The sequence below is a fragment of the Planktothrix pseudagardhii genome (assembly GCF_904830925.1).
Classification (GTDB): domain Bacteria; phylum Cyanobacteriota; class Cyanobacteriia; order Cyanobacteriales; family Microcoleaceae; genus Planktothrix; species Planktothrix tepida.
This window is the reverse complement of record NZ_LR882967.1, coordinates 1960830-2076172: the sequence shown is the minus strand read 5'-3', so window position 1 is coordinate 2076172 and position 115343 is coordinate 1960830. Positions and strand designations below refer to the sequence as shown.

General features: G+C 40.2%; 91 protein-coding genes and 5 pseudogenes (2 of these 96 cut by a window edge). 52 read left to right on the top strand and 44 right to left on the bottom strand.

Annotated elements, in window-relative coordinates:
* Positions 1–207: the 3' portion of an acetyl-CoA carboxylase biotin carboxylase subunit gene (accC, locus tag NMK36_RS08825; protein WP_072720207.1), read on the top strand. It extends 1146 nt beyond the left edge of the window; 207 of the gene's 1353 nt are visible here — the last part of the coding sequence; the start codon falls outside the window, past its left edge; it ends in the stop codon at positions 205–207.
* A gap of 77 nt (positions 208–284) precedes the next feature.
* Here accC and NMK36_RS08820 read toward each other — a convergent pair whose 3' ends face one another.
* Positions 285–1037, bottom strand: coding sequence for a histidine kinase (locus NMK36_RS08820; protein ID WP_072720208.1), 753 nt, complete (start codon positions 1035–1037; stop codon positions 285–287).
* Positions 1038–1615: 578 nt separating this feature from the next.
* Between NMK36_RS08820 and psb35 the strand changes: the two genes are divergently transcribed.
* The 4 genes from psb35 to NMK36_RS08800 all read left to right on the top strand — a co-directional run bounded on the left by psb35 (position 1616) and on the right by NMK36_RS08800 (position 3228).
* Positions 1616–1786, top strand: a complete 171-nt coding sequence (gene psb35, locus NMK36_RS08815; RefSeq protein ID WP_437126754.1) for a photosystem II assembly protein Psb35 — start codon at positions 1616–1618, stop codon at positions 1784–1786.
* Positions 1787–1902: 116 nt separating this feature from the next.
* Positions 1903–2253: a hypothetical protein gene (locus NMK36_RS08810; protein ID WP_245824287.1), complete on the top strand. Its 351-nt coding sequence runs from the start codon at positions 1903–1905 to the stop codon at positions 2251–2253.
* Positions 2254–2558: 305 nt separating this feature from the next.
* Positions 2559–2768: a hypothetical protein gene (locus tag NMK36_RS08805; RefSeq protein ID WP_072720210.1), complete on the top strand. Its 210-nt coding sequence runs from the start codon at positions 2559–2561 to the stop codon at positions 2766–2768.
* 103 nt (positions 2769–2871) lie between these two features.
* Positions 2872–3228 carry a hypothetical protein gene (locus tag NMK36_RS08800; RefSeq protein WP_072720211.1) on the top strand — a complete coding sequence of 119 codons (357 nt, stop codon included), beginning with the start codon at positions 2872–2874 and terminating at the stop codon, positions 3226–3228.
* Positions 3229–3349: 121 nt separating this feature from the next.
* Here the strand turns inward: NMK36_RS08800 and mnmE are convergent, their stop codons facing one another.
* The gene (gene mnmE, locus NMK36_RS08795) at positions 3350–4759 is read right to left on the bottom strand and encodes a tRNA uridine-5-carboxymethylaminomethyl(34) synthesis GTPase MnmE (protein ID WP_072720212.1); all 1410 of its coding nucleotides are present in this window, start codon (positions 4757–4759) and stop codon (positions 3350–3352) included.
* 224 nt (positions 4760–4983) lie between these two features.
* Positions 4984–5802 carry a squalene/phytoene synthase family protein gene (locus tag NMK36_RS08790; protein WP_072721051.1) on the bottom strand — a complete coding sequence of 273 codons (819 nt, stop codon included), beginning with the start codon at positions 5800–5802 and terminating at the stop codon, positions 4984–4986.
* A 597-nt stretch (positions 5803–6399) separates the two neighbouring features.
* On the opposite strand from NMK36_RS08790, the gene NMK36_RS08785 reads away from it, so the two are divergent.
* A complete protein-coding gene (locus NMK36_RS08785; protein WP_072718755.1) occupies positions 6400–7554 on the top strand; it encodes an ABC transporter ATP-binding protein in 1155 nt (384 codons plus the stop codon).
* Positions 7555–7690: 136 nt separating this feature from the next.
* Here NMK36_RS08785 and NMK36_RS08780 read toward each other — a convergent pair whose 3' ends face one another.
* The gene (locus tag NMK36_RS08780) at positions 7691–8431 is read right to left on the bottom strand and encodes a calcium-binding protein (protein ID WP_072718756.1); all 741 of its coding nucleotides are present in this window, start codon (positions 8429–8431) and stop codon (positions 7691–7693) included.
* A gap of 203 nt (positions 8432–8634) precedes the next feature.
* Here NMK36_RS08780 and NMK36_RS08775 point away from each other — a divergent pair, with 203 nt between their 5' ends.
* Together NMK36_RS08775 and NMK36_RS08770 are read left to right on the top strand one after the other, a co-directional pair.
* Positions 8635–10677: a serine/threonine phosphatase gene (locus NMK36_RS08775; RefSeq protein WP_072718757.1), complete on the top strand. Its 2043-nt coding sequence runs from the start codon at positions 8635–8637 to the stop codon at positions 10675–10677.
* A 170-nt stretch (positions 10678–10847) separates the two neighbouring features.
* On the top strand, positions 10848–12056 hold the full coding sequence (locus NMK36_RS08770; protein ID WP_254173549.1) for a protein kinase domain-containing protein: 1209 nt from the start codon (positions 10848–10850) through the stop codon (positions 12054–12056).
* Between the two features lie 174 nt (positions 12057–12230).
* Here the strand turns inward: NMK36_RS08770 and NMK36_RS08765 are convergent, their stop codons facing one another.
* The 3 genes from NMK36_RS08765 to NMK36_RS08755 form a co-directional block, all read right to left on the bottom strand.
* Positions 12231–12455 (bottom strand): DUF4327 family protein, encoded by a 225-nt coding sequence (locus tag NMK36_RS08765; RefSeq protein ID WP_072721045.1) that lies wholly within the window; start codon positions 12453–12455, stop codon positions 12231–12233.
* 730 nt (positions 12456–13185) lie between these two features.
* Positions 13186–13788, bottom strand: coding sequence for a hypothetical protein (locus NMK36_RS08760; protein WP_072721041.1), 603 nt, complete (start codon positions 13786–13788; stop codon positions 13186–13188).
* Positions 13789–14105: 317 nt separating this feature from the next.
* Positions 14106–14624 carry a KGK domain-containing protein gene (locus NMK36_RS08755; RefSeq protein WP_072721039.1) on the bottom strand — a complete coding sequence of 173 codons (519 nt, stop codon included), beginning with the start codon at positions 14622–14624 and terminating at the stop codon, positions 14106–14108.
* Between the two features lie 253 nt (positions 14625–14877).
* Here NMK36_RS08755 and purD point away from each other — a divergent pair, with 253 nt between their 5' ends.
* From purD to NMK36_RS08720, 8 genes and pseudogenes are all read left to right on the top strand, one after another.
* The gene (gene purD / locus NMK36_RS08750; RefSeq protein WP_254173548.1) at positions 14878–16143 is read left to right on the top strand and encodes a phosphoribosylamine--glycine ligase; all 1266 of its coding nucleotides are present in this window, start codon (positions 14878–14880) and stop codon (positions 16141–16143) included.
* A gap of 378 nt (positions 16144–16521) precedes the next feature.
* Positions 16522–18768 carry an ATP-binding protein gene (locus NMK36_RS08745; protein WP_254175171.1) on the top strand — a complete coding sequence of 749 codons (2247 nt, stop codon included), beginning with the start codon at positions 16522–16524 and terminating at the stop codon, positions 18766–18768.
* A 56-nt stretch (positions 18769–18824) separates the two neighbouring features.
* Complete coding sequence (locus NMK36_RS08740) at positions 18825–20507, top strand: mechanosensitive ion channel family protein (RefSeq protein WP_072721035.1); 1683 nt, start codon at positions 18825–18827, stop codon at positions 20505–20507.
* A gap of 98 nt (positions 20508–20605) precedes the next feature.
* Positions 20606–22654: an N-acetylmuramoyl-L-alanine amidase gene (locus NMK36_RS08735; RefSeq protein WP_306341367.1), complete on the top strand. Its 2049-nt coding sequence runs from the start codon at positions 20606–20608 to the stop codon at positions 22652–22654.
* A 699-nt stretch (positions 22655–23353) separates the two neighbouring features.
* A complete protein-coding gene (locus NMK36_RS28955) occupies positions 23354–23569 on the top strand; it encodes a reverse transcriptase N-terminal domain-containing protein (protein WP_254175460.1) in 216 nt (71 codons plus the stop codon).
* Positions 23485–23799, top strand: a pseudogene (locus tag NMK36_RS08730) (HNH endonuclease); the annotation flags it as partial. The gene NMK36_RS28955 and the pseudogene NMK36_RS08730, both read left to right, overlap by 85 nt.
* 307 nt (positions 23800–24106) lie before the next feature.
* On the top strand, positions 24107–28456 hold the full coding sequence (locus NMK36_RS08725; protein WP_254173547.1) for a transporter substrate-binding protein: 4350 nt from the start codon (positions 24107–24109) through the stop codon (positions 28454–28456).
* Between the two features lie 256 nt (positions 28457–28712).
* The gene (locus NMK36_RS08720) at positions 28713–29468 is read left to right on the top strand and encodes a fasciclin domain-containing protein (protein WP_072721031.1); all 756 of its coding nucleotides are present in this window, start codon (positions 28713–28715) and stop codon (positions 29466–29468) included.
* Positions 29469–29596: 128 nt separating this feature from the next.
* On the opposite strand, the gene NMK36_RS08715 is transcribed toward NMK36_RS08720, so the two are convergent.
* The 5 genes and pseudogenes from NMK36_RS08715 to NMK36_RS08695 all read right to left on the bottom strand — a co-directional run bounded on the left by NMK36_RS08715 (position 29597) and on the right by NMK36_RS08695 (position 34860).
* Positions 29597–30517: an NAD-dependent epimerase/dehydratase family protein gene (locus tag NMK36_RS08715; RefSeq protein WP_072721030.1), complete on the bottom strand. Its 921-nt coding sequence runs from the start codon at positions 30515–30517 to the stop codon at positions 29597–29599.
* Between the two features lie 70 nt (positions 30518–30587).
* Entirely contained in the window at positions 30588–31607 is a 1020-nt protein-coding gene (locus tag NMK36_RS08710; protein ID WP_072721029.1) for a glycosyltransferase family 2 protein, read from the bottom strand.
* Positions 31608–31641: 34 nt separating this feature from the next.
* Positions 31642–32784 (bottom strand): polysaccharide deacetylase family protein, encoded by a 1143-nt coding sequence (locus NMK36_RS08705; RefSeq protein ID WP_254173546.1) that lies wholly within the window; start codon positions 32782–32784, stop codon positions 31642–31644.
* Between the two features lie 306 nt (positions 32785–33090).
* A pseudogene (gene clpP / locus NMK36_RS08700) lies at positions 33091–33702 on the bottom strand (ATP-dependent Clp endopeptidase proteolytic subunit ClpP); the annotation flags it as partial.
* Positions 33703–33744: 42 nt separating this feature from the next.
* Positions 33745–34860: an acyltransferase family protein gene (locus NMK36_RS08695; protein ID WP_072721023.1), complete on the bottom strand. Its 1116-nt coding sequence runs from the start codon at positions 34858–34860 to the stop codon at positions 33745–33747.
* An 861-nt stretch (positions 34861–35721) separates the two neighbouring features.
* Between NMK36_RS08695 and NMK36_RS08690 the strand changes: the two genes are divergently transcribed.
* Positions 35722–36285 (top strand): hypothetical protein, encoded by a 564-nt coding sequence (locus NMK36_RS08690; protein ID WP_072721021.1) that lies wholly within the window; start codon positions 35722–35724, stop codon positions 36283–36285.
* Here NMK36_RS08690 and hypF read toward each other — a convergent pair.
* Complete coding sequence (gene hypF / locus NMK36_RS08685) at positions 36233–38692, bottom strand: carbamoyltransferase HypF (RefSeq protein WP_072721019.1); 2460 nt, start codon at positions 38690–38692, stop codon at positions 36233–36235. The two genes, NMK36_RS08690 and hypF, sit on opposite strands and share 53 nt — an antisense overlap.
* Before the next feature lie 77 nt (positions 38693–38769).
* Here hypF and NMK36_RS28770 point away from each other — a divergent pair, with 77 nt between their 5' ends.
* The 3 genes from NMK36_RS28770 to NMK36_RS08665 all read left to right on the top strand — a co-directional run bounded on the left by NMK36_RS28770 (position 38770) and on the right by NMK36_RS08665 (position 40800).
* Positions 38770–39054, top strand: a complete 285-nt coding sequence (locus NMK36_RS28770) for a hypothetical protein (RefSeq protein ID WP_072721017.1) — start codon at positions 38770–38772, stop codon at positions 39052–39054.
* Entirely contained in the window at positions 39029–39250 is a 222-nt protein-coding gene (locus NMK36_RS08670; RefSeq protein WP_072721015.1) for a hypothetical protein, read from the top strand. Before NMK36_RS28770 ends, NMK36_RS08670 begins: the two co-directional genes overlap by 26 nt.
* Before the next feature lie 269 nt (positions 39251–39519).
* The gene (locus tag NMK36_RS08665; protein WP_186440434.1) at positions 39520–40800 is read left to right on the top strand and encodes a pentapeptide repeat-containing protein; all 1281 of its coding nucleotides are present in this window, start codon (positions 39520–39522) and stop codon (positions 40798–40800) included.
* 13 nt (positions 40801–40813) lie between these two features.
* On the opposite strand, the gene NMK36_RS08660 is transcribed toward NMK36_RS08665, so the two are convergent.
* The 15 genes from NMK36_RS08660 to hoxE form a co-directional block, all read right to left on the bottom strand.
* Positions 40814–41083: a DMT family transporter gene (locus tag NMK36_RS08660; protein WP_245824334.1), complete on the bottom strand. Its 270-nt coding sequence runs from the start codon at positions 41081–41083 to the stop codon at positions 40814–40816.
* 71 nt (positions 41084–41154) lie between these two features.
* Entirely contained in the window at positions 41155–42771 is a 1617-nt protein-coding gene (locus tag NMK36_RS08655; RefSeq protein WP_245824333.1) for a mechanosensitive ion channel family protein, read from the bottom strand.
* Positions 42772–42840: 69 nt separating this feature from the next.
* Positions 42841–43620, bottom strand: a complete 780-nt coding sequence (gene hypB / locus NMK36_RS08650; RefSeq protein WP_072721009.1) for a hydrogenase nickel incorporation protein HypB — start codon at positions 43618–43620, stop codon at positions 42841–42843.
* A gap of 1 nt (position 43621) precedes the next feature.
* Positions 43622–43963, bottom strand: a complete 342-nt coding sequence (hypA, locus tag NMK36_RS08645; protein ID WP_072721007.1) for a hydrogenase maturation nickel metallochaperone HypA — start codon at positions 43961–43963, stop codon at positions 43622–43624.
* Positions 43964–44048: 85 nt separating this feature from the next.
* Positions 44049–44480 (bottom strand): hydrogenase maturation protease, encoded by a 432-nt coding sequence (locus tag NMK36_RS08640; RefSeq protein ID WP_072721206.1) that lies wholly within the window; start codon positions 44478–44480, stop codon positions 44049–44051.
* A gap of 20 nt (positions 44481–44500) precedes the next feature.
* Entirely contained in the window at positions 44501–45667 is a 1167-nt protein-coding gene (locus NMK36_RS08635) for a SpoIIE family protein phosphatase (protein WP_072721005.1), read from the bottom strand.
* A gap of 22 nt (positions 45668–45689) precedes the next feature.
* Positions 45690–46190 (bottom strand): PAS domain-containing protein, encoded by a 501-nt coding sequence (locus NMK36_RS08630; protein ID WP_072721002.1) that lies wholly within the window; start codon positions 46188–46190, stop codon positions 45690–45692.
* Positions 46191–46192: 2 nt separating this feature from the next.
* Positions 46193–46456 (bottom strand): (2Fe-2S) ferredoxin domain-containing protein, encoded by a 264-nt coding sequence (locus tag NMK36_RS08625; protein ID WP_072721000.1) that lies wholly within the window; start codon positions 46454–46456, stop codon positions 46193–46195.
* Positions 46457–46528: 72 nt separating this feature from the next.
* Positions 46529–47959, bottom strand: coding sequence for a Ni/Fe hydrogenase subunit alpha (locus NMK36_RS08620; RefSeq protein ID WP_254173545.1), 1431 nt, complete (start codon positions 47957–47959; stop codon positions 46529–46531).
* Positions 47960–48022: 63 nt separating this feature from the next.
* Positions 48023–48571 (bottom strand): oxidoreductase, encoded by a 549-nt coding sequence (locus NMK36_RS08615; protein ID WP_072720997.1) that lies wholly within the window; start codon positions 48569–48571, stop codon positions 48023–48025.
* A complete protein-coding gene (hoxU, locus tag NMK36_RS08610) occupies positions 48559–49275 on the bottom strand; it encodes a bidirectional hydrogenase complex protein HoxU (protein WP_072720996.1) in 717 nt (238 codons plus the stop codon). Before hoxU ends, NMK36_RS08615 begins: the two co-directional genes overlap by 13 nt.
* Before the next feature lie 140 nt (positions 49276–49415).
* Complete coding sequence (gene hcp / locus NMK36_RS08605) at positions 49416–51065, bottom strand: hydroxylamine reductase (protein WP_072720994.1); 1650 nt, start codon at positions 51063–51065, stop codon at positions 49416–49418.
* Between the two features lie 51 nt (positions 51066–51116).
* Positions 51117–51422 carry an antibiotic biosynthesis monooxygenase family protein gene (locus NMK36_RS08600; RefSeq protein WP_072720993.1) on the bottom strand — a complete coding sequence of 102 codons (306 nt, stop codon included), beginning with the start codon at positions 51420–51422 and terminating at the stop codon, positions 51117–51119.
* A gap of 63 nt (positions 51423–51485) precedes the next feature.
* Positions 51486–53102 carry a NuoF family protein gene (locus NMK36_RS08595; protein WP_254173544.1) on the bottom strand — a complete coding sequence of 539 codons (1617 nt, stop codon included), beginning with the start codon at positions 53100–53102 and terminating at the stop codon, positions 51486–51488.
* Between the two features lie 60 nt (positions 53103–53162).
* Positions 53163–53684, bottom strand: coding sequence for a bidirectional hydrogenase complex protein HoxE (hoxE, locus tag NMK36_RS08590; RefSeq protein ID WP_072720990.1), 522 nt, complete (start codon positions 53682–53684; stop codon positions 53163–53165).
* 402 nt (positions 53685–54086) lie between these two features.
* Here hoxE and NMK36_RS08585 point away from each other — a divergent pair, with 402 nt between their 5' ends.
* From NMK36_RS08585 to hypD, 6 genes are all read left to right on the top strand, one after another.
* Positions 54087–54320, top strand: a complete 234-nt coding sequence (locus tag NMK36_RS08585) for a HypC/HybG/HupF family hydrogenase formation chaperone (protein WP_072720989.1) — start codon at positions 54087–54089, stop codon at positions 54318–54320.
* Between the two features lie 155 nt (positions 54321–54475).
* Entirely contained in the window at positions 54476–55261 is a 786-nt protein-coding gene (gene pflA, locus NMK36_RS08580; protein WP_072720987.1) for a pyruvate formate-lyase-activating protein, read from the top strand.
* A gap of 162 nt (positions 55262–55423) precedes the next feature.
* A complete protein-coding gene (gene pflB / locus NMK36_RS08575) occupies positions 55424–57700 on the top strand; it encodes a formate C-acetyltransferase (RefSeq protein WP_254173543.1) in 2277 nt (758 codons plus the stop codon).
* A gap of 529 nt (positions 57701–58229) precedes the next feature.
* Positions 58230–61886 carry a pyruvate:ferredoxin (flavodoxin) oxidoreductase gene (gene nifJ, locus NMK36_RS08570; protein ID WP_254173542.1) on the top strand — a complete coding sequence of 1219 codons (3657 nt, stop codon included), beginning with the start codon at positions 58230–58232 and terminating at the stop codon, positions 61884–61886.
* 107 nt (positions 61887–61993) lie between these two features.
* Entirely contained in the window at positions 61994–63004 is a 1011-nt protein-coding gene (locus NMK36_RS08565) for a dihydroorotate dehydrogenase-like protein (protein ID WP_254173541.1), read from the top strand.
* 312 nt (positions 63005–63316) lie between these two features.
* Positions 63317–64438, top strand: a complete 1122-nt coding sequence (gene hypD, locus NMK36_RS08560; protein WP_254173540.1) for a hydrogenase formation protein HypD — start codon at positions 63317–63319, stop codon at positions 64436–64438.
* Between the two features lie 212 nt (positions 64439–64650).
* On the opposite strand, the gene NMK36_RS08555 is transcribed toward hypD, so the two are convergent.
* The gene (locus tag NMK36_RS08555; RefSeq protein WP_254173539.1) at positions 64651–65748 is read right to left on the bottom strand and encodes an SDR family NAD(P)-dependent oxidoreductase; all 1098 of its coding nucleotides are present in this window, start codon (positions 65746–65748) and stop codon (positions 64651–64653) included.
* A gap of 165 nt (positions 65749–65913) precedes the next feature.
* On the opposite strand from NMK36_RS08555, the gene glmS reads away from it, so the two are divergent.
* On the top strand, positions 65914–67842 hold the full coding sequence (gene glmS, locus NMK36_RS08550) for a glutamine--fructose-6-phosphate transaminase (isomerizing) (protein ID WP_254173538.1): 1929 nt from the start codon (positions 65914–65916) through the stop codon (positions 67840–67842).
* Positions 67843–67947: 105 nt separating this feature from the next.
* On the opposite strand, the gene NMK36_RS08545 is transcribed toward glmS, so the two are convergent.
* The gene (locus tag NMK36_RS08545) at positions 67948–69273 is read right to left on the bottom strand and encodes an IS4 family transposase (protein WP_254173354.1); all 1326 of its coding nucleotides are present in this window, start codon (positions 69271–69273) and stop codon (positions 67948–67950) included.
* Positions 69274–69590: 317 nt separating this feature from the next.
* Here NMK36_RS08545 and NMK36_RS08540 point away from each other — a divergent pair.
* The 12 genes and pseudogenes from NMK36_RS08540 to NMK36_RS08495 all read left to right on the top strand — a co-directional run.
* Positions 69591–72269: pseudogene (locus NMK36_RS08540) on the top strand (PAS domain S-box protein); the annotation flags it as partial.
* Positions 72270–72326: 57 nt separating this feature from the next.
* Positions 72327–73092: pseudogene (locus tag NMK36_RS29090) on the top strand (PAS domain-containing sensor histidine kinase); the annotation flags it as partial.
* A 237-nt stretch (positions 73093–73329) separates the two neighbouring features.
* Complete coding sequence (locus NMK36_RS08535) at positions 73330–74994, top strand: PAS domain-containing protein (RefSeq protein ID WP_254173537.1); 1665 nt, start codon at positions 73330–73332, stop codon at positions 74992–74994.
* 148 nt (positions 74995–75142) lie between these two features.
* Positions 75143–76372: an RNA-guided endonuclease InsQ/TnpB family protein gene (locus tag NMK36_RS08530; protein WP_254173536.1), complete on the top strand. Its 1230-nt coding sequence runs from the start codon at positions 75143–75145 to the stop codon at positions 76370–76372.
* 24 nt (positions 76373–76396) lie between these two features.
* Positions 76397–76660 (top strand): annotated as a pseudogene (locus NMK36_RS28765) (PAS domain-containing protein); the annotation flags it as partial.
* Positions 76661–76672: 12 nt separating this feature from the next.
* The gene (locus tag NMK36_RS08525) at positions 76673–77353 is read left to right on the top strand and encodes a sensor histidine kinase (RefSeq protein ID WP_302184688.1); all 681 of its coding nucleotides are present in this window, start codon (positions 76673–76675) and stop codon (positions 77351–77353) included.
* A 50-nt stretch (positions 77354–77403) separates the two neighbouring features.
* Positions 77404–77781, top strand: coding sequence for a response regulator (locus NMK36_RS08520; protein ID WP_254173534.1), 378 nt, complete (start codon positions 77404–77406; stop codon positions 77779–77781).
* A 139-nt stretch (positions 77782–77920) separates the two neighbouring features.
* On the top strand, positions 77921–78316 hold the full coding sequence (locus NMK36_RS08515; protein WP_072720972.1) for a response regulator: 396 nt from the start codon (positions 77921–77923) through the stop codon (positions 78314–78316).
* Positions 78317–78613: 297 nt separating this feature from the next.
* Complete coding sequence (locus tag NMK36_RS08510) at positions 78614–78967, top strand: late competence development ComFB family protein (protein WP_254173533.1); 354 nt, start codon at positions 78614–78616, stop codon at positions 78965–78967.
* A 691-nt stretch (positions 78968–79658) separates the two neighbouring features.
* Entirely contained in the window at positions 79659–82037 is a 2379-nt protein-coding gene (locus tag NMK36_RS08505; RefSeq protein ID WP_254173532.1) for a response regulator, read from the top strand.
* Between the two features lie 130 nt (positions 82038–82167).
* A complete protein-coding gene (locus NMK36_RS08500; RefSeq protein WP_254173531.1) occupies positions 82168–82851 on the top strand; it encodes a Uma2 family endonuclease in 684 nt (227 codons plus the stop codon).
* A gap of 118 nt (positions 82852–82969) precedes the next feature.
* Positions 82970–83653: a Uma2 family endonuclease gene (locus tag NMK36_RS08495; RefSeq protein WP_254173530.1), complete on the top strand. Its 684-nt coding sequence runs from the start codon at positions 82970–82972 to the stop codon at positions 83651–83653.
* A 103-nt stretch (positions 83654–83756) separates the two neighbouring features.
* Here the strand turns inward: NMK36_RS08495 and NMK36_RS08490 are convergent, their stop codons facing one another.
* Entirely contained in the window at positions 83757–84686 is a 930-nt protein-coding gene (locus NMK36_RS08490) for a hypothetical protein (protein ID WP_254173529.1), read from the bottom strand.
* A 351-nt stretch (positions 84687–85037) separates the two neighbouring features.
* Between NMK36_RS08490 and NMK36_RS08485 the strand changes: the two genes are divergently transcribed.
* From NMK36_RS08485 to NMK36_RS08450, 8 genes are all read left to right on the top strand, one after another.
* On the top strand, positions 85038–86888 hold the full coding sequence (locus NMK36_RS08485; RefSeq protein ID WP_254173528.1) for an N-6 DNA methylase: 1851 nt from the start codon (positions 85038–85040) through the stop codon (positions 86886–86888).
* Entirely contained in the window at positions 86885–87079 is a 195-nt protein-coding gene (locus NMK36_RS08480; RefSeq protein WP_254173527.1) for a type II toxin-antitoxin system HicB family antitoxin, read from the top strand. Before NMK36_RS08485 ends, NMK36_RS08480 begins: the two co-directional genes overlap by 4 nt.
* Positions 87080–87088: 9 nt before the next feature.
* Positions 87089–88339 carry a type ISP restriction/modification enzyme gene (locus NMK36_RS08475; RefSeq protein WP_254173526.1) on the top strand — a complete coding sequence of 417 codons (1251 nt, stop codon included), beginning with the start codon at positions 87089–87091 and terminating at the stop codon, positions 88337–88339.
* 99 nt (positions 88340–88438) lie between these two features.
* Positions 88439–88615, top strand: a complete 177-nt coding sequence (locus NMK36_RS08470; protein WP_254173525.1) for a type II toxin-antitoxin system HicB family antitoxin — start codon at positions 88439–88441, stop codon at positions 88613–88615.
* A 192-nt stretch (positions 88616–88807) separates the two neighbouring features.
* Entirely contained in the window at positions 88808–90574 is a 1767-nt protein-coding gene (ribBA, locus tag NMK36_RS08465; protein ID WP_254173524.1) for a bifunctional 3,4-dihydroxy-2-butanone-4-phosphate synthase/GTP cyclohydrolase II, read from the top strand.
* Between the two features lie 402 nt (positions 90575–90976).
* The gene (locus NMK36_RS08460) at positions 90977–92746 is read left to right on the top strand and encodes a helicase HerA domain-containing protein (RefSeq protein WP_254173523.1); all 1770 of its coding nucleotides are present in this window, start codon (positions 90977–90979) and stop codon (positions 92744–92746) included.
* Positions 92747–92806: 60 nt separating this feature from the next.
* Positions 92807–93553 (top strand): cupin domain-containing protein, encoded by a 747-nt coding sequence (locus tag NMK36_RS08455; protein WP_254173522.1) that lies wholly within the window; start codon positions 92807–92809, stop codon positions 93551–93553.
* Positions 93554–94309: 756 nt separating this feature from the next.
* Positions 94310–95308, top strand: a complete 999-nt coding sequence (locus tag NMK36_RS08450; protein ID WP_254173521.1) for an RNA polymerase sigma factor, RpoD/SigA family — start codon at positions 94310–94312, stop codon at positions 95306–95308.
* Positions 95309–95362: 54 nt separating this feature from the next.
* On the opposite strand, the gene cobO is transcribed toward NMK36_RS08450, so the two are convergent.
* From cobO to NMK36_RS08435, 3 genes are all read right to left on the bottom strand, one after another.
* Positions 95363–95989, bottom strand: a complete 627-nt coding sequence (gene cobO / locus NMK36_RS08445; protein ID WP_072720946.1) for a cob(I)yrinic acid a,c-diamide adenosyltransferase — start codon at positions 95987–95989, stop codon at positions 95363–95365.
* A 287-nt stretch (positions 95990–96276) separates the two neighbouring features.
* Positions 96277–96894: a PEP-CTERM sorting domain-containing protein gene (locus NMK36_RS08440; protein WP_072720944.1), complete on the bottom strand. Its 618-nt coding sequence runs from the start codon at positions 96892–96894 to the stop codon at positions 96277–96279.
* A 248-nt stretch (positions 96895–97142) separates the two neighbouring features.
* On the bottom strand, positions 97143–98597 hold the full coding sequence (locus tag NMK36_RS08435; protein WP_072720942.1) for a RecQ family ATP-dependent DNA helicase: 1455 nt from the start codon (positions 98595–98597) through the stop codon (positions 97143–97145).
* Between the two features lie 352 nt (positions 98598–98949).
* Between NMK36_RS08435 and NMK36_RS08430 the strand changes: the two genes are divergently transcribed.
* Together NMK36_RS08430 and NMK36_RS08425 are read left to right on the top strand one after the other, a co-directional pair.
* A complete protein-coding gene (locus tag NMK36_RS08430) occupies positions 98950–99813 on the top strand; it encodes an alpha/beta fold hydrolase (protein ID WP_254173520.1) in 864 nt (287 codons plus the stop codon).
* Between the two features lie 25 nt (positions 99814–99838).
* The gene (locus tag NMK36_RS08425) at positions 99839–100570 is read left to right on the top strand and encodes a glycerophosphodiester phosphodiesterase (protein ID WP_072720938.1); all 732 of its coding nucleotides are present in this window, start codon (positions 99839–99841) and stop codon (positions 100568–100570) included.
* A gap of 76 nt (positions 100571–100646) precedes the next feature.
* Here NMK36_RS08425 and NMK36_RS08420 read toward each other — a convergent pair whose 3' ends face one another.
* Genes NMK36_RS08420 through hrcA form a run of 3 tightly spaced genes read right to left on the bottom strand, consistent with a single transcriptional unit; the run spans position 100647 to position 102938 of the window.
* On the bottom strand, positions 100647–101429 hold the full coding sequence (locus tag NMK36_RS08420) for a hypothetical protein (protein WP_072720936.1): 783 nt from the start codon (positions 101427–101429) through the stop codon (positions 100647–100649).
* 6 nt (positions 101430–101435) lie between these two features.
* On the bottom strand, positions 101436–101822 hold the full coding sequence (locus NMK36_RS08415; RefSeq protein ID WP_072720935.1) for a DUF1622 domain-containing protein: 387 nt from the start codon (positions 101820–101822) through the stop codon (positions 101436–101438).
* An 18-nt stretch (positions 101823–101840) separates the two neighbouring features.
* Positions 101841–102938 carry a heat-inducible transcriptional repressor HrcA gene (hrcA, locus tag NMK36_RS08410; RefSeq protein ID WP_072720933.1) on the bottom strand — a complete coding sequence of 366 codons (1098 nt, stop codon included), beginning with the start codon at positions 102936–102938 and terminating at the stop codon, positions 101841–101843.
* A 249-nt stretch (positions 102939–103187) separates the two neighbouring features.
* Here hrcA and NMK36_RS08405 point away from each other — a divergent pair, with 249 nt between their 5' ends.
* The gene (locus NMK36_RS08405) at positions 103188–103727 is read left to right on the top strand and encodes a GIY-YIG nuclease family protein (protein ID WP_072720932.1); all 540 of its coding nucleotides are present in this window, start codon (positions 103188–103190) and stop codon (positions 103725–103727) included.
* Between the two features lie 65 nt (positions 103728–103792).
* Here the strand turns inward: NMK36_RS08405 and NMK36_RS08400 are convergent, their stop codons facing one another.
* Positions 103793–104320 (bottom strand): hypothetical protein, encoded by a 528-nt coding sequence (locus tag NMK36_RS08400; protein ID WP_072720930.1) that lies wholly within the window; start codon positions 104318–104320, stop codon positions 103793–103795.
* A gap of 42 nt (positions 104321–104362) precedes the next feature.
* Positions 104363–104767, bottom strand: a complete 405-nt coding sequence (locus NMK36_RS08395) for an NIL domain-containing protein (protein ID WP_072720928.1) — start codon at positions 104765–104767, stop codon at positions 104363–104365.
* A gap of 257 nt (positions 104768–105024) precedes the next feature.
* Here NMK36_RS08395 and NMK36_RS08390 point away from each other — a divergent pair, with 257 nt between their 5' ends.
* Positions 105025–105615 carry a thioredoxin family protein gene (locus tag NMK36_RS08390; protein WP_254173519.1) on the top strand — a complete coding sequence of 197 codons (591 nt, stop codon included), beginning with the start codon at positions 105025–105027 and terminating at the stop codon, positions 105613–105615.
* Between the two features lie 93 nt (positions 105616–105708).
* On the opposite strand, the gene tkt is transcribed toward NMK36_RS08390, so the two are convergent.
* From tkt to NMK36_RS08375, 3 genes are all read right to left on the bottom strand, one after another.
* Positions 105709–107715: a transketolase gene (gene tkt / locus NMK36_RS08385; RefSeq protein WP_254173518.1), complete on the bottom strand. Its 2007-nt coding sequence runs from the start codon at positions 107713–107715 to the stop codon at positions 105709–105711.
* Positions 107716–108398: 683 nt separating this feature from the next.
* A complete protein-coding gene (locus NMK36_RS08380) occupies positions 108399–109103 on the bottom strand; it encodes a (2Fe-2S) ferredoxin domain-containing protein (protein WP_072720922.1) in 705 nt (234 codons plus the stop codon).
* Between the two features lie 142 nt (positions 109104–109245).
* Complete coding sequence (locus NMK36_RS08375; RefSeq protein WP_254173517.1) at positions 109246–109500, bottom strand: Asr1405/Asl0597 family protein; 255 nt, start codon at positions 109498–109500, stop codon at positions 109246–109248.
* A gap of 327 nt (positions 109501–109827) precedes the next feature.
* On the opposite strand from NMK36_RS08375, the gene NMK36_RS08370 reads away from it, so the two are divergent.
* Positions 109828–110040, top strand: coding sequence for a hypothetical protein (locus NMK36_RS08370; RefSeq protein ID WP_072720920.1), 213 nt, complete (start codon positions 109828–109830; stop codon positions 110038–110040).
* A 128-nt stretch (positions 110041–110168) separates the two neighbouring features.
* Here the strand turns inward: NMK36_RS08370 and NMK36_RS08365 are convergent, their stop codons facing one another.
* Both NMK36_RS08365 and NMK36_RS08360 read right to left on the bottom strand, forming a co-directional pair.
* On the bottom strand, positions 110169–111401 hold the full coding sequence (locus NMK36_RS08365; protein WP_072720918.1) for a hypothetical protein: 1233 nt from the start codon (positions 111399–111401) through the stop codon (positions 110169–110171).
* 388 nt (positions 111402–111789) lie between these two features.
* On the bottom strand, positions 111790–115343 hold the 3' portion of the coding sequence (locus NMK36_RS08360; protein WP_254173516.1) for an NB-ARC domain-containing protein. 139 nt of this gene lie beyond the right edge of the window; the window shows 3554 of its 3693 coding nt (coding positions 140–3693); its start codon lies beyond the right edge, outside the window; it ends in the stop codon at positions 111790–111792.

Genomic DNA, 115343 nt, shown 5'->3' with positions numbered 1-115343 from the left:
TATGACTCTTTAATTGGGAAATTAATTGTTTGGGGCCCAGACCGTCCGACTGCAATTTTGAGAATGAAACGGGCTTTACGAGAATTTGCCATTACTGGAGTTCCAACAACCATAGGATTTCATCAAAGAATTCTGGAAACTCCTGAATTTTTACGAGGAGAAATTTATACCAATTTTGTTGAACAAATGATGAAACAAGGACAATAAAAATTAGGGTGTATGAGCTTGGCTCACGCACCCCTTTGATAGAGTATTTGTTGCGATAAGGGCGTATCCTTTAAGCGTTAGGTTTCTGAAAAGGATTTCCACAGATCCCGTAAACGTTGTTTAATTTGTTTTTCTTTTTGAGCGATCGCCGTTCCAGCTTCTCCTAATTTCACTTCAAAAGCTTTGCGTTTTTCGTCGAGTTTTCCACTATAGGTTTCGGGTTCATCCTTTGCTTTTTCATACCAAACTTTTGCTTCATCTAAATAATGCTTGATATCCTCATAACGCTGTCCATAGCGTCCGGCTAAGTTAGCATTAATAATGGCTAATTGAGCTTTGAGTTGAGCATAGCGTTTTTGCATTAATGCCACTTCCTCACTATCTTTAATATTGTGAACGGCGGACTCAATGGCTGATTTAATTTGCTCAGACTTACCAGTTCCCACTTCTTGAATATCATCCAAGGCTAAATCAATACTATTTTGTAACTCTTGTTCCTCTTGATCAAGTTGTGTTTCTAATTGTTTCACTTCCGCTTTTGTTTTATTGATGGACTGGCGTTTTTTGCTGCTGATTCCGTCAATTACTCCTTCAATAGAAGCTGTAACATTTTCTTGAATTTCCTCACCTTTTCCTTTGACAGTTTCTAAAACTGTTCCGACTACCTCTTTCACTAAACCTCGAATCTCTTGAGAACCCCCTTTAAATTCTGAACCCATTTCTGAAATTGCAGACTTGACAATTTCACGAATTCGTTCAGCCCGTAATTTGTTCTCAGATTGTGCTTTTTTTAAATCCGATGATAATTTATCTTGAATAGAATCTGACATAGGAATATCCTCAATAATCATTAAATTGCTTCAACAGCTTTTTATCAGCTTGTCTATCACTACTCCTATTCCCTATCATAAAGAAATGCTCAAGGTTCTGCGAGTAAAGTTCTCTACACTCTCGATATCGCAATAGCCGTATTTTTGAGGCTGTATTAATCAATCTCTATAGTAGAGTCAGCGCAAACGTGCTCATTGTCTACAGAATGAACTCGCCCCGGTGTGTCTCTACAGGAGTCATAAGTAGGTCGCTTAACGATGAATAATTTTAGCAATCATTAATTTGTATCTTAAGATAGATGTTTTCTTGATTTTATTTTAATAAAAAATCAGATTAACTGATTGACGCTACAGTTGTAAATCCCCTAACAATGATCTTGATTTGAAATGAATAAATGACCGATCCTCGGTTTCAGATAATATTTCCTCAAATTCTATTTATTTTTCTCTATCTTGGGTAATACATGGCTTTATTTAAAATCAATATAAAGGGAGATGTGTTTAACCTCAGAAAAACAGATACTGGGTTCATTACATTCTGAATCAAGGAGGTTCAAATGGATCTATTCATCTTGGAAATGGGAACAAATACCCCTCATTTCCCGATGTCTGCAACCTTAGTTTTAATTCTGGGGTTTTTAGCAGCCACAACCATTGGTTCTGTAGCTTGGTACAACTCTAAACGTCCTGTTGGTTGGAAGGATAAAGAACGTCCTGACTTTGTTCCTGAAGTGGATACTGACCAATAAAAAAAATGGAATTTCTGGGGGGTTTCAGAATTCATCTGATTGTTAATTTTAAACCCATTCTAAAATCCTGAGTTGTTTTTTAAATCAGTTCAATAAAACTTTTGAGGTCAATAATTATGTCTAAAGAAGAAAAGAAAACTCCTCATATTCTCCACGAAGAAGCAGAACCTAATCCTACTTATGATCGGGGAATTATGCCCGCAGAAGTCGGTGCTAGAATAGACCGAGAACAGGAAAATTTCAAAAAAATTCCTGAACATGAAGAAGGCACTTTAGACACAACTGCTGGTTATACAATGGATCGAGAAGGGTTATTAAATAACTACGCCATTGAACCTGAAATGTATGTCAATGTTCCCGGAGATTTGAAAGAAGAAGAAGAAGCCGATAAAGCTCGTCGGGTTCAAACTTTACATGAAGTGAAAGAAGTGGAAGGGGGCGTTGGGAAAGGTCAGGGTATTATTTAGAGAAATTGGATTAATCCGACTTGAATGCTAACAATATAAACAAAGCCTAGCTCAAAAGCTAGGTTTTTTTATCTATTATATAAATAGAGTATAATTGTTTATTTTTGAGTTTTATAATTCATCTATATATTGATACTTAAAATAGCTTTATAGAAATATCGATTTAGAGTTATATGGAATAATTTAAAAGAATATTTATTCTATAAAAGGATTGATGAATTAGCGAATAGAGCCGAATATATTAGAAGAGTAAAACCGGGTTTAGTCATTAGTCTAAAACCCAAAAAAAGGAAAGGAGGCGACTGATGAAACTCAAAAATAATAGATTTTTGAAGTTAATCGTTTGGATTTTTACAGAAATTCTATTAATTTTTTTAGGACTGGATGATTTAGCAGATTATAGCGAGTTTTTATTTGAAAAGACAGTTTATAAACCCAGAGTTGTCATAGCAGAATTTGGGTTTAATCTAGGATTAAATGAAGTTCAGAATGGAGATGAACACTTCACCTTTTAAAATCTATTTCTTAAGATTTACGCGAATTTATTCCCTAGGATAGAGCTAAAATTCTCTTACTCCTAGAATAATAGGATTAGTAATACATATAAGGAGAATTTCAATGAAATTTCCCTCAATAAACTTTTCTAATTTACGTCCTTTACGCTTTTTAATGGCAGCTTTATTGTTGGCTTTTCTATGGATTGGATCTGCTGTTCCCAGTTGGGCTGGCGTGAGTAGTCCTTCTCAAGGGGAAGATGCTCTTAAGCAAATTCAAAAAGATTCTGAGCAAGTGCTCAGAGGTGGCCCACCTTCCTTAGAAGATGTACAAGCTAAAGCTCAAGAAGGGATTAATGAAGTTCAAGGCGGTGCTGATAAAGAAAAAATGAAAAATCCTGCTAATAGCCAAAGTTCTACTTCTGTAGAAGAGAAAATTAAAGAAGGTATGGATAATATCCGCGATATTTTTAACCCCTAATTTTCTTTAATTACTCACGACGGTATTACTTTCTTCTGGGTTTATTAAGTTCGATTGCTATAGTTATAAAAGTGTTGTTGGGTCTAACAGCACTTTTTTATTATCCTATGGAGGCTATAGATTATTTTCCAATACAAAAACGACTAAAAATTCGATCTAAAACGGATTCTGTTACTTCTTCTCCGGTGACTTCCCCTAAGGCATGAATGGCACCCCGGAGATCAATTGTCCAAAAATCAAAGGGAAGTTGTTGCTGAATCGTTGTTTCCACTTGTTCTAAACATACTTTTGCACGGGTTAACGCAGTGGCTTGACGTTGGTTAATGGCAAACTCTAAATTTGCGGCGTGAATATTTCCACCCTGAACTAAATTTAATATCGCTGTTTCTAAGTCTGGAATTCCTTGATTTAAAGCAGCAGACATAGGAACAATTGCCCGATTCTCTAAATTAAAATATTGAATAGCTTTTGCTTTTAATTCCTCTAGTTTTTGGATGTTAACTTGATCAATTTTATTAATAATTACGATTAAACCTGCTTTTTTAACTTGTTGATAAATTTCTAAATCTGCTTCAGTTAAACCCATTGCAGCATCAAATGTTAATAATACTAAATCGGCTGATCGTGCAGTTTGTCGCGATCGCTCTATGCCAATTTTTTCGACTTGATCTTCTGAGTGGCGAATTCCAGCCGTATCTAACACTTGAATCGGGATTCCTCCCACCACTAATTGAGATTCTACCACATCACGAGTTGTTCCGGGTAAATCCGTAACAATGGCGCGATCGCTTCGACTCCAAGCATTTAATAAACTCGATTTTCCCACATTGGGACGACCGACAATGGCAACTTTTAACCCCGTTCTTAAAAGTTCTCCCGTATCAGCCGTCGCTAAAAATTGAGATAATTCTTCTAAAACGTTATGAATTTGGGCGATAATTTCCGATTCATTTAAGGGCGGTAAATCCTCCTCAAAATCCACCCTAGCTTCAATTTCTGCTAAAATATCTAAACAAGTTGCTCGTAATTCTCGAATAGGATTTGCTAATTTTCCTTGTAATCCGGCTAAAGCCATTTGGGCGGCTGCAATCGATTGAGAACCAACCAATTCCGCCACACTTTCCGCTTGAGTTAAATCTAACCGTCCATTTAAAAAAGCCCGCAGGGTAAATTCCCCTGGTTGGGCTAATCTAGCTCCTAATTCTATACACAATTGCAACACTTGTTGAACCGCAATAATCCCTCCATGACAGTGAAATTCAACCACATCCTCACGGGTATAAGAACGGGGAGATAACATTAATAATAACAACGCTTCATCAATGGTCTTTTGAGTTTGGGGATGGCGAATATAGCCATATAAAATCCGGTGACTTTCCCAAGTTTGTCGTCCTGGGGTATAAAATAACTGTTTAGCAATGGATTGAGATTCTGTTCCCGACATCCGCACAATTCCCACGCTTCCTTGTTGCGGGACAATAGCCGTGGCGATCGCTACAATTGTTCCCCCAGTTGCCAAAAATTCAGCCATTTTTTAATTAATAAAATCCTATAGATCTTTAGATTTTAACGTAAAAGATATTGGGCAATAGGCAATAGGCAATAGATAATTTGACACTCCCCTGCTCCCCTGCTCCCCTGCTCCCCTTCCCCTTGTCCCCTTGTCCCCTTGTCCCCTTGTCCCCTTGTCCCCTTGTCCCCCTCTCCCCCTGTCCCCCTCTCCCCCTCTCCCCCTCTCCCCTTCCCCCCTATCTCCTACTTCCCTCCACAAACCTGTTCAATTAACTGCACAACAGCACTGCGAGTCAGTTTGTCTTGACCATCAGCTAAGACATCTAACGTCGCATGAGCTAAGGCTAAAGGAATGCGACAAAAATCCAACGCTGGGCCAGAGGGTAAAGCTTCGGTATAGGCATCCGCTAAGGCTAAATTCCGTTTAGCGTAGTTGTGCATTTGTTCCGGTGTCCAACCATCAGGGAAGAAATCCACCCCTCGGTGGTTATCGTCTTTGTAATTGCGGAGAATATTCACCGCCTGTAACCCTCGACCAAAGCCAATGGCGTGAACCCGGTTGGTCTGTGTACCATCGTACCAAGCCCATAAATCCGACAACAATAGCCCCACAGAACCCGCCACACTAAAGGTATATTGATCTAACTCCGCTTCGGTTTCAATCCGCCAATTACGTTCAGCCCAAAATGCCATACGGTCAGCCATCGCCGCCGTTGCATCCCAAATCCGAGGGGCAATTCGTTCTGGGGCTAACTTCGCCCATTCTCCCACCCGGAGGGTGACTTCTTCTAACATTCCCGTGTGGGAAAATTCTGCAAACCAATCATCAGCAATGGTTTCTCGACAGACCGATGCTTGAAAATTTTGGCTCATTCTATGCAGCAATCGGGCTTTTGTCGCATTATCTAAATCAGGGTGATCTTCAACTTCATCAATCGCCCGCATACACAAATACGCAGAAGCAACCGCTTCTTGGAGTAGGGGAGGTAAACGACTAATGGGGATATAAAATGTTCGACTTGTATCTTGTAAAACGGACAAGGGATCTTTTTGCCAATTCATTCCTTTTACTCCTCACACCAAGAAGCGATTTAATCGCTGTACTTTCGCGCTCGATATTGTACACTGGATTCCAGTAACACTCCAGGCTTGAATCTGCAATTCTCTGGATCATCATCTTGCCAGTCCAGTTTTCATCGAAAATTTTGGGTAGAAACCCCTAACTTCTAGTTAGGCTTTACATTAATTTGAACTGGGACTTTACATTAATTTGAACTGGGATTAGAATAATTAAAACCACGATGACCTTAATTGACGGGTGAGATTCCCAGTGGTGGGACGCTCTAATTAAAGGGCGTTTAACCGAAATGGTTGAACCGGTGTTGACACTCTAGTTCTAGCCCCCACAAGCAGAAACGATTAAGCGAGTGAGTGAAAAACGACTTAAAAGTAGGCTCAGACCCTTCGGGGCGAGAGAGTAGAGGCAATTGGCATCGCCTGTCGCACGACACTAGAACACGCCTAAGAAGGGTTTTGGGAGTTGTGGTTCGAGCAATGACCATCGGGTTATCTCCTTCTAAAGAATCCTCGCACTTATAGGGCGAGGTGTGTCAACAGATAAGCTGTAGGGAGGGTAAATCTCCGCCATAACGTGACACTATGCTGCAAGCGGCTACGCAGAATCAAGGTGCTATTGGGGCTGAAACCAAGCTCGATGTTGAACTTCGGAAAGTCTTCAAGGTCTTTAATGGGGAAACGGCTGTTCGTGGCGTAGATCTCGATATTCGCCGAGGAGAATTTTTTAGTATTTTAGGGCCATCGGGTTGTGGCAAAACTACAACGCTGCGATTGATTGCCGGGTTTGAAATGCCCTCTGCTGGAGAAGTCTTGATTCGGGGTCAGTCCGTGACCCAAACTCCCCCCTATCTGCGTCCAGTGAATACCGTTTTTCAAAGTTATGCTTTGTTTAACCATTTGACAGTCTGGGAAAATATTGCCTTTGGACTCCGACTCAAACGCAAAAGCAAGTCGGAAATTGAAGAGAAAGTGCGCGAAGCCTTAAGTTTAGTCAAAATGGAATCCTTTGCCAATCGTTACCCCTCTCAACTGTCTGGGGGTCAACAACAACGGGTTGCTTTAGCCAGGGCATTAGTCAATCGTCCGGCGGTGTTATTGTTAGATGAACCGTTAGGGGCTTTGGATTTAAAACTCCGCAAACAAATGCAGATGGAACTCACCAACCTCCATCGCAATTTGGGGTTAACCTTTATCATGGTGACTCACGACCAAGAAGAAGCCATGAGTTTGTCTGACCGCATTGCTGTCATGCACGATGGCCGAATTGAACAAATTGGCAGTCCGAACGAGATTTATGAATATCCTCAAACGCCATTTGTGGCTGATTTTATTGGCGATACAAATCTATTTCGAGGAACGGTTGAAAGTGCTGATGTCTCCCGTTTATATATTGTCACCGACACCGGATTAAGTATTGAAATTCAACAGATTGAAATTCCCGGTATTCAACTCCCGCAACAGGATTTAAGAACAGGTGCATCGGCGGTTGTCAGTGTGCGTCCTGAGAAAGTTACATTAAGTTTTTATCCCGTTAGCGGTGCTGTGAATTGTTTTGAAGGTCGTTTACTCAATGCAATGTATTTGGGAACCCATATTCAATATGTGGTGAAATTACTATCGGGGGAAAATGTTATGGTTCGTCAACCCAAAACAGGGGATAGTTTACCTGATAGTAATACTCCCGTTTATGTGTGTTGGGGTACAACAGATTGTTTAGCTTTACCCGAACAAAAATAAAACGGTAGTTAAGGGTTTACACGTCCTAAGTTTAAACCCAAAATTCTTCTAAGTCTAATACAGCCAGAAGTATTATCCCTGTTCCCTGTTCCCTGTTCCCTGTTCCCTTTTTCTAGCGATCGCTTCAATTCAAAAACTAAAATTGAGGAAAGTTCGGGATGGGATTAAATCCAGGTCGCAGAACTGATAAATCCGATGCAGTTACAGTTACATTCTTAACATCAGCAATTAAATCACTTTGTTGACGAATATAGGTTCCACCTGCATAGGGGATAAGACTGTATTGAAGTAGTCCAAAATCATTAGCAACTTGAATTTTATCCCCTTCAGTACGGTTAAAATCTGTAATAGTGGCGTAACCGTCCCCAACATAATAAACAATGGGCTGATCAGTGGGGCCATAGTAACTAGAAATCGGGCGAAGTCTTCCCAATATAAAAAGATCCGCCTCCGTTCCCCCTGTCAAATTATCATACTGAACTCTCGATGCTAACGGTAATGATTCGGAACCTTTATAACCATCTAAACTATCGTTTCCAGTATTTCCAGTCAGAGAATCATTTCCCGGCCCCCCCTGCAACAAATCATTCCCCGAACCTCCATCTAAAGCATCATTTCCAAACTCACCATAAAGGGAATCATTACCTTCATTTCCTTCTAATAAATCCTGACCGTCACCCCCGAATAAAGCATCACTTCCCCAATTCCCAATCAGACTATCATCACCTCCTCCGCCATACAAACTATCGTGACCAAGCCCACCTGTGAGTAGATTATTTCCCTCATCTCCATACAACACAACAGGATCAAATAATGAGGGAAAAGGAAAAGGAAAAGGATTAAGCAAATCAGGATTAATCGGAATCGAGTTAGGCATTATTGGATACTCCGTTCGTTAAAGATTAAATTTGTTACTCTAAATCAACCTATATCCCTGTCAATCTGACCTATGCACTTAGCATTACCCTTAAAAATATCTAACGGGTGAATATTCAATATTTCCTCTTCTCTGCTGTAAAATAAAAAGTTGTACTCTTAAAATATCCCTGTGTTATTTCTGAAATGGCAGGGAATATAACTATGGTTGTTTGTCCCCAGTGTCAATTTGAAAACCCCAATCTCAACAAGTTTTGTCAACGCTGTGGTACTTCTCTGACCCAGAAACATTGTCCTGAATGTGGAACAACCGTTCCCCTGAATACGCTGCAATGTCATAATTGCGGGACAGTTACCGGAACCGTTTATCTGGCTGTAGTTATCCCTTCATCCTCAGCTATTGCTCCGGCTGAAAACTCCCCAGAATCCTTAAATAATGACCATTTGCAGGGAGCTAACACATCTTCGGAGAGTCCCTCCGAATCAAGTTTAGACCGAATTGATACCGAACCCCCCACCCCGGAAGAGCTTCAGACCCCAGAGCTAACGGAGTCTCAAGCACAACCTTTAGAAGACATTTTTTCCCAAACTGACCTGGAAGCCATTACCATTCCGCCTGAAGATGCTTTGTGTACCCTCCAGGAACCGCCACCACAATCCCTAGAGCGACCCGTTGGAGCTTATTTAGACCGCCAAGAACGTTATCAACTCCTAGACGCCCTACCAGCCCTAAAAATCGGTGAAACCGTCACCGTCAGGGTTTTAGATACTCAACCGTTGCAGGTTTCTCCGTTAAAAGTGCTACAAGACCCCGCCGCCACCCCATCTCATCCAGACGTAGAGACCTTTATTATTCCGGCGGCTCAACCCTATTTTTCCTTAGCGTCCCAAACTCCTAACTATTTTCCTCACTTACAAGATGCTTGGGAATCGGATTCCTATCAGGTTATCCTATTAGAAAATTTTGCGGATTTTCCCCTATTATCAGAACTGTGGAGTAACCGAAAAACAACACCTCAACAAATTGTTTATTGGTTGGGAGATTTAGTAGAACTGTGGGTACTCTTAGAACCTTGGGGATGTCGCCAAAGTTTATTAGATCTCCACAATTTACGAGTATTTTCTCAAAAGTCTCAACAGTTGTGTTTACAGCAATTGTATTTTGATCAGCCGGATTCTGCGTTAAGTTTATCGAATTTAGGACAATTGTGGCAGGAGTTATTTCAACAATCCCAACGGACGTTAGTGGGTTCCTTAACAGAAGTATTGCGAGATTTAATGGAGGTAAAAATTCAAACCGTTGAACAATTGCGAACGGCTTTAATGGTGATTTTGGATGAAATTAATTTTCCCTCTAACTTACCCCAACAACAAACCAGTCAAAATGAACTATCTCCCTCGACTTTAAATCAGTCTCCTACCTTAATTCTAGGTGAAAAGTTGATTCATTTAGAAGCAGTAGGACGCACAGATGTCGGACGTCAACGGGATCATAATGAAGACTGTTTTGGTCTGGAAACCCAGATTAAGATTCAAGAAACACCCCAAGGACAAATTCGCTCAGTGAGGGGTTTATATATTCTCTGTGATGGTATGGGAGGTCACGCTGGAGGAGAAGTGGCGAGTCAAATCGCTGTTGATACTTTAAAACACTATTTCCAAGATCAATATCCAGAGGAATTCCCAACGGAAGAAATCTTACAAGATGCAATTTTCAAAGCGAATGAAGCAATTTATAACGAAAATCAACAAGGGGTGCGTTCCGGTAGTGGTCGCATGGGAACAACATTAGTGATGGCTGTTGTGGTGAATCATCAAGTTGTCCTGGCTCATGTGGGAGATAGTCGATTATATCGTTTGACTCGTCAACAAGGGTTACAACAAATAACCGTAGATCATGAAGTGGGACAACGAGAAATTCAACGGGGAATTGACCCGGATATTGCCTATTCTCGCCCCGATGCTTATCAATTAACTCAAGCTTTAGGCCCTAGAGAGGAACAGTTTGTTCACCCAGATATTCAATTTTTAGAGATTGAGGAAGATACGGTTTTCATTCTGGCATCCGATGGCTTAACCGATCATAATTTGTTAGAAACCTTCTGCGAAACTCAACTTGATCCCTTACTCAACCCTCAAACAGATTTAGCCACCGCAGTAGACGGTTTAATCACTCTAGCAAATCAATATAATGGTCACGATAATATTACCGCCATTGTAGTTCGAGCTTGGGTGTCCAACCCTTAACCGTAAAGATTTTTATCAACTTTATCAGTTCACAACTACCCCATGATTATTAAGTATTGAAATCAAGTTTACCAAGTTTCTAACAACTAACAACTGATAACTGATAACTGATAACTGATAACTGATAACTGATAACTGATAACTGATAACTGATAACTGATAACTGATTTATGTTAATTCTCACCTGGTTAGATCCGCACCAAAAAACACCCCTGAAACAATGGACATTTGTACAACAAAGTATTATCCGCATTGGACGGGCGGCGGATAATCAGGTTGTCATTGTTGATCCTTTAGTGTCCCGTTATCATTTGGAATTACACCCTCCCCAAGATGAAAGCCAGAGTTCTCCTTGGGTGCTGGTGAGTAAAGGAACCAATGGAACTTTTGTTAATGGAGTTCTGACCACTCAAGGGTTAGTGGGAGATGGAGCTTTAATTGAATTAGCCAAAGATGGGCCTTTATTACAAGTTAAACTCCAAGGGAGTGTGATTGCAATTCCCGTCAATGCACCCCCCTGTAACCACGAGGGAAATGCTAAGGGGAATTTATTTTGTATTCATTGCGGATTTCCCATTCAGGTAGAACGGACTGTCCGACAGTATCAAGTGTTGAGAACCATCGGACGAGGGGGAATGGGAACAACAACATTGGCGTGGGACTCCACTACAGCCAAATCTGCTGTACCTGTTGTCGTTGTTCTGAAAGAAATGAATACGGATATGGCACAAATTGCTAAAGCACAAGAATTATTTGAACGGGAAGCCCGTACCTTAAAGAGTTTAAAGCATCCAGGTATTCCCCAGTTTTATGACTTTTTTGTGGATGAGGGTAAAAAATATTTAGTGATGGAAATGATCCATGGAACGGATCTCGAACAGTATATCCATCAACGGGGGCCAGTGATTCCCCAACAAGCCATACAGTGGATGATGCAGACCTGTGAGATCTTGAACTATATTCACTCACTCGATCCGCCTCTGATCCATCGAGATATCAAACCTGCCAATTTACTGTTGCGGCGACGAGATCACCACATTGTTGTTTTGGACTTTGGAGCCGTGAAGGAAATTGGAACCCCTCCAGGAACCCGCATTGGTGCTGAAGGATACAGTGCTCCCGAACAAGATCGAGGACAGCCTCTTACTCAGTCGGATTTGTATGCGATCGGTACAACGTTAATTTTTTTACTGACCGCCGAAACACCCTTAAAATTTTATGGCAAACGGGGGAATAGTTATGGTTTTGACCTCGATAACGTTCCCACCATTACACCTCAACTGCGAAAAGTTATTGAACAAGCCACCGAATACCGACCTAAAGATCGTTATCCAACGGCTCAAGATCTATCTCAAGCTTTAGCCCATTGCCTAAATTGATCAAATTTCAAATTGTGAGGAAGAAAAACGCAAAGGAAGGGGAAAGGGCAATGGACTCAAAGCTGATGGAGAGAAATACAAAACTTGAAACAGCAGCTTTAATAAAGGGTGAATTCAAGATTTAGGGCAAACCGACTGAAATCTAAAATCCGGGAAAGGGAGAGAAATCGGTTTCTACTCTTCGTCTTCATCCCAAGCTTCAACGGCTAATAACTCGCTGATGGGATCTTGCATGGAGAAACCAAACTCTAACAATTCCTGCTTCCAAAATTTCCATTCATCACCATAGAGAAGGGCAATTTTCCACAGACTCTCGGAAGGTTTGATAATGTCAGACTTGACCAGGGAATGCACCTGACGTTGAAACTTATCCATCGGGTGTATAACCTTTTGGCTCATAATACCTCTTAAGTTGTTCTAATTCTAAAGTTGTTAACGCTTTTCAACCTGAACGTTTTCCTTTGCGTAGATGGTCGATGCTGGTGAAAGCAACTTCCTCAATCCTAAATATAGCATAAGCTTTGAAAAAAAGTAATCTTTTTTTAGCGAATCTAGGGGTTGATTTCACGAATTCAAGAGTTAGAGGAGGTTCGGGTTTCACCCCAATATCCACCAATCGCTCTCTTTCCAGCAAAACCCAATCCTCAGAACTTCCTTACACCCTGAATTTGGGAAATAGGGGGAATGGATGGGAAGTTCCCTTGACCCAGAAATATTGACAGTTGGGTTCTCATAGCCAATCGCAAAATGGTTTGAATCTGACTCTGAAGCCTATCATATTAGGGAAAAGGATCGACTGTAATCTCTATATAGATAGATTAAATCTACGCGGATTTTAGCGAGATCTACCATGACCACTCAAACTTGAAGGACAAGGGGGAAACAGTGAGATCTTCAGGTATAGCTCAACAATTATACTGCTAATGGTATGCAGAGGATTGTTCAGCTAATGATGTTATCGCGTCAAGTGATAAATCTATCTTGGGATAGTAGCGTAAATTCGGATTGTTTGGTGTTGCTTGTATTGTAGCGTGTTTTTTGAGCGTTGTAACCAGTTTTTTTAGGGGAATAGGTTAAAGGGGAATTTTTCCTGAACCGAGGATTAGAATGGCTCATTCATCAGATCTGACTAATCCGTATCTGTAATACATAATAGCCAAATTTGATAGTTTCGCTTATCTAGTCCGAACCAAGTTACATCCCAAGCGACATCAGCAAACCACTCTGTCCAAGGTTCTTGAGAAATATACATCTGAACTTCGTCATACCGACTTTGAAATAGTGCCTCGCAAAATTTCATCCCTAAATCTTTGGCTTGTTTCGCAGTTCCTTCAAATTCTTCATAAGCACCTCCAAACACTAAAATCTCTGCTAATTCTCCATCCAAGGTAAAGGAACTCGTATCGTCTGTTAAATCTAAGGAGGTTGCTAAGGGGATTTCAATTTCTAAAGCCGATAAACCATCCATCACCGGAGGTAAGGTAACAAATTGTTCAAAAAAATTGATTTCATTGAGTAAATCCCGTGAACCAAACCACTCTAAGACGGGGTGAGGAGAAAGTTGAAACCGAGCAAATTCTGCACCCCCATTCAGATGAGTTTTTCGTAACTGCTTTAAGAGTTCGTCAATAGCCGGATCTTTTAACGGCACAGATACAACTTCTAATTCCTGCCACATTTCGTCAATTTCTTCTTCCGAAGGACGGTATTGCTCTCGATTGGGAACTAACATTAACCCTGATCTCCAGTTAACAACATTTCTTCTACACTTTACTGGAATCTTTAAAAACCGACAAGATTACCTCCAAAAATATTATAAAAATTAACACAAAAAATAGATTTTTAATGATATTGATATTGATCATATTATCCTCAAACTAAATCAAGAGAAATGGAAAATTTTTACTAACATTTTTGTTCTTAAAAATGGAGGAATTTGCAGGTTTTACAGTGATGCTAATTCTGATTATAAAAAAGAGCCTGCTTGTAAGGTGTAGTTAACCTCAAAAAACGGTTTTTAAGGGTTTCCTAAAATATCCCTAAACTCTATTATTGATAAAGTTTTAGTTTTTCTCTCAATTCATCTAAGGAAGAATCAGGGGTTTCTATTTGTTCGAGTGACGTTTCTAATGATTCGGATTCATCGGGACAGAATTGTAATTCTATCTCAATTTCAGATTTTGGATAAGGTGAAGAATCTGAATCATAAGTAAAATTTTTATAGTCTTCAGGAAAAAGATTAACTGTGCTTTTTATTATTAATTTCCCACTAATCCAACTTTTACCAGAGCTTAAACTTAATAATTTACATTCAACAGACGCACTAACATTACTCCAAGAGCTTTGCGTTAAGGGTAGTTTGACTTTATTATCAATTATATAATTATAATTATTAAGAGTATTAAATAAAATTTCTAACCTTTTATCTGATGGGAAATTTCGGTCATGATAAATTTTATCATTCAAAGAATCCATCACAAATTCTTTAAACCGAGCAACGGTAAAAGTATCTTTATCAATTAATAAAAGATCGTCATCACAAGTTAAAGGATAAAAATTATCAGTCATTGCGCTTAACCTCAAAAGCAAATGTGTTTTAAAATTATACTAAATTATACATAGCAAATTTCAATCTATTGTAGAAATGGCTTGAAATTCAATTCATCGTAGGGGCGAGGCGCGCCTCGCCCTTACACAGTTATATAGATATTTTTCCAGGTTATTTTTTTGAGTTAAAATATAGCAATCCTCAACCGGATGTAAAAACAACCGCCACAATTGTACAATCAAAAACTGCTAATCAATTCGAGAACAAAAAACCGTGAAAATTCTAGTCGTTGGAAATGGGGGACGGGAACACGCCATTGCTTGGACATTACTCCAGTCACCCAACGTTGAACAAGTGTTTTGTACCCCTGGAAATGGGGGAACTGCCACCCTCAAAGGCTGCCAAAATTATCCGATATCCGTAGAAGACTTTGAAGGTATCAAAACCTTAGTGGAAACTCAGGGAATATCCTTGGTTGTCGTCGGGCCAGAATTACCCCTCGCCCTAGGAATTACGGACTATTTACAACAACACAATATTAAAGTATTCGGCCCTAACCAAGCCGGAGCGCAACTCGAAGCCAGTAAAGCTTGGTCAAAAGCCTTTATGGAAGAAGCGGGAATTCCCACTGCGAAGGCGGCTGTCTTTACCGATGCAGCCAGTGCTAAAGCTTATGTGCAAACTGCCCCTATTGTCGTTAAAGCGGATGGGTTAGCTGCGGGAAAAGGGGTCACGGTTACCACAACCGTTGAAATAGCCCATGAAGCTATTGATAGTATTTTTGCTGGGGAATTTGGCCAGGATAACCTGCGAGTTGTCGTGGAAGACTTTTTAACCGGACAGGAAGCCTCCGTACTTGCCCTCACCGACGGCCTAACCATTCGCCCCTTGGTTCCCGCCCAAGACCATAAACAAGCCGGAGAAGGAGATACTGGCCCCAATACGGGGGGAATGGGTGCTTACGCCCCAACTCCCATTGTTCCGGCTGAACTGATGCCCCGTGTCCAACAAGAGGTTTTAGAACCTACTTTAGCCACCCTACGTCAACGGGGAATAGATTATCGAGGGGTGGTGTATGCGGGGTTAATGATTTCCCCAGAAGGCGAAATTCAGGTTTTAGAATTTAACTGTCGGTTTGGCGACCCGGAAACCCAAGCGGTTCTCGCTTTATTAGACACCCCCTTAGATGAAGTGTTACTCGCCTGTTGTGAACAACGCCTAGAACAAGTTCCTCTCACCTGGAAACCTGGGGTTTCTGTTTGTGTGGTGTTAGCCTCCGGGGGTTATCCAGGTTCCTATCAAAAAGGCCAGGTTATTACTGGAATAGAAGAAGCAGAAGCATCGGGGGCCATCGTCTTCCATGCCGGAACCAAACTACAAGACGGCCAAATTCTCACCGATGGTGGACGAGTTTTAGGGGTTACAGCCATTGGGTCTACCTTCAAAGAAGCCATCACCCAAACCTACAAAGCCGTTGACTATATTAACTTTGAAGGATTCTACTGTCGTCGGGATATTGGGTTTAGGGTTGACCGTTAACAGTTATCAGTTATCAGTTATCAGTTATCAGTTAAGAAGTAGATAGTTGATTCACTCATAAAGCTAGAGTTTGTAGTGACTGGATTAAGCTGGCTTTCAGGAGATAGCCAGACATTAGGGGGATTTATCAAGATTTTAGCTAATCATCCACATCTGACAGCAAGCCGCCCTGACACACTGATAACTGATCACTGATGACTGATAACTGATTACTGCTGTTAGGATGTATAGTGTTGTTAACAAAACTTAATGCTGACTGGGGATAAAACTCTGCATCTCCACAGATGAATATGGTATATCGACAAATCAGGAACCCTAACTGTATTGCCGATGAACCCAGAGTTACCCCCGAACCCTCAATCCCCAAATCGTCCTAAAATGCTGAGAGTCCTCAAACAAATAGGTGACATTATTGGCAAATGGTGGTCAGAGTTTACCCTGCAAACTCGGTTAATGGCGGGGGCAACCCTGGTGGTTTCTTTGTTGATGAGTAGTTTAACGTTTTGGGCAGTTAATACCATTCAGGAAGATGCTCGTCTGAATGATACCCGTTACGGTCGAGATTTAGGGTTACTTTTAGCCGCCAATGTTGCCCCTCTAATTGCTGAAGAAAAACGGGATGAAGTCGCACGATTTTCTCGTCAATTTTACACCAGTACCTCTAGTGTCCGCTATATGTTATATGCGGATCAAGAGGGGGAAATTTATCTAGGTTTACCCTTTTCTGATTCGGCGGTACAAAATTCCTTAACACTGCGGCGACGGATGCAATTACCAGATAATTTTTTAGCCAGTGTGGAGTCAGGAAATTTAGCTGATTTACCGATGGTTAGACAACATTTAACTCCCGCCGGAGAAGTGACGGATGTTTTTGTTCCTTTGATGCACAATGGCAGTTATTTAGGCATTTTAGCCATCGGAATTAATCCAAATCCGACCGTTGTGGTGTCCTCGAATTTAACCCGTGATGTTACCTTAGCGGTGTTTGTTTCTATTTGGGTGATGGTGATTTTAGGGGCGGTTTTTAATGCGTTAACGATTACTCAACCGATTAAGGAATTGGTGCAAGGGGTTAAAAATATTACGGCAGGAAATTTTAATCAACGAGTGGATTTACCCTTTGGGGGTGAATTAGGAGAATTAATATCGAGTTTCAATGAAATGGCAGAACGCCTAGAAAGTTTTGAAGAACAAAATTTTGAAGAACTAACAGCCGAAAAAGCGAAATTAGAAACCTTAGTTTCAACCATTGCTGATGGGGCGGTTTTAATTGATGCAGAACTGAATTTAATGTTAGTAAATCCCACAGCACGCCGCCTTTTTGGTTGGGAAGGAACAACCGTTATTGGCAATAATGTTCTCAACTTTTTACCGACTTTAGTTGCTGAAGAGTTATCTCAACCTTTACAAAATATTGCCTGTGGAACCCTAGAGGGGGGAGAGTTTCGCTGTTCCTTGGGAGAACCAACTAATCGCACTTTGAGGATTTTATTAACAACGGTTTTATTACATAAATCTCCGGGGACTGAACCTCTGTGTTATAGTTGTATTAATGATACGAATAATACTTGTGAATTATCAGAACGTCCCTATGTTCAGGAATGTACGTTATATGAAAAAGACACCGAAGACCACAGACTGGGAATAGACAATTATGATGTTATGGCAACCCATCCCGAAGAAGGGAATTATCGGGAAAGTTTAAAAGGAATTGCCATGACCATTCAGGATATCACCCGTGAAGTGGAGTTGAATGACGCTAAAAGTCAGTTTATTAGTAATGTTTCCCACGAATTAAGAACGCCGTTATTTAATATAAAATCTTTTATTGAAACTTTGCATGATTATGGGGAAGATTTAACGGAGGAAGAACGACAAGAATTTTTAGCAACGGCGAATCATGAAACGGATCGTTTAACTCGTTTAGTCAATGATGTGTTAGATTTATCTCGATTAGAATCTTGTCGCATTTATCATTTTGAACCTGTTGATATGGCGCAAGTCGTCGAACAAACCTTGAGAACCTATCAACTGAATGCTAAGGATAAAGGCATTGAACTGAGTCGAGAAATTGAACCGGATTTACCCTCAGTTTTAGGACATTATGATTTATTGTTGCAAGTTTTAACCAATTTAGTCGGGAATTCTTTGAAATTTACCTCTTCGGGGGGACGAGTGATTATTCGGGTTTATCTGTTAGAAGAAGATGATCTCAAGATTGATCAAGAACTTGAAGAAATAGAAAAAGGGGGCTGGATTATTTCACCTCCTCCCCCTCGTCCTGTTGATTTGCATTTAGTTGAAAATAAGCAGAAAACTCGTTATATTCGCACAGAAGTTTCTGATACAGGGACGGGAATTGCACCGGAAGATCAAGATGCTGTTTTTACTCGGTTTTTCCGAGTGGAAAATCGAGTTCATACTTTAGAAGGAACCGGATTAGGGTTGTCTATTGTTAAAAATATTATTGAAAAACATCGCAGTCAAGTGCATTTAATTAGTGAGTTAGGTGTGGGAACAACTTTCTGGTTTGATTTAGCCATCTGTCAGGAAGACACCCAATCTATAACCTTCAATAATGATATTTTGATGGGGGAACAATCGATCTCTATTTCTAAAGTTTAGAGGAGTATAATTTTAAATTTATTTTCCTAAACTGTTTAATTTAACTATTTGTTAAAATGCGTTTTTTTAAGTCTAAATATCCAGGAATTTTTTTGATCAGTTTAATGCTGATTACCTTGAGTTTAATCACGATACCGAAAGCTTGGGGACAAGTCCAAAATGCAAATTCTTTGAACAATTTTGTCAGCCCTGGAGATGATTCCGCTTTTGTACAAGGTACTGTCAGATTAGATGGTCAAGAATTGTTTCAAATTAGTGCCCCTCGTGTCAGTAATGATGACAATGGAAATCCTGCGATTAATAGGCGGATTAGAAAGATAGAAAATCGGCTTTTATTTATTATTAATAGTAATTTTGATCTGAATAGTTTACAGATTTTTTATCAAATAAAAAATAATTTACCTGTAATTTATGCCTCTTGGAAAGAGCGAGAAAGACCCTATGAAATCATGACTGTTACGTCATTAGATGCCGAAATTGATGGTGTTGATCCTGAAAGCCATGCTATGGAATTAATTCCGATTATTAAGGAAGGAATTTTCCAAGCCAAATCAGAACGTCAGCCTGACTTTTTAAATCGAAAATTTGCCATTGCTTTTTCTCTATTCTTGGGAATTTCAATAGCAACAGCTTTAATTTCATATCGACAAGAACAATTAAAGAAAAAATGGAAAATTCTCTCGGAAAATATTCCATCCCATCCTTTAAATCATGATAAATCAAAACCGATTACTGATGTTAATTCTGAGCAATCAAATCAAGAGTTTATTGAAATTAAAAAGCAAATTAATTGGAACACATTTCAACGCCAAGCTTTGCAGATATTAAAAATCATCATCGTTTACACGGCTTTTTTTATTATTTTAGGCTTGTTTCCTCAAACTCGCTATTATCAATTAATTTTAAAAGCTATTAATATTCTATTAATTATCACAATTTTTATCTATCTTTCTAATCGCTTAACTCTTTTGTTTATTGATCGGTTTATGACTGCCTTAGAAGATTCGTCTTTTTTTATTGTTAATCCTGATGTTTCTCGTCGTAGCTCTTTACGAGCTTACACCTTAGCGCAAACTTTAAAAAGTATTGCGATTGTGGTTTGGTTGATCATTTGGATTATTACGATTCTGACGGTTTTAAAAGTCAATTCTGCCAGTATTTTAGCCGCAGGGGGGTTAATTAGTTTAGCTTTATCAATTATGTTCAATGATTTAATTAAAGATATTATTGCTGGGGTCTTTATTCTGATTGATGATCAATTTGCAGTAGGAGATGTGATTACCATTGGTCAACTAACTGGTAAAGTCGAGAATATGAATTTACGAATTACTCAACTGCGAAATACAAACGGGAATTTAATTACTGTCCCCAACCGAATTATTACCAGCGTTGAAAATCTTTCTAATGGTTGGTCACAAGTTGATTTAACCTTAAGTGTGGAGTATAATACTGATGTTGATCACGCGATTCAAGTGATTAATGAAGTGGCTCAAACCATGAAGCAAGACCCGGACTGGAATTTCTATATTTTAGAACCACCAACGGTTTTAGGAGTCGATGAACTCAATCATACCGGAATGGGAATTCGGATTTTTATTAAAACCCAACCTCTACAACAATGGCCGGTAGCACGGGAATATCGACGCCGTTTAAAAATTGCCTTTGATCAACATCAGATTTCTATTGGTATTCCCCAACAAAATATTCAATTGACAAATTCTCACCGAATTAATCAATAACTGGATGTAAATAAAACTTGCGATCGCTAAATTATGATATGATTCACTCGCTTTGCTGATTCTGTCCCAGTAGGACAAATCGCTGTTGTTAAGACGGTGTGAGGATTCGAGCTTCGGACTGTCCAGCAACAACCGATGACATCGAAGACAATCCCAATTTGGTGTGGCTGTGGGAGTGTAAAACCTTGACCCAGGTTCAATTTTTAATTCAGGTTCTTAGCGTGTCACGAATGGGAAAAACTCTATTTTTGCGTTGGTTAATACCCAGTTTAACGAGCTTTTTGATCCTAACCGCTCCCGCCGAAGCCGCGAGGCTGCAATCTTGGCAATTTGAAACGGCTCAAAACCGCCTAACGTTTACAACCGATAGCGGGGTACAACCCAAAGCTCAACTTTTGTCCAACCCCACCCGCTTAGTCATTGATTTACCCGGAACCAGCTTAGGGGGTGTTACCCGTCAGCAGGTGATTGGAGGTGCTATTCGGGAAATTCGAGTCGGTCAGGTGGATAATCAAACCGCTCGGATTGTTGTGGAATTAGCCAATGGTTACACCCTCGATCCTCAAGGGGTACAGTTTCGCGGCATTTCCTCAAGTCAGTGGAGCGTACAACTGCCTTCGCCTCAACTGATCGGTACATCTGCACCGAACCCGGTAGCACAGCCCAATCCTGTAGCGACAACCCCTCGCCCTTTGCCCCCGCAGCCTCCAACGCCCCAACAGACGGTTAATCGTTCAATTCCCAATCAAGCAAATACAACCTTAGCTCAGGTCGAAATTCGCGATAATGGCATTGTGCTGCACACCACAGGCAAAATGCCAGATATTGAATTTAAACAAAGTCAAGATCGCAGTTGGATGACCTTAGATATCTTGGGTGCAACCTTGGCGAGTCGGTCAACCAGTGCTGGAAAACAGGTGAATCGAGATGGGGTGACGATTACGCAAGTTACCCAACTGTCCAGCAGCCCTCCGGTGGTTCGAGTTACCATGAGTACTCCGAAGCGGAATCAAAATTGGCAAGCTAGAGCCTCCGCCGGAGGGGTAGCGGTTTGGCCCCAAGGAGGGACACCTCCAGCCGTTCAACTTTCGGCGGGGTTTGCGACGATTAAATCCGTTGAAATCCGTAACCAACAACTTCTCATCCAAGCGGATCAACCGTTGAACTATAGTAGTGGCTGGGATGCTGAAACTCAGTCCTATAGTATTACGTTTTTCTCTGCCGCTTTAGCTGAGGGAGTCTCTCTACCCCAACGACAGGTTGGGAGTCCGATTATTTGGACAAGGGTGCGTCGGGAAGACCCGGAAACCTTTACCTTATTAATTAAACCCGCAACCCGGATTGAAGTGGGTCAAATTAGCCAAAGTAGTCCGAAACAACTGGCTTTACCTTTTGTCGGAGAAGGGTTAGGGCTTCAGCCGGCCGAACGCACTCCCGTGGCTACAGTTCCAACTCCTAATCCTAGACCTCTTCCTCCCAGAACGAATACGAATCCCTTACCGTTTCCCCCTCGTTCTAATCCTCCGCAAACGAATCCGAATCCGTTTCCGTTTCCGTTTCCGCCACGTTCAGCAACTCCACCGTCTAACCTTCCCCTTCCCAATAGTCGAGTTGTGGTGATTATTGATCCCGGACACGGGGGAAGTGATGTGGGTGCTGTGGGTGTGGGAGACCTGCGAGAAAAAGATGTCGTCTTCTCGATTTCTCAACAAGTGGCTCAGATTTTGCAACAAAATGGGGTGCAAGCGGTGATGACTCGTTTGGATGATCGCACCGTTGAGTTAGAACCCCGTGTGGATATGGCCAATCGCATGAATGCAACGTTGTTTGTCAGTATTCACGCCAATGCCGCCACCAATGCAGCCGCCAGTGGGATTGAAACTTATTACTACAGTAGTGGGTCTCGTCTAGCTCAATATATTCAAAATAGTATTATGAGCAGTTTTTCACAACTGCCCAATCGAGGGGTTAAACAAGCGCGTTTTTATGTGTTGCGAAATACCTCGATGCCTTCGGTATTAATCGAAACGGGGTTTGTGACGAATAATTATGATGCCTATATGTTAGGTGATCCGGCTCAACGCAGTCGTATGGCCCAAGCGATTGTCCAAGGAATTCTCCAATATTTACGCGATAATCGATATTAGAGTGCGAGACGTTCCTGTCAAAGTCTAGGTATAAACCCGAAACGTAAGCAGGGAGATGGGTTCAGTCAATTGGTTAAATCCAATCAAGCCTGTCTTAACGTTGGAAATGTGACCTTAAAAGGAAGGTCAACCCCGGAGTCAATGGTAAGGATTACCGAACCTCAACAGGTAGAGTATCCCATACCAAAGGGGTAAGGCAATTCCCACAGTGTCAGACTGATTATCAAAACGCTGAAGCTGGGAATAACGGGAAAACGGATATAAGTCAAATATCTAAGTAATTTCTCTAGCCAATTGCCTATGAATAACGAAAGTGAACATCTGGCTTGAACTGTCGAAACGATTAAGTAGCGAAATTGACTTGATTACGCTGCGTTCAAAAGAACAAGGGGAAAGGTAGAGATTTTCTAATTTCATTTACAAAGGTAAGGTTTTTCTTTCGGAACACTTACTAAGACTCCCAAAAGTACCCCGGCAGAGAGGATGATTCTAAAGGTAATAATCCCATTTTCAAGGAACGTTAAAACCCCTCACCCACTCCTACAGAGGTCGAATACTGTTAGGTAGCTACAAATCTAAAGCGTATGTTGTGAGGGCGAGAGATGGAACTCAGAAGCTAAGGATTGAATGTAATGTTCAATATATGCTGATAGAGTCCGGTTTAGTTGTTAGGTAAGGTTTCAATTAGCAGTTAAAACGGTGAAAACGAGTATAACCAAGACTACGGCTGCATGGAATTCTATCAATTGGGCGAAAGTTCAACGGATAGTATTTAAGCTGCAAAAGAGAATTTACCAGGCATCATTATCAGGACAAAATGCAAAGGCTCGAGACCTGAAGCATCACCTTATGACGGAAACTGGACTTACTGGAGTACAAGAAAAGGAACCTCTTACGATGTTCCCAAACGAGTAGCAACTTTGCTCAAAAAGCAAAAAGGTAAATGTAACTTCTGTGGTCAATATTTCACCCCGGAAGATATTGCAGAAATCGACCATATTATCCCAACATCGAAAGGTGGAAAAGATGAATATAAAAACCTGCAATTATTACATCGCCATTGTCACGATATTAAAACGGCAACAGATGGGTCTAATAACCCAAAAGAAACCGGATGCTCTGATGATAACAGTCAACTAAACTAGGAGCTGTGTGCGGTGAAAGTCGCAAGCACGGTTTTGAATGGGAGGTGAGGGTTGTAAAGCCCTCATCGACCCCTAATCGGTTGCAGGTTAACCGTTGATAGGTTAGGGTTGACGGTTAACTACCAACGTCATCAAAATTTGCTGCTAAGATCATTAAATTATCGCATTAGAGATTTAAGCTCATCGAAGCTTAGACTGTTGTGATAGGACAGTCTATCAATAGGTGGGGCATCAGGGTAAAGAAATTTGAGGGTGCGGCTATCTTACCCGAAATTGAAAGTTTAGTTCTACCAGCCGTTAATCAATTATGCCAGGTGTACGAGTCGGGTTACTGCATTCTCTCAGTGGAGCAATGGCTTATCGGGAAAGGCTTTTGCTAGAAGCAGAATTAATGGCGATCGCCGAAATTAATGCTCAGGGTGGGGTTTTAGGACACATCATTGAGCCAATGATTGAGGATGGAGCCTCAGACTGTTTCACGTTTGAGCGAAAAGCAAAAAAACTGATTCAACAGGAGAATCTAACCACCTTATTTGGGTGTTGGACTTCAGCCAGCCGTCATGGGGTTAAACCGGTGCTGGAAAATTTTAATGCTCAATTGTGGTATCCAGCACCTTATGAAGGATTGGAAAATTGTACCCAAATTTTCTATACCGGATTTTGTGCGAATCAACAAGTTGAAGCCACAATTACTTGGTTACTGCGAAATCAAAAGATTCGGTGTTATTTATTGGGTTGGGATCAGGTGTTTTCCCATACTCTAAATAAATTGATGAAAGTTCACCTAAGATCTCACGGGGGACAGGTTGTAGGAGAAGCTTATGTTCCTTCTTCGACACGGGATTTTGAACCGATTATTACCCGTATTCGGCAGGCGCAACCGGATATTATTATTAATACCTTAAGAGGCGATCGCAATTTAGTATTTTATCGCCAATTTTATGAAAGTGGGATTCGCGCTTCTGAGATCCCGATTTTAGCAACTTCTTTATCGGAAGATGAAGTTCAACAACTTCACAATGCGGCGATTGGTCATTTAAGTTGTTTTCATTATTTTCAAAGTCTCAATACTCCAGAAAATCATCAATTTGTCCAATCCTTTAAACACCGTTATGGAGAAGATCGGGTTACAAATGACCCTATGGCAACGGCTTATAGTCAACTTTATCTATGGAAACAATCTGTTGAATTAGCAGAGTCCTTTGATGTGGAACGCATTCGTATTGCCTCCTACGGACAGCGTTTCCTCGCTCCGGGTGGGTTGGTTCGTTTAGAAACAAATCATCATGTTGCTAAAGTTTGCCGAATTGGTCAAGTTTTACCGAATCAGCAATTTGAGGTTTTATACACCAGTGAACAACCGATTAAACCTTTACCTTGGTTAGGGTTTAATGAAGCTAATTTTAATGCCTCTGATATTGTCTTTGAATTATTAGCTGAAGTGAGTCAAGGAATTGAACGCGCCGAACAGTTAGAGCAAAAATCTATAGAATTAGAAGCTACAAAAGCTCAACTTCAACAGGAAATTGAAATCAGAAAACAATTTGAAGCAGCGTTACAAAGAGCCAATGAAGAATTAGAAAATAAAGTGACAGAACGCACAGCAGCTTTAAAAGAATCGAATGATAGTTTAGTGCAAGAAATTGTGCAACATCAACAAGCTGAAAGTGCACTTCGCATAGCTAGAGATCAACTGCAAACGGTCTTAGATGCAGTTCCGGGTAACGTTTCTTGGATTAATTCAGATCTCCGTTATATTGAAGTGAATGACCGATTAGCTAATATGCTAAATCTCCCCAGGGAGGCTTTTATCGGTCAACATATTGGCTTTTTAGGAACCAGTTCCGAATTCCAAGGCTTTGTACAAGATTTATTTGATAGTCCTGAAATTGATGCTTATCGAGAAGTGAGAACCCTAATTCAGGGTCAATGGCGACATTATTTAATGGTGGCTCAAAAATATAATAATAATCAAGCGGCTTTTGTGGTCGGAATTGATATTACGGCTCGAAAACAAGCTGAAGAATCCTTGAGAACGGCAAAGGATCAATTGCAAACGGTACTAGAAGCCGTTCCCGGTACGGTTTCTTGGATTAGTTCAGATTTGTGTTATATCGAAGTTAATCAACGGTTAGCGGAGATGTTTAACCTGCCTAGGGAAGCTTTTGTAGGTCAACATATTGGGTTTTTAGGCGGTAGTTCTGAATTCCAAGACTTTGTACAAGATTTATTTAAGAGTCCTGAAATTGATGCTTATCGAGAAGTGAGAACAAAAGTTCAAAAAAAATGGCGACATTATTTAATCGTTGCTCAAAAATATAATAATAATCAAGCAGCTTTTGTCGTTGGAATTGATATTACGGCTCGAAAACAAGCTGAAGAATCCTTGAGAACGGCTAAAGATCAATTACAAACGGTATTAGAAGCAGTTCCTGGAAGTGTTTCTTGGATTAGTTCAGATTTGCGTTATATCGAAGTGAATCAACGGTTGGCGGATATGTTCAACTTGCCTAAAGAACATTTTATCGGTCAACATATTGGGTTTTTAGGAGACAATTCTGAGTTTACTCAATTTGTCCAACATTTATTTGATAGTTCGATTATTGATGCCTTTCAAGAACTCTCTGTTTCTATTAATGAACAGGTACGACATTATTTAATGGTGGCTCAAAAATATAATAATAATCAAGCGGCTTTTGTGGTCGGAATTGATATTACGGCGCGTAAGAATGCAGAAGAAGCCTTACGATTAACCCAAGATCAATTAGAAGCGGTATTAGATGTGATTCCAGGGACAGTTTCTTGGATTAGTTCAGATTTACGCTATTTAGGAGTTAATCGTTATTTAGCATCAACCTTTGACTTAAAACCCGAAGATTTCGTCGGTCAAGATATTGGATTTTTAAAAGCTAGTTTTCAGTTTAATAGTTTCGTTCAAGGCTTTTTTCATCAGTCCGAAAGAGATGCTTATCAGGAAGTAATGTCCGTGATTAAAGGCAAACCTCGAAACTATTTAATTGTGGCTCATAAATATAATAATAATCAAGCGGCTTTCTTTGTGGGAATTGATATTACTGAACGCAAACAAGCAGAAGAAGCTTTAAAACAAGCAGAAGCAAACTATCGCAGCATTTTTGAGAACGCCGTTGAGGGTATTTTCCAAAGTACACCGACAGGAGTGTATTTAAGTGCAAATCCGGCTTTAGCTCGAATTTATGGCTATCAATCTCCTGAAGAATTAATGGAAAATTTAACGAATATTCAAGATCTATTGTATGTTGAACCCCAACGTCGTCAAGAGTTTGTTCGACTCTTAGAAGAACAGGGGTCAATTGTAGGATTTGAATCCCAAATTCGTCGCTTAGATGGACAGTTGACTTGGATTTCAGAAAATGCGTTTGCGGTGCGAGATGAAGCGGGTACTTTACTTTATTATGAAGGAACTGTTGAAGATATTAATGAGCGAAAACAAGCTGAAGTTGCCCTGCAAAAGGCAATGGAAGAGTTAGAAATCCGTGTTGAAGAACGGACGGCTGCTTTACGCGAAGCCAACCATCAATTAGTTCGAGAAATAGCCGAAAGAACCCGGATTGAAGTCGCTTTACGAGAATCAGAAGCAGAATTAAGAGCCTTATTTGCGGCGATGACCGATGTAATTACGGTTTTTGATGGAGAAGGAAGATATAAAAAGATTGTGAGCACCAATTCCGAAGTTTTATATAGTCCTACGGAGGAACGTCTTGGCAAAAGTGTATTTGAAGTTTTTCCTCCGAGTCATGCCGCTTTATTTTATGACCAAATTCAAAGAGTATTAGAAACAAAGCAAACTTTAAATATTGAATATAGTTTAAATTCGGCCGAATCTGAACCCGGACATCATGCACCTAATTCCTCTGATTTCATGGCAGGGGATGAAGTTTGGTTTGCTGCAACTGTTTCTCCCATGCCTGATAACTGTGTGATTTGGGTCGCTCGCAATACAACAGAACGACGCAGGGTTTTAGAAGCCTTAAAAGCAGAACGGGAAAAATCGGAACGGTTATTACTCAATATTCTACCGCAATCCATTGCAGAACAACTCAAACAAAACCCCCATTCAATTGCTGAACGCTTTGAACAAGCTACGATTATGTTTGCTGATATTGTCGATTTTACCGGATTTTCCGCCCGTATTTCTCCATCGGAATTAGTCGATTTACTCAATCAAATTTTCTCGGCTTTTGATGAATTAGCCGACAAACACAATTTAGAAAAAATTAAAACCATTGGAGATTCTTATATGGTCGCTGGAGGTTTACCCATGCCTCGTGAAGACCATGCAGAAGCAATGGCAGAAATGGCTTTAGATATGCAGGCAGAAATTCAACGATTTCAACGAGAAACGAACCAATCTTTTAATTTAAGAATTGGCATTAATACAGGGCCGGTTGTTGCGGGTGTAATTGGCACGAAAAAATTTATTTATGATTTATGGGGAGATGCCGTTAATATTGCCTCCCGCATGGAATCTCAAGGGGAAGGAGGAAAAATCCAAGTCACGGCTACCACCAAAAACCTGCTCAATGGGAAATATAACTTTGAAGAACGGGGTTTAATTGACGTTAAGGGTCGGGGACAAATGCTCACCTATTGGTTGACCCAACGCCAATTTTTCTAACAAAATGAAGGTTAGAATTATCCCCCAATTTCTTCAAGTGTTTTGAGACAAGAATCTGCCATTTTAGCAAATCTGGCAAGCGGAAATTTTTCGAGGTGCATTCCTCGGTAACTTAAAGCCTTCAGGGGTTGAGGCGGTTTGGAGACTGAATTTTGCAACAGGACTTGAAATTTTGTGAAGATATGTTACTATGCGTAGAATTACATACGCAGTTTGTGTACCTGTTTACAAACAAAACGCCTAAATTATGAATAGCATGGCTCAAACAACCCAAAAATTTCTGACTTTATTAGCAACTGTCAGCAGTGTCGCTGTCCTGGCAGCCTGTGGTCAGCCTACTGCCACCAATACTACCCCTGAACAACCTGCGACTCAACAAGCAGCCACGACTCCTGAGTCTACAACCTCTACAACAACAGCCACCACGGCTTCCCCCTCTCCAGGTGCTGATACCACAGCCAGTACAGCTACTACTGCTTCCCCCTCTCCGGGTGCTGATGCTACAGCCAGCACAGCTACCACAACTCCTGCCGTTGCTTCCGAAAATACTGGAACAGATGCAGCTTTAGTTTCCAACGAGTCAGAAACCGTTGTTCAAATTGCCAGCAGCAACCCCTCTTTCAGTACCTTCACTAAAGCCGTTGAAGCGGCTGGGTTAACAGAAACCCTATCTGGTGCAGGCAATTACACCGTTTTTGCCCCTACCGATGAAGCTTTTGCCGCCTTACCTGCGGGAACTTTAGAAGAGTTAATGAAGCCAGAAAATAAAGAAAAATTGGCTAAAATTCTCCAGTATCATATTCTCCCGAATAAAGTCGCTTCGGCTGAAATTCAACCCGGCGAAGTCGCTACAGTTGAAGGAGATCCGGTTAATTTAGAAGTGGCTGAAGGCAAAGTTAAAGTTAATGGTGCTGAAGTTGTTCAACCGGATATTAATGCCAGCAATGGTGTTATTCATGTGATCAAGGTTGTCATTCTTCCCCCTGAAACTCCTGCTCCTAAAGCTCAATAAAATTTAAGGAGTTCTCAAATTCAAGATTAATCGATTTTGAGATCATCTAAAAGCCCGGTTTCTTAAAAGTTACCGGGTTTTTGAGTTGATAGCAGGGAACAGTCTACACTATTATCAACCTGAACAAATTAATTAACATTAAAGCTATTAAAAAGTTTTTGCAATCCTTCTTGAATGCTAGTTTCTGCTTGAATATTAAAATACTGATTGGCTGCTGTGGGATCGCCAATGGAGTGACGAATATCTCCTTCGCGAAGAGGTTGATATTTAATCGGTACGGTTTGATTGGCAACTAGCATAGCAGTACGAGCGAGTTCATTGATAGAGATGCCTTTTCCGGTACAGACATTAAAAACAGGTGCGGCAGTCGTTGTACGATCTAGAGCAGCAATTAAATAACGAACAACATCCTCAACAAATATAAAATCTCGGGTTTGTTCTCCATCTCCAAATATGTTGATGGGGCTGCCAGAAGTAATCCGATCACAAAAAATAGAAATGACCCCAGAATAAGGGGAACTCGGATCTTGTCGAGGGCCATAAACGTTGAAAAATCGAAGGCCACAAGTTGGGATACCGTGAATATGACCAGCTACAGCAGCGTGCAATTCGCATCCCAGCTTGTCTGCTCCATAAGCTGTTAAAGGTTTTTTGGGAAAAGACTCTTGAATTTTTGTTGGTTCTGTGGTTCCGTATACAGCAGCAGACGAAGCATAAACGATAGGAATCTGAGTCTGGCGACAACTATTAAAAATGTTAATGGCTCCTGTGAGATTAACTTGATGAGTACCAAGCCAATCTTGATTTGACAGTTGAGTGGAGGCGATCGCTGCTAGATGAAAGCAAGCATCTACATCTTGCATTACTGAATTGACAGTATCAGCATCAGTGATACTTCCTACAGTCAGTTGAGCATCAGGGTTTAAATTCTCCATCTTACCTGTTGAAAGGTCATCTAAGACTTTAACCTGATGTCCATTTTTAATGAGTGCATCAATTAGATTCGAGCCGATGAAGCCACATCCACCTGTTACCAAAATTTTTCTCATATTTACTTGACATTTGTTCAATATGGACTTTTGATTTAACCTGGATTTCAAGATCCGTTGTTTATCTTAGTTAGCAAAACGGTTTAATGATTTGCCAATAAATTCCGAAAATACCATTATAAATTTGTATTAAAAGAGTGTAGAAACTTCCTTTAACTAAGGTTTCAGGAATATAAAGTTCTCCACTTCTGAGCCATTCACGGTCAGATTTTATTTTTAATTTTTGGAATTCTTTTCGTTTTTCTAAAAGCATGGGGAGATTTTGAAAAACAGCTAAATTCCCTCGGATATAATCTTTAAAAGCTCCTTTGACAATTAACAGTAAAGCTTGAGAAAACTCAAAAATAATCAGCATCGGGAGAGCTAAAATCAAAGTTTTCCAATCATAAAGTTTAATGATAAAATACCAGCGATTCCGCACCATATAAAATGCTTTAGATGTACCCCTGGGTTTGCTTTTATGATGAACAATAGCTTGAGGAACATTTAAACATAAATAACCAGCTAAGGTTAATCGAGCCGAAAAATCGCCATCTTCCCAGTTAAAAAAGTAATCAGAATCAAACCCGCCAATTTTTAACGCCGTTTCCCGTTTAACCAATAAAGCTCCCGCAGAAATTACATCAAAAATTTCATATTCTTCTCGTTCTTGATCGGGTATGGGTCGATCAATGTATGCACATAAATAATGAATCCATCCCCCATTATAATGATGGAATAAAGGATTCTGGCTATCTAAAATATCAGGATGACAAGCTCCTGCATTGGGTACTTTCTCCATCACTTGCATCAAATAAGTTAGAGCGTCAGGTTCTACCACAATATCATTATCTAAAAACAGAATATATTCATTTTGACAGGTTTCTAAAAGAGCTTGACGAGCACCCGGTAATCCTCTGTTAGACTCTAAACACAGACATTTCACTTCGGGATGATGTTCCTGTATCCATTCTCGACTCCCATCAGTAGAACAATTATCTGCAACAATCACCTCAAAATCGGGATAGTCTAATTGTTGGAGTGCAGACAAGGTTTCAGGAACACAAACCATGCCATTATAGTTAACAATTCCAACGGTTACGGGTTTCATATCTTTTTTTTATCTAGGGTAAAACTGTCAGGAATTAATACAAATCTATGGTTTTTGCTCTACGGTTGAGCTTGTCTTTGAAAATTTTCCAAAGTGGTTTTCTGCCTGCTCCGGGTAAACGCATGAGATAATCATCTTTGATTCGAGGTGTATACAAGGGTGAGTCGCCTTTCTGGTTGGTAGACCGTTGAGGGATCGAATCCCAAAAATTACTGATATAACCAATTTCTTGACTTAATTTTACTGAAAGTTCACTACCTTGTCCCCAAGGATAACACAGGTGTTCAATGGGTTTATTTAAACGTTCGGATAGGTGGTTTTTAGCTTGCCCTAAATCGAGTAGGATTTGTTCTTTTTGCTCCTGTTCAGATTCATAGTCTGCGAGTTCATTCTGCTCTTGAGCTTCCTGATACACCCTTTGCAGTTGTTGTCTCCAATTGGAACGCTTAAAGACTTCTACTCCTCCTTGATCCTTGACCCAATTGATGCACGTTTCTCGAATTTCGGGGGGATCAAAATAGCGTCGCTTTCCTTTTAAACGAGCCACATTTTCATAAATAGGAGTGCCTAAAGGCAACTGATTTGTATAGGAACCTTGATAATTAATCCAAGGGGTTTGCATTCCTAAGCTATTGGGATAATCGGGATTGAAAAAATCAATAACTTTAGGTTCAGTAAAGATTTTTCCATGATAATAGCTGTGAGATTCAAATTCAAAAACACCATTTTTTTCCATTTCTATAACTTCTGGCCATGAAAGCCAGCCTTTCCCTTGAGCCGGTTCAGGTTTTTCTTTAATATAAAAAGGAACTAAAAAACCTACTGCATGAAATCCATACTCTTTGAGTAAAGGATAGGCAACTTCATACCAACTTTTCTCTCCATCATCAACTGTGATTAAGACTGACGGTTGCTTCAGTTCAACTTCTCCTTTCAAAAAAGCTATAAATGTTTTTAAATCTAGGGTTTGATATTGATTGATTTTTAGATATTCTAATTGCTGTTTAAATAGGTTAGGATAAATCGTGTGAAACATAAAAACAGGAACTTCATCCTGCAACCTTTCTAATTGATTGTTAGTAATAAAATCAGGATATTGATGAGAAACAAAACGCCCAATTTCAATGGGTACTTCTTGAAATCCTTTTTTGATTTTTTGGGTTACTTGATTTAGCATAAGGTTAGGCTAATGGATGTTTCAAGCTAATGGGATTGGAAACTCATCCTGGGCTAATCTAGTAACAGTCTGGTTATTGTTGAGAGTGAATAATTGAACAGATTTTTAATCAACCAAATTGTTATAATTTAAACCTTCTCTATTAAGGTGTCAATGATAAAGACCCTGAAAAGACCCTGAACTTAAAAAAATTAACAATTGCTTAGAACAGTTTAAGAACAAATTTTGGGGTTTGTTTTCTATCAACCCTCCGCTCACCTAAAAGGTGTAGCGGGGGTCTTCAAACCGACACGTTATCAAGAATAACTAACTCACAACCGGATTTGATGCAGAAGGACGACGGTTAATGACTTGATCAATTAAACCGTATTGCATGGCTTCTTCAGCCGACATAAAGAAATCTCGTTCTGTATCTTCTTCAATGCGGGATAAGGGTTGACCTGTGTGATCCGCTAAATGTTGATTTAGGCGTTTTTTCAGATACAAAATTTCTTTAGCCTGAATTTCAATATCCGTCGCCTGTCCTTGGGCTCCTCCTAACGGTTGGTGAATCATAATTCGAGAATGGGGAAGACTCATCCGTTTACCTTTGGCCCCCGCACTCAACAGGAACGCACCCATACTGGCGGCTAACCCAATACAAATCGTACAAACATCGGGACGGATGTGGTTCATGGTATCAAAAATGCCTAAACCAGCCGTCACCGAACCCCCCGGCGAGTTGATGTAGAGATAAATATCCTTCTCTGGATCATCGGCATCGAGGAACAACATCTGCGCCACAATTAAGTTAGCCAGGTCTGCTGTCACCTGTTGTCCCAGGAAGATAATGCGATCGCGTAATAGCCGAGAATAGATATCAAAGGCTCTTTCGCCCCGACCCGATTGTTCAATAACGGTTGGAATCATAGGAGTTTTCTGCTCATAGTCATTCTGTTGTCATTGTAGCGATTCCAGGGTTTAAACTTTCACAAACCATCCCTGACGATACATGAAATAGGAAATGACCCACCAAAATAGAAGAGTTGCGATCGCAAAGGCCAGAGAACCATTCATCGGGCCAAAGATTGATTGAAAGACGGTTTCATACAACCAAGTTTTAGCAGTGGGAGCTTCGGGGGAATTTCCTATTTTAATGAAATTAAGAAGTCTAGCGACAAAACCAGAAGCGACAAAGATAGTTAGAGCATTTAATCCCATGACTTTAAAGGGAAATCCCCATTTTGTCCAGCCTCGAACTTCTAAGGTTTCATAACAAAATGCTAACAGCAGTAATGACCATCCGACGGTAACAGTGGTAAAGGAACTTGTCCACAAAGATTTATTTAAGGGAAAAATTTCCGCCCACAAATATCCCACAACAAAACAACTAATTCCAAATACAATTAAACTAATACTGGTGTAGGTTCTAATGGGTTGTTTTCTAATCCAATTTCCGGTTAAATAACCTGCTAGAACTGTAACAACTGCCGGAAAGGTACTAAACAATCCTTCAGGATCATAAACTCCCCCTTTCCATAAATGTTGTTGACCTAAAATCATGCGATCAATATAGGCGGCAAAATTTCCCTCCGGTGTTAGATTTCCAGCGCCATAGCCTGGAACTGGAATATATTGCATTGCTATCCAATATCCAACTAAAATTGCAGCACTCAATATCCATAATCCTTTTCGGGATAGATTAAAAATAGCGATCGCCGCTAAAAAATAAGCTACACTAATTCGTTGTAAAACCCCCATAATCCGAATTTGGGCGAGGTTATAAGTTGGAAATCCATTCAGGAGTAATCCTAATAAAAATAAAATGCCACATCGTTTAGCAATTCGCCAATAAATCGACTCAGGAACGTTCGTTTCTGGATCTCGATACTCTTTTGTATACTTCAAGAGGGAAAACGCCATTGCTACCCCAACAATAAATAGAAAGAAGGGAAATACTAAGTCTGTGGGGGTACAACCATTCCATTCTGCATGATTGAGCAAGGGATAGACAAAATCCCAACTACCGGGGTTATTGACCAATATCATACTGGCGATCGCGATTCCCCGAAACACATCCAAAGCCTGTAGGCGCATAAGTCATCCTAAAACGTGCCTGGTATTATAGCCCGGTGTGGGGGTTCAAAGATTTTAACTAATATTAATAATAATATTAATAAATAATATGAACTTAAATTAAAGGAGATGGAATTTTTGAAGACTGAGTGAATAGTTGAAAAATATAAAAAAGGAGGTTAATGGGGATTTAGGGAAGACTGGTTAGGGAAAATCCGGATCAATTATTCCTCGCCCCTAGATGTTAACTTCAGACAAAAATTGTCACAAAGCGTAAACTAGGGTGAGAAGGATCTTGACCCGGTAGGCTATGATTAGACATAGTAAGAGTCTATTGAGGAAAATAAAGATGCACCTGATGGCAAGATACCTAGATCGATCAACTTCCTGATGGCTTTCCTGTGAACCCCTGATGGGTTAGTTGGACAAACATGGACACTATGGACAAGTCACGTCTGAGTTGAATGATCGATCAAGGTGTGCGAGTCTATGTTGATTATGGCAGGCAGATTTTAACGATTTCAAGAGGTCTTTTGCAATCACCCACTTTTTCTGAAAGTTACTTAAATTTATGACGAATTTAGGCATAGCTTAAGGTTTTGGGTTAAGCTGCTTGTAGATTGATCATTAAGCGTGTTAATTAAGATTTTCTGGAGTCAATAAAGCGGTGTTAGCTGTTTCGGTGTTTCCGTTCGACTTGACACCCTAACCAGATTAAGCTTGAATGTCCTCAAGTCCATACCGTTTGTCTACAACCACATCCGTGAGTCTGAGGATGTTTGTAGCCCATGAGTCACGGAGAATAGGGCTTACACATTAGACATCATCAAGGATTGCATGAGTTGAGTTGAAACTGTATTTCTAGTAACGGTCGGTGGACAAATGCAAACGGAAACCAAAAGGCAACGAGCATCAACAAATACGATTGTTCGACGACAGGCGACACCGAAAGAGCGAGAGTTAATTCACCTGTTAGCAAATTTGGGGTGTTCTCAAGCTAAATATGGTTTGAAACACGCCACCAGCAAAGGGGTAATTAGTCCAGAAGAACGGTTGCGATTAGCGGAATGGCATTATCTTCGCTTACAACAAATTCGTCGCGTTGAACGCAGTTTAGATCCCGTTGCCACCCTCAAACGTGTCTATTTCAAAAGTAAGTTGAGTCCCCGCAATTTAGAATCTTTGAAATTATTGTGGGTTGAAGAAGAAAAAACCAGAGTCAAACGAGTTGATCCTGAACTGGATGATTTGTTGTGTGAAGCTTTAGATAAAGGGGATACCCTGAAGCAAATCTTTCGGATCATTGAAGTCAAAGAACGACAATTTGCGCGAACGCCTGAACCGGGTAAAATCCCCCTTTGGGTGCAAGAATGGGAAGATTCCAATTATGAAATTAACTTTTTTCCGCCTTCTTTCCCCGATTGGGCACAGATTGTTGATGATTAATTAAAAAGGCAGCTTGTCCTAGTGCTAATCCTCCATCATTTGGAGGAATTTTTTGTGACCAATACACCTGAAATTGTTCTTGACAAAGCCGTTTAATCATGCGTTCAATTAAGTATTGATTCTGAAAACATCCTCCACTTAAGGTTATTGTTTTTTCGCCTAATTTTTTGGCTATTTCTACAACCGCTTCAACTAAAGTGTTATGAAATTTAGCTGAAATTAAATTAAGGGGTTTGTGGTTGATTTTATCCTGTAATATCCCTTGAATGGTAGATTCCCAATTGAAATACTTCAGATTTTCCCCTTTTTCTAAAGGTTGGGGAAGATCACACCATTCAAAAGAATAATATTCATCGGTTTCTAAACCTTCAATGGCAAATTCTAAGGCCATTGCCGCTTGTCCTTCAAAACTGACTGTTTGAGCAATTCCTAATAAAGCAGCCACCCCATCAAAGAGTCTGCCTACACTTGATGTTAAAGGTGTATTTAATTTCCGATTTAACATCGTTTGCATAATTTTTAACTCTTGAGTTGTGAAAGATTGCATCAAGTCTAAATTTATCTTGAGATTAAATATAGAATTTCCGAATAATTCATATAACAATCCTAACGCAATTCTTCGAGGTTCATAAACCGCTTTATCTCCACCCGGAAGGGGAAAGGGACGAAAAGAACCAATACGTTGAATTTGGGTTTCTGTTAGCTGAAAAAATTCTCCTCCCCAAATAGTTCCATCTAGTCCGTATCCAGTTCCATCCCAGGCTATTCCTAATAAGGGAGATTGTAAATGATGTTCAGCAATGACAGAAAAAATATGAGCGAGATGATGTTGTACGCGAATCAAAGGAATGGGGGGATTTTGTTGGGATAACTTCTCTGCAAATTGAGTGGAATAATAATCAGGATGAGCATCACAAACAATCACATTCGGTTGAAAATCATAAATCTGACTGAGGCTATTAGTCACCTCTTGAAATGCTGCTAAGGCTTGGGGATTTTCTAAGTCTCCAATATGTTGACTTAAGAATGCTTTTTGATTAAATACTATAGCAATTGTATTTTTTAAATGTCCTCCCACCGCTAAAATTTTTTTGGGAGTTTCTATTGACAAATCAGAAGGCTGTGCTAAACTAAAGTTAGTTTGATAGAATGGGGATCTGTCTGCGCCTATAGACTCTTCTGGAATCGGAACAGGTAAAGGCGCGTAACCTCTGGCGCGACGCAACACCATTTCTTCACCTGCAATCACCCGAACCACAGAATCATCAATGGGTCTAACAATCGGGCGGTTATGAACTAAGAAAAAATCCGCGATTTGATTCAACCGAGTGACCGCTTCTGCTTCGTCAATACAAATCGGTTCACTGGTAAAATTGCCACTGGTTGCCACAATGGGAAAATTTAATTCTGCTAATAATAAATGATGTAAGGGTGTGTAGGGTAACATCACCCCTAAATAGGGATTTCCGGGTGTAACGGATGGGGAAATTATCCCTCCTAATGGAGAAATTCGACGTAACAAAACAATCGGAGAAGCTGGGGAAGATAATAATTTTTCTTCTAATTCAGAAACCAAACAATCCTGCTTAACTTGTTCTAAATTAGGATACATCACCGCCAACGGTTTAGCGGGGCGACGTTTGCGAGTGCGTAAATTCTGTACGGCGGTTTCGTTTCTAGCATCAACGATTAAAAGAAATCCACCTAACCCTTTTAATGCTAAGATTTGACCCAAACGAATTATATCCGCCGATTGTTTTAACGCTTCCTGAAAACTAGCAATTATATAACCATTTTTATCCCATAATTCTAACTGTGGCCCACAAACCGGACAAGCATTGGGTTGAGCATGAAATCGACGATTTAAAGGATTATTATATTCCTTCTGACAATCAGAACACATGGTAAAAGTTGCCATTGTGGTGTGATTTCGATCATAAGGTAACGCTTGAATAATCGAATAACGGGGGCCACAATTGGTACAGTTTGTAAACGGGTATTGATAACGGCGATTTTCAGGATCAAAAATTTCTTGTAAACAGTCGGAACAGGTTGATAAATCGGGTAATACAATTGCCGATTTTTGAGCGTGAGTTGTAGATTCAGAAACGTGGATTTCAAATTGAGAATAACCTACCGTTGGTAACCAAACCGAGTCTAAACTTTGGATTTCAGATTGAGGTGGTTTTTCCTGTTGAATACGGCGTTGAAACTGTTCTAAATTCTCCCGTAAACCTTCCACTTCAATACAGACACCTTGAACGGAATTATTCACCCATCCGGTTAAGTTTAACTGAGTTGCGAGACGATAAATAAACGGACGAAAGCCAACGCCTTGCACTGTTCCTTGAATTCTGAGTTGCAAGCGATATTGTCGAGAATTGAGATCAGAAGAAGGTTGTGACATAGATCAGACTCAGAACAATTTTATTATAGCTATATTAGCGAGCGATCGCAAAAATGATGTTAATTTAGGGTGATATTATGGTTCTGATTCCTGACCCATCTGGAGAACAACGTTTAGTTGCAACGAATCAATCCGACTCTATTTTACTAACGGCTGGACAGTTAATCAATTATTCATTAGGTGTAGGGTTATTAGAAGGAAATGATACTTTACAAGGGTCGAATGATTCTGAAAAAGTGAATGGGAATTCTGGGGATGATATGTTAATCGGATTTGGGGGAAATGATTTGTTATGGGGTGGACAGGGAGAGGATTATTTAGTGGGGAATGATGGCAATGATACGTTGTTTAGTTATTCCTGAAAATCTTAAACCCTTTTTCCCTGAACAACAAGCTTCTGATTTAGTTGATATTACTAATCCTGAAGCAGAGGGAATCTTGACTTATATTTATCTCAAAACCAATGAAAGAAATATTTTAATTGGGAGTGTTAATGATGTCACTCCGGCTGAAATTCGAGATAGGTTTATCACGATAACAGAAGGTTTTGTCTTTTAAAAGTAGAAAATAGGGAATGGGATTTAAACTGTATTATATTCTAGGGAGCGGGGACGCTCCCCCTACAATAATTGGGTAATTTCTTCATCACAATACTAGAGAATGAACAGCTTAGTTTAGGAGATTAGTTTAGCGAAACATCCAAAATTGCTCAAAATTTATCCGGGTTTGTAGATAGACCCCCCTCCTCATCGGTAAAAAATCGTGGTATGAAAGGTAAAACAGGATTGTCAGCGAGCAAACCCGAAAGGTTAGAATCATTAGAAACAATGCTAGAACCAAACTCCAAAGAACGCTTTGACTCGAAAAAAGCCTTACCTGGTTTAAAATCATCGGATTTAGGAACAGAATCAGAATCTCCAACCCCTAAACCTAGAAAAGCTGTTGCTAATATGATTTTGGCAAGTGTGGCTGTTTTGAGTACAGGAATAGCAATTTGGGTTTGGGTCGAAAATAGTCGCCTGAGCCAACGTTTGAAGACAGAAGCGTCTAATTTAACAACATCATCGGCTAAAAAGCAACCTAAAAATCCGCAAGAAACTCTATTAACAACAAAGAAATGTCCTGAATGTAATTTAAGTAAAGCTAATTTAAAAAAAGCGTCTTTGAGAGAAGCATATTTATGGAAAGCAAATTTAGAAAATGCTGATTTGAATGATGCAAATTTAGAGTTAGCTGATTTACGGGGTGCAACCTTAGCGGGTGCAGATTTACGAGATAGTCAATTGGCAAGTGCTAACTTAGGATATGCTAATTTAATGGGGGCAAAATTGAATAATGTTGATTTTCAACAAGCTAATTTATGGCAAGCTAATTTAAAAAATGCGAACCTCAATAATGCTACATTCAGACAAGCTGATTTACGCAAAGCAAATTTAGAAGGTGCTATTTTAGAATCTGCTAATTTCTTAATGGCTAATTTAACGTCAGCCAATCTCAAACAAGCTCAATTAAAAAATGCTAATCTCAATGGTGCTATTTTAGAAGATGCGAATTTAGACAAAGCTAACTTGCAAAATGCGGTTTTAACGGAAGCAAATTTAACCCAAGCCAATTTAGGGAATGGGATTTTAAATCAAGCGAATTTACAAGATGCTAATTTATCTGAAGCGGTGTTATGGTTAGCTCAATTAGAAAAGGTTAATTTAGAAAATGCCAATTTAGAAAAAGCCAAGTTAGGTTATGCTAAACTGAATCAAGCGAACTTGAATAATGCTCAATTAATTGATGCCGTATTAGAAGGTGCAAGCTTAGAAGATGCAGAGTTAAAAAAAGCAAATTTAAAAGGAGCAAAATTAGAACGAGCTAACTTATTAGGCGCGTATTTAGAACGAGCTAATTTACAAGAAGCCAATTTAGCGGGAGCAGATTTACGAGGAGCAAATTTAAGTAAAGCTAACTTGCAAAATGCCTATTTACAAGGGGCAAATTTACGCGGAGCTAACTTAAAAGGGGCAGATTTAGAGGGGGCAAATCTACGGGATGCCCAGTTAAAAGGAGCAACAATGCCGAATGGAAGAATTTATGTGGATGAAGAAGAAAAGGAATAAAAGATGAGTTAAATTAGGAGGAAGTTGCTTTTAAGCCAATTAAAGAAATTACTAATAAACTCAGAAAAAATAATCTTCCCAAACTAACCGGATCTTTAAAAATAAGAATTCCCAAAATTATAGTTCCTAATGCTCCAATACCTGTCCAAACGGCATAAGCAGTACCCAGAGGAATAGTTTGCATGGCTTTACTGAGGAACCAAACACTTAACACCCCAAACCCAATAAATGCTAAAATAGTCCCTAGAGCGATGCCAGGTTTATTGAATCTGTTGAATAGCACGACAAAAGATCTCGTTAAAGACTTGTAGATGTAAATTCGTGTTTAGTTTCTCACTACAAAAACTAAATTCCCTACATCAAATACTCTTGTCTCAAGTGCCAAATTAGCTCCTGACGCACTTCACTCTTGATCCGATTTCCCCGTTCGCAATGCTCTAGCTTGATGTCATCAATGTAAAACTTAACGGTTGTATCCCGAACAAATTCTCCCTTCACTTCGTTGATTAATACCTTGGGATCTTGCCATTCATTGCGCGATGATTTGAAGCTTTCTTTCATCCAAGACCGCAATTCCTCAATCAGGTTATCCACACGAGTCTCTTGACCTGTAGGATTATTGACAACTCGGAAGACCTTGTTGGCTTTCGATTTGAGTAACCCGAGTTTTTGTTCCCAATATCGGGGTAGCATCACAATATCTTCCTTAAAGAGATCTGGATCTGTGATCCATGTTTTATACCACTGTCGGATCGACTCAATCAGCGTCATCTCTCCACTGCCAGAGGCTTCTACCAAACGAGGTCGCCTGCGCTTATCAAAGTGATCGGAAAACAACTCCAGGCCAATCATTTCACAAATCTCCAGATAGCACCCTCGCAGCAGCCGGATTTCCTCTCCATCTAATCCGCCTTTTTCCATGAACCCTAGCTTTTCAGCCAAATTGGCTAACGCGGTTTCAACGTTGTCCAAATTTCTGCTGACCTGTTGCTCAGCGATCAACCGCTGTTTTCCTGACTCCCGCTTCTCGTTCGCCAACACCGGTAGCGAATAGCCGTAATAGCGATCGATGACTCCAAGCTTTTGTCCGATATCTCCCATCGTACCGGGATGAGCCAAAACCACCTTCTGCATCAAGGCGATCGCTCGGGCTGGATCAACATCGCCTTTAATGGGGATAGAAACGGTGTAGTAATAGTGGTTGGTTGGACGGCTCAGGTTCAGGATGCTGTCACTTTCCAGTTTGCCATTTGGGATGTAAAGTTCGGCGTGAGAATCGATCAGATAAAGTTTTGTGACCCGCAGTCCGATTTTACGAATGATGGCCCGCTCATTGTCACCGAGTGAAATGACATCGCCAAAGCTAAACGGGGTATCAATCAATAGAACTAACCCACTGAAGAAGTTAGCCAGAATGTCTTTGAGTGCAAAGCCTAGAATAAACCCAATTCCGCCTAATGCCAGCAGTAACTTTGATAAATCAACGCCTAAAGTTTGCAAAACCAACAATCCACCCACCAAGTAGATCAGCAGAGGAGCGATGACTTCGATAATCGGCACCACCACATCGTCCCACATTGCTTCTGACTGTTCGGCATACTGTTTAAGCCCATAGACTAGAACCTGATTGACCAGTTGAACAATCCAATAAGTTGCAATGACCAAAATCAGGACTGTTAAGGCGGAATGAAGCGACTGGACGATACCAGACAGACCTGCGGCTGGCAACTCAGGCAGGAGGAAGTGGATACCTGTGAAGCAGGTCATTAACACTAGAGGTATCCGCGAAACTTCTACCGCCACTAAAGGCAGATCGTTGGGCAGTTTCCGGAAGATTGCCCGCAAAACAGACATGAGCAGCAGTAGGAAGAAAATGACGGCAACTAAGGTAATGGACTTGTTGAAGAGTTCTCCCATGTTGCCCAGGTTTAGTGTGATTCCCAAAATGGGAAATAGTGAAATTTTAATCATGGTGATAAGCTGTTATGTATTTAAACTGTGATTATACTATTACCTTTGCTATTTTTCAATATTCTTCTATTACACAGAAGCTACTTCTAAAATCTGTTGTTCTAAAAATTGATACCATTGATTCATCCCTTGACCTGTTTTTGCAGACACTTCAAAAATTTGAGCTTGGGGAACTATTTTTTTGATATTATTTAAAGCTAATTCTCGGTCAAAACCGACGGCTTCCGCAATATCCATTTTATTAATAATCACCACATCAGCCGTTTTAAATAAGGTTGGATATTTTAACGGTTTATCTTCGCCTTCAGTGACAGACAGTAACGCAATTCGTTTGTTTTCTCCTAAATCGTAGGCGGCGGGACAAACTAAATTACCGACATTTTCAATAATTAATAGTTTAACCTGATCTAAGTTAATTTTAGGCAGGGCTTTTGCAACCATATCCGCTTCTAAATGACAAACGCTTCCGGTGGTAATTTGAACGACTTGCGCCCCTGAACGTCTTAAGCGTTGAGCATCATTATCCGTCGCTAAATCTCCCACAATAACCGCCCCCGGAAGACGAGAATTAATATCGGTTAAGGTACGTTCAATAAAGGCGGTTTTCCCTGAACCGGGGGAGGATAAAACGTTTAAAACAAACAGTCCTTTTCCCCAAAAAAAGCCTCGGTTTCGTTCGGCTAATCGTTCATTTTTGGATAAAATAGCTTCATGAACCGTTAAGGTTTGATGGGAATGGTTATGATGAAAATGGTCATGATTATGATCATGGGTGTGGGGATGTTCATGATCATGATTATGGATTTCAATAGTTCCAGGGGTAACAGCACAGCCGCAATTTGTACACATATTAAGAAACCTCTAAAGATGTTAATTCTAATTCTTTTCCTTGACGAATATCAAGGCTATATTGATGACAATGGGGACATTCATCAATAAAGTCATCGGGTTGAAATTCGACGTTACAATGATGACAATAACAGCGCACGGGAATAGATTCAATTTCAAAACGAGCGGTTTCTGCTATTGTTCCTTTGGTCACAACATCAAAGGCAAATTCTAACGCTTCTGGAATGACTCCTGATAATGTCCCTACTTTCATTTTAATCCGATGGATTTGAGTTGCCCCTTGTTGTTTAGCATGATTTAAGGCTATCTCTAGGGTTTGTTCCATAATACTGACTTCGTGCATAATTTGTAGTCACCCCTTTAGGGGTTTCTTTTTAGGGGTTTCTTTTGAGTCCTGAAGGACTCACTACGGTTGATTATAATTAATTTTAGGTTTTATTGATAAGATTTTGAATGATTTTTAAGGCTTCTTGAATGCCATTTAATGCTTTTTGAGAAAGGGTTTCGCTGAGTTCAAAATTCTCTCCAGGGATAGCAATTAACCAAGCTTGAGGGCTTTTTTGATAGAGAAATTGAGTTAAGGATAAAAGCGATCGCGGGTTTAAAGAATGACCCCAATTAAATAAATCTGAGGGTAAAGGTTCCAAGGATATAATATTAACGGTATCTCCTTCTAAACCAGCATCGACAAAAATAACAGTTTCAACTTCAGCCATTTCTGCGGCAATTTCAGGGGTAAGTTGATGGAGAGATTGCGATCGCACATTGGCTAAATTCCACTGTTCAACCTCCGCGATCACCGCTTGACCAATGCCATCATCGCCACGAATGGGGTTGCCATATCCGATAATTAATATCATCTTTTTTCCAAATTCCCCTGTTAACAATATTCTACCATAACTTCTTTTTGTTGGCTACGAAGTAAATGGACTAAATCTTCGATTAAATTACGACGAATTGAAATATTTTTAGGTAATAAAGGATTTTGATAAAACTCATTCATTTGTTGACCGACTAAAAAATAAATTGAATCCCCTTCTAAGATTTCCCGTGCTAATAATATTGCTCCATTTCTATCGGAAGATAATCGAGAAATATCTCCTTTACATTTTCTAATAATTTCCGTTGCTTTAGAAATGGTTAAAATGCCTTCGGTGACTAAATCAACTTCTTTTAATTTGCCAATAGGAGGTAAATCTTTTCGCATCGTGGGAATATCCATTTCAATGGTTTCTCCCATATAATTTGCGACTAAATTTCCCGTTGTTCCTCCACAAATGACTTTACGACCCGGAAAACTTAATAACCGTTCTGCATAAACTTCATCTTGAGTAATATCTAAAGGGGGGCCAGTAAAAATCATGACGGGGTTGGGTTTTCTAACATAAACCCCCACAAAAGTTGCATCATCACCAATTTTATCTCGATATAAAGAGCGAGTTTCTGATAAAACTTGCTCAATAATCATCCGTGAATTTGTGGCTTGACTAATAAAAATTCGCTCCATATATTTAGCAATATTATCCCAACCCCAGCCAAAATTCATCGTATCTCCTAACCCTGCATACAGAACACCATCACTAATAGCTCCAATAAAATCCCCTCGTTCTAATTTTCCTTGAGAAGATTCTATTTTTTTTCCTAATATTTTATCAATTTTGGTTTCTAATTTAACAATGCGACCTTTTTTAAAATAAAGAACCGGAGGGTTATCAAAATTAATCACTTTAAATTCATTGGTTAAATGATTAATTGAAATAATGGTAAAAGTAGCATAGGCAATTTTTCTCACCTGACAAATGGGTAAAGTTCCTATAACGGTTTTAATCACTTCTTCTAAGGGAACATCCGCATTTAACATCGTGATTAAAATTTCAGTGGTTAACGTTGCTAAAATACTGGCTTTTACCCCACTTCCTAACCCATCGGATAAAACAATCGTGCTTTTTGTTTCAGTTTTAGTAAATTTAACTTGATCACCACAAAGTTCTTCGCCTTTTTTATTTAGGCTAAGATTACAAATATCAAAAAAGTTATCTTGATTCATATTATATTAAGTTTGTGATAGTTTACTGATTCACCATTTCAATAATTTTAAGTAAACTCACTTTTGTTTCTGCGGTGGTTTCTCCTAATAACCCAGCTATTTCTTGAGCGACTTTCATTTGATTATCTACCACTTCATTCACTTTTTTAACGGTTTCTGCTTTAATTCTATCGGCTTCTTTTTTCCGTTCCATCTCGGCGGTAATATCGGTCATAATACAGCCAATAATATTTTCTTCTTTAATCGGAAAAATAAATTCTCGAATATATAAATCATATTGGGAATAGGAAGTTTCTCGACCTCGAATCACGGTATTAGTTTCCCAAGCTTCTTGGAAATGCTCAATATTTCCTAAAATTTCCGTTGCAGATTTTCCAATAATTTTTTCTTCTTCTAAGTTAAAGATTTGACAAAATGCTGGATTAACTAATTTAATAATTAAATCTGAATCTACGGCGATTAAACCGTTCGGATCATATTTCCATAAAAGTTGCCAAAGGTGATTTTGTGCTTTTTCTAACATAGTTAATTATTGTTTTCAATAGCAGGAAGGATTTCTTTTAAAAATTTATCTTCTATATTTTGAGGGCTAATATTAATAAAATGCAAATCTCGAAACTTCATTACAATTCCTGAACTGCACGTTTCTAAACAAAATGAACCTTTTAACTCAATTTTTTGATCAATATTATATTCACTCATTAAAGCTTGCAATTTGGGTAGAACTTCATAGACTCCCATTTGGTGACAAGCGGAACCCATACATAAATATAAGTTTTCTTTTGACATTTTTTCTCTCCTAATAAAGGGAGTAGAGGAGAAGGGTTTGGAAGGGCGAGAAAACCTCGCCCCTACGGGTGATTAATTGCGATATTTTTCTTGAATTATTGTTCCATCCTTTTGAATTAATTGAATGTGTAATGGCATTTGTCCGACGGCGTGGGTAGAACAACTTAAACACGGGTCATAAGCACGAATTCCAGCTTCCACTCGGTTTAACATTCCTTCAGGAATCTCATTTCCATGAATATAATGTTGGGCAATTTGAGTCACGGTTTTATTCATGGCTAAATTGTTTTGTCCGGTGGCAATAATTAAGTTAACTTTCTTAATTAAGCCGTTTTCATCTACTTGATAATGATGGAATAAAGTACCGCGTGGTGCTTCACTCACTCCCACTCCTTCTAAACAGTTAATTCCTGCTTCTGAACGCACCCGTTTTGAGACAACATCCGGGTCATCAATTAACTGTTCAATGGCTTCAATACAAGCCATAATTTCTACTAATCGTGCATAATGATAGAAGAAGGAAGAAGTGGCAACTCGTCCCCCTGCGCGATGACGAAATTCGATTAATTCTCGGTCTGCATCTTCGGTTCCAATACAGTCACAAACATTCAATCTTGCTAACGGCCCAACGCGATAAATCCCATCAGGATATCCCAGAGGTTTGTAATAGGGAAACTTGAGATAAGACCAATTTTCAACAGTTTCTCCGAGGAAGTCTTGATAGTCATCTTCGCTTAAACCATCGGCAACAATTTCGCCATTACTATCAATAAATCTTAGATGTCCTCCGTAATGTTCCCAAGTGCCATCGGGGGCAACTAACCCCATAAATAATGAAGGGAATTTCCCAAAAACATCAACTTCTTGGGCTAATTCACTATCTAACAACCGTTTAAATAAACTAATCGCTAATTCGGTGGTTTGTCGAGCTTCCGGTAAGCGTTCTATAATCCAGTTTCGCCCGTCTTCAGACAGAGGAGAACGCACCCCACCGGGAACCGCCCAAGCCGCATGGATTTTTTTTGCGCCTAATATTTCAATCACCGTTTGTCCGAACTGACGCAAGCGAATTCCCGCCCGTGCTAAATCAGGATCAGCCGCCATTAAACCGAAGACATTGCGTTTAGCAGGATCACTATCCCAACCTAATAGAAAATCAGGACTACTGAGGTGGAAAAAACTTAAGGCATGAGATTGAGTTAACTGGGCTAAATTCATCATGCGGCGAAGTTTTTCACCGGCGGGAGGCACTTGAACTGCTAGGATTTTATCGCCTGTTTTTGCTGAAGCTAAGAGATGACTAACGGGGCAAATTCCGCAAATTCTGGCGGTAATTCCGGCCATTTCAAACATCGGTCTACCTTCGCAGAATTTCTCAAACCCGCGAAATTCTACAACGTGAAATCGAGCGTTTTCGACTTCTCCCGCATCATCTAAATAAACGGATATTTTAGCGTGTCCTTCAATCCGAGTAACGGGATCAATAATAACTGTTTTAGACATATTTTTAACCTCTGGAATTTGTATTGTAGGGGCGGGGTTTTCCCGCCCTTCAGCAAGAACAGGTTAACCGAATTTCAGCATTTCTCGCCCAACCATAGCGGGTTTTTGTCCTTCTAAAAGAGGAGCAATAGCGGCTTTAATTCGCTCCGCAGACGGAGGACATCCGGGTAAAAAGATGTCAACATTAACTAATTCATGAATAGGGCGAACGCGGTCTAACAGTTCGGGTACAATTCCCGGTTCTTTGGGGAGTTGAGTCCCTGTATCACTGAGTTCTAAATAACAACGTTTTAACACAGGTTCCGTGCTGCCTAACATATTTCTCATCGCCGGAACGTTAGCCGTTACAGCACAATCTCCAAAAGAAATTAAGAGTTTTGTGCGTTTTCTGACTTGATTTAATAACTCTAAATTTTCTTCGTTAGCAACAGCACCTTCCACTAAACAAACATCGACGTTTTCGGGATAATCTTTTAAGTCGCAACCGACGGGACTAAACACAACATCGACTTTTTCCGCGAGATCAAACAGCCATTCATCTAAGTCTAAAAACGACATATGGCAGCCGGAACATCCCGCTAACCAAACTGTAGCAAATCTTATCTTGTCCATTGATGTTTCCCTCTTGCTTCTGCTAAGAATTCTAGTTTTTCGCGATCGCGTTGCATTTCGGCTGTTGTTGTGCCTTTTCTGAAGATAGAACCCGTCGGACAAGCATCAACACATTTGCCGCAGGATGTACACGCATCCACTTCACCCCAAGGTTGATTTAACCCTGTAATAACTTTGGCTGCGGCTCCCCGATAGCCGATATCCCAGACGTGGGCTCCTTCAATTTCAGCACAAACTCTGACACACCGAGTACACAGAATACAACGGTTATGATCGATGCCAAATTTAGGATGAGTAATGTCTACTTCTCGTTCAGGAAAACGATAGGGAAAACGACTATGATCCATCCCCACTTCAATGGCAACGTCCTGTAATTCGCAGTTTCCATTGGCAACACAAACCGCACAAACATGATTTCCTTCTGCAAATAATAGCTCTACAGTCATGCGTCGATAATCTTGCAGTTGGGGGCTGTTTGTAAAGACTTCCATGCCTTCGGAAACTTCCGTTACACAAGCGGGTAATAAACGATTAATGCCTTTAATTTCAACTAAGCATAACCGACAAGCTCCCACATCGGAAACGCCTTCTAAATGACAAAGTTTCGGAATTTTCACTCCTGCTTCTTCAGCCGCCTTCAGAATTGAGGTTCCTTGTTCTACAGCAACATCAATTCCATCAATAGTTAGGGTTTTTACAGACATATTTTTTTGATCTCCTATAAGGTTTAAATATGAAATTTAATCCTTTAATTTTAAGAGGTATCTAGTTTCATTATAGCATTTTTTCCTGGAATTTTTAACATGATTTGTAGGAGAAAGGTGGGCAAAAGCCCACCCAATCTTTAAGCTAAACAAGCTGCCAAATCTTCATCGGGAGTTGAAATCGGTTTGAGATGATAGGTTTCTGACAGTAATTTGAAGACATTGGGAGAAATAAAGGCGGGTAATGTGGGGCCTAAACGGATGTCTTGAATGCCTAAATAGAGCAGCGTTAATAAAACTGCAACGGCTTTTTGTTCATACCATGACAAAATCATTGATAGGGGTAATTCATTGACCCCAATATCAAAAGCTTTGGCTAACCCTAACGCAATTTGAATAGCAGAATAAGCATCGTTACATTGCCCCACATCCATCAACCGAGGAATGCTCCCAATCTCCCCTAATTGTTTATCAAAAAAGCGGAATTTCCCACACGCTAATGTCAGGACAACGCAATCTTGGGGTACTTTTTCCACAAATTCGGTATAGTAACTCCGTCCGGGTTTTGCTCCATCACAACCCCCCACTAAAAAGAAGTGACGAATTTTTCCAGTTTTAACGGCATCAATCACATGATCTGCAACATTTAAAACGGCATTGTGAGCAAATCCTGTTTTGACTTCACGGGGAGTTTCATCATCAGAAAATCCAGGGAGTTCTAAGGCTTTTTGAATCACCCGAGTAAAGTCAGGAATACCGCTTTCATCTGAGGGTAAATAATTTAACCCTGGATACCCCACAGGCCCAATGGTAAACAGTTTTTCATCATAGGTTTCATGGGGTGGCATTAAACAATTGGTTGTGACCACAATCGCCCCTGGAAACTTCGCAAAATCTTTAGTTTGATTCTGCCATGCTGTGCCAAAATGTCCGTACAAATGGGGATATTTTTGTTTTAAAACCGGATATCCGTGAGCGGGTAAAAGTTCTCCATGAGTATAAACGGTAATTCCCGTTTCTGCGGTTTGTTGTAACAACGCTTCCAACTGTTTAATATCATGTCCAGAGACTAAAATAGCCTTACCTTGACGATGATTTAAGGGAACCGTTGTTGGGGTTGGATGTCCATAATGTCCGGTATGTCCGGCATCTAATAATTCCATCGCCCGCAGGTTCATTTCTCCGACTTTTAACGCTAAACCGACCCAAGCATTTAAGTCTAAATCTTGCTGATCTAAAGCAGCTAAGGCTTTATAGATGAACTGATAAATCTTTTCATCTTCTTGCCCCAATTCGTAGGCGTGGAAGGTGTAAGAGGCTAATCCTTTTAAGCCGTAAATCGTGGTTAATTGCAAGGAATAAATGTCAATATTCCCACTGGCTTTTTGAATTAAATCTAAAGCAAACTGTTGTCCTTGTTCCGCTAAACTTTCTTCAAAGTTCGGCTGATAGGAACAGATTTCTGGCCATTGAATCGACGTTTGATTTTGCTGTTCAACGGCTTGTTTTAAGGTTTCTCGAAAATGCAATGCTTCTTTGGCGGAGTCAGAAAATCGCTTCGTATTGAAGTTAACATTCGTCATCGTGGAAAAGATCGATTCACAGCTAAAACGATCCAGTTCCCGATTTGGAATTCCTAACTCATAGGCTTTTAACGCAATGGGGGCAATACTCCGTAAGCAATACATTAATAAATCTTGGACTGCATTAACTTCAGGACTTTTACCACAAGCTCCCCATTGATGACACCCATTTCCACTCGCTGTTTGTTCGCATTGTTCGCAAAACATAATTGACTTACCCTCGTTTAAAGTGTGTGTTGTAATGGGTGAATTACAATCCTATAGAAGCGTTAAATCTTCTATTTCCTCGCAGACTTGATGGGATAATAACTGACTAACCGTTTGCATGATTTGAAAAGCTTGGGGATCGGGTGGATCACCTTGCCAAAATTTTTGCCAGTGTTCTAAAGTTTCCCATCGAGCGATCGCAATAAATTCCGATGAATGTTGGGTAGAACGCAGTAATAAACTACCTTTTGAACCTAAAACCTGATGTCGAATGGTTTCAGTGGCTTGTGTCCAAGCTTGAATAAATTCTGTTTTCTTTTCAGGTTGAACTTTCCAACGATAAATCACTCGAATCATCAGATTAATCACTCATCGAAACTAACGCCAATCTCAGAGCAAAACGATTTCCGTTATGTCAATTTAAGACACCGGAACTTGTCCGTTTTCTTCCGATTTCAATAAAGTCGTATATTCCTCTGGGAAATAGCGTAAGGTACTCAAAACCGGGTTCGGTGCGGTTTGTCCGAGTCCGCATAAACTGGTGGCTTTCACCATTTCCGACAACTGTTTCATTTTCTCAATATCTGCGGAAGTCGCTTGTTGATTGAGAATTTTTGTTAACATTTGATACAGTTGCACCGTTCCTGTCCGACAGGGAACGCATTTTCCGCAGGTTTCCCCTCGACAGAATTCCATATAAAATTGGGCGACTTGAACCATGCTGGTGTCTTCATCCATCACCACCATGCCTCCTGATCCCATCATAGATCCTAATTGGGCCAATGATTCGTAATCAACCGGAGTATCTAAATAATCGACGGGAATACAGCCACCCGATGGCCCCCCGGTTTGCACGGCTTTGACTTTTCCGCCCCCCGCAATTCCGCCCCCCATCTCCTCGACAATTTCCCGTAGGCTAATGCCCATCGGGACTTCAATGAGTCCGGTATTGCGAATTTTTCCGGTAAGGGAGAAAATTTTCGTCCCTTTGCTCTTTTCTGTACCAATACTAGCAAACCAATCGGCGCCTTTTTTGAGAATTGGGGCAATATTGGCAAAGGTTTCGACGTTATTAATTAAGGTGGGACAACCCCATAACCCAGAAACGGCGGGATAGGGGGGACGGGGGCGAGGTGTGCCACGTCCGCCATCAATGGAAGCAATCAGGGCTGTTTCTTCCCCACAAACAAAGGCTCCCGCCCCGACCCGGATATCAATGCGGAAATCAATGGCTGATCCAAAGATTTGACTGCCTAAAAAGCCTTGGCGTTTGGCTTGTTGGATGGCTTTTTGCAGACGGCTAATGGCCAGGGGATATTCAGCCCGCACATAAATATACCCTTGGGTCGCCCCCACCGCATAACCTGCGATCGCCATCCCTTCTAAGATCCGATGGGGATCACTTTCTAGCACACTCCGATCCATAAACGCGCCGGGATCGCCTTCATCTGCGTTACAGATGACGTATTTCTGACCCGGAGGCATTTTCGCAACGGTGGCCCATTTTAACCCGGTCGGATATCCCGCACCGCCTCTTCCCCGTAAACCCGATTTAGTAATTTCGGCGACGACATCCGCCGGACTCATTTCATAAAGGGCGTGATATAACGCTTGATAGCCGCCAACGGCAACATATTCGCCAATTTTTTCCGGGTCAATTTTACCGCTATTTTCCCGAACGATTAACAGTTGACGACTGAAAAACGGATGATGGCGATCGCCTTGGACAGGTTTGGCTTCTCCCCCATTAATGGCTTCAATAATAGAGGGTGCTTCTTCCGGGGTGACTTTTTCATATTGCAGTCCGACGGGTTCGACTTCCACCATTGGCCCCCGTCCACAGAAGCCCATACAACCGACACCGACCACTTGTACCTGATCTTCAAGTCCAGCCGTTTTAACAGCCTGTTCCATCTCGGTTTTGACCCCCAAGGAGTTAGCCGCCACACAACCCGTTGAGGTACAACAGTGAACCCGGATCGGCTTTTGAGCTTTTTGTTCCTTCTCGGCTAGTTCTAATAATTCGCTATATTCCATAATTTTTGTGTTCCTCTGCTCTGTATTGTGGAACAGGCATCTTACCTGTTAAAAACCTCTCTACTCCCATTCCGCAATGCGATCGCAAGCCACCTCTGGGGAAATTTGGGGAGCAACTTTACCATCAAAAACAACAGCCGGAGCAATGCCACAAGCCCCAATACAACGGGCGGTCATAATGGAAATTTGATTATCGGGAGTAGTTTCCCCCGCTTTAATTCCCGTTTTCGCTTCCAAGGCGGCTAAGACATCCCCGCTACCTTTGACGTAACAAGCGGTTCCCAAACACACAACACAGGTATGGGCCCCATTGGGTTTGAGGGAGAATAAATGATAGAATGTGGCCACCCCGTAGACATAACTCAGGGGCAGTTTTAAATTGCGCGCCACATAGATTAAAACTTCTTCTTCTAAATAGCCAAAGGATTCTTGCGCTTTATGCAGCACTTCAATTAAAGCGTCCTGACGATATTGATTCCGTTTCATCGTCATATCGAGGACTTTAAATCGTTTATCGCCTCCTTTGGCAGTTTCAGCCTTGGGCTTATCGGTTTTTGCAGCAGTTACCGTAGAAGATTGCATAGTTCAGTTCTCTACTCATGATGTGGATTGTTGCTGATTTTTAATGCCAGATCCGTTGCAAAAAGTTCTGTTCAGTTCAGCAAAATGATCACCAATTCAATAACGTTTGTGGACTTAGGGATTGTAGACTTTGTTAAGAGTTGGTTATACAACCCTTATGTTGTTTATCTCGACGATTCTTGGTTTGACTCCAACTTCTATTCTAAATTGTAAGTCTACTTCCTACTTCTGGAAAAAAGTCTTAAAATAAAAAAAAGAATTAATCAGTGTGAGTTAATAATGGAACCATGAGATGGGGTTCACACCAAACAGAAGGAAAATCAGCCCCCCAGAACAGGTGTTGATTTCCTCATAAGCTCTCCTCTGTCCTTCAAGAAATGTAACAATAATATAGGTAAAGCAATGTGTTTAGCGATTCCCGGTCAATTGCTCAGTATTTCTGGCAATGATCCCTTAGAAAAAATTGGGAAAGTTAGCTTTGGCGGACTGGTCAAAGAAGTCAACCTAGCTTATGTTCCAGAGGTTAAAGTCGGTGATTATGTCATTGTTCATGTGGGTTTTGCGCTGAGTATTGTCGATGAACAAGCCGCACAACAAACCTTAACAGATTTACAACAAATGGTGACAATCAGTTAAAATACGTTAAGAGACGATTTCAATTTTCCCTGTTGTGTTAGAGAATAACATCAGGGAACACCGGGTTCCTCACAAAAAAACGAGGGAGATAGACTTTAAACGTTCTTAAAACCTTCTTAATCTGGGATTGGATATGATGAAATTAGGGTATCACCATGACGGTTAAAACCCATCAACATCCAGAAACCATTCAAAGCATTTCACGGCTTTCTAAAGTTTCAGGTCGGATTCATTCTATAGAGACTTGTGGCACCGTTGATGGCCCAGGAATCCGATTTATTATTTTTACTCAAGGCTGTTGTCTCCAGTGTCTTTATTGCCATAACCCTGACACTCGAAACCGAGAAGATGGCATAGAAATTACTGTTGATGAACTAATTGCTGAAATTCAAAAATATCGCTCTTATATGCGATTTTCGGGAGGGGGTGTTACGATTAGCGGGGGTGAACCCTTAGTACAACCCGACTTTGTGCAAGCAATTTTCCAACGCTGCCAAGAAATCGGAATTCACACCGCCTTGGATACTTCAGGTTTCGTTAACTTAACCGTTGCTAAACCTGTACTCGAATTTGTAGATTTGGTTTTATTGGATATTAAATCCTTTGATCCGTTAACCTATCGTCAAGTAACGGGTACTTCTATTGAACCCACCTTGAGATTTGCTCACTATTTGAACGAGATTAAAAAACCCACTTGGATTCGGTTCGTTTTAGTTCCTAATCTGACCGATGATCCCGACAATATTGAAGGATTAGCTAAGTTTATTTCTCAATTGAAAAATGTGGAAAAAGTAGAATTATCACCTTTCCACAAACTCGGAGAATATAAGTGGGAAAAACTGGGATACACTTATCGCCTCCAAGATAGGCCCGTGCCAACTTCTGAGCAGATTAATCAAGTTAAAGACTGTTTTAAGCGTTATGGAATTTCAGTTCAATAAAGTTGCTAAGATTAAAGAAAACAGGAAATAAGCAACATTTGAACTAAAGAGAAAAGCTTTCAGGTTGAGTCATCCGTCTCTCTTATCACTTCTAACATTTATCCGCTACTGCTATTTACGTCAAAGCTTAAAGTTTAAAATCGAATTAGGTTAGTCTGAATTATGATTGCTACAAATGAACGTCGAATCTTAAATCAATCCCCTAGTAATTTATGTGAACAATGGCAAGGATTTATTGAAGGGAAATGGACAAAAGAAGTTAATGTCAGAAATTTTATTCAAAAAAATTATACCCCTTATGTTGGGGATGAATCCTTTTTAGTTCCTGCCACTGAACGAACTCAAACCCTGTGGAATTTAGTTCGAGATTTGATGCGGGTAGAACGGGAAAAAGGTATTTTAGATGTGGATACAAAAATTCCCTCTAATATTGTTTCTCACAACCCAGGTTATATTGATCAAAGCTTAGAACAAATTGTCGGTTTACAAACCGATCAGCCCTTAAAACGTGCAATTATGCCCTTTGGTGGAATTCGGGTTGTCAAAGCTTCTTTGCATTCCTATGGTTATGAACTTGATCCCGAAACCGAAGAAATTTTTACGAAATATCGCAAAACTCATAATGATGGAGTTTTTGATGCCTATACTCATCAAATGAAAAAAGCGCGACATTCTGGTATTATTACCGGATTACCCGATGCCTATGGACGGGGACGAATTATTGGCGATTATCGTCGCATTGCGTTGTATGGAATTGATCGATTAATTACTGATAAAAAAGCACAACTTGAATCCTTAGAATTGGATGAAATTGTCGAAACCACCATTCAACTACGGGAAGAAATTTCAGAACAAATTAAAGCCTTAAAAGAACTCAAAATCATGGCGGCGAGTTATGGATTTGATCTGAGTCTTCCGGCTGCCAATGCCAAAGAAGCGGTACAGTGGACGTATTTCGGTTATTTAGCGGCCGTTAAAGAACAAAATGGTGCTGCGATGTCCTTGGGACGGGTTTCAACTTTCCTAGATATCTACTTTAATCGGGATTTAAAACAAGGTATTTTAACGGAATCTGAAGTTCAAGAAATTATCGATCATTTTGTGATTAAATTGCGGATGGTACGATTTTTACGAGCCCCAGAATATAATCAATTATTCTCAGGTGATCCCACTTGGGTAACAGAATGTATCGGAGGAATGGCAGAAGACGGACGCTCATTAGTCAGTAAAACCAGTTTCCGGTTCCTGCATACATTATCAACATTAGGCCCTGCACCGGAACCTAATTTAACGGTTTTATGGTCAGAAAACTTACCTGAAAATTTCAAGAAATTCTGCGCTAAAGTTTCGATTGATAGCAGTTCCATTCAATATGAAAATGATGATCTCATGCGTCCTATTTATGGGGATGATTATGGAATTGCTTGTTGTGTTAGTGCCATGCGGATTGGCAAACAAATGCAGTTTTTTGGAGCACGCGCTAACTTAGCTAAAGCTTTACTTTATGCGATTAATGGCGGAAAAGATGAAAAAACTGGGGAACAAATTGCCCCCCTATTTGCTCCGATTACTTCTGAATATTTAGATTATGATGAAGTCGTCACCAAATTTGATCAAATGATGGAATGGTTGGCGAAATTATACGTCAATACCCTGAATGTGATTCACTATATGCACGATAAATACTGTTATGAACGCATTGAAATGGCGTTACATGATCGGGATGTTTATCGAACCTTAGCTTGTGGGATCGCAGGGTTATCCGTTGTAGCTGATTCTTTATCCGCGATTAAATATGCTCAAGTCAAAATATTGCGGGGAGAAAATGGGTTAGCTCTGGATTATGAAATTCAAGGAGATTATCCTAAATATGGCAATAATGATCAACGAGTCGATGAAATTGCCGTGAATTTAGTTCGGACTTTTATGAATAAAGTTCGCAATCAAAAAACCTATCGCCATGCCGTACCCACCCAATCTATTTTAACAATTACTTCCAATGTGGTGTATGGCAAAATGACCGGAAATACCCCCGATGGACGTAAAGCAGGTGAACCTTTTGCACCTGGAGCAAACCCCCTTCATGGACGGGATAGTAACGGTGCGATCGCCTCCTTTGCTTCTGTGGCAAAACTGCCTTATGAACACGCTCAAGATGGGATTTCTTACACCTTTTCTATTATTCCGAAAGCCTTGGGTAAAACCCTAGAGGATCAAGTTAATAACCTCACGGGAATGTTGGATGGATTTTTCTATGATGGCGGACATCATATTAATGTTAATGTCTTGGATAAAGAGATGCTCATTGATGCCATGAATCATCCTGAAAACTATCCTCAACTTACCATTCGGGTTTCTGGATATGCGGTGAATTTCATTAAATTAACTCGTGAACAACAGTTAGACGTGATTAAACGCACATTCCATGATCGGTTTTAGTGGAATAATTCTAGGGTTAAATCCCTAGAAACTCCCTTCACAATATTAACTACCGTAGAGACGCGCCATGGCGCGTCTCTACAGGGGTTTTAGGGGATAATCTACAGATAGTTGATCGGATCGTTAATCACTTTTTCCTGTTCCCTGTTCCCTGTTCCCTGCTATTACAAATCGTGACGATGAGTTAAAAAACGTTAAGTTGTGGTTCCCTTTCTGCCGTTTTTATTAGATGATCTAAAATAGGAATCTAGGGGGTAGACCTCAACAATCCTTAATCTAAATTTAAGGAAAAATTAATCTCGACGGATATTTGACTCTGGAAAATTCCAAATTAAACAATAGCTGGGGTAACAAAAGAAAGCTGAAGTAATTCTTAAGGGGATTTCTGTCCGTTTAATTACAGAATTAGAATCATTACCAACCCAAACTAAACAACAAAACAGTCAATTTTGGCGCATGAATTGTCACAATAATTCTGTAGGTAAACGAGCGAACACATCAAAGTTTTATTGCTAGAGGAATTTTAGGAATGAATACAAAAAATTATGCAACCCTAGATGGTAACGAAGCCGTTGCCCGTGTTGCCTATCGTTTAAGTGAAGTGATCGCCATTTATCCGATCACGCCTTCCTCACCAATGGGAGAATGGGCTGATACTTGGGCTTCTGTGGGTGATAAAAACCTGTGGGGAACGGTTCCAGCCGTTGTGGAAATGCAAAGCGAAGGGGGAGCAGCCGGAGCCATTCATGGAGCCTTACAAGCAGGTTCCCTCACCACCACCTTCACGGCATCCCAAGGGTTAATGTTAATGCTCCCCAACCTCTACAAAATTGCGGGAGAGTTAACCTGTGCCGTGATCCAAGTCGCTGCTCGCTCCTTAGCCGCCCAAGGGTTATCGATTTTTGGCGATCACAGTGACGTCATGGCCGCCAGAGCCACAGGGTTTGCTTTGTTGTGTTCGGCTTCGGTGCAAGAAGCCCAGGATATGGCGTTAATTGCCCAAGCCGCCACTTTAGAAGCACGGGTTCCGTTTATTCACTTTTTTGACGGATTTCGCACCTCTCATGAAGTTCAAAAAATTGATTTGTTAGATGAGAGTGTGATGCGAGACATGATCGATGATCAATACGTTTATGAACATCGTAACCGGGCGTTAACGCCTGACCGTCCCGTACTGCGAGGCACAGCCCAAAACCCGGATGTTTATTTCCAAGCCAGAGAAACCGTTAACCCGTTTTATGCCAAAACCCCGGAAATTGTACAACGGGCAATGGATAAATTCGGACAACTGACAGGACGGAATTATAAACTATTTGAATATCACGGCGCACCCGATGCCGAAAAAGTGATTATTCTCATGGGTTCCGGTTGCGAAACCGTTCATGAAACCGTCGATTATTTGAACGCTCAAGGAGAAAAATTAGGAGTCTTAAAAGTTCGGTTATACCGTCCTTGGCAGGGAGAACAATTAGTTGCAGAACTGCCAGAAACCGTCAAAGCGATCGCGGTTTTAGATCGAACCAAAGAACCCGGTTCTAGTGGGGAACCTCTCTATTTAGATGTGGTTACGGCCGTTCAAGAAGTGATGTTAGGAGATAACGAGGATCTCAAAGCTAAAATTAAAAACCTTAAAACTTTAGTCGGCGGTCGTTACGGCTTATCCTCTAAAGAATTTAACCCGGCAATGGTTAAAGGCATTTTTGATAATTTAGCTCAAACTAAACCCAAAAATCACTTTACCATCGGCATTCATGATGATGTTAGCCAAACGTCATTAGAATACGATCCTAACTTCTCCACCGAACCGGATAACGTCGTCCGGGCAATGTTCTATGGTTTGGGCGCCGATGGAACCGTTGGTGCGAATAAAAACTCGATTAAAATTATTGGGGAAGAAACCAATAATTACGCCCAAGGGTATTTTGTTTATGACTCTAAAAAATCCGGTGCTGTTACCGTTTCTCACCTGCGGTTTGGGCCACAACCGATCCGGTCAATTTATTTAATTAGCCAAGCCAATTTTATCGGATGCCATCAATGGACATTTATCGAAAAATTAGACGTTCTCAAATGTGCAATGGACGGCACAACGTTCTTATTAAATAGTCCCTATGGCCCCGATGAAGTTTGGGAAAATTTGCCCATAGAAATTCAAGAAACCATCATCCGAAAAAATATCAAGCTTTATGTAATTAATGCCAACCAAGTCGCCCGTGATACGGGGATGGGCAACCGCATTAATACCATTATGCAGGTGTGTTTCTTTGCCTTAGCGAAGGTTTTACCACGGGATGAAGCGATCTATCAAATTAAAAAAGCGATCGAAAAAACCTACGGTAAAAAAGGTGCAGAAATTGTCCGCTTAAACTTAAAAGCTGTTGACGATACCCTAGAACATCTTTATGAAGTAGAGACGCGCCATGGCACGTCTCTACTGCGGCGGGCTTTACCCGTTCCTGAAGCGGCTCCCGCCTTTGTTAAAGAAGTTGAAGGCATGATGATCGCCGGACGAGGAGATGAACTACCCGTTAGTAAACTGCCTTGCGATGGTACTTATCCCACCGGAACCTCCAAATGGGAAAAACGCAATATTGCTCAAGATATCCCCGTTTGGGACGCCGATGTCTGTGTGCAGTGTGGCAAATGTATTATGGTTTGTCCCCATGCTGTTATTCGGGGTAAAGCTTATGATGCAGCAGCCTTAGAAAACGCTCCCGCCAGCTTTAAATTTACCGACGTTAAAGATAAAGCCTTTGGCGGTGAAAAATTCACCATCCAAGTCGCTCCCGAAGATTGTACCGGATGTGGCGTGTGTGTGGATGTTTGTCCGGCTAAAAATAAATCCATGCCGTCGAAAAAAGCCATTAACATGGCCCCTCAGTTACCCTTACGCGAACAAGAAGCGGAAAATTGGGATTTCTTCCTCAGTATTCCCAACCCGGATCGGTTAAAATTACGGCCAGATATGATCCGTCAACAACAATGGCAAGAACCGTTATTTGAGTTTTCGGGTGCTTGTGGCGGTTGTGGTGAAACCCCCTATGTTAAATTAGTAACTCAGTTATTTGGCGATCGCATGATGGTCGCTAACGCCACCGGATGTTCCTCCATTTATGGCGGTAACTTACCGACAACGCCTTGGACACAAAACGCCGATGGACGGGGCCCCGCTTGGGCCAATAGTTTATTTGAAGATAACGCCGAATTTGGCTTAGGGTTCCGTATGTCCATCGACAAACACACTGGGTTTGCCTTGGAACTGTTGCAAAAACTCGGTGGTGAAGTTGGGGATAATTTAGTGAGCCAAATTCTCAATAACCCACAAAAATCAGAAGCGGATATTTGGGAACAACGGCAACTCGTCGCTGAACTTAAACAAAAATTACAGGGAAATCATTCTCCCGATGCCCAACAATTATTGAGTTTAGCGGATTATTTAGTTAAAAAATCCGTTTGGATTATTGGGGGCGATGGTTGGGCCTATGATATTGGTTACGGTGGCTTAGATCATGTCATCGCCAGTGGCCGCAACGTCAATATTTTAGTGTTGGATACGGAAGTTTATTCCAATACGGGGGGACAGTCCTCGAAAGCCACTCCACGCGGGGCCGTTGCCAAGTTTGCGGCTGGGGGTAAACCGTCACCCAAGAAAGACTTAGGCTTAATTGCCATGACCTACGGTAACGTTTATGTAGCGAGTGTGGCGATGGGTGCACGGGATGAACATACCCTCAAAGCCTTCTTAGAAGCGGAAGCCTATGACGGGCCATCGATTATTATTGCCTATTCTCACTGTATTGCTCACGGGATTAATATGGCAACGGCCATGACCCACCAAAAAGAATTGGTGGAAAGTGGTCGTTGGTTGCTGTATCGCTATAACCCCGAACTCAAAGAACAAGGCAAAAACCCGTTAATTTTAGATTCTAAATCACCCAAGAAAACCGTTGAACCTTCCATGTATGCGGAGAACCGTTTCAAAATGCTCACCAAGAGCAAACCAGCAGACGCCAAACGGTTATTACAAGAAGCTCAACAGGACGTTAATAGCCGTTGGAAATTGTATGAATACATGGCCGCTCGTTCTGTAGAAACTAAGGAGCATAACGGTCATTCTAACGGTCATTCAGAGGCAAAATCTACCCCACCTTCTGAAACCAAACCCCCTGAAACCACACCTGTATAAACAAGGAACCGGGTTTCTAACTAACTGTTAGTTATCCTTACAATCTAGGAAAAGAAACCCGGTTTCTAATTAACTGATCCCATCTGCAAACCGAGGACGAAAAAACAATGGATTTATCAACAACATATCTCGGCTTAAATTTACGGACTCCCATCGTTCCTTCTGCGGCGGCTCCCCTTTCAGAAGATATTGATAATGTGAAACGTTTAGAAGATGCTGGGGCGGCGGCGGTGGTTTTACATTCCTTATTTGAGGAACAATTACTCCGAGAAAAATTTGAACTGCATCATCATTTAGAATACGGAACTAATAGCTTTGCAGAAGCCTTAAGTTATTTCCCTGAACCGGATGAATATCACGTTGGGCCAGAACTGTATTTAGAACATATTCGCCAAGCGAAAGAATGCACGAATATTCCGATTATTGCCAGTTTAAACGGCTTTTCTTCTGGGGGTTGGGTGGAATATGCTCAATTGATGCAACAAGCTGGGGCTGATGCAATTGAATTAAACGTTTATTATGTTCCTACAGACTTTGATTTAACCGGAGAACAAGTCGAACAAAACTATCTGAATACCCTCCGAGAAGTTAAAGCAGAAGTGACCATTCCCGTTGCGTTAAAAGTGAGCCCGTATTTTAGCAATATGGCGAATATGGCGAAACAATTCTGTGATGCTGGGGCGGATGGTTTAGTGTTATTTAATCGATTCCTACAACCGGATATTAACGCAGAGGAATTAATTGTTGAACCGGGTTCTGTTTTAAGCAATCCCCATGATATGCGTTTACCCATGCGTTGGATAGCGATTTTATATGGTCGAATTAACGCTGATTTAGCTTGTACCAGTGGCGTTCAACGGGGTCATGATGCCATTAAAATGTTAATGGCTGGGGCAAAAGTGACTCAAGTTTGTTCTGCATTACTTCGACATGGTTTTAATTATATTAAAGTCATGGAAGATGAAATGAAACACTGGATGGAAGAACACGAATATGAGTCCGTGAAACAAATGCAGGGTTCTATGTCTCAACTCCATTGTGAGGATGAATCTGCCTATGAACGAGCTCAATACATGAAGACAATTACCTCTTATAAACTCGGTCATAGTTTAGTTTAACTATTCCTTGTTCCCTGGTTCTACCGGGGAACTTCTGATAGAGGCTCTGCCTCTATTCTATTTTTAATTTACCGTAGGCAGAGCCTACATTTATGATTCCTGGGTAGAACCCAGGAACTAGGGGTTAACTGGGTCATAGTTTAGTTTAACTATTCCTTGTTCCCTGGTTCTACCGGGGAACTTCTGATGGCGGCTCTGCCTCTATTCTATTTTAATTACCGTAGGCAGAGCCTACATTTATGATTCCTGGGTAGAACCCAGGAACTAGGGTTATAGTATAGTTATAATTCAGCCATTTATTATAAAAATATTATGAAATTTGTTGATGAATATCGAGATGCTAAATTAGCCCAGGATTATGCAAAAGCGATCGCAGCTATTACCACAAAACCTTGGACAATTATGGAAATTTGTGGGGGACAAACCCACTCTATTGTTAAATATGGCATTGATGAATTATTACCCTCAGAAATTACCTTAATTCATGGCCCAGGCTGTCCCGTTTGTGTTACCGATATTAATATTATTGATCAAGCCATTGCTCTCGCTTCTTTACCTAATATTATTCTCTGTTCCTTTGGCGATATGTTACGGGTTCCAGGGAGTGAAAAAGACCTCTTAAGCGTTAAAGCAACTGGGGCAGATGTTAGAATAGTTTATAACCCCTTAGACTGTTTAAAAATTGCCCAACAAAACCCGACAAAAGAAGTAATTTTCTTCGCCGTTGGTTTTGAAACCACCGCTCCAACAACGGCAATGGCAGTTTATCAAGCGGCTCAACAAAACATTAATAATTTCTCCCTGTTAGTTTCCCATGTGCTTGTTCCTCCAGCGATGGAAGCTATTTTATCTAGTCCTAATTGTCAAGTTCAAGGCTTCTTAGCGGCGGGTCATGTTTGCACCATTATGGGATATACAGAATATGAACCGATTGTTGAAAAATATCAAATTCCTATTGTGGTTACAGGGTTTGAACCTGTTGATATTTTACAAGGGATTTATTTCTGTATTCAACAGTTAGAAACAGGAAAATATCAATTAGAAAATCAATATAATCGTTCCGTGCGTCGAGAAGGAAATGAAACCGCTCAAAAGATTATTCAAGAAGTGTTTGAAATTGTTCCCCGTCAATGGCGAGGTTTGGGAGAAATTTCTCAAAGTGGGTTAGGAATTAAACAGAAATATATTGATTTTGATGCTCAAAAACGGTTTAATTCTCAACGGTTAATTCCCGTTTCTTCTCCCTGTGCTGACTGTATTAGTGGAGAAATTCTTCAAGGAATTAAAAAACCCCATCAATGTTCTGCTTTTGGAACCCGTTGTACTCCTGAACATCCGTTAGGCGCGCCGATGGTTTCTTCTGAAGGTGCTTGTGCGGCTTATTATCGCTATCGTCAACAAACTCCCCACAATAAAATTCCGATTTCTTTATAAATTGGGTTGTTGTAAGCGATCGCAGATTCTGATATGAAATCCTTAAATTAATACTAGAGGGAAAAGGGAACAGAGGGGACAATAAAATAGGAAATAGGAGATAGTAAAAAGTGATGAGTTACCCCATTTATTATTGATAGCAAATACTTAAGGATTTCATATTATATAATTTTGGTAGCTAGGCTATTACACTCGGTCAAAATCTCTTCTCTTTAGTAAGCCGTCCAACCTCCATCCGTCGCATAAGTACAACCCGTTAAATTAGAAGCATCTGGAGACAAAAGAAACAGAATAATAGCTCCTTGTTCCCAAACCGTAGCCGAACGATGTTTAGAATCAACAGCAGACAAAATGCTCTGGAGTTTGAGTCCACCCATTGAGCTACCCTCTCCAGATTTTTTGCTGGCTTGCACAAATTCACCCGCTCTCGCTACCATTGGTGTATCTGTGGCTGCCATATTAACTGAGTTGATGCGAATCCCGTAAGGCGCATAATCTAGGGCTGCATTTCGCGTTAAGCCTGTAACTCCGTGTTTACTAGCAACGTAGGCGGGATTTCCAGCTAATCCGGTTAAGCCTGCAATCGAACCAATATTAACAATAGCTCCCCCTTGACCCTGTGCAACCATCTGTCGCAGTTCTGAGCGCATCGACTTAAATACACCCGTTGTATTCGTTGCTACCACAGCATCCCAATATTCATCAGTAGCCAGATGAATTGAATTAGGTAACAAATTGCGTTGACCTTCAAAATTCAGAGGTTGAGCCGGATCGCCTCCATCCATGACTCCCGCCGCATTCAGCACCAAATCGACACCGCCAAAGACCTTCACCGCTTCTGTTACCATACGATCGCATAATGCCGTTTCTACCACATTCCCGACAATTGCGATCGCATTATGTCCTTCCCCTTTAATGTTGCTAATGGTCTGATTGAGTTCTTTTTCCTTGCGGTCAACTCCCACCACATTAGCACCCTCACGAGCGGCTCTAATCGCCGTAGCCGATCCAATTCCCGTCGCCGCACCTGTAATTAAAATCGTTTTTCCTTGAAATCGATTGGGAATAAAATAGTCAGGATTAGTGGGCTGAATATCCATTCTTTTTACCTCACTTTTGATTGAATTGCTTGCAGAAGAAACATCGGTATTTTGAGCAGATTCAGCTTCCCCTATCAAGCTTGAAAGCATCAGTGTTGTCACAAAAGAGCCAGTACCTAACACAAGAAACTGACGACGTGACAACATATATTGTATGACTTCCTGTACCCCAGGATTCTCAGGATTGAGAGGTTGAAAATTTGGCTCCACTGGATTTCCCTAATGTCTGCGTCGTCAATATAGTACCAGGACTGACGCACTGGAACTAAATAGGGTGAAATGGTGGGTTATGTTTTATAGCTTCTTGATGCTCCACCGGAATAGAATGGTTCCAAATTGTAAGATCAAGGCAATTAAAGTAGGAGTTGTGAAGTTATGTGTGGAATTGTAGGTTATATTGGAACTCAAGTCGCCAGTGACATTTTAATCGCAGGATTAGAAAAACTGGAGTATCGGGGTTATGATTCTGCGGGTTTAGCGACGATTTGGGAAGGAAATATTCATTCTGTCCGCGCCAAAGGGAAACTCTATAACCTACGGGAAAAATTAGCTCAGGTTGAAATGCCTTCTAGTATTGGGATTGGTCATACACGTTGGGCGACCCATGGCAAACCGGAAGAACGAAACGCCCATCCTCACATGGATCATAAAGGACGAGTGGCGGTTGTTCAAAATGGAATTGTCGAAAATTATCGAGAATTACGAGAAGAATTAAAAGCGAAAGGTTATGAGTTTAAATCGGATACGGATACAGAAGTAATTCCTCATTTAATCGCGGATATTTTGGAAAATAAAACTTCGGAAAAAACAACGTTTTTAGAGGCTGTTATTAAAGCCGTTAATCGTTTAGAAGGAGCCTTTGCTATTGCTGTTTTATGTGCAGATTATCCTAATGAATTAATTGTTGCCCGTCAACAAGCTCCCTTATCTATTGGTTTAGGTCAAGGGGAATTTTTCTGTGCATCCGATACTCCAGCTTTAGTTCCTTATACCCAAGCAGTTTTAAGTTTAGAAAATGGTGAAATTGCTCGTTTAACCCATTTGGGTGTGGAAATTTATACCTTTGCTGGAGAACGTTTGCATAAAGTTCCTCGGATTCTCAATTGGAGTCCTACTTTAGTTGAAAAGCACGTTTTCAAACATTTCATGCTTAAAGAAATCCATGAACAACCGGGAGTTGTTCGGGATTGTTTACAAGCTTATTTAGATGCTGAATGTGAACTAGAATCGGAAAAAATATCTGAAAAATCGGCTGAAAAATCTTCTGAGAAAAAAACACCCTCACCCATTCATTTAAGTATTCCTTCTAGCTGGTATCAAGATTTAGAACAAATTGAAATTTTAGCCTGTGGAACCAGTTGGCACGCCAGTTTAGTTGGCAAATATTTACTAGAACAATTAGCAGGTATTCCCACCATTGTACAATATGCTTCGGAAGCGCGTTATGCACCCACTCCCCTCAGACCAAATACAATCACCATTGGGGTTACACAGTCAGGAGAAACAGCTGATACCCTAGCTTCTCTAGCGATGGAACAGCATCGGCGAGTTAATGCGCGCCCTGAATACGCAGCAAAACTATTAGGAATTACAAACCGTCCCGAAAGTTCTTTAGCTCAATTAGTTCCCCATATTATTGATACCAGAGCCGGAATAGAAATTGGGGTAGCAGCGACAAAAACTTTTATGGCTCAATTAATTGCCTTTTATTTATTAGCCTTAGATATAGCTTGGCATCGTCAAAAGTTACCGCAATCTCGGTTGTTAGAAATTCTCAAAGATCTGCGACAAATTCCGGCTCAAATGGAACAGTTACTACAGGATCAAGAAAAACATATTGAGGAGTTAGCCCATGATTTTAATGAAACCCATGATTTTATCTTTTTAGGGCGAGGAATTAATTTTCCGATCGCTTTAGAAGGGGCGTTAAAATTGAAGGAAATTAGTTATATTCATGCTGAAGGATATCCGGCTGGAGAAATGAAACATGGCCCCATTGCTTTATTAGATGAAAAAGTGCCTGTTGTGGCGATCGCAATGCCCGGAAGTGTCTATGAAAAAGTGATTTCTAATGCTCAAGAAGCCAAGGCGCGAGATGCTCGTTTAATTGGGGTGATGCCGAAGGAAGAACCGGAAGCCAAGGAAACCTTTAATGATGTTTTAGGGGTTCCTTGTGTTGATGAAATTTTATCTCCCATTTTAACCGTAATTCCCCTGCAATTATTAGCTTATCATATTGCAGCACGGCGAGGATTAGATGTAGATCAACCTCGGAATTTAGCGAAATCTGTTACGGTGGAATAATTCGGTTAGATTTTGTACAAATGTTGTCAAACAACAATAAAGTTGTACACTTTACGATAAAATAGACACAAATCCTCGTGTAGGGGCGAGGCGTGCCCATTGGCGTCAACTTAAGGAGCGATCGCCCCAAACCTGCTGTGTAAGAGCATCGATTTCTCGATGTCGTTTTCGAGTGGATTTGACCAAGCCAAATAACTTCTGATGTGAGGTTAAATAGCTAATAACATCAGAAGTTTCTCCCCGTAAACTAGCTCGAGAAAAATGATATAAAGCGCGAAATACCATTTCTGTAGAAATTCGTTCTTTCGGTTGACCTAAAGCCATAGCGACATCAGTACACAACTGATTTAAGACGGCATAAAATATCCAGGTTGATAAAATTTGAATTTGGATTCCGTTGCTATCTCCCACCCAGAGATAGGCTAATCCTAATAATCTCTTCGTTAATAAAAAGGCTTGTTCAATTTGCCAGCGATTTCGGTACAACTCACAAACTTGTTGAGCCGATAATTCCTCTGGATCTAAGACATTGGTTAAATAGCGATACCAAGTTTTTCCCCATAAGACTGAGACTAATCGTACAGGCTGATGACATCGGTTAGAACGGTACAATCCCATCTGGATAATTTCATCTTGATAGTATAACCCTTGGCTTAATGTTTTTTTGACTTGATAGGCTGTTTTTTCTCTTAATCGGGTTACAAAAAATTTTTTTTGTTCTGTAAATTCATCAAACCACCCAAACTTAAAAAAACCTAAGTCAAAAATCATTAATCCCCCTTGGGGAAGTTGTTCTAACAGTTGGTCAGTAAAGATTTTATCGTTAGCTTTTGATTCTTCTGTATACCACATTTTCACCGGTCTATATGTCCAGGCTTCTACAATCACCATCATCTTTCCCCCTAACACTGTGTTACCCTTTCTCAGCACTTTTAACTTTTTAAATATTTCTTCCAGTGTCGAACCATCTGCTATCCAAATTCCTGTAAACTTTTCTGAGATCCCTTGCCATTTTTCCGGCACTCCCTTCAGATTTTCTTCGCTTTTTAATTTCTCTATCACCTGTTCAAAGATTTCTACAAATAAACTCGCTGGTAGCGTTCTTAATCTTTTTGATAACGCTTCCACACTCACTTGCATCGGTTCTATCCACAGCATTCCTTCTTCCGTTAGGATTCTTAACAGTTCTCGCAATCCAGCTATTCTTCTATAGACTAAGCCAATAACTACTGCCATCATCACTGGTAAATTTAATACTCGCGAACGCAGTTTTTTTTCCTGAATTCCTCGGCTTTCCTTTAACGGTTTAAAATTTTCGGGTGTTAGTAGTCTATACAGTTCTTTTTCTAGCACTTCTAATGGTGGCCCTGCCATTTGACTTTGATGCCTTAAATCCGCATTTCTCAAAATTCTCCCTGTTGTTTTACTCATCTGATTTCTTTCCCCCTTCCACTAACACTGACCTTGGCGATCGCCCCTTTAAACTAACACCTACAGTTGCCACGTTGCCAGGGCGACTACTCATCGCCCTCTTCAACTCCCATTAGTCGTTGCGATCGCCTTTCCTTAAGTTGACACCAATGGGCGTGCCTCGCCCCTACGATCAATTAGATTTTAAGACATTTATACAACTGATTTAGACTTGCTATATATCAACAATTATTTCAATCAATCATTGATTGATTTAACCTTGCTATATCTTTGATGACATAACTGAACTGACCCCTAGCCCTAGGTCAAATCTAAAGATGAATCAAATAGATCCTTTATTTCCATCAACAGTTGATCTAACGAACTGTGACACAGAACCAATTCACATTCCGGGATTGATTCAGGCTCATGGTATTCTTTTTGTTCTACAAGAACCTCAGCTAAAAATTTTACAAGTTAGCAACAATACTTTTAACCTTCTTGGAATTCATCCTCAAAAACTTTTAAGAAAAAAATTAGATAAAATTCTTGAATCACGCTTCATTGAACAAATTCATCAAAAACGAGATGAAGGCTTGGGAACTATAAATCCACTCAAATTATCAATTAAAATTCAAAAAAAACAACGGTTTTTTGATGGAATTCTTCATCGTTCAGATGGTGTTTTAATTCTTGAATTAGAACCTGTAACCTCAAAACAATTTAGTCATTTTTTTAGCCTTTATCATTTAGTTCAAGCACCCCTAGCCCAAATTCAAAAAACATTTACTTTAAATGAACTCTGCCAAACAATTGTTAAGGAAATCCGAAAACTAACTGGGTTTGACCGAGTGATGGTCTACCAATTTGATGCGGAAGATGCAGGTACAATTATTGCCGAAGATAAATTAGAGGAATTGAATCCTTACTTGGGTTTACACTATCCGGCTTCAGACATTCCCCGACAAGCAAGGCATTTGTATGGGTTAAATTTACTGCGGTTAATTCCTGATGTCAATTACCAAGCTGTTGAACTTTTTCCGGTTAATAATCCCCTCACAAATCACCCCCTCGATCTCAGCTTTAGTGTGTTAAGAAGCGTTTCTCCAATCCATATTGAGTATCTCAAAAATATGGGGGTTGGAGCTTCAATGTCTATTTCCTTAATGCGGAACCAAAAACTCTGGGGGTTAATCGCTTGTCATCATCAATCACCCAAGTCTGTTTCTTATGAAATCCGTGCTGCTTGCGAGCTTTTAGGGAAAGTGATGGCTTTAGAACTCAATTCTAAAGAAGAGAATGAAACTTTAGATTATCGGATTAAATTAAACTCAATTCTGGCAAAATTTATCGAAGCAATTTCTGAAGAAGAGAATTTTGTCACGGGTTTGTTAAAAGAAAGAAATCATTTAGTAGAATTAGTTGGTGCTCAAGGAGTAGCGATTTGTGCGAATGAAAATTTAACTTTGATTGGGCAAACTCCTGAAATCGCTGATATTCAAGGGTTAATTAATGAGTTAATAACTCCCCTGAATCAAGATATTGTTTATACGGATTCTTTGTCTAAACTGTATCCAACGGCTGAGAAATTTAAAGATATTGGCAGTGGATTGCTGGCACTTTCTTTATCTCACATCCACAAGCAGTATGTGTTGTGGTTTCGCCCAGAATTAATTCAAACGGTAAATTGGGCTGGAAATCCAAATAAACCTGTTGAAATTAAGCAGAATGGAGATGTGCAACTAACCCCTCGCAAATCCTTTGATTTGTGGCAAGAAACGGTTCGATTAAAGTCTTTACCTTGGCAACCCTGTGAAATTGAAATTGCTTTAAAACTCAGAAGTGCAATTATTGGAATTGTCTTGCGGAAAGCGGATGAAATCGCCAAAATTAATCAACAATTAACCCTGGCTTTGTCTGCGGCTCAAATGGGCATTTGGGATTGGGATTTACTGACTAATCAGATTACTTGGTCAAGGGGTCATGAACAGTTATTTGGGTTAGAACCTGGAACATTTAATGGCACTTATGAAGCGTTTGAAGCCTGCATTTATTCAGAAGATCGAGCCACAATTGCTTTAGCCGTAGAAGAAGCACGCCGGGAAAAACAGAAGGATTATGAGCATCAATTCCGAGTCGTTTGGCCGGATGGAAGTCTCCACTGGATTGAGGCGAAGGGTAAATTTTTCTATAACACTGAGGGTGAAACTCTGCGGATGTTGGGAACGGTGGTGGAGATTAGCGATCGCAAAGCCAGAGAAACCCAACTGCATCTTCTTGAGTCCGTTATTCTCTCAACAAATGATTCAGTTGTGATTACTGAGGCCGAACCCATTAACGACCCTGGCCCCCGGATTATTTATGTCAATCCTGCCTTTACTCACATGACGGGCTATACCCCAGAGGAAGTTTTGGGCAAAACGCCACGACTCTTGCAAGGGGAAAACACAGACCGAACCGCTTTAGAACAAATTCGCACGGCTTTACAAAACTGGCAACCTGTCAGAGTTGACCTGATTAACTATCGCAAAGACGGTTCGCCGTATTGGGTTGAAATTAGTATTGTACCCGTTGCAGATAACACGGGCGGGTATACCAATTGGATAGCAGTGCAACGAGATATTACAGCACGCAAGCAAGCTGAAGCTACTTTACAGCAACTCAATCAAGAGTTAGAAATGCGAGTGCAACAAGTGTTGGGGGCTGACCGAGTAGTGGTTTATCGTATTTGGCCTGACTATACCGGAACAGTGATTGCGGAGGCTATCGCACCCCAATGGCCAAAAATTGCCAATATCACCTTACCCGAAGAGGCATTCCCCGAACACTGCCGTGAGATTTACGCTCAGGGGAAAGTGTTTACCCTGACTGACCGCCTTTGCAACGAAGCGTTACTGCCTTGTATGGTGGAATTTCTCGAACAGATTCAAGTCAGAGCCGAACTGGTCGTTCCCATTCTCCAAAATAATCATATTTGGGGATTGTTAATTACTCATCAATGTTCAGGGCCAAGAGAATGGCAACCTGGGGAAATCGAATTAATTCAGCAGTTGGCGAATCAAATGGCGATCGCCATTCAGCAATCGGAACTCTACCAACAACTTCAGAACGAACTCAAGGAACGTCAGCAAGTAGCGATCGCATTGCAGCAGAGTGAAGCGGAATTCCGGTCTTTAAGTGAGAATTCTCCGGTCGGGATCTTCCGCATCGATGCCCAAGGGCAGTGGATTTATACCAATCCCCGTTGTCAAGAGATTTGTGGCTACACCTTTGATCAGGCCTTGGGAGACGGTTGGTTAGCATTTGTTCACCCCGAAGACCAAGAATGGCTCATGGAGCAATGGTCACAAACCCTATCCGAACAAGGGGAATTTTTGGCTGAGGTTCGCTATGTTCATAAAGATGGCATTATTCATTTTGCCCAAATGAGAACCTCTCCCTTGTATCAGACAAGTTGCCAATTTATGGGTTATGTGGGAACCGTCGAGGATATCACTGAACGTCGAATCATTGAACAAATGAAAAGCGAGTTTATCTCCATTGTCAGCCATGAACTGCGAACACCTCTATCCTCAATTCGGGGTTCTCTGGGGTTACTGGCTGCGGGAGTCTTCAACAACCAGCCAGATGCGACTCAACAAATGTTAGATATCGCCGTTCACGATTTTTGGAAGATTTCAACAGGTGGATGCTTCAGATTCTCGGCAAAAGGGAGGAACTGGTTTAGGTTTAGCAATTTGTAAAAGTATTGTACAACAACATGGAGGCACAATTTGGGTGGAAAGTATTGTTGGGGCAGGCAGTAATTTTTATTTTACCTTGCCCATACCCCTCGATTAATTGATTTATTTAATAACTTTTTATGGATTTAAAAATTATATCGAGTTTACAGAAGACTTAGGGGGTAAAAAATATAGCAATCCCAAATAGATTGTAATAATTTACAACTGACATAAAACAGCCAGAAATATTATTTATCTGGTGTTCCCCATTCGTAATTCGTAATTCGTAATTCGTAATTCCCTGTTCCCTATTGCTCAAAAATTTTGAACACAACTCAAATAGAATTGCTATAAAATGATGAAATTTTATCAACGATTTTTACCGTATGCCGTTGCCATTGGCTCGACTGCGATCGCCTTACTTCTAACCCTCAACCTTGAGCCGTTTCTAACTCAATCGGTGAGTGTGTTTTTCTTTGTTGCCATCACCGTTTCCACTTGGTATGGTGGACTAAAGCCTGGATTAGTGGCAATTTTCCTCTCAACACTAGCAGTCAATATCTTTTTTGTTCCACCTCTGGGGCAATTCACAACACTCACGATCAGTGATTTCATTCGACTGGCAAGCTTTAGCCTCGTTGCAGTTGTGATTCATCTGTTGAGCCACAGTCTGAAAAACAGCAAGCGCAGGATTGAGCAACTGAGTCAACAACTTTTAGAGAAAAATGCCGAACAACTCCGAATGGTGCTATCTGCGGCTCAAATGGGGCTGTGGGACTGGAATATCTTAACGGGCGAAATTTATTGGTCGCCAGAACATGAACGGTTATTGGGCTTGACGGTTGGAACCTTTGATGGGCGATACGAAACCTTTAAGGCTTGTCTCCATCCACAGGATCATGAGAAATTCAATCAGGTGATAGAGCGTTCTTTAAAAGAACGGGTTCCCCATCAACATGAATATCGTGTCATTTGGCCCGATGGCAGCATTCACTGGATTGAGGGACGAGGACAAGGATTTTATGATGAATCTGGGCAGCCTGTCCGCATGACGGGAACCGTGATGGCAATTGATGAGCGTAAGCAAATCAATACTGAACTCGAAGCACGGGTAGCGGAGCGAACAACAGAACTCTCTGAGGTAAATCAACACCTAGAGGAAGTATTAACAGCCTTACAAGAGAGCGAAGAACGCCGCCGACTCGCTTTAGATTTAACTCATATCGGTTTTTGGGATCTTCACCTCCCTAGCGGAAAACTGATCTGGAATGATAATCTGTTCACGCTACACGGTTTAGTCCCCGATAGCATTGAGCCTAGCTATGAACTGAGCCGCAGTATCGTTCATCCTGATGATGTAGATTGGGTTGAACAACAGTTTTTAGAATCGATTAAAAATCATACGGATTTCTCTATTGAATATCGACTGATTCATCCTGATGGTTCTGTTCATTGGGTAATGCCGCGTGGTAAAGCCATCTACAATGAATCGGGGCAACCTGTGCGATCACTCGGCGTATTGTTAGATATTGGCGATTACAAACGAGATCAACAAATGCTAGATCTTCAGGCTGTCATCACTCGCAATATGGCAGAAAGCATTTGCTTAATCAAAGTCGATAATCAGGTCATTGTCTATGCCAATCCTAAATTTGAGCAGATGTTTGGCTATGAGGCGGGTGAACTCAACGGTCAGTTCGTTTCCATTGTTAACTATGCAACAAAAGAGGTAACGGCTGAAGATGTTTCTGAAGTGATTATTTCTGCTATTTTACAAAACGGTGAAGCGACTTATGAAGTTCATAATATTAAGAAAGATGGAACTCCATTTTGGTGTAGGGCAACAGCTTCTGTATTTAAGCATTCTGAATATGGCGATGTGCTGGTCGTTGTTCAACAAGACATCACCATAGCTAAACACCTCGAAGCAGTTCGCCAGCAAGCTGAAAAAAAACTCCGGCAAAGTGAGGCTAATTTCCGTTCTCTGAGTGAGTCTTCGCCTATCGGCATTTTTATCTAAGACCTCGGTTTGAAAACTCCCGTTACACCGTTAGGTTAACGGCGAGATGAAAAACCGAGCAATGTACCCAGCGTAGCACGATATTTTAATTTGACACAAAAACAGAAACTTGTGTTAGATTAGATTTAGGTCGATATTGGTGACATAAATGCTAGTTCTCGAATTTAAAGTTAGAGCGAAAGAACAACAATATAAAGCGATAGACGAAGCGATTCGTACCGCTCAATTCATCCAGAACAAATGTCTAAGATATTGGATAGATAACAAAGGGGTTGGACGCTACGATTTGAATAAGTATTGTCGCGTTTTAGCTCATGACTTTAAATTCGCTAACGAGTTAAACTCTCAAGCTAGACAATCTAGTGCCGAGAGAGCATGGTCAGCTATCGCTCGATTCTATGATAACTGTAAACGGAAAATTCCGGGTAAAAAAGGCTATCCCCGTTTCAAGAAAAATTGCCGTTCGGTTGAATACAAACAAACCGGATGGCAATTAAATTTAGAAAGTCGTAAAGCCATTACCTTTACTGATAAGAAAGGAATTGGACGGTTACGGTTAGTAGGAAGCTACGATTTGCATTTCTATCAACCCGAACAAATTAAACGAGTGAGATTGGTTAGACGTGCAGATGGTTATTATTGCCAGTTCATTCTTTCAGTTGACGTTCAAATCAAGACTGAACCAACGAATAAAACAATCGGTTTAGACGTGGGGTTATCTGCTTTTTACACCGATGATCAAGGTAATAAAATAGATAACCCTAAATTCTTGAGAATGGGAGAAAAGAAAATTAAGCGGTTACAAAGGCAACTTTCTCGGAAACAGAAAGGGTCTAATAACCGCAAAAAAGCGAGACAGAAATTAGCTAAGGCTCATCTGAAAATTAGTCGGCAACGAAAAGAGTTTTGCAAGGGTGTTGCATACTCCGTCATCCACTCTAACGACGTGGTAGCCTACGAAGATTTAAGGATTAAGAACTTAGTTAAAAATCATTGTCTGGCTAAGTCAATTAATGATGCAGCTTGGTATCAATTCCGTATTTGGTTAGAATATTTTGGGAGAAAGTACGGCAAGGCTACTATTGCTGTTCCTCCTCAATATACAAGCCAAAACTGTTCAAATTGCGGAAAAATCGTCAAAAAATCCCTATCAACAAGAACCCACGTTTGTAGTTGTGGATGTCAGTTAGATAGGGATGAAAATGCTGCGAAAAATATTTTAAGAAGGGGATTAAGTACCGCAGGACATACGGGAACTTTCGGTTTAGAGCCGATAAACGCTTTGGGAGAATTGACCTCTACTTTGGCGGGAGAAATCCTGTTGGGGCAAGTTGATTCGTTGAACAAAGAATCTCCCGTCACATCGCTTTGCGATTGACGGTGAGAGTGTCAAACCAATCCACGCTATCAAATAATTTGTGGCTGCACCTTTGATGAAGCATTGGGAGACGGTTGGATCAAGTTTCTCCATCCTGAAGACCGGGAGACAGTTACGACTGAGTGGTCAAAAGCAGTGTCCCAAAGGCAAGAATTTTCGAGTGAAATTCGTTATGTTCACAAAGATGGCATCATTCGTTTTAGCCAAGTGCGATCAGCCCCCATTTTGTCAGTTTCCGATGAATTAATTGGCTATGTGGGCACAGTAGAAGATATCACCGAACGTCAAGCCATTGAACAAATGAAAAGCGAGTTTATCTCCATTGTCAGCCATGAACTGCGAACACCTCTATCCTCAATTCGGGGTTCTCTGGGGTTACTGGCTGCGGGAGTCTTCAAAAACAAGCCGGATACTACTCAACAAATGTTAGACATCGCTGTTCACGATACAGAACGTTTAGTCCGTTTGGTCAATGATATTCTCGATTTAGAGCGACTTGAGGCACAGAAAGTCCATCTCAATCAACAGTGGTGCGATACAGGAGCGCTTCTGCAACAATGTGTGGAAACCCTGCAACCTTTAGCCGCAGAAAATCAGATCATGCTATCTGTTGAACCGACTTCTATTCAGGTTTTTGTGGATCGAGATCGGATGATTCAAACCCTTGTTAATCTCGTTAGTAATGCGATTAAATTTTCCCCTGCCAAGGCAACCGTTACACTCAGTGCTCAAGACCAAGCGGATCAAGTTTTATTTCAAATTCAAGACCAAGGGCGCGGTATTCCGGCTGATAAATTAGAAACGATTTTTGGACGATTTCAACAGGTGGATGCTTCGGACTCCCGACAAAAGGGAGGAACAGGTTTAGGTTTAGCAATCTGTCAAAGCATCGTACAACAACACGGCGGCAAAATTTGGGCGGAAAGTGTTGTTGGAGCAGGCAGTAAGTTCTATTTCACTTTGCCAAAACAACTTGATTAACTATGAAATCAATGTTATAGCAGTCGCTAAGGCACTTAGGACATAAACTGATGCTCAAACCGAAACGGATTCTGGTGATTGATGATGAACTCAACCTCTGCATCATCATTCAGGCTTGTCTGCAAAATTTAGGGGGTTGGGAGACGCTAACGGCTGTATCGGCTCAAGAAGGACTAGAGATCGCCCAAACTCAACACCCGGATGCAATCTTACTCGATGTGATGATGCCTGACATGGACGGACTCACGGTATTCCAATTGTTGCAGGAGAATTCAGCGACTTCAACAATTCCAGTCATTTTATTCACTGCGAAAGTACAGTCCACCGACTTAGAACAATTTGCCCAACTCGATATAGCAGGAGTGATTGCAAAACCCTTTGACCCTATGACCCTGGCAGATCAAGTGGCTTCTACCCTGGGATGGTAATGCAATGGCAAGCCAAGACCGTATTCGCTTCCCTCTAAATTTCCTCAAGTTGTTGTTTTAATCTCTAGGTGTAGGGAAATTACTACGTTGAATTATTTTTTCTAATGCCTCTTGGGGAATGCTAAGAGGTGTCATAAATATGACTAATCTAGTGACTCCAGGTAAACAAATTTTATTTATTGATGATGAATCCAACATCCGACAAATCGTGAAAATATGTTTGGAAACACTAGGGGGTTGGAATGTATCATTGGCAGCTTCGGGTCAAGAGGGTTTAGTGAAGGCTGTTTCAGAGAAGCCTGATGCGATTCTACTGGATGTGATGATGCCTGATATGGATGGTTTAGCTGTATTGCAACAACTACAAGCGAATCCTGTTACCCAGCCTATCCCCGTGATATTTTTAACGGCAAGACGCAGTTTGACTGAACCTCATCGGTTTCAAGCGTTGGGTGTGAAAGGTGCGATCGCTAAACCCTTTGATTCTCTCACCCTAGTTCCCCAAATTGCCCATGCTCTCGGCTGGAATCTATAGCACTAGGGAACAGGGAACAGTTAACATCTTGATCCTCAAAAGTTTGTAAAGAAAAGTTTCAGAAAATTGCTAATTATTACAATTACACCCTTATTCACAAGTCAGTAATAATCCCTGCTGAACTTAAATCTAAAGGATTTTACGGCTTTGACAAAGAATGTGAGAAAAAATCCTCAAATTTCCCTCAAATTTGTTTTTTAATCTTTGAAGCATTACAGCCTCCTCGCCCTTTCTTTGCAGAAAAGGGTTAGGCAAATTTTGCCTCTATTACCGATTAAATCTTTTAAGGAGTAAACAATGGAAAATAAGCTACTCAATCTGACTTTACCTTTCGTCATTGAGGAGATTGAAAACATTTTAGAAACCTATCCTAAGTCTCTCCATCAGGAAACTTTCTCGGCTAATAACTTACGTCAGGAATTAGTTGCTTATGTTCTGAGTCGTGTTCCTAATAAATACATTGTAGTAGACAAAACAGAAAACCTGGAACAGACAAAATTATCGATTGCCTATTCAAGTCAACGGCTCTTAGATATCGAATATTATATTCATTTAGGCATCCGTGATATTTTTGGCATTTTTAGCTCAAATAACATGGACATTCAACCCAATAATAATCAAAATTTTCGCAATTCCCGAAAAGTAAGTTAAACAAAAAAAAGATTAATAAACCTCATTTAAAAAAGGAGATTAGAAAATGTTATTTTCAACTTGTCCTTGCTGCTCTAATACTTTACTTCGGCACATTCGTGCAAGAGAAATTCACTGGTTTTGTCGTCACTGTTATCTGGAAATGCCCTATTATGATAGCATTTTAGCTGACTTAGAAACAACTCCTAATGTAAGGAAATCCAGGGGCTTAACTCCAATGAGTTCCTTGAGTTGACACTCCTCAGCCTGAAGGCGTGAAGATTCTTGGTTCGTCGAAACCACTTAATCAAAGTACCTTGCAGTGCCTTGATCAGAGGTGGGGTTCTCCCCAAGCGTAGATTTGGGTAAGCCCTACCCTATTCGCATGACTGCGAGTTCTTTTTTAATTGAAACAAATACGTTTCAAAAACGGGTTGTTGAGCTTCCCACGAATCTTTTACCCACTGCTGGGGAGAAGCTAAAACTATGCAGTAGAACCCTATAGATTCAATTGTCAAGGTTCAGTATTTACCGTTAGGCAACTAGGTTTTTAGACAGGTTATTTACCTTTCCTGTTATCCGAAATGGTAGCACGATTGGATGTCAATAGACAACGCAATATAAAGCCGTCCTAGAAAAACAGGGTTTTAAACCCATTTTTCTGATAAAAAATTTTGAGGCTTTTTGAAAACAAAGTAAGGGATGAGTTCTAATGAAAATTCTGCTCGTAGAAGATGACGAGATGACAGCAAATATCCTAGCACAAGAACTCACGACTCACCATTACACGGTTGAGATAGCAACGGATGGTCAAATGGGTTTGGAACTGGCTCAAGCTATGCCTTATGATCTCCTCATCCTCGATATTATGCTTCCGAATTTAGATGGAATTAATCTGTGTCGCCAATTGCGATCGCACGGGTCACAAATACCGATTTTACTATTAAGTGCAAAGGAAAATAGTAGTGATCGGGTCATGGGTTTAGAAGCCGGAGCCGATGATTATGTGATCAAGCCCTACGAACTCCCTGAATTAATGGCTCGAATTCAAGCTTTATTGCGACGAGGTAGTTCAACCTTACCTCCGGTATTGACCTGGGAAAAACTTCAACTTCAGCCAGAAGCTTGCCAAGTGACCTATGACGGACAACTGTTACACCTAACCCCAAAAGAGTACAGTATTTTAGAGCTTTTCCTCCGCAATCCTCGGCGAATCTTTAGCCGCAGTGCGATTTTAGATCACATCTGGCCAAGCGGGGAATTCCCCCAAGAAGATGCCGTCTCCACCCAAATCAAAGGGTTGCGACAGAAGCTCAAAGGAGCGGGAATAACGATCAATCTGATTGAGACGGTGTACGGATTGGGTTATCGGCTAAAAGCTCTACCGGAAGAAGTTCCCACCGCCAAGACACCACTAGAGCAAAGAACCCTATCCACTCCAATGTCTGTGGTTTCAGCAGACAACAAGTGGCAAGCTCAAGTCCAAGTTCAGGCTGTTATGCAACAAGTCTGGGACAACTTCAAAGAAGGTTTTGATCTGCGGATGGCGGTTTTCGAGCAAGCCATTGCCCAACTCTCGACCGGAAGTCTAGCTCAGGAACTGCGAGATTCTGTTCAAGGGGAGGTGCATCGATTGATTGGCTCACTCGGTTCATTGGGCTTACCACAAGGTTCAGAAGTCGCACGACAGATTGAACAGTTGCTTCACTTAGAGTCGTTAGGTGAAAATGAGGCGCGACAACTGGAAGAATGGGTTGGGCATCTTAAACAAATTGTAGACAGCAAGCCATCGACAATGGCACTGACTTCCGGTTTCAATCTGGGGTCGGGTCGGTTGTTGGTTGTTGGTGGTGATACAGAACTGACTCAACAGATTCAACGAAAAGCACTCATTTGGGGTTTTCAGGTGGAAGTGACAACAGACTTAACAACAGCAAGAAGATCCATTGCATCCCATCTACCGGATGTCATTCTTCTTGACCTCACTTTTCCCCAGACTCCAGAAAATGGAATGACCCTACTCGCTGAATTGGCGCAACACCACCCCCAAATTCCTGTGTTAGTGCTGACGACCCAAAATGAGTTAGGCGTTCGAGTAGAAGTTGCCCGTTTGGGCGGAAATGTCTGTTTAGAAAAACCCATTAGTCCAGAAGAAATTCTCAAAGCCGTTAGTTACGAACTCAACCGCCCCCAGAAACCGGAAGCCAAAATCCTGATTGTCGATGATGATTATCAGCTACTAGCGGCCTTATCAAGTCTCTTAGTGCCTTGGGGCTTTCAGGTCAAAACCTTAGCAGACCCCCAGGAATTTGAGGAAACTCTCGGATTTTCTGTACCCGATTTGCTGATTTTAGATATTGAGATGCCCGGTTTTAGTGGCATTGAACTGTGTCAAGTCATTCGCGGTGATCCACGTTGGCGCGAGTTGCCTGTGCTGTTTCTATCCGCTCATCATAATCCTGAAATCATCCATCAGGTGTTCGCTGTCGGTGCAGATGACTATGTGCAGAAACCCATTATTGGGCCTGAACTGATTGCCCGCATTTTAAATCGTCTGGAGCGAACCCGAATTCTTAAGAGATTTGCAGAAATTGATGAACTCACAGGTACAGCAACTCGGCACAAATCTATTTTGGATTTAGAGCGATTAATCCGTTTGGCACAGCGCCAAAATCAACCGTTGTGTTTTATCATTCTCGACTTAGACCACTTCAAACAAGTCAATGATCTACACGGTCATGAGGTGGGAGATAGAATTCTTTGCCAATTCGGAAGGCACTTAAAGCAGTTCTTTCGGTCTGAAGATATCGTCGCTCGTTGGGGTGGCGAGGAATTTGTTCTCGGTTTATATGGTATGACGCGAGAGCAGGGTGCAAAACGGCTGAATGAATTCTTGAATATCTGGGGTCAGCAGAAGTTTATTCATCAAACCTTTCAAGTCACATTCAGTGCCGGAGTCGCTGAGTATTCTCAGGATGGTGCTAAATTACAAGCCCTTTATTCAGCCGCTGATGCCGCCCTATACCAAGCTAAGGAAATGGGTCGAAACCGAGTCCTGATCTTGAATACTCCCATCATTGAGAAGCTCTGATTGTTGGTTGCTTAACATTGTTCTGATACTTTGTTATTTCCCCTTGACAAACAAAGCCGAAGAAAACTAAAGTTAGATTTGCTATCATTTAAGAGTATAATTATTGTCTAATTCGGGAGAAAAATCAAACATGATATCAACAACAATTTCTCCTAAATTAACGATTCCTCCTTTAGAAAACGGAGATCAACTAACCCGTGCTGAATTTGAGCGTCGTTATTCTGCTATGCCTCATCAGAAAAAGGCAGAATTAATTGAAGGAGTCGTTTATATGGCATCGCCTTTGCGAATCACTAATCATGGCAATCCTCACGCTCGAATCATGACATGGTTAGGATACTATTGGTCGGGTACACCAGGAATTGAATTGGGGGATAATGCTACAGTACGTCTCGATTTGGATAATGAACCTCAACCTGATGCACTACTAAGAATTGAAGTTGGCGGACAATCTAGGATTAGTCAGGATGGCTATGTCGAAGGTGCACCAGAATTAATCGTAGAAATTGCTGCCAGCACTGTGTCAATTGATGTTAACCAAAAATTGAAAGTTTATCGTCGAAATCAAGTACAAGAATATTTAGTTTGGCGAGTTGATGATCATGAATTTGATTGGTTTAGGTTAAATGCTGGAGAATATATTAAACTTGAATCTGATAGCAACGGTATCATTTATTCGCAAGTTTTCCCTGGTTTATGGTTAGATAAAGCAGCTTTATTAGCGGGAAATTTAGCCCAAGTTTTAGAGGTTTTGCAACAAGGTTTGGCAAGTCAGTCCCATCAAGATTTTGTGCAACAATTAGCTCAGGAGTAGATGGCGTTGGCTATCTTTGGAGCGCGTTAGCACTCATCGCAGACCAGATAAATTTGCGATCGCCCTTTTGATCGCAAATTTAATTTATAATAAATTATAAGTCGCTTCTGGAAAAACCATGATCGCTTCTACTGTTTCTCCTCCGGCAACAATTCCGCCATTAGAAAACGGCGACAAACTAACTCGTATCCAATTTGAACGCCGTTATCAAGCAATGCCTGAAATCAAAAAGGCAGAATTAATCGAAGGAATCGTTTACATGGCATCTCCAGTTAGAGCAAAAAAACATAGCAAACCTCATTCTCACATGATCACTTGGTTAGGAACCTACGAAGCAGCTACACCTGGAGTGGAAACACTGGATAATGCCACTGTGCGCCTTGATGCCGATAACGAACCGCAACCAGATGCTTTATTAAGAATAGAACAGGGTGGACAATCGACGATTAGCGAAGATGATTATGTCGAAGGTGCGCCAGAATTAATTGTAGAAATTGCTGCTTCTACTGCCTCAATAGATTTACATCACAAACTTAACGTTTACCGTCGAAATCAAGTACAAGAATATTTAGTCTGGCGAATTTATGATAGTGAATTTGATTGGTTTAGGTTAAATGCCGGAGAATATATTAAACTAGAACCTGATAGCAACGGTATCATTTATTCGCAAGTTTTTCCCGGTTTATGGTTAGATAAAGTGGCTTTATTAGCGGGAAATTTAGCCAAAGTTTTAGAAGGATTGCAACAAGGATTGGCAAGTCAAGCACATCAAGACTTTGTGCAACAATTAGTTAAAGAATAGATGGTGTTGACGATCTGAATTGATTTTAAAATAACAAGAATCCCCCTTTTTTTCAACAGGGGGAGAATGTTAAAATAGATGTAAGTATCAGAACACAATTCTGTTAACCCAGAGTAAAATCGGAAAGATTAAGATTTGTAGATGTGATCCCTTTGAAGACCGCTAAAACTTGTCCTGTATCCGCAATATTTACGATTGTATCATTGGCATAAAGACCCGTACCTTGAGTAATGGTGACATTAGAAATATCTGCAATCCCTTTTAGCAAAATATGATCCGTTCCCGGTTCAAAATCCATAATAATATCTGCTAAATCAGCGTTAGGCGGGCTAAATTTGCCAGTTAATACAAAGGTATCTGTACCACCGCCACCAATCAAAGTATCTTGACCCCCACCCCCATCTAACAAATCATTACCGTCGCCACCTGTTAAGGAATCACGTCCTCGTCCCCCTAGGATTACATCGTCTCCTGCGTCACCTAAAAGCGTATCATTTCCGCGATAACCTGTTAAATAATCATTCCCAGTAGTTCCCGTTAAACTATCATCTTCATTCCCTGGGAAAGGAGAATTATTCCCTTGTTGATTCGTTCCTTGATTAGGAGGAAATGGAGGATTATTCCCTTGTTCATTTGTTCCTTGATTAGGAGGGAATGGAGGATTATTCCCTTGTTCATTTGTTCCTTGATTAGGAGGGAATGGAGGATTATTCCCTTGTTCATTTGTTCCTTGATTAGGAGGGAATGGAGGATTATTCCCTTGTTCATTTGTTCCTTGATTAGGAGGAAAGGGAGGATTATTCCCTTGTTCATTTGTTCCTTGATTAGGAGGAAAGGGAGGATTATTCCCTTGTGAATTCGTTCCATGATTAGGAGGAAAAGGCGGATTATTCCCTTGTTCGTTCGTTCCTTGATTAGGAGGAAAAGGCGGATTATTCCCTTGTCCGCTCGTTCCTTGATTATTGAGGCTATTTACCCCACTTGGGACGCTTTCTGGATTTTCGAGAAGGGGTGATTCTGTGCTGGTAGCCATAATAAAATCTCTCTTAATTAAGTGTTTAATTTAAGTTGTTCGTTACATTTTTTGATGGGGATGACTCTAATAGAATCCTGAATAAAGGGATTACTACATTAAGGGTCTGGCTTAGGTTGAACTCACAACTTATCTTGTTTACTATTAACGGTTGTGGAAATTACAGCAACAATGCTGTTTAGATTACAATTTTGTAATTTTTCTAGTTGGGGCTATTCCCTGACTCCATGCTCATTCATTATCCTTTAAAAATAAGAACTTGATGAGAATTTGATGAGAACAATGAGTTAAACAATTGCCTTTTTAACCTATAATGCTCATCAAGACAATCTGTTTTAAGGACTGATCAGCATGAATTTTGAAGTTTATTTGCGATCGCTTCAAAAAAATTTACAACGAGGGAGTGAACGCACTCACTACCCCGCTTTAAAAACCTTATTAGATCATCCCTCAGAACAGATTGAAGCCAGTATTGAGGAAAAAGGAAATAAAGCTGGAATTCCTGATTTTACCGTCAGAAAACGAGAGTTATTAATTGGATATGTAGAAGCGAAGGATATCGAAATTGATTTATCAACGGTTGAAAAAACAGAACAGTTAGAACGTTATCGAGAATCCCATATTGGGGCTAATTTAATTTTAACTAATTATTTAGAATTTCGTTGGTATGTTAACGGGAAACTGCGCTTAAAAACAGTTTTAGGAGAACAAGTTAATCATCAAATTCAATTCATTGATCCTGAACAGACTAATCAATTAATTCAAGGATTTCTGAACTATCAGGGCGAAATTATTAATAACCCTGAAGATTTAGCAAAACAGATGGCACGATTGACAAAAGCGATTCGTTATGCAGTCATAGAAGCCTTAAAACTAGAAACAGAAACCGGACAACTGCATCAACTGCAAAAAGGATTTCAAGAGGTGTTATTACCGAATTTAGAACAATCTACTTTTGCGGATATGTATGCTCAAACCGTTGCTTATGGTTTATTTACAGCTAGGGTTAGTCATGCTCAAAACCCTCAAAATTATGCTTTTGAACGACGCACAGCCGGGTTATATATTCCTGATACCAACCCGTTTTTAAAGCGGTTATTTAATACCGTTGTTGATACGGATGCGATTTCTCAAATTAATTGGGCTGTTGATGATTTAGTGCAGCTTTTAGCCCAAGTTAATATGACGAATATTTTAGAAAATTTTGGCAAAACTACCCGACAGGAAGATCCGGTTGTACATTTTTATGAAACCTTTCTCGCGGCTTATGATGCTGCTTTGCGGAAAAGTCGAGGGGTTTATTATACACCTGAACCTGTAGTATCTTTTATTGTCCGTTCAGTAGATTTAATTCTTAAAAATCGGTTTAATTTAGCGTTAGGTTTGGCTGATTATAGTCAAGATAAAACCACAAAACAGCCGAGGGTACAAATTCTTGATCCCGCAACGGGAACGGGAACATTTCTCTATACTGTGGTGAATCAAATTTACCAAAATTTAGATGAAATGGGGTTAGGAAGTAGTTGGAATGATTATGTTAAGGATCATTTATTTAATCGTTTATATGGATTTGAATTGTTAATGGCTCCCTATGCGATCGCACACTTAAAATTAGGATTACAATTACAAAATTATGGTTATCAATTTCAACAGAAACAACGATTAGGAATTTATTTAACCAATACTTTAGACGAAGCGTTAAAAAAATCTGAGATTTTATTTGGTCAATATGTCGCCCAAGAAGCCAATGAAGCGGCTGCTATTAAACGAGATTTTCCGGTTATGATAGTCATCGGTAATCCCCCTTATTCGGGACATTCTGCAAATAACAGTGAATGGATATCAGGATTAGTAAAAGACTATTATTATGTAGATGGTGTACCATTAGGAGAACGTAACCCTAAATACTTACAAGATGATTATGTTAAATTTATTCGGTTTGGACAATGGCGAATTGACCGTACAGGTTCAGGAATTTTAGCATTTATTACCAATCATGGTTATCTGGATAATCCTACCTTTCGAGGAATGCGACAAAGTTTAGAGAAAACCTTTGATGAAATTTATATAATGGATTTACACGGGAATAGTAAGAAAAAAGAAGTGACTCCCAATGGTTTACCTGATAAAAATGTATTTGATATTCAGCAGGGAGTCGCAGTTTGTTTTATGATTAAATATCCCCAGGAGAAAACAAGATGATCCGAACCCAAAAATTTACGGCTATCATTGAGCGTGAAGGTGATGGTTATGTTGCTTTATGTCCAGAATTCGATATTGCTAGTCAAGGTGATTCTATTGAAAATGCAAGAAATAATTTGATTGAAGCTTTAGAATTATTTTTTGAAGTGGCTGATCCTTCAGAAATACAAAATCGCTTACGTTTAAATTGAGGTTATCTAATGACTAAATATTATCATGTTGATATTTGGGGCTCACGGGAAGATAAGTATCGTTATCTTAATGAAAATGATTTTACTACAATTGAGTGGAAAGAAATTTTCCCAACTTCACCTTTTTATCTTTTTATCCCTCAAAATCAAGATTTATTAGCTGAATATAACCAAGGCTGGAAAATTACGGATATAATGCCTGTTAATTCAACGGGTGTTAAGACGCATCGAGATCATTTTGCTTTAGATTTTGATGCAGATGTAATGAGAAAACGAATAGAAGATTTTAGAAACTTAAATATTGCTGATGATATTATTTCTCAAAAATATAGATTACCTGAAACTTGTGAATGGAAAATCAAAGAAAAAAGACAATTACTCGCTAACCAATTAAATTGGGAAAAATTTTTTACTCGATGTATTTATCGTCCTTTTGATATTAGATACTATTATCATCATAAAGATATCGTTGAACGTCCCAGACAAGAAGTTATGAAACATTTATTAGAAAAAGATAATATAGCATTATTTTGGACTCGACCTCTTTCTCCTAATTATGAATTTTCAGTATTAGCAGATATGAATATTCCCCATCAGTGTGTCATTGGAGATAAAATGTCAGGTGCAGGTGCTTCTTATGCTGCACCCCTTTACATTTACCCTGATATCGAAAATGATCAATACAACTTATTTACAGAGCGCACCCCTAACTTTTCCCCCAAATTCCTAAGTGAAATCAAAACAAAATTAGGATATATCCCCACCCCAGAAGCAATATTTTATTATGCTTATGCTATTTTCCATAGTCCTACCTATCGTCAACGATATGCAGAATATCTCAAAATAGATTTTCCTCGCTTACCTCTAACTAGCAATGAGAAATTATTTAAAAATTTAGCCCAAAAAGGCGAAGAATTAGTTAAATTACACTTAATGGAATCTCAACAACTCAATCGTTTGATTACCAAATATCAAGGAGAAGGAGATAACAACGTTACAGAAGTTACCTATAAACCCCAACAGCAACGAATCTATATTAATAAAACCCGTTATTTTGAAGGAATACAGCCGGAAATCTGGGAATTTAAAATTGGCGGGTATCAAGTATTAGATAAATGGTTAAAAGACCGGAAAAAAGCTAATCGTAGTTTATCCTTTGACGATATCCTACATTATCAAAAAATTGTTGTGGCATTAACAGCAACCTTAAAGATAATGAAAGAAATTGATCAAATCATTCCTGAATGGCCGATTCAATAAAATTTTGAATTGAAAATGCGATCTATAATAACTAATGAGTTAAACAATTGCCTTGAACTCAATGTCTTTGATGGTTAAACATCCCCAGGAGAAAACCTTATGAAATGGCGTGTTATTTTAGAACCTGACCCTGAAACCGGAGATTATGCTGTTTGGTGTCCAGAGTTACCCGGTTGTGTTTCCGCAGGTGAAACAGAAGCAGAAGCGTTAGAAAATATCACCGAAGCCATCGCACTTTATCTTGAACCTGATCCGATTATATTAATGGAAAACTGACTAAAATAATTTATAACAAGATTTTATCCTATACTGTTCCGGTTCCCAATTATCCAGAACTAAAAATAGGGACTTTATAATCAATTATTCGCCAATGCGATCGCACTGATCTGATCGCTATAGGCTAAAATTCTAAGAGAATGGGATCTCAATTGATCAACAGCGTTACAATGATTAATTAATGATGCGATTTTGAACGAGTCTGTGTTACCTACAAATCCCTCTCCTCCCGTCCAATTTGACAGCATTGAAGCCGCCTTAGCAGATCTCAAAGCGGGGCGTTGTATTGTGGTGGTTGACGATGAACACCGCGAAAACGAAGGCGACTTAATTTGTGCTGCCCAATTTGCCACACCCGATATGATTAACTTCATGGCAGTGTATGCACGGGGATTAATTTGTTTGGCGTTAACGGGAGAACGTCTCGATCAGTTAGACTTGCCGTTAATGGTCACGAAAAACACCGATGCGAATCAAACGGCGTTTACGGTTAGTATTGATGCGTCTCCTCAAATGGGGGTTTCAACGGGAATTTCCGCCGATGACCGGGCTAAAACCATTCAAATTGCCATCAACCCGGCGACTCGCCCCGAAGATTTACGACGTCCAGGCCATATTTTCCCCCTACGGGCCAAGGAAGGCGGGGTATTGAAACGGGCCGGACATACGGAAGCCGCCGTTGATTTATCTCGGTTAGCGGGGTTATATCCGGGGGGTGTGATTTGTGAAATTCAAAATTCTAATGGGTCAATGGCGCGACTTCCTGAATTAGTGGAATATGCCAAAGTTCATCATTTAAAATTAATTACCATTGCAGATTTAATTAGTTATCGCCTCAAACATGATCGTTTTGTTTATCGAGAAACCGTTGCTAAATTACCCACACAATTTGGCGATTTTAAAATTTATGCCTATCGCAATACCTTAGATAATACCGAACATATTGCATTAGTTAAAGGTGATCCTGAACAATTTAAAGAAATGCCTGTAATGGTGCGGGTTCATTCAGAATGTTTAACGGGAGATTCCTTTGGTTCCATGCGCTGTGACTGTCGAATGCAGTTACAAACAGCCATGAAAATGATTGATTATGCCGGGTCTGGCGTGATTGTTTATTTACGACAAGAAGGGCGAGGGATTGGATTAATTAATAAGATTAAAGCTTATTCTTTACAGGATATTGGGCTCGATACCGTTGAAGCGAATGAACGTTTAGGTTTTGCCCCGGATTTACGCGATTATGGTATGGGGGCACAAATGTTAAATGATTTAGGAGTCCGTCAAATTCGTTTAATTACCAATAATCCCCGAAAAATTGCTGGGTTAAAGGGGTATGGAATTGAAATTGTAGATCGAGTTCCGCTTATTATTGAAGCAACGGATTATAATACGGTTTATTTGGCAACTAAAGCTCAAAAATTAGGGCATTTATTATTACAAACTTACTTAATTACCATTGCGATTAATTGGGATGAATCTCAACCTTCATCTTTAAATTTAGAAGAAGAATATCTTGAACGTAAAAGACATCCTACTTCTGTACAAAGTCGTTATGAACGGTTAGAAAAGTTACGGTTTTTAGCCCAAACTAATGATTTATTACTCCAAGAAGAAGCTCGACCTGTGGCGATCGCTTTGTTTGATCAAGCATTATTAATTATTAATTTAGGCTTTGATCAAGCCGGAGTTGCTGATCCGCACTGGTATCAACAACTGGATCATCCTTACTTGAAAGCGATTACGACAATTTTAGAACAAATTACTCAATGGCCTCACCTCAAAAATTTACAATTTCTAATTTCTTCCGGGGTAGATCCCCTGACGAATTTACAAGTCCAACTCAAACGGGAACAATTTTTACTCCCTGAACAACTCTCCTCTATTTGTCAACAGTTACAACCCCAAACTATCTATAGTTTTTCTCAAGATAGCCAGGGAACAGAGGATAGGAAAAGATGATCCCCAAAAGCCCTCGTAGAGACGCGCCATGGCGCGTCTCTACAGCCCGAAATTTATTTCAGGGCTAACATGGGTTAAGTTGACGGACTTTGGATTAGAGACGGTTGAAAGTTGAGTGGGGTTGGGAAATATTAATGATGGGTTTTGGTTCTTGTCGTGGGTGTGCTTGTTGTTGACACAGCCGACTTGAATTTGTTGGGGAATAATTGAGAGCAAATTTAAACTAAAATTCGTTGGATATCTTGACGGAAAACGGCAAACATTAGATATTGAGGACAGGGAAATTGTGAGTTGGGATTGATTTTAAGTCAAAAGGTTGAATCATGAACAATACAACAACCCCCGATAAACTCCCAATGTGTAACGAAAGTTCCCCGTTGCTAACCCCCCCAAAATTGAACTATGACCACTGAGAAACCCCTGGGTTCTGTAATTCAAGGTTCCCTAACAAAAGGTTTAGAAGTTCGCTTACATCCTGATGTGTCTGTCGAGGAAATGCGGGTTGGAAAATTTTTAGTGGTGCGGGGGAAGCGATCGCATTTTTTCTGTTTACTGACCGATGTATCCTTGGGAACCTCCAGCCCCCGAATTATTGCGAACCCTCCTCAGCCGGATGATGATTTTTTACAAGCAATTTTAGCCGGAAATAGCACCTACGGAACCATTGAATTGAGTCCGATGTTAATGTTGAGTCGGGAATTTTCCGAAGAAGAAGAACTCATTCGTGTCGCTACACAACAACAAAAGGTCGGGGGGAGGTCTTCTCGTTCTCTGAATAATGGTAAGAATGGCATAGCCGCGATCGCTTCTTTTCAACCCCAAACCAATAGTACAGAAATTGAACTGTTACCTGTAAAAACCATTCCCGTTCATTTTTCCCAGGTTCATGAAGCCAGCGAACGGGATTTTAGAATTATTTTTGGGTGGGAAGATGACCCCACACGGCGCAATTTTGCCATCGGGAAACCGTTAGATATGGATGTCCCCATTTGTTTAGATTTAGATCGATTTGTAGAACGGAGTAATGGGGTATTTGGAAAATCAGGGACAGGAAAATCTTTTTTAACGCGATTACTATTATCGGGAATTATCAAGAAAAAAGCGGCGGTTAATTTAATCTTTGATATGCACTCGGAATATGGTTGGGAAGCCGTATCAGAGGGGAAACAATTTAGTACCGTTAAAGGTTTAAGACAACTGTTTCCCGGTCAAGTGGAAGTGTATACCCTTGATCCTGAATCTACCCGAAGACGAGGAATTAAAGATGCTCAAGAATTGTATTTGAGTTATAATCAAATTGAAGTCGAAGATATTATGTTAGTCCAACGGGAATTAAATCTTTCCGAAGCGACGATTGATAATGCTAATATTCTCCGCAGTGAATTTGGGAAAGATTGGATAACACAATTATTATCCATGACCAATGAAGAAATACAACTGTTTTGTGATGAACGTCGAGGACATAAAGGTTCGATTATGTCTCTGCAACGCAAATTAATGCGGATGGATAATTTAAAATATATGCGTCCAACTTGTCCGTCGAATTATGTGGATCGAATTTTGCAATCTTTGGATGCGGGAAAAAATGTGGTTGTTGAATTTGGTTCCCAATCGGATATGTTATCTTATATGTTAGTAACTAACATGATAACTCGCCGCATTCACCAAGCTTACGTTAGAAAAGCCGAGAATTTTTTAGCCTCCAAAAATCCCGTAGATCGTCCGACACAGTTAGTGATTACTATTGAAGAAGCTCACCGTTTTTTAGACCCTGCAATTGTGCGTTCAACGATTTTTGGAACCATTGCGCGAGAAATGCGAAAATATTTTGTAACGTTATTAATTGTGGATCAACGTCCCTCTGGAATTGATGCTGAAGTGATGTCTCAAGTGGGAACCCGCATTACCGCTTTACTGAATGATGATAAAGATATTGATGCGATTTTTACCGGGGTTTCTGGCGCACAAAGTTTGCGGTCTGTGTTATCTAAATTAGATTCTAAACAACAAGCTTTAGTCTTAGGTCATGCTGTCCCCATGCCTGTTGTGGTTAGAACTCGTCCCTATGATGAAACCTTCTATCAAGAAATTGGAGAAACTGACTGGAAAGAAATGTCAGATGAAAAGGTATTAAAAGCAGCCGCTTTAGCAAAAGATGATTTGGGATTTTAACAATCGGCCTAAACTGTTGTACAATTCATTGTCATCCAGTACATGATTTGAGATTTGACAATGGTGTCTTCCCAACTTAAATGGCAACCTCAAAAAACTTACACTAACCTATTAAGCCGTGTAGCTGTATTACCAACTGTATTAACTTGGCATCAAACAGAGTTTACCGGAATCTGGTTTGGCTGTTTTGAGTCTGATGAGCAAGTTCAAGAGCATCCGGTAACAATGTTAACTCGTTTCGATCCCGGTGGTTTTTTCCCCCTACATGGACATCCTGGGGGAGAAGAAATTTTGGTACTTCAAGGAGATTTTGCTGACGAAACAGGCGTGCATCCGCCCGGAACGTATATGCTTAATCCTGAAGGGTTTAACCATCGTCCCTATAGTGAAAAAGGGTGTTTAACCTTTGTTAAACTACGACAACATGGTGGAGAAAACCGTCAGCAAGTGAGAGTTAATATTTACGATTTACCCTGGGCATCCGATGTAATTCCTGAAATTGAAGTCAAACCTGTCTATGAACAAACGGATTTCCCTGAAAAAGTCTGGATTGAACGCTGGCAACCCGGCACAAAATTATCAAAAGTTGTCGAGTCTGAGGTCAAAGAAATCTTTTTGATCGAAGGAACTTGGAGTGATGAGTGGGGGAATTACCCGACGGGAAGTTGGCTGAGGTATCCACCAGGTTGTTCCTATAGTCCCTCCTCAGCAACAGGTTGTCTACTGTATGTTAAGACTTATCCTTTAGATATAAACCGCTTTATCGTTGGTAAAGATTTTAAACATCCCTCTGAAACCATGACATAGTGGAAACCGTTGAACACGATTATGTTGGTTGAAGAGTGCATTTTTACTGAATGGCGAGGCTCGGTTTTGGAGATTTGTGAACACCGACTTTGGATGCACTTTTCAACTATAAACTTATAAATAATTACTGCTTCCAGAACTATAGTCTATACGAGTTAAGCGTTCATCAACTGTCCACTTCTTAACTGATGACTGATAACCGATAACCCCAAGTTCGGTTATTACTCAATTACTACAGTTGTATTATCAAAAGAAATAGGGCATGATCAAAATATTCAAACAAAAGTAAAAGTTGCTATAATGGTAAATTCTCCCATGAAGCCCTTGACTTTCACCCCTAGTTGTATGTCATAATTTTGAGAGATGTAAATCTATGTAAACAATCTTAAGCTTCCTAGAATCAGGAAGCGGGAGAGAAAAGAGGAAAATCAACACTGATTCTCTGTCTAAGCCGAGCCTCGGTTGGCAACCTAACAGCCTGATGGAGTTATTCAGCTTTAGGGAAAACTAGGAAAAAACGATCACTAAAAGAAATATATAGCCCTAGACCCTAGACAACCACCATTCAATCGCAGCGACAAGACGGATAGGACAGAATTCACATTTACTTTTTACAGAGCAAGACAAGATTTGGAACCAGCCCTACGACTGAAACCCACTTAACCTGTGTTGTCCAGTCCTGTAAAACCTCCTGTAGATAGAGGAGGAAAATTTGCTACCCCTGTAAATTCTGTTTTAGGAGTGTAATTCATACCCATGCCAACTGTCAACACCAAAAACAAAGATCAAGCGGCTTCCAAAAACGCTCGACCTGCCACCACTGACACCGTTCGCACCTATTTGCACGAAATTGGTCGCGTCCCTTTGCTAACACGCGAACAAGAAATCACTTACGGCAAACAAGTGCAACACATGATGCAACAGTTGGAAGCGAAAGACGTTCTCGCAGACAAACTCGGTCGGGAACCGAGCCAGCACGAGTGGTCTGACGCGGTGGGAATGAGTGAAGCTGCACTTCAAACCACCCTGGAGCAAGGACGCCGAGCCAAGCAAAAAATGATTGAGGCGAACTTGCGTTTAGTGGTGTCGATTGCTAAAAAATACCAAAAACGCAATATGGAATTCTTGGATTTAATCCAAGAAGGAACCCTCGGTTTAGAACGAGGTGTGGAAAAATTTGATCCCATGCGCGGTTATAAGTTCTCGACTTATGCCTATTGGTGGATTCGCCAAGCCATTACCCGTGCGATCGCGCAAAATTCTCGCACCATTCGTCTGCCGATCCATATTACCGAAAAATTGAACAAAATTAAAAAAGTTCAACGGGACTTAGTGCAGACATTAGGCCGTAACCCGACGGCGGCGGAAATTGCAGAAGCGCTAGAGTTAGACCCCGCCCAAATTAGAGATTATTTGTTGGCGTCTCGTCATCCGGTGTCTTTAGATTTGCGAGTGGGAGATAATCAAGATACGGAATTGCAAGATCTCTTAGAAGATGAAAGCACCTCCGCCGATACGTTTGTGACTCAAGAGTTACTGCGTCAGGACTTAAAAGATTTACTGGCGGACTTAACCCCCCAACAACGGGAAGTGATTACCCTGCGGTATGGGTTAGAAGATGGTAAGGAGATGTCCCTGTCTAAAGTGGGTGTTCGCATGAACATCAGCCGGGAACGGGTTCGTCAACTGGAAAACCAAGCTTTAAACCATCTGCGTCGTCGGAAAGCTCAAGTTCGGGAATATTTAGCTAGTTAGGACATCCGACTTCTGTAGAGACGCGCCATGGCGCGTCTCTACGGGGATATTAATTCAAAATTCAATCCCTGGTTGAGCCTTGATCCCTTGTTCGCGGAAGGGATGCTTAACTAGGGACATTTCTGTTACGAGGTCTGCTTGGTCAATTAAGGTTTGGGGAGCGCCTCGACCCGTTAAAATAACATGAGTATCTTGGGGTTTCTCTGCAAGTCCAGCTAGAACGTCTTCAACAGGTAAATAACCCAATTTCATCGCTACATTAATTTCATCGAGTAAGATTAATTTAAACTCAGGATTTCTAATAAAAGAAAGGGCTAAATTCCACGCTTCCCCCACTTTTTCAATATCTCGATCTCGGTCTTGGGTTTCCCAAGTAAAGCCTTCTCCTAACGCATGAAATTCTAATTGTTCAGGCCATTTACTGAATACGGCTTTTTCGGCGGGTTCCCATGCACCTTTAATAAATTGAATAATTGCAACCCGATAGCCATGACCCAGGGAACGTAAAACAATTCCTAATGCGGCGGTGGTTTTGCCTTTTCCGTTTCCAGTATTAACAATAATTAATCCTTTAGTTTGATTGCGTTCTGCTACCCGTTGATCTTGAACTTCTTTGCGGCGTTGCATTTTCAAGCGGTGTTTTTCAGCAGTAAGGTCTGATTCGGGGGTGTTGATTTCCATTGTTTGAGTTTGGTTAATGGGTTTAAGGAATTCCTGTAAAAATCTTTTTTTAATAGGAATAATAAATTTAATTGTATCCTAGAATAAAATAAAAAACAAGTCTTGTTTATTATTTTATTCCGATGAACCTGTCGATTTTTAAAATAGATGGAGTTGTTTCAAAAGTGTTTAAAGAAAGCTAAGATACTATAAATTAATAAAACTCTCAAATCTAAATAAAAAGAATGAGAGTTGATTGCTTATCCTGGTTTTGAGAAAAATACTGATATTGATTTCTCTTTAGAACCTTAGTTCTTTTGAGTTTTCTTTAAAACTTTTAAGCTGAAAGCAGATAATCCTAATAATCCTAAAACTGTACTTGGCTCTGGAACAGAACCTTTGTGATTAAAACTTACATTCGTATCATAAGCGAAAATTTTAGGAATATTATTAGCATCTGTGCTAAATAATGTGAGGTTAAACAAATTACTTGCTGTTCGCTTAATGTCTAGTTTCATGGAAGAAATATTTAGAGCACCCAATGTATTATCTTGAGCCGGCTGCAACTCAGCCGAAAATAAATTCGTTCCACTCGGTAAAAAAGAAGTATCAGTATGGGAAGTAAATCCACCAGCACCCTTAACTTGGAAATAAGTCATACTTGTAGCCAATGGGCTAATGTCCACATTATTAAATAAGTTATCTTTATTATCTGCTGTATAACCTGCCACATCTATAACTAGCTTATAAGTGGGGGGTGGATAGAACAAGTTTGGGTTGAGAAAATAAAAATCAAATGTACTGACTAAATCCCAGGTATCAATAGGGCCAGCAATTGCTGAACTTGCTGTTGTCATTGCACCTCCGCTTAAAGCAGCACTTGTTAGACAAAACAAAGCTAGTTTACGAATAGTTTGAGTAGACATCTTCTGACTCCTTGCTTGACTATTAAAAAATTAAAAATTGTAGCTTAAAATTCTGAGTTAATTCTTCGTTTGCACCTTTAAGCCTATAATATTAACTCAGTTAAGTAGAAAACAAGAGTGTTTTGTAAAGATGATCAATTTAATTATGAAGATTTAGTAAAGCTAAGGCTAAAATTATTATAAATAGCAAGTCTAAATGAATTGTACAATCATAATAATGGTGTCCATCCTACACAAGGATTTTGGGGTTAAGATTTTTGAGGGGATTTACAGCGATCGCAATGACCGCATCTTTTGAAGGACTGATCTAAATTGAATCCAAACGCTTGTAATAAAAATTGCCACCGACATTGACGAGTTTTTAAGTATTGATTCATTTGTTGAATGGCTTTATGATTTAGATCCAAAGTCGATTTAGCAGGTTTAGATTGAATTTCATAGTGAAACGGATCACGCCAGATTAAGCGTCCTTGGGCGTGTAAAATGGAAAGGGCGATCTCACTATTGTTAAATTGTTCAGAAACCGTTTCTATATTTCCTCTTAAGGGAAGTTTCTTAATTAATTGATTGGCTGCTTGATATTGTTTTTGTAGATTTTCTTTTAAATAATTTTGCCGTTGTTTATCTTCAGGATAGAAAAAACCTGTAGGTTCGCTAATAATTGTTAATGCGATTGCAGGTTGACCATCTCTTCCAGCCCGCCCCACTTCTTGAATATATTCTGATAATAAAAACGGAGCTTGAAAATGGGCAACCCATCGAACATTACTTTTATTAATTCCCATGCCAAAGGCACTACTACAAACCACAAATTTAACGTTTTCCTCTAACCAATCTTTTTCGATTTTTCGGCGTTCATCGGAACCTAAACCTGCATGATAAGCAACGGTTGAATAATTTTGGGTTTGTAACCATTGGGCTAATTGTTCACAGTCTTTGCGAGTACGGGCATAAATTAAACCGGTCTGATTTTTTCGAGGTTGAATAAATTGAATTAACTGTTGTTGTCGTCCTCTGGGAGTACAAACTGTTTTAATGTTTAATTCTAAATTAGATCGATAGGGACTGAGGAGAAATTGTTGAGGATTTTTGAGGTTTAAAACCTGTTTAATAATAGCTTGAGCATCAGGATCGGCGGTAGCCGTAAAGGCTGCGATCGCTATTTTCGTTCCCGTAGGTTTTAGTTTTAATAAAGTCGCACGAATAGCCCCTAAACGTCGATAAGCAGGGCGAAATGTATCCCCCCATTGGACTAAACAATGGGCTTCATCTAAGATTAAACCATTGATTTGAACCTGGGGTTGAGAAATCACACTCCAAACAGGAGAACTTAATAGAGTTTCAGGAGAAAGATAGAGAAGTCTTAATTGATTTTGTTCAACTAAACGTAAGGTATTACGTCGTTGTTGGGGCATTAATTGGCTATGAATTAAGGCGGCGGGAAGTTTGAGCTCTTGAAGTTCTTGTACCTGATTTTCCATTAATGCCACCAGGGGCGAGATGACTAAGGTTAATCCGGTTTTTAATAAAGCTGGAAGTTGAAAACAGATGGATTTTCCGCCTCCCGTTGGCATAACAATTAAAGCATCTTTGTAGTCTAGTAAGCTTTTAATAATTTCCCCTTGGGGAGGTCGGAAATCATCATAACCCCAAATCTTTTTAAAGGCAGTTTTTACCTGTTGCCACTCTGTAGATGCTTGCATGATGTCTGACTGAGTTTGCCAAAATAAAGTTAAGAGAAGGTTGATATTATTATCTCATATTTTACCTAAAATTTCATCATTGTTAAACCTAGGGTCAGTGACAAACCCTAACTTAACGGCTGAAATCACAAGCTTTTTCTAATCACCCACCCTATACTATAGCAATCCTAAATAATTTATGAAAAAGTTCTGTAGGAGTTTGGTTTCCAAAGCCAGGCGCAAAGAGGGTTGAGTCTCCCAACCCCTCTACGATAAAATATTACAACCTCGGCGCGGATTGATAGGGAGAGATCTAATCCTTTATACTGAAAATATCCAGTTTGCTAATTTATTAGTTTTAAAGAGTAAAACTATGAGTTATATTAGAAAAACCTTATCCCTATCAAGGGCTAACCTCTCTTATTTAGAATGGAATCCTGGGGTGAGTGGTTCCTCGGATACCAACCTTTTATTATTACATGGGTTAGCGGATCAAGCGTTAGTTTGGAAAAAGTTAGGAGAGAAATTGAGCGATCACCATCATATTATAGCACCGGATATGCGAGGACATGGAGAAAGTAGTAAACCCGAACAGGGATATACCTTTACTGAAGTTATTGAAGATTTAGAAGCATTAATGGATCAGCTTAATTGGTCAAAAGCCCATATTTTAGGGCATTCTTGGACGGGAAAAATGGCAGCGATTTGGGCAAGACAAAATCCTGATCGGTTTAATAGTATGATTTTAGTTGATCCAATTTTTATTATGAAACTTCCCGGTTTGTTTAAATTAACTCTGCCGCTTTTGTATCGTCAGTTAGATTGTTTAAAATTAATCGGCCCGTTTGCTAGTTTTGAACAGGCGGAAAATCAAGCTAAACAGTTAGCTCAATTTGTGGGATGGAGTGATTTACAACAGGAATTATTTGAAGCGGGAATGGAACAAAAACCAGATGGAACTTGGGGAAGTAAATTTGGAATTCCCGCCCGAAATGAAATTTTTGAACAGGTGATGGAAGTTCCAGGGTTAACAGAAAACATTAATATTCCCACATTATTGATTCAACCGGAAAAGGGAGTTAATCGTATGGACTGGCAATTAAAACCTTATCAACAGTATTTAACCCAGTTAAAAATTGAGCGTGTGGCGGGCAATCATTGGTCATTTTTAGTTGAACCCGATTGTTTTAATCAAACCGTTGAAGCGTTTTTAAAAGATCAAATGATGGTAAAATAATGATTATAGAAATAGAGGTAAAATTATGGATTTAGAAATTATTGCTCATCGGGGGTTTTCAGTGATGGCACCTGAAAATACCCTGGTTGCGTTTAGTGCAGCTTTACAGCAGGGGGCAGATTCTCTGGAATTTGATGTACAAGTTTCTGCGGATGGAATTCCTGTCATTTTTCATGATGAATTGTTAAATCGAATTACGGGAACATCGGGTAAAGTTTCCGAGAAAACTGTTGCAGAACTCAAAGAATTAGATGCAGGTTCGTGGTTTGCTGAACGATTTGCTGGAGAAAGTATTCCCACATTAGAAGATGCGATCGCTACTTTTCAAAATGTTAAGGATTTTTTATATTTTGATATTAAACCAAATCATCAATGGTTAGAGGAAGAAGTTCAAAAGTTAGGAGAATTTTTAGTTCAAAATAATCTCCTTAATAAATCAATTATGACTTCTTTTAATGAAAATTTTTTAGATCAAATTCGTCACTATCATCCTGAAATACCCCTCGGATATTTTTTAATTGGTTTTAATCAGTTTGAAGAACAGCTTCAAAAAGCAATTAACAAAGGAAATTCGATTTTAAGCATCCATTATCCGATTGTATTACAACATCCAGAAATCGTAACCCAAAGTCAAAATCAAGGAGTCGATATTGTGGTTTGGACGGTGGATGATCTCAATGATTTTAACACCTTAGTTAATTTAGGCGTTAAGCGGATTATTACCAATTCATTAATAGGAAGTTATTTGAAATCCTGAAATGTTTGCTACGCATTTGTCTGGTGTAGAGACGCGCCTGAGCCCAGCCATGCCGTAGGCTTTTGGCGCGTCTCTACTAAATCCCTGTAACAACTTCCCAGAAATGGGTTTTAAAGATAGTTAAATCAATAGTAATTTGCATCTCTTTTCCCCAGGTAAATAGATTAAACTCAATCATATTCTTATTGTAATCAATATTTAATTCATCCAGTAAGGCAACCCAATGACTTGGATAGGAAAAAACAGAAGGTTTGTTCAGGAGTAAACCCAAATCATTAATTAATGCAAAGGCAACACCCCCGGATTTTACAATTTGATTTGCCTTTTGAATGGCTTCTAAATCTCCGAATAAATAAGCATAATTATAATGAATGGTTTGATAGCCTAAAATTTCTTGAGTCCATCCTCCAATTTCCCAAGGTTTGGTAATTCCCGCTAAATTTCTGAAGAGTTGAGGTGCATTCGGGTCAACGGAAAAAATCAGATTTTCCGATTCTCTTAAGGTTGATAACACCATCCAATCTACTTGAGGGATCTTAACATTAACTGGACTCTGTTGTAAATAGATAGGTGAAGGAATCCAACGATTTGTTTGGGTATGAAAGCCACCAATTTGAAACAGATTTCGACAGAGTTGAATATAAGCAGTAGGTTGTTTTCGAGCGAGTTCAAAAATAATAGCAGCAGGGCCACAAAAAGGTTGAGAACCTTGATTAATGTTAAAGGGATTTAGCAGACGTGAGCGCATTTCGGCAATAATTTGCTGTTTATTAAGTCCCGTCCAAACCCCAGGAACTTTTGAACGTTCAAACTCGGCAATTGCTGTTTCTGCGATTGTTAAAGGGTCAGAATTCACCATGAGATTTTATAATTCTTGAATAGAAGATTTCTCCTCTAGCTTTTTCTGAAAGTTAGTTTCACTTTCCAGTTCTTTATTCAAAAAATAATTTAAAAATGTCCGAATCACAGCAATTGCCGCTAACTGTCCTAATACCTGAAAAGAGGGTGTAATCGTGGTAGAAACAATATCCGCACCCAATTGAAATTCCAAGGCTAAGGCTAACCACGTTCCAAAGTGGAGACGTAATTCTATAAAGGGAAAAACCAGCCTTCGCTGGAAAGCCTTTAGGGCTATTTTTAAGGTGGTAATTAATCCTAAAAATACGCAAAAAGCCGAAATTGCTTCTAAGCCAAATCTCAGAAGATGGACAAAGGAAAATAAACTATTTTCTAAGGGTTCTAAACCGACCATAAATATAGAAATTAAACATTAACTCAGTGCTTCCGACAAATAATCAGCAGCGGCTTCAACAACGGCGATGGCATTTTCATACATCATCCGAGTCGGGCCTAAAATTCCCACACTGCCCACCGGAATATTATCCCGTCGATATTGAGCCGAAACCAGAGTACAGCCTTGAATGGGTTCTAAGGGATTTTCTGACCCAATCCGAACTGTAACCCGTTCAGTTTGGGAGGGGGGAAAAATTAACGGCCACAATTGTTCCTGTTCTTCTTCTAATAAGTGCATTAAAGTTTTCACCTGTTGCAATTGCGAAAATTCGGGTAAATGTAAAACTTCCGCAATTCCACTAATTAGAATTCGAGTATATTCTGGGGTTTGGCTACGATAACTTAAATCCGTTAATAATTTTCGTAAAAAATCTGAATACCGTTGAAATTCTCGATCTAATTCTGTACAATCTAAAGTCGAGAGTTCAGAAATTGATTTTCCTCTCAGTTGAGCATTTAAAAAATTGGAAATTAATTGTAATTCTTGTTCTAAAACTTCTTCATTTTCGGGTAGCGGATTAACTCCCATTGTGTTAGAATTAGCAGGGTAATTCGGAGAAGATAATTCAATTAAACTCGATTGGGTTTGATAGGAATCCGTCACCACGACTAACATAATTTTTCCGGGTTCTATCGAAACCAGGTGTAAATGTCGCAACCGGGTTGTAATTCGTTGGGGTAATGTTACTAATGTAATATACCCACTCAAAGTCGATAAAATTTGCGATGCACCCCGTAAAACCGCCTCCAAACTACAGTTTTTTAAACTCAGTTGTTCGCGTAATAATTGCAGAGCTTCATCTGCAACAGTTTCTGAAGGCGTAATTAATTTATCAACATAAATTCGATAACCTGAATCTGAGGGAACTCGTCCGGCGGAGGTATGGGGTTGATACAGGAGTCCGGCGCGTTCCAAGACCCCCATACTATTGCGGATGGTTGCGGGACTGACTTTGAGGTTGTATTCCTCCACCAACGCTTTAGAACCAACAGGTTCAGCCGTCGCAATATAGTGACGAATCGTTGCCCACAGGATATGATGATGTCGCTCTGTTAAATGCACTTGTGTAAACATTGAGTTTTTTTATACAGATTTGACTGAGGGAATAGGGTATTGAACCAGGCAACTCTGAGATTTCCAGAAGTTTACGACTCGCCAGTTATTCAGCAGAGTTTTAAGATCCAAGATAACAGATATTTGAGTTGAATGGGAAAATTTGTCTCCTCATGTATTTAATCGCCGTTAAAAAGAATTCAATAAAACGGTATAATTAAATAGGTACTGATCCATTTAAAATTAGGGAAAAAGCGTTTTTTTGTATCAATGACTAATCCAACTGAAATTCCTCCTCTCAATAGTTTAGACTATATATCCTATTTGGATGAAAACGGCAGAATCCCTGACTTGCTTCAGGGTCAAATTGGTGTTTATGCCATTTTTAATCAAGATAAAATTTTACAATATGTCGGATATTCCAGAGATATTTATCTGAGTTTAAAGCAACATTTTGTTCGGCAATATCAAGGTTGTTATTGGCTGAAGTTACAAACAATTACTCGTCCAAATCGAACAATTTTAGAAGAAATTAAAGCAGCTTGGATTGCTGAAAATGGTTCAATTCCTCTGGGAAATGCAGAAGATGAAATTCTTTGGAATCATCCCATTCAAGTCAAACCTTTAATGACAGCCGAAGAAAAAATAGCTTATGAAAACAACGATGAAATCGGTCAAGAAAAACTGTTAAAACAAGTTGCTCGTCGTGTGGAAGAGCAAATTTTAACTCAACTCCAAGAACGGGGATTACAAGAAGAAATTCGCTTTAATCCCAAACTCAAAAGTAATGGATTATTAGATTTAAAATAATAGAAATGGTGTGTTAGCGTCAAGCTGACGCACCCAATAAAATTAATTTAATCGCTTAACCCTTGTTACTCTTGATGAGGTGGAGTTGGTGCACTATGCGGAATTTCAATACATCCTAAATCAAAGGGGAAACAAAATTTGAATTCTAAATGATCTACAGAAAAATAATAATTTAGAGCCCATCCTAATATTAAGCCGAAGGTAGATAATATTGATAAAATAATAAAAGATTGCCAATTACTAAATCGGGAAGTTTGCAATTCTAAGCGAGCTAATGCTGTGGCTGAAAGCATTAATAAAATATTAATCGAAATTTGTAACCAAGTGATCATAAACACACCCAAGATTGATAAAAAAACAATCATTAAGAATGTTCCTAGATCAGTTCTAATCCATCTTAATACTGTATTTTGGAAAAAGTTAAGCGGAATCGTAAAGAATAAATCTACTGCCCAAATTAAGGCTAAAATTATACCTGAAATTATAAAATATAGATGAGATTCAAATAAAAACCAGCCGAAATGAAGACAAGTTAGGAGGAGTAATCCAAAGGAAAGCCAAGTAATAATTGTCAGTTCTTTTTTTGATTTCATTGAAATATTAAGAGAAAAAAAAGTTTTGTGTTAAATTCCCGTTTAGAGATTCGTAGAAATCGCTTGAACGGGACAGGTTGGAATACATTGTTCACAAACAATACATCGTGAGCGGGTAAACGTCAAATAAAAGGTTTCAGGATTGAGCGTTAAGGCTTCTGTCGGACAGACTCCAGTACATAATCCACAATCAACACAACTCTCTTCATCAATTAAAATCTCTCGTCCTACTAAAGAAACCCCAATATTTTGAGTTTGCATCCATTCAATAGCTGCTTCTAGTTCATCAATATCCCCTGACAATTCTACCACTAATTTTCCCTCTTGATTGGGGGCGACTTGAGCCCGAATAATATTAGCAGCTACATTAAAATCTTTTGCCAATCGATAGGTAATCGGCATTTGAATAGATCGTTTGGGAAAGGTTAAAGTTACTCTTTTTTTCATTATTATAAAATTACGAATTACGAATTACGAATTACGAATTTGGAAGTTATGGCTATTACACTTTCTGAGATTATTTTTAGAGCTAATTTATTTTTATCCTATTTTACTGCAACTTCCAGGGAATCGTTAAAATTTTCAGAAAAATATAGTTAAGCTAAAATAATCAGAAGCCAGGAGTCAGAGTCAGCTGTGAATTCTTTTTTCTTCTGTCTCCTGTGTCATTCCTAGAATAGGTGATCATTTTTTACGTTAGGAACATGAACGAAAATCCATTGCATTCAACAATATCAACTCAACCCTCCGATTTAGCCAAACGCATTAGAAACTTTTTAATTGCCATGGCTGCGATTATTTTGGCTGTCGCCGTTTTCCTGGGGGTACGGATGGATGCGACCTCAACCTCCCTACCTCAACTCGCTGAAGAATCTGTTCCGATGGATGTCGCCTTGAGGAATGGAAAACCCACCTTAATTGAATTTTATGCCAATTGGTGTACCAGTTGCCAAGCAATGGCTCCAGAATTGCATGAAATTAAACAGCAATATGCTGAACAACTGAATTTTGTTATGTTGAATGTGGATAATAGTAAATGGTTGCCTGAACTACTGAAATATCGAGTTGATGGAATTCCTCATTTTGTTTATTTGAATCAAAATGCTGATACCATTGCACAAACTATTGGTGAAATTCCTCGAAATATCCTAGAGGCAAATTTAGATGCTTTAATTGCTGAAAATCCTCTCCCCTATACTCAATCAATCGGTCAAGTTTCTGCCTTTAATTCCCCTATTACTCCCGATAAACCTAGTACAGTTGACCCCCGTTCTCATGGTGCTCAAGTTCAATAAAAAAAGTGCGGTAGATGACCGCACTCAATAATAAGAAGAGAGGAAACAGGAGACAGTAAGAAGAACTGTTCCTTGTTTCCTTAAACTTTAGACTTAACCTAATAAGGCTTTCGCTTTGTCTAAAACATTCTCAACGGTGAAACCAAATTTCTCCATCAACACGTTACCCGGAGCAGAAGCACCAAAGCGATCAATGCTGATCATGTCGCCTTGATCGCCAATATAGCGTTCCCAACCGAAACGGCTGGCAGCTTCCACCACTAACCGTGTTGTCACGGCTTTAGGTAACACAGATTCTTTGTAAGCGGCATCTTGTTCTTCAAACAGTTCCCAACAAGGCATAGAAACCACCCGAACTTTCTTACCTTCAGCCGTTAATTTTTCGGCGGCTTCCACACACAAAGACACTTCGCTTCCAGTTCCGATCAAAATTAAATCGGGAGTGCCTTCCGAGTCAGACAGAACATAAGCGCCTTTGCTGACCACATCAACGGAACTACCGTTTAAGTTCGGTAACGCTTGACGAGTTAACGCAATCAGGGTGGGACGATTCCGATTTTCAACGGCGACTTTATAAGCACCAGAGGTTTCATTCCCATCCGCCGGACGCATCACCAACAACTCAGGAATAGCCCGCAGGGACGCAATGGTTTCGACGGGTTGGTGGGTGGGGCCATCTTCCCCAAGGGCGATGGAGTCATGGGTCATCACATAGATAACACCGATTTCTGATAAGGCGGATAAACGAATCGCCGCCCGCATATAGTCTGCAAACACTAAGAACGTCGCGCAATAGGGAATTAAACCAGAGTAATGCAGACCAATTCCATTACAAATTGCACCCATTCCGTGTTCACGGACACCGAAACGCAGGTTACGGTTTTGATATTGTCCTTTTTGGAAATTACCAAACCCTTTCATTTCCGTTAAGTTGGAGTGGGTTAAGTCCGCCGAACCTCCAATCAATTCAGGCAGAACGGGGGCTAAGGCATTCAGAACCCCTTCTGAGTATTGACGGGTAGCTTTACCTTTTTCTTGGGGGGTAAAGGTCGGTAGGGCTTTTTCCCAACCTTCGGGGAGTTTTCCACTAATGCGACGTTCAAATTCATCGGCTTCTTGGGGATATTTGGCTTTGTAGTTTTCCCAAGTTTTGCTCCATTCTCCTTCCAAATTGGCCCCGCGTTCAACGGCTTTGCGGAAATGAGCTAAGGCATCATCGGGAACCACAAAGGGTTCATAGTCCCAACCCAGATTTTTCCGAGTGGCTGCTACTTCATCTCCCCCTAAAGCAGCCCCGTGAACGCCGGCGGTGTTTTGTTTGTTAGGAGACCCGTAGCCAATGGTGGTGGTAATTTTAATGAAAGACGGTTTATCGGTGACTTCCTTCGCTTTGGCAATCGCATCTGCAATGGCATCTAAATCAGTGTTGCCATTTTCAACGTGCTGAACGTGCCAACCATAGGCTTCAAAGCGTTTGCTGACATCTTCAGTAAAGGAAATCTCGGTATTTCCATCAATGGAAATATGGTTATCGTCGTAGAGGGCAATTAATTTACCGAGTCCCAGGTGTCCAGCTAAAGAACAGGCTTCACCCGAAACCCCTTCCATGTTGCAACCATCCCCTAAAATCACATAGGTATAATGGTCTACCAAGTTGGCATCGGGTTTATTGAAGGTCGCAGCGTCATGGGCTTCGGCCATAGCTAACCCAACACCATTGGCAATCCCTTGACCTAATGGGCCAGTGGTGACTTCAACCCCGGCGGTAACAAAGTTTTCTGGGTGGCCAGGAGTCTGAGAATGCCACTGACGAAATTGTTTGATATCGTCTAAGGAAACGCTATCGTATCCCATTAGATACAGTAGGGCATATTGCAACATTGAGCCATGACCGGCTGACAGGACGAAGCGATCGCGGTTATACCATTTAGGATTTTTAGGATTGAACCGCATAAACCGATCCCACAACACAAATGCCATCGGCGCAGCACCCATAGGTAATCCAGGGTGGCCAGATTTTGCCTTTTCTACGGCATCAATGGCAAGGAAGCGAATCGAATTAATGCAAAGTTCTTCAAGTGATTGGGCTGCAACAACCATAATTTATTTTTATCTGTAGACTTTAGTGAGTGTGTGAGTGCTGAAGCATCGAATCTCAACGAGTTCAGATTCTACGCCATAAGTGGCTCTGGAATTCCCCTCAGACTGCATCTCAATCATCTCACCACTTGGGACACGCAAGCAACCCAATTCTTAATTTTCCGTGAAACTTGATTTTATGGCTGATGCACAATTTATTGATTTTGTCAATACCTAAACTCGTGCCTTGCCCTTTTGTCCAAAAAACTCGTGCATCGCAGTAGCCATAAACCTGTTAAATGTTCTCAATCTTGAACGAGTTTAAAGGGTTTTAGCCTCTATTTTTGCCGATAGACACAGTAACCCCTTGGGTGTGTTTTTTTTAGTATACCTCAAACCCATTGGTTTCGTCAAGTAGTTGCAAGCTATTTTCAATAAAAAATCCAATTTTTCTCGAATTCTTTTAAAATTTAAAACAAGTATCTATAATTTATTAGCTTTACTTATAAAACAGCTTCAAATCATTCCGCAAAAAAGGTTTCTGAAAAAATCAGAGGTTAAAACAGAAACCCCTATTTCTTTCAGCTAGGTGTTTGATTTTCTTGTTGTCTTTTCAGTTCTTGTTGCAAAGCGCGCTTTTGTCTAAGAATAAGCAAGATTAACGTTTCTTTGATCTGTTTCCTGAATGATTTTCCTGAATGATTTTAAAAATGTTGCTCAATCAACGCGGGAATTTTTTCCGGTTCAACTTTACTATAACGGGTTTTATCCGGTAACATCACCAGATTAGGGCCAGCTTTACATTTTTTCAAACATCCTGTTTTTTGAATTATTACCTGATCTTCTAATCCCCGTTGAGCTAATTCTTGTTGCAATAGGGTACAAATCGCATCGCCTCCCCGTTTACGACAATCAGATTTTTGACAGATTAAGATTTTGGCAGGTTTAACCGCAGGCTGTTGTACAGGTTCACCGGGAATAACTGAAGGACAAATTTCCGAGGTTTCACAGTCTTTCTGAATTGGAGAATATAAAATATTAGAAGTGTTAGAACTTTGAACACCCAAAGGCGAAGAAAAAACTAAATCCTCAGAGGCAGTTTTTTTGCTTTCATCATAGAATACAGGAGTTAAAGTTGATAGGGGTGGGAAAGCAGGAAGTATCTGTTCAGCTTTTAATTTAATCTTTCCGGTTTTAAAATCTTGTTTTTTCTGACCTTTTACGCGCACCTCCTGACCGGGAGCTAAATTAGAAATTCCCATCATCCGCGCTGCTTTAGACAGTTTAATCAACAATAATCCCACAGGAGTTTGTAGCGTCATTAATTTAGGCTTATCTTCTTTTATCCACACATTTTTGATCGTTCCTGTTAAGTTAAATTCTGTATAGCTTTTGTTGGATTTACACATGGGTTTACTGGAGGTAACGGGTAAGGAAAATTTCAAGCTGTACTTAAGCGAAAACAGCGATAGACAAACTTAAAAAAGTTCACGCCGAGTCAATATCTGTTAATCAGAAAATTTGAAAAAAGTTTAAAAAAACTTTGGGATTTCAAATCGGATGACAATGCCAACAGTGTTCTAAACACTCGACTAAATTTTGATGAGACTGGCTGAATTGTCGGAGGACACTCAAGAGTTGAATTGTATCTTTTGGGGTATGAATTTGAACCTGTAATGGTTGGTTAATTCGACACCAGCAGGGAATCTCTAACTCTTGTAATCGTTTATAAACAAGCCAACGGTCTACCCAGTTAATTCCAAAAACTTCACAAATCGCCCTTTGGTCAAGATGAGATGAGTTCATAAGTCTTGCTCAAATGAAATCTATTTTCACTAACAGAGACGGGAAGCCTACGGATAATCCATTACTTTTACCCGTCAACCGATAGTGATCAGCATAACTTAAATGCAAAGTATTCTCAATAGGTAGCGCAAAATTTTTTTTGATTGAGACTTTCTAGCCATCCGAAGCTTTGGGGGATACTAATATGGGGTTAGAGTTGTTCAGCATGAGTTGAAATACTTAGAAGCTAAAATTATAAAAATTTCTGTTACTTATGATACATTTTACTAAAATTATGTAAAAATTTTAGATAGAGAAATATTGAACAGGAATTAGGAGAATCTAGCCATGACTATGCAAGACAAAGCACGGGAACTCTTGGTTCAAGAGCGTCAACACCAAGAACACGTCCAGGAAACCATGCGAAACCGGGCGGCGGAAGAAGAAAATCTGATTGAACAAACTCACGAACAAGCACGGGAGTTATTAATTCAGGAACGTCTCCATGATGATCATCTTCATGAAGCCATGTTAAGTCGCGCAAGTGAACAGATCAGTTAACTTTATGGGTTATCCCCTTATAATTAAGCGATCGCTATTTTTATGAGCAACAGCGATCGCTTTTAGTGTAAAATCAATAATCATAAAGTGTTGGCTCATAGTCGTAATTGCCAGAATTGAGGCAAAACTTAATTAAATTTTAAACTTCCCCAGTTTAAGCTAAAAGCAATATTAAGATTTTCTAACGCTTCCACCAGCCAAAACACCTTATTTCTGGGAAAAGTAGAATAGTGATTAAATAAAATCGAAAACCGTTTTTCTAAATCCGATTTAACTTTGCGACAAAATAAGACAATTTTTAATAACAACCCGATAGAACGAGTTACTCCAATATTACTGCTTAAATCTAAAAACACAAAGTGATGGGGTTGTTGCGGACTTTCCACAACCAAGAAATTTAATAATTTACGACAGGTTCCCGCTATCAAAGTAGCATTCACTTTTTGACTATCATTGTGGGATAAAGTCGCTTGTAGTTCTCGATACAAACGATTATTAAAATGGTTTTTTCCATACTTAGTATCAACCGTACTACTCAAATATTCATAAAATTCTTCTTTAAACGTGCGATAGGTTCGCGTTTGTTGGCTTTGATTTGTAAAAATGTAGGCTAAATCATTATAAGTATGATAACCATCTACTTTCCCGGTAAAATGTTTAACTGCAAAATTCAACTTTTTGTCTGTTAATAACGTTGGATTTTCCACCGACGGTAAAATTAAGCGTTGTTCGCGGGGAGTGCGTTTAAACGTGAGATATTGAGATAAATCATGCTCCCAGGTTTCTTGAGCTTGCATTCGCATCTCGCGGATTTCTTGACGTTGCTCATCAGGACTATCATCCGTTAAAAAACAGTGATCATATAAATAGGGATAACGACTAATTAAACCTTCTACATTATCGTTTTTTTCTTTTTGGTTTGCTTCAATTTTTTCTTCAAAGACCTTACTTAAACGGCGAAGAGCTTGATACTGTTCCGTTTGGATAAACCGTTTAACTAAAGAACGTAAGCGTTTTGCTGTCCAACAGGAAGGTAAACCCGATGGGGTTTGCTCAAAACTATTAATCAGTTCAGGAATAGCCCATTGATGCCGAGGTTGTTTGCGCCACCGATTAATTAAAATATAACAACTGCGGTTGAGAACATACTGAAATTCTATATTTGCTAAATCCGAATCGACAATCCGACCTAATGCTAAATTAACAGCCAAATCAGGGTATTCTCCTCCTTGGATAAACAAATTAAAGAACCGTTGAATCAGGTGTTGGGGTTGTTCAATTTCGACACAACTTTGTAGATGAGCATAAATGACCTGCTCATCCGATGAATGATAATACTGGCTAAACCCCGAACTATTCACGGTAGAACCCCTCTTTGGTCAGGGATAGGTGGATTGGGTGGGCTACACACTCTGACCTCACATCCAAATTCTCGTTGTTTTCTCCTTAGTGCCTTGTTTCCCCCTGGATCTGGATTTTAAAATGAGTAACATTTTATCGCTTCCGATCGCTTGCTTCTTGAGATACCCTGACTGTGGGGTAGAATATAACATCCTGTTATACCCTACCCGACTTTTCCCTGATAACACCAGACCTTGGGGTGAGACCCGAACTTTAAGGATGACTGAAAATTTGGGGTGGCGTGTAGCTGTGTTTCTAATACTTTGATCTTAGTGATAAATCCACCCCACTCCAATAAAGATTTAGCAAAAATCAGTCGTTAATTGTAAAGATTCGGTAAAGCTGTTCTTATAATATTCGTTCTGGGTTAAGATCCACCGCGCCTAACGCTTTCAATGTAACTTTTTGTGCTGTAGTGATTCCCGTCACACCCGTAATATTCAAACCATTGTAAGGCTTATCAGCGCGTAAGGTTTTCAAACACTCCTGGGTGTGTAAATCCCAAACCTTAATTCCTTGATCATGACTGCCACTGGCTAGAAAATGGCCCTGAGCATCAACATGAACTGACCAGACAGGATGGCTATGGCCTTCTAAATGTTTTACACAGTTTCCCGTCGCAATATCCCATAATCTAATATCATGATCATGACTACCACTGACCCAAATCTGACCTTCAAGAGTCAATAAAATTCCCTGGACTCGTTCAATTTCACCCCGCCAAGTTTGCAGACATTCACCGGTTTCCACAGCCCAACATTTCACCGAACGATCATAACTCCCACTCACTAAAATCGAACCCTTCGAGGCAAAAGTCAGAACATGAACCCGATCATTATGGCCTTCAAGAACCGCCAAACAGTCGCCTGTTTCCACATCCCACAGTCGAATGGTTTGGTCATTACTGCCACTGGCTAAAATTGAAGTTTGAGGACTGAAGGCGACTGAACCCACCCAACGCTGATGTCCTTCTAAGGTTTGTAACAGTTCACCCGTTTGCACATCCCAAAGTTTCACCGTTTGGTCATCACTGGCACTCGCCAATAGCCTACCTTCAGCACTAAACATTACCGCTTGAATGCGATCGCTATGGCCATGCAAGGTTTTCAAACATTCCCCAGTCTGAGTATCCCAGAGTTTCACCGTGCGGTCATAACTGCCACTGGCGATTAAACTTCCATCGGGACTAAATGCGACTGACCATACCCAGTCCTGATGACCTTGTAACTGTTTGAGACAGCGACCCGTCTGTACATCCCAGAGTCGCACCTTATCGTCATCACTACCACTGGCCAAACGTCTGCCATTGGGACTCAGAACAAACGACCACACCTGATGACGATGACCGCGTAAGGTTCTCAACCGTTGTCCCGTCTTCACATCCCATAACTGCACCATGCGATCCACACTCCCCGTCGCTAAGGTTTGGCTATCGGGACTAAAGGCTAAGGAGCAGACTTGACTTTCTAATCCGGGCAAGGTTTTTAAACAAGTTCCCCTTCTCAGATTCCAAAGTTTTACGGTTTGGTCATCGCTGCTACTGGCTAATAATTCTCCATCAGGACTAAATACCACGATCCACACCGAGTCTTGATGACCGTGAAAGGTATGAAAACTGTGACCCGTATTTACATCCCAAAGGCGGACGGCTTCTTCATCGGTACTACTGGCGATCGCATGAATTTTACCCGGAATTGAAGCAGAACGCACAAACGTAACGGCCCAATTCCAAGCGTTATGTCCATAGAAGGTGCGTAAACAATCTCCCGTTTGCAGATTCCAGAGTTTAACGGTTTGATCCTCACTGCAACTCGCCAAGGTATCACCATCGGGACTAAAGGCAATGGTGCGAATGCTGTCGGTGTGATCGGTGAAGTGATGCACACACTGTCCAGAACGGGTATCCCAAACCCTGACGGTCTTGTCATTACTACCACTGGCCAACCAATCCCCATCGGGACTAAAACAAACACAGTTAACGCTTCCTTGATGTTCTCGCCAACGGTTTAAGCATTCTCCCGTTGAGACTTTCCACAGTCGCACACTTTCATCATCACTCCCACTCGCCAGTAAAGTCCCATCGTGATTAAAGGTGACAGACTTAACTCCTCCGACTTGTCCTTGACAAACTAACAGTTGTTGACCGTCTTCCACTGTCCATAAAATAATTTTACCTTCGGCATCTCCAGTAGCTAAAATTCCGTTAGCACCCAAAGCAACGGTGAGGGAATGACCGAGGGTTTTGGCAAACACAGATCGAGATAAATCGGAACCGGAAAAATCAACATTTTGTAAATTAGCATCTTGTAAATACGCTTGCCAAATGGTTAATTGAGAAAAGTCATAATCCGCTAAATCTAAGTCTAAACTATGGCAAAGATTAATAATATTCCCGCCACCATAACCTGAAGAATGACGATGTTGTTTTAACCGTTCAATCAGAACTTTAAACTTTTGGTTCAGTTCTCCTGAAATTCGATAACGGCTTAAGAGTTTTTGAACAATTGGCTGTAAAATTAACCGAGTTTGACTTTCTCGGATATAATCTTTGGCTTGAGATTTAATTAAAGGATATTGATTTAAAATATTAATGGTTTCCGTTTCAATTTCTTGCAGATTTTTTTCAATTAACCGCTCAATCATATATTCCATAACAACCGGTTGCTGGGTAAAGCTGCCAGCACTTTTTTCAATCAACGATCGCCGACTCAAGGATTCTAAGGCTTCAATTAATTCAATCGGAGAAATAATCGATAATAAATCTTTTCTCAAATCAACAACGGTACAGGGTTCTCGATTAATCGCTAACCAGTGCATGGTTTCTAATTCGAGTTCGGAAATTCGTCCTAATTGTTGTTCTAATATATCTCTAACATCGCCAAAAATCGCCGTTCCTTGCTGAATTTGTTCTAAAAATTCACCAACATTTCCCCCAAACAAATCATAAATCGTTGTTGTAACAATTTTTAAGGCGAGGGGATTTCCCGCATAGCGTTCAATTAAGGTTTGCCATTGTTCAAAGGAACCTGCAACGCCTTTAGATTGAATAATTTCTTGACAATTTTCCGGTTCTAATCCTAATAAAGGTAAAGACCGGACTTTCTGGGTTTGACCTTCTAAAGCGGCAATTTCTCTAGGTTTTTCCCGACTGGTGAGCAGGAGACAGCTTTGATGTTGAGTTTCTCCCAGACGTTTAAATAAATCTCCATAATTTTCATAGCCGGGATAATAGCGTCCGACTCGATTTCCGTCTTGTAAAATTGATTCTGTATTATCTAAAATAATTAAACATCGAGAAGTGCGTAAAAAATCGATCAATTGGGAAATTTGCCGATGGGGGTCGGGAGACAAATTCAACTCCGTTTCCTGAGCGAGAAATTGAATTAAATCCATTAAAATTTCTGTTAAAGGCGGTGCATTTCGCAGCGATCGCCAAATCACAAATTCAAACTGGGGATAGATTTTTTGAGCTAACTGTACCGATAAAGAGGTTTTCCCAATTCCTCCCATTCCTAACACCGCAATGAGGCGGCATTCTTCCTGTAAAATCCATTGTTGGAGTTGAGCCAGTTCTTCAATTCTGCCATAAAACTGAGACACATCCGTTGCTTCCCCCCAGTCTACATGGGGAGATATTGACGGTTGACGATGGGTGAGTCTTTCCTCCTCCAGTTGTCTCCCTGTGCCCTTGTCCCCCTCTAACTCCCCTACTCCCCCTGCTTCCCCTGCTCCCCCTGCTCCCCCTGCTCCTGTACTCCCCCTCTCCCCCTCCTCTTCCAACGTGCGGCGTTCAATGACGGTACGAAAATTTTTTTTAGTGACCTTTTCCCCTAACTCATCCGATAACAATTTCCATAATTTGGGCCCGACATCCTGCTTGAGATACTCAGGAGTACAGCGAT

Excerpts from the sequence above, each read along its gene's own strand:
- NMK36_RS08820 (WP_072720208.1), bottom strand. The coding sequence starts at position 1,037 with ATGTCAGATTCTATTCAAGATAAATTATCATCGGATTTAAAAAAAGCA.
- psb35 (WP_437126754.1), top strand. The coding sequence starts at position 1,616 with ATGGGAACAAATACCCCTCATTTCCCGATGTCTGCAACCTTAGTTTTA.
- NMK36_RS08810 (WP_245824287.1), top strand. The coding sequence starts at position 1,903 with ATGTCTAAAGAAGAAAAGAAAACTCCTCATATTCTCCACGAAGAAGCA.
- NMK36_RS08805 (WP_072720210.1), top strand. The coding sequence starts at position 2,559 with ATGAAACTCAAAAATAATAGATTTTTGAAGTTAATCGTTTGGATTTTT.
- NMK36_RS08800 (WP_072720211.1), top strand. The coding sequence starts at position 2,872 with ATGAAATTTCCCTCAATAAACTTTTCTAATTTACGTCCTTTACGCTTT.
- mnmE (WP_072720212.1), bottom strand. The coding sequence starts at position 4,759 with ATGGCTGAATTTTTGGCAACTGGGGGAACAATTGTAGCGATCGCCACG.
- NMK36_RS08790 (WP_072721051.1), bottom strand. The coding sequence starts at position 5,802 with ATGAATTGGCAAAAAGATCCCTTGTCCGTTTTACAAGATACAAGTCGA.
- NMK36_RS08785 (WP_072718755.1), top strand. The coding sequence starts at position 6,400 with ATGCTGCAAGCGGCTACGCAGAATCAAGGTGCTATTGGGGCTGAAACC.
- NMK36_RS08780 (WP_072718756.1), bottom strand. The coding sequence starts at position 8,431 with ATGCCTAACTCGATTCCGATTAATCCTGATTTGCTTAATCCTTTTCCT.
- NMK36_RS08775 (WP_072718757.1), top strand. The coding sequence starts at position 8,635 with ATGGTTGTTTGTCCCCAGTGTCAATTTGAAAACCCCAATCTCAACAAG.
- NMK36_RS08770 (WP_254173549.1), top strand. The coding sequence starts at position 10,848 with ATGTTAATTCTCACCTGGTTAGATCCGCACCAAAAAACACCCCTGAAA.
- NMK36_RS08765 (WP_072721045.1), bottom strand. The coding sequence starts at position 12,455 with ATGAGCCAAAAGGTTATACACCCGATGGATAAGTTTCAACGTCAGGTG.
- NMK36_RS08760 (WP_072721041.1), bottom strand. The coding sequence starts at position 13,788 with ATGTTAGTTCCCAATCGAGAGCAATACCGTCCTTCGGAAGAAGAAATT.
- NMK36_RS08755 (WP_072721039.1), bottom strand. The coding sequence starts at position 14,624 with ATGACTGATAATTTTTATCCTTTAACTTGTGATGACGATCTTTTATTA.
- NMK36_RS08745 (WP_254175171.1), top strand. The coding sequence starts at position 16,522 with ATGCTGAGAGTCCTCAAACAAATAGGTGACATTATTGGCAAATGGTGG.
- NMK36_RS08740 (WP_072721035.1), top strand. The coding sequence starts at position 18,825 with ATGCGTTTTTTTAAGTCTAAATATCCAGGAATTTTTTTGATCAGTTTA.
- NMK36_RS08725 (WP_254173547.1), top strand. The coding sequence starts at position 24,107 with ATGCCAGGTGTACGAGTCGGGTTACTGCATTCTCTCAGTGGAGCAATG.
- NMK36_RS08720 (WP_072721031.1), top strand. The coding sequence starts at position 28,713 with ATGGCTCAAACAACCCAAAAATTTCTGACTTTATTAGCAACTGTCAGC.
- NMK36_RS08715 (WP_072721030.1), bottom strand. The coding sequence starts at position 30,517 with ATGAGAAAAATTTTGGTAACAGGTGGATGTGGCTTCATCGGCTCGAAT.
- NMK36_RS08710 (WP_072721029.1), bottom strand. The coding sequence starts at position 31,607 with ATGAAACCCGTAACCGTTGGAATTGTTAACTATAATGGCATGGTTTGT.
- NMK36_RS08705 (WP_254173546.1), bottom strand. The coding sequence starts at position 32,784 with ATGCTAAATCAAGTAACCCAAAAAATCAAAAAAGGATTTCAAGAAGTA.
- NMK36_RS08695 (WP_072721023.1), bottom strand. The coding sequence starts at position 34,860 with ATGCGCCTACAGGCTTTGGATGTGTTTCGGGGAATCGCGATCGCCAGT.
- NMK36_RS08690 (WP_072721021.1), top strand. The coding sequence starts at position 35,722 with ATGCAAACGGAAACCAAAAGGCAACGAGCATCAACAAATACGATTGTT.
- hypF (WP_072721019.1), bottom strand. The coding sequence starts at position 38,692 with ATGTCACAACCTTCTTCTGATCTCAATTCTCGACAATATCGCTTGCAA.
- NMK36_RS28770 (WP_072721017.1), top strand. The coding sequence starts at position 38,770 with ATGGTTCTGATTCCTGACCCATCTGGAGAACAACGTTTAGTTGCAACG.
- NMK36_RS08670 (WP_072721015.1), top strand. The coding sequence starts at position 39,029 with ATGATACGTTGTTTAGTTATTCCTGAAAATCTTAAACCCTTTTTCCCT.
- NMK36_RS08665 (WP_186440434.1), top strand. The coding sequence starts at position 39,520 with ATGCTAGAACCAAACTCCAAAGAACGCTTTGACTCGAAAAAAGCCTTA.
- NMK36_RS08655 (WP_245824333.1), bottom strand. The coding sequence starts at position 42,771 with ATGATTAAAATTTCACTATTTCCCATTTTGGGAATCACACTAAACCTG.
- hypB (WP_072721009.1), bottom strand. The coding sequence starts at position 43,620 with ATGTGTACAAATTGCGGCTGTGCTGTTACCCCTGGAACTATTGAAATC.
- hypA (WP_072721007.1), bottom strand. The coding sequence starts at position 43,963 with ATGCACGAAGTCAGTATTATGGAACAAACCCTAGAGATAGCCTTAAAT.
- NMK36_RS08640 (WP_072721206.1), bottom strand. The coding sequence starts at position 44,480 with ATGATATTAATTATCGGATATGGCAACCCCATTCGTGGCGATGATGGC.
- NMK36_RS08635 (WP_072721005.1), bottom strand. The coding sequence starts at position 45,667 with ATGAATCAAGATAACTTTTTTGATATTTGTAATCTTAGCCTAAATAAA.
- NMK36_RS08630 (WP_072721002.1), bottom strand. The coding sequence starts at position 46,190 with ATGTTAGAAAAAGCACAAAATCACCTTTGGCAACTTTTATGGAAATAT.
- NMK36_RS08625 (WP_072721000.1), bottom strand. The coding sequence starts at position 46,456 with ATGTCAAAAGAAAACTTATATTTATGTATGGGTTCCGCTTGTCACCAA.
- NMK36_RS08620 (WP_254173545.1), bottom strand. The coding sequence starts at position 47,959 with ATGTCTAAAACAGTTATTATTGATCCCGTTACTCGGATTGAAGGACAC.
- NMK36_RS08615 (WP_072720997.1), bottom strand. The coding sequence starts at position 48,571 with ATGGACAAGATAAGATTTGCTACAGTTTGGTTAGCGGGATGTTCCGGC.
- hoxU (WP_072720996.1), bottom strand. The coding sequence starts at position 49,275 with ATGTCTGTAAAAACCCTAACTATTGATGGAATTGATGTTGCTGTAGAA.
- hcp (WP_072720994.1), bottom strand. The coding sequence starts at position 51,065 with ATGTTTTGCGAACAATGCGAACAAACAGCGAGTGGAAATGGGTGTCAT.
- NMK36_RS08600 (WP_072720993.1), bottom strand. The coding sequence starts at position 51,422 with ATGATTCGAGTGATTTATCGTTGGAAAGTTCAACCTGAAAAGAAAACA.
- NMK36_RS08595 (WP_254173544.1), bottom strand. The coding sequence starts at position 53,102 with ATGGAATATAGCGAATTATTAGAACTAGCCGAGAAGGAACAAAAAGCT.
- hoxE (WP_072720990.1), bottom strand. The coding sequence starts at position 53,684 with ATGCAATCTTCTACGGTAACTGCTGCAAAAACCGATAAGCCCAAGGCT.
- NMK36_RS08585 (WP_072720989.1), top strand. The coding sequence starts at position 54,087 with ATGTGTTTAGCGATTCCCGGTCAATTGCTCAGTATTTCTGGCAATGAT.
- pflA (WP_072720987.1), top strand. The coding sequence starts at position 54,476 with ATGACGGTTAAAACCCATCAACATCCAGAAACCATTCAAAGCATTTCA.
- pflB (WP_254173543.1), top strand. The coding sequence starts at position 55,424 with ATGATTGCTACAAATGAACGTCGAATCTTAAATCAATCCCCTAGTAAT.
- nifJ (WP_254173542.1), top strand. The coding sequence starts at position 58,230 with ATGAATACAAAAAATTATGCAACCCTAGATGGTAACGAAGCCGTTGCC.
- NMK36_RS08565 (WP_254173541.1), top strand. The coding sequence starts at position 61,994 with ATGGATTTATCAACAACATATCTCGGCTTAAATTTACGGACTCCCATC.
- hypD (WP_254173540.1), top strand. The coding sequence starts at position 63,317 with ATGAAATTTGTTGATGAATATCGAGATGCTAAATTAGCCCAGGATTAT.
- glmS (WP_254173538.1), top strand. The coding sequence starts at position 65,914 with ATGTGTGGAATTGTAGGTTATATTGGAACTCAAGTCGCCAGTGACATT.
- NMK36_RS08545 (WP_254173354.1), bottom strand. The coding sequence starts at position 69,273 with ATGAGTAAAACAACAGGGAGAATTTTGAGAAATGCGGATTTAAGGCAT.
- NMK36_RS08535 (WP_254173537.1), top strand. The coding sequence starts at position 73,330 with ATGATGAAATTTTATCAACGATTTTTACCGTATGCCGTTGCCATTGGC.
- NMK36_RS08530 (WP_254173536.1), top strand. The coding sequence starts at position 75,143 with ATGCTAGTTCTCGAATTTAAAGTTAGAGCGAAAGAACAACAATATAAA.
- NMK36_RS08525 (WP_302184688.1), top strand. The coding sequence starts at position 76,673 with ATGAAAAGCGAGTTTATCTCCATTGTCAGCCATGAACTGCGAACACCT.
- NMK36_RS08520 (WP_254173534.1), top strand. The coding sequence starts at position 77,404 with ATGCTCAAACCGAAACGGATTCTGGTGATTGATGATGAACTCAACCTC.
- NMK36_RS08515 (WP_072720972.1), top strand. The coding sequence starts at position 77,921 with ATGACTAATCTAGTGACTCCAGGTAAACAAATTTTATTTATTGATGAT.
- NMK36_RS08510 (WP_254173533.1), top strand. The coding sequence starts at position 78,614 with ATGGAAAATAAGCTACTCAATCTGACTTTACCTTTCGTCATTGAGGAG.
- NMK36_RS08505 (WP_254173532.1), top strand. The coding sequence starts at position 79,659 with ATGAAAATTCTGCTCGTAGAAGATGACGAGATGACAGCAAATATCCTA.
- NMK36_RS08500 (WP_254173531.1), top strand. The coding sequence starts at position 82,168 with ATGATATCAACAACAATTTCTCCTAAATTAACGATTCCTCCTTTAGAA.
- NMK36_RS08495 (WP_254173530.1), top strand. The coding sequence starts at position 82,970 with ATGATCGCTTCTACTGTTTCTCCTCCGGCAACAATTCCGCCATTAGAA.
- NMK36_RS08490 (WP_254173529.1), bottom strand. The coding sequence starts at position 84,686 with ATGGCTACCAGCACAGAATCACCCCTTCTCGAAAATCCAGAAAGCGTC.
- NMK36_RS08485 (WP_254173528.1), top strand. The coding sequence starts at position 85,038 with ATGAATTTTGAAGTTTATTTGCGATCGCTTCAAAAAAATTTACAACGA.
- NMK36_RS08480 (WP_254173527.1), top strand. The coding sequence starts at position 86,885 with ATGATCCGAACCCAAAAATTTACGGCTATCATTGAGCGTGAAGGTGAT.
- NMK36_RS08475 (WP_254173526.1), top strand. The coding sequence starts at position 87,089 with ATGACTAAATATTATCATGTTGATATTTGGGGCTCACGGGAAGATAAG.
- NMK36_RS08470 (WP_254173525.1), top strand. The coding sequence starts at position 88,439 with ATGAAATGGCGTGTTATTTTAGAACCTGACCCTGAAACCGGAGATTAT.
- NMK36_RS08460 (WP_254173523.1), top strand. The coding sequence starts at position 90,977 with ATGACCACTGAGAAACCCCTGGGTTCTGTAATTCAAGGTTCCCTAACA.
- NMK36_RS08455 (WP_254173522.1), top strand. The coding sequence starts at position 92,807 with ATGGTGTCTTCCCAACTTAAATGGCAACCTCAAAAAACTTACACTAAC.
- NMK36_RS08450 (WP_254173521.1), top strand. The coding sequence starts at position 94,310 with ATGCCAACTGTCAACACCAAAAACAAAGATCAAGCGGCTTCCAAAAAC.
- cobO (WP_072720946.1), bottom strand. The coding sequence starts at position 95,989 with ATGGAAATCAACACCCCCGAATCAGACCTTACTGCTGAAAAACACCGC.
- NMK36_RS08440 (WP_072720944.1), bottom strand. The coding sequence starts at position 96,894 with ATGTCTACTCAAACTATTCGTAAACTAGCTTTGTTTTGTCTAACAAGT.
- NMK36_RS08435 (WP_072720942.1), bottom strand. The coding sequence starts at position 98,597 with ATGCAAGCATCTACAGAGTGGCAACAGGTAAAAACTGCCTTTAAAAAG.
- NMK36_RS08430 (WP_254173520.1), top strand. The coding sequence starts at position 98,950 with ATGAGTTATATTAGAAAAACCTTATCCCTATCAAGGGCTAACCTCTCT.
- NMK36_RS08425 (WP_072720938.1), top strand. The coding sequence starts at position 99,839 with ATGGATTTAGAAATTATTGCTCATCGGGGGTTTTCAGTGATGGCACCT.
- NMK36_RS08420 (WP_072720936.1), bottom strand. The coding sequence starts at position 101,429 with ATGGTGAATTCTGACCCTTTAACAATCGCAGAAACAGCAATTGCCGAG.
- NMK36_RS08415 (WP_072720935.1), bottom strand. The coding sequence starts at position 101,822 with ATGGTCGGTTTAGAACCCTTAGAAAATAGTTTATTTTCCTTTGTCCAT.
- hrcA (WP_072720933.1), bottom strand. The coding sequence starts at position 102,938 with ATGTTTACACAAGTGCATTTAACAGAGCGACATCATCATATCCTGTGG.
- NMK36_RS08405 (WP_072720932.1), top strand. The coding sequence starts at position 103,188 with ATGACTAATCCAACTGAAATTCCTCCTCTCAATAGTTTAGACTATATA.
- NMK36_RS08400 (WP_072720930.1), bottom strand. The coding sequence starts at position 104,320 with ATGAAATCAAAAAAAGAACTGACAATTATTACTTGGCTTTCCTTTGGA.
- NMK36_RS08395 (WP_072720928.1), bottom strand. The coding sequence starts at position 104,767 with ATGAAAAAAAGAGTAACTTTAACCTTTCCCAAACGATCTATTCAAATG.
- NMK36_RS08390 (WP_254173519.1), top strand. The coding sequence starts at position 105,025 with ATGAACGAAAATCCATTGCATTCAACAATATCAACTCAACCCTCCGAT.
- tkt (WP_254173518.1), bottom strand. The coding sequence starts at position 107,715 with ATGGTTGTTGCAGCCCAATCACTTGAAGAACTTTGCATTAATTCGATT.
- NMK36_RS08380 (WP_072720922.1), bottom strand. The coding sequence starts at position 109,103 with ATGTGTAAATCCAACAAAAGCTATACAGAATTTAACTTAACAGGAACG.
- NMK36_RS08375 (WP_254173517.1), bottom strand. The coding sequence starts at position 109,500 with ATGAACTCATCTCATCTTGACCAAAGGGCGATTTGTGAAGTTTTTGGA.
- NMK36_RS08370 (WP_072720920.1), top strand. The coding sequence starts at position 109,828 with ATGACTATGCAAGACAAAGCACGGGAACTCTTGGTTCAAGAGCGTCAA.